90 protein-coding genes and 1 pseudogene (1 of these 91 cut by a window edge) are annotated in these 115343 nt (G+C 65.0%); 50 read left to right on the top strand and 41 right to left on the bottom strand.

Annotated features, from left to right (window positions below; genetic code table 11):
* A protein-coding gene (locus tag ACEN9F_RS13115; protein WP_413420458.1) for a LysR family transcriptional regulator crosses the window boundary here: on the bottom strand, positions 1 to 309 show its beginning. It extends 609 nt beyond the left edge of the window; only the first 309 of its 918 coding nucleotides appear in the window; it begins with the start codon at positions 307 to 309; the stop codon falls past the left edge of the window.
* Positions 290 to 1051 (bottom strand): glutamine amidotransferase, encoded by a 762-nt coding sequence (locus ACEN9F_RS13110; RefSeq protein ID WP_413420457.1) that lies wholly within the window; start codon positions 1049 to 1051, stop codon positions 290 to 292. Before ACEN9F_RS13110 ends, ACEN9F_RS13115 begins: the two co-directional genes overlap by 20 nt.
* Positions 1052 to 1255: 204 nt before the next feature.
* Between ACEN9F_RS13110 and ACEN9F_RS13105 the strand changes: the two are divergent.
* Positions 1256 to 1678: pseudogene (locus tag ACEN9F_RS13105) on the top strand (TOBE domain-containing protein); the annotation flags it as partial.
* An 86-nt stretch (positions 1679 to 1764) separates the two neighbouring features.
* On the opposite strand, the gene ACEN9F_RS13100 reads toward ACEN9F_RS13105, so the two are convergent.
* Positions 1765 to 3048: a DUF2325 domain-containing protein gene (locus ACEN9F_RS13100; RefSeq protein WP_413420456.1), complete on the bottom strand. Its 1284-nt coding sequence runs from the start codon at positions 3046 to 3048 to the stop codon at positions 1765 to 1767.
* A 119-nt stretch (positions 3049 to 3167) separates the two neighbouring features.
* Between ACEN9F_RS13100 and ACEN9F_RS13095 the strand changes: the two genes are divergently transcribed.
* Genes ACEN9F_RS13095 through ACEN9F_RS13085 form a run of 3 tightly spaced genes read left to right on the top strand, consistent with a single transcriptional unit; the run spans position 3168 to position 4868 of the window.
* Positions 3168 to 3698 carry a molybdopterin-dependent oxidoreductase gene (locus ACEN9F_RS13095; RefSeq protein ID WP_413420455.1) on the top strand — a complete coding sequence of 177 codons (531 nt, stop codon included), beginning with the start codon at positions 3168 to 3170 and terminating at the stop codon, positions 3696 to 3698.
* 7 nt (positions 3699 to 3705) lie between these two features.
* On the top strand, positions 3706 to 4479 hold the full coding sequence (locus tag ACEN9F_RS13090; RefSeq protein WP_413420454.1) for a glutamine amidotransferase: 774 nt from the start codon (positions 3706 to 3708) through the stop codon (positions 4477 to 4479).
* A 44-nt stretch (positions 4480 to 4523) separates the two neighbouring features.
* Positions 4524 to 4868 (top strand): winged helix-turn-helix domain-containing protein, encoded by a 345-nt coding sequence (locus tag ACEN9F_RS13085; protein ID WP_413420453.1) that lies wholly within the window; start codon positions 4524 to 4526, stop codon positions 4866 to 4868.
* Here the strand turns inward: ACEN9F_RS13085 and ACEN9F_RS13080 are convergent, their stop codons facing one another.
* Complete coding sequence (locus ACEN9F_RS13080) at positions 4869 to 5747, bottom strand: alpha/beta fold hydrolase (protein WP_413420452.1); 879 nt, start codon at positions 5745 to 5747, stop codon at positions 4869 to 4871.
* A 129-nt stretch (positions 5748 to 5876) separates the two neighbouring features.
* On the opposite strand from ACEN9F_RS13080, the gene ACEN9F_RS13075 reads away from it, so the two are divergent.
* Complete coding sequence (locus ACEN9F_RS13075) at positions 5877 to 6458, top strand: CGNR zinc finger domain-containing protein (protein ID WP_413420451.1); 582 nt, start codon at positions 5877 to 5879, stop codon at positions 6456 to 6458.
* 138 nt (positions 6459 to 6596) lie between these two features.
* Positions 6597 to 7286, top strand: coding sequence for a hypothetical protein (locus ACEN9F_RS13070; RefSeq protein ID WP_413420450.1), 690 nt, complete (start codon positions 6597 to 6599; stop codon positions 7284 to 7286).
* Between the two features lie 3 nt (positions 7287 to 7289).
* On the opposite strand, the gene ACEN9F_RS13065 is transcribed toward ACEN9F_RS13070, so the two are convergent.
* The 3 genes from ACEN9F_RS13065 to ACEN9F_RS13055 form a co-directional block, all read right to left on the bottom strand.
* Positions 7290 to 8060 carry a substrate-binding periplasmic protein gene (locus ACEN9F_RS13065; protein ID WP_413420449.1) on the bottom strand — a complete coding sequence of 257 codons (771 nt, stop codon included), beginning with the start codon at positions 8058 to 8060 and terminating at the stop codon, positions 7290 to 7292.
* A 20-nt stretch (positions 8061 to 8080) separates the two neighbouring features.
* Positions 8081 to 8266, bottom strand: coding sequence for a hypothetical protein (locus tag ACEN9F_RS13060; protein ID WP_413420448.1), 186 nt, complete (start codon positions 8264 to 8266; stop codon positions 8081 to 8083).
* A gap of 108 nt (positions 8267 to 8374) precedes the next feature.
* Positions 8375 to 8785: a response regulator gene (locus ACEN9F_RS13055; protein ID WP_413420447.1), complete on the bottom strand. Its 411-nt coding sequence runs from the start codon at positions 8783 to 8785 to the stop codon at positions 8375 to 8377.
* Between ACEN9F_RS13055 and ACEN9F_RS13050 the strand changes: the two genes are divergently transcribed.
* From ACEN9F_RS13050 to ACEN9F_RS13005, 10 genes are all read left to right on the top strand, one after another.
* Positions 8700 to 8903 (top strand): hypothetical protein, encoded by a 204-nt coding sequence (locus ACEN9F_RS13050; RefSeq protein ID WP_413420446.1) that lies wholly within the window; start codon positions 8700 to 8702, stop codon positions 8901 to 8903. The two genes, ACEN9F_RS13055 and ACEN9F_RS13050, sit on opposite strands and share 86 nt — an antisense overlap.
* A 74-nt stretch (positions 8904 to 8977) precedes the next feature.
* On the top strand, positions 8978 to 9481 hold the full coding sequence (gene msrA / locus ACEN9F_RS13045) for a peptide-methionine (S)-S-oxide reductase MsrA (RefSeq protein ID WP_413420445.1): 504 nt from the start codon (positions 8978 to 8980) through the stop codon (positions 9479 to 9481).
* Positions 9482 to 9610: 129 nt separating this feature from the next.
* On the top strand, positions 9611 to 10009 hold the full coding sequence (locus ACEN9F_RS13040) for a DUF1842 domain-containing protein (RefSeq protein ID WP_413420444.1): 399 nt from the start codon (positions 9611 to 9613) through the stop codon (positions 10007 to 10009).
* 309 nt (positions 10010 to 10318) lie between these two features.
* Positions 10319 to 11998 carry a glycosyl hydrolase family 18 protein gene (locus tag ACEN9F_RS13035; RefSeq protein WP_413420443.1) on the top strand — a complete coding sequence of 560 codons (1680 nt, stop codon included), beginning with the start codon at positions 10319 to 10321 and terminating at the stop codon, positions 11996 to 11998.
* Between the two features lie 4 nt (positions 11999 to 12002).
* Positions 12003 to 13019: a cupin-like domain-containing protein gene (locus ACEN9F_RS13030; protein ID WP_413420442.1), complete on the top strand. Its 1017-nt coding sequence runs from the start codon at positions 12003 to 12005 to the stop codon at positions 13017 to 13019.
* A gap of 32 nt (positions 13020 to 13051) precedes the next feature.
* Positions 13052 to 15442 carry a chitinase C-terminal domain-containing protein gene (locus tag ACEN9F_RS13025; protein ID WP_413420441.1) on the top strand — a complete coding sequence of 797 codons (2391 nt, stop codon included), beginning with the start codon at positions 13052 to 13054 and terminating at the stop codon, positions 15440 to 15442.
* Between the two features lie 11 nt (positions 15443 to 15453).
* Entirely contained in the window at positions 15454 to 16872 is a 1419-nt protein-coding gene (locus ACEN9F_RS13020; protein WP_413420440.1) for a glycoside hydrolase family 19 protein, read from the top strand.
* A gap of 48 nt (positions 16873 to 16920) precedes the next feature.
* Entirely contained in the window at positions 16921 to 17658 is a 738-nt protein-coding gene (locus tag ACEN9F_RS13015) for a YoaK family protein (protein ID WP_413420439.1), read from the top strand.
* A gap of 18 nt (positions 17659 to 17676) precedes the next feature.
* A complete protein-coding gene (locus ACEN9F_RS13010; protein ID WP_413420438.1) occupies positions 17677 to 18075 on the top strand; it encodes a GFA family protein in 399 nt (132 codons plus the stop codon).
* A 3-nt stretch (positions 18076 to 18078) separates the two neighbouring features.
* Positions 18079 to 18564, top strand: coding sequence for an arsinothricin resistance N-acetyltransferase ArsN1 family B (locus ACEN9F_RS13005; protein ID WP_413420437.1), 486 nt, complete (start codon positions 18079 to 18081; stop codon positions 18562 to 18564).
* On the opposite strand, the gene ACEN9F_RS13000 is transcribed toward ACEN9F_RS13005, so the two are convergent.
* A complete protein-coding gene (locus tag ACEN9F_RS13000) occupies positions 18561 to 21659 on the bottom strand; it encodes a two-component regulator propeller domain-containing protein (RefSeq protein WP_413420436.1) in 3099 nt (1032 codons plus the stop codon). The two genes, ACEN9F_RS13005 and ACEN9F_RS13000, sit on opposite strands and share 4 nt — an antisense overlap.
* 119 nt (positions 21660 to 21778) lie before the next feature.
* On the opposite strand from ACEN9F_RS13000, the gene ACEN9F_RS12995 reads away from it, so the two are divergent.
* The 4 genes from ACEN9F_RS12995 to ACEN9F_RS12980 all read left to right on the top strand — a co-directional run bounded on the left by ACEN9F_RS12995 (position 21779) and on the right by ACEN9F_RS12980 (position 29440).
* On the top strand, positions 21779 to 25558 hold the full coding sequence (locus ACEN9F_RS12995) for a response regulator (protein ID WP_413420435.1): 3780 nt from the start codon (positions 21779 to 21781) through the stop codon (positions 25556 to 25558).
* On the top strand, positions 25555 to 26664 hold the full coding sequence (locus ACEN9F_RS12990) for a two-component system response regulator (protein WP_413420434.1): 1110 nt from the start codon (positions 25555 to 25557) through the stop codon (positions 26662 to 26664). The genes ACEN9F_RS12995 and ACEN9F_RS12990 overlap by 4 nt, the downstream gene beginning before the upstream one ends.
* Before the next feature lie 79 nt (positions 26665 to 26743).
* Positions 26744 to 28975: an ATP-binding protein gene (locus tag ACEN9F_RS12985; RefSeq protein ID WP_413420433.1), complete on the top strand. Its 2232-nt coding sequence runs from the start codon at positions 26744 to 26746 to the stop codon at positions 28973 to 28975.
* A gap of 9 nt (positions 28976 to 28984) precedes the next feature.
* Entirely contained in the window at positions 28985 to 29440 is a 456-nt protein-coding gene (locus tag ACEN9F_RS12980; protein WP_413420432.1) for a response regulator, read from the top strand.
* Here the strand turns inward: ACEN9F_RS12980 and ACEN9F_RS12975 are convergent.
* Complete coding sequence (locus ACEN9F_RS12975; protein WP_413420431.1) at positions 29427 to 31046, bottom strand: response regulator; 1620 nt, start codon at positions 31044 to 31046, stop codon at positions 29427 to 29429. The genes ACEN9F_RS12980 and ACEN9F_RS12975 overlap by 14 nt on opposite strands.
* A 141-nt stretch (positions 31047 to 31187) precedes the next feature.
* Here ACEN9F_RS12975 and ACEN9F_RS12970 point away from each other — a divergent pair, with 141 nt between their 5' ends.
* Positions 31188 to 31754 carry a biliverdin-producing heme oxygenase gene (locus ACEN9F_RS12970; RefSeq protein ID WP_413420430.1) on the top strand — a complete coding sequence of 189 codons (567 nt, stop codon included), beginning with the start codon at positions 31188 to 31190 and terminating at the stop codon, positions 31752 to 31754.
* Here ACEN9F_RS12970 and ACEN9F_RS12965 read toward each other — a convergent pair.
* The 3 genes from ACEN9F_RS12965 to ACEN9F_RS12955 form a co-directional block, all read right to left on the bottom strand.
* A complete protein-coding gene (locus ACEN9F_RS12965; protein WP_413420429.1) occupies positions 31717 to 32838 on the bottom strand; it encodes a branched-chain amino acid ABC transporter substrate-binding protein in 1122 nt (373 codons plus the stop codon). The two genes, ACEN9F_RS12970 and ACEN9F_RS12965, sit on opposite strands and share 38 nt — an antisense overlap.
* 72 nt (positions 32839 to 32910) lie before the next feature.
* Positions 32911 to 33744: a substrate-binding periplasmic protein gene (locus ACEN9F_RS12960; RefSeq protein WP_413420428.1), complete on the bottom strand. Its 834-nt coding sequence runs from the start codon at positions 33742 to 33744 to the stop codon at positions 32911 to 32913.
* 60 nt (positions 33745 to 33804) lie between these two features.
* Positions 33805 to 35640, bottom strand: a complete 1836-nt coding sequence (locus tag ACEN9F_RS12955) for a hypothetical protein (protein ID WP_413420427.1) — start codon at positions 35638 to 35640, stop codon at positions 33805 to 33807.
* A 169-nt stretch (positions 35641 to 35809) separates the two neighbouring features.
* On the opposite strand from ACEN9F_RS12955, the gene ACEN9F_RS12950 reads away from it, so the two are divergent.
* The 4 genes from ACEN9F_RS12950 (at position 35810) to ACEN9F_RS12935 (ending at position 40506) form a co-directional block, all read left to right on the top strand.
* Positions 35810 to 36163 carry a hypothetical protein gene (locus tag ACEN9F_RS12950; protein WP_413420426.1) on the top strand — a complete coding sequence of 118 codons (354 nt, stop codon included), beginning with the start codon at positions 35810 to 35812 and terminating at the stop codon, positions 36161 to 36163.
* 115 nt (positions 36164 to 36278) lie between these two features.
* Complete coding sequence (locus tag ACEN9F_RS12945; RefSeq protein WP_413420425.1) at positions 36279 to 37901, top strand: MFS transporter; 1623 nt, start codon at positions 36279 to 36281, stop codon at positions 37899 to 37901.
* 5 nt (positions 37902 to 37906) lie between these two features.
* Entirely contained in the window at positions 37907 to 39127 is a 1221-nt protein-coding gene (locus ACEN9F_RS12940; RefSeq protein WP_413420424.1) for an HlyD family secretion protein, read from the top strand.
* Entirely contained in the window at positions 39124 to 40506 is a 1383-nt protein-coding gene (locus ACEN9F_RS12935; protein WP_413420423.1) for an efflux transporter outer membrane subunit, read from the top strand. Before ACEN9F_RS12940 ends, ACEN9F_RS12935 begins: the two co-directional genes overlap by 4 nt.
* 45 nt (positions 40507 to 40551) lie before the next feature.
* Here the strand turns inward: ACEN9F_RS12935 and ACEN9F_RS12930 are convergent, their stop codons facing one another.
* The 9 genes from ACEN9F_RS12930 to ACEN9F_RS12890 all read right to left on the bottom strand — a co-directional run bounded on the left by ACEN9F_RS12930 (position 40552) and on the right by ACEN9F_RS12890 (position 51743).
* Positions 40552 to 41010: an AraC family transcriptional regulator gene (locus tag ACEN9F_RS12930; RefSeq protein ID WP_413420422.1), complete on the bottom strand. Its 459-nt coding sequence runs from the start codon at positions 41008 to 41010 to the stop codon at positions 40552 to 40554.
* Positions 41011 to 41024: 14 nt separating this feature from the next.
* The gene (locus ACEN9F_RS12925; protein ID WP_413420421.1) at positions 41025 to 44156 is read right to left on the bottom strand and encodes an efflux RND transporter permease subunit; all 3132 of its coding nucleotides are present in this window, start codon (positions 44154 to 44156) and stop codon (positions 41025 to 41027) included.
* Between the two features lie 9 nt (positions 44157 to 44165).
* Positions 44166 to 45344: an efflux RND transporter periplasmic adaptor subunit gene (locus ACEN9F_RS12920; protein ID WP_413420420.1), complete on the bottom strand. Its 1179-nt coding sequence runs from the start codon at positions 45342 to 45344 to the stop codon at positions 44166 to 44168.
* A gap of 12 nt (positions 45345 to 45356) precedes the next feature.
* Positions 45357 to 46784 (bottom strand): efflux transporter outer membrane subunit, encoded by a 1428-nt coding sequence (locus ACEN9F_RS12915; RefSeq protein WP_413420419.1) that lies wholly within the window; start codon positions 46782 to 46784, stop codon positions 45357 to 45359.
* Positions 46781 to 47479 (bottom strand): CerR family C-terminal domain-containing protein, encoded by a 699-nt coding sequence (locus ACEN9F_RS12910; protein WP_413420418.1) that lies wholly within the window; start codon positions 47477 to 47479, stop codon positions 46781 to 46783. Before ACEN9F_RS12910 ends, ACEN9F_RS12915 begins: the two co-directional genes overlap by 4 nt.
* A 127-nt stretch (positions 47480 to 47606) precedes the next feature.
* On the bottom strand, positions 47607 to 48797 hold the full coding sequence (locus ACEN9F_RS12905) for a diguanylate cyclase (protein ID WP_413420417.1): 1191 nt from the start codon (positions 48795 to 48797) through the stop codon (positions 47607 to 47609).
* A 317-nt stretch (positions 48798 to 49114) separates the two neighbouring features.
* On the bottom strand, positions 49115 to 50467 hold the full coding sequence (locus ACEN9F_RS12900) for a hybrid sensor histidine kinase/response regulator (protein ID WP_413420416.1): 1353 nt from the start codon (positions 50465 to 50467) through the stop codon (positions 49115 to 49117).
* Positions 50468 to 50524: 57 nt separating this feature from the next.
* Positions 50525 to 51271 (bottom strand): 2OG-Fe dioxygenase family protein, encoded by a 747-nt coding sequence (locus ACEN9F_RS12895; protein ID WP_413420415.1) that lies wholly within the window; start codon positions 51269 to 51271, stop codon positions 50525 to 50527.
* Positions 51272 to 51275: 4 nt separating this feature from the next.
* The gene (locus ACEN9F_RS12890; protein WP_413420414.1) at positions 51276 to 51743 is read right to left on the bottom strand and encodes a MarR family winged helix-turn-helix transcriptional regulator; all 468 of its coding nucleotides are present in this window, start codon (positions 51741 to 51743) and stop codon (positions 51276 to 51278) included.
* Between the two features lie 116 nt (positions 51744 to 51859).
* Between ACEN9F_RS12890 and ACEN9F_RS12885 the strand changes: the two genes are divergently transcribed.
* Both ACEN9F_RS12885 and ACEN9F_RS12880 read left to right on the top strand, forming a co-directional pair.
* Entirely contained in the window at positions 51860 to 52945 is a 1086-nt protein-coding gene (locus ACEN9F_RS12885) for an HD domain-containing phosphohydrolase (RefSeq protein ID WP_413420413.1), read from the top strand.
* Position 52946: 1 nt separating this feature from the next.
* Positions 52947 to 54872, top strand: a complete 1926-nt coding sequence (locus tag ACEN9F_RS12880; protein WP_413420412.1) for a CHASE domain-containing protein — start codon at positions 52947 to 52949, stop codon at positions 54870 to 54872.
* Here the strand turns inward: ACEN9F_RS12880 and ACEN9F_RS12875 are convergent.
* Positions 54857 to 55678 (bottom strand): sugar phosphate isomerase/epimerase family protein, encoded by an 822-nt coding sequence (locus tag ACEN9F_RS12875; RefSeq protein ID WP_413420411.1) that lies wholly within the window; start codon positions 55676 to 55678, stop codon positions 54857 to 54859. The genes ACEN9F_RS12880 and ACEN9F_RS12875 overlap by 16 nt on opposite strands.
* Entirely contained in the window at positions 55678 to 56517 is an 840-nt protein-coding gene (locus ACEN9F_RS12870; RefSeq protein ID WP_413420410.1) for a phytanoyl-CoA dioxygenase family protein, read from the bottom strand. The genes ACEN9F_RS12875 and ACEN9F_RS12870 overlap by 1 nt, the downstream gene beginning before the upstream one ends.
* Before the next feature lie 109 nt (positions 56518 to 56626).
* Between ACEN9F_RS12870 and ACEN9F_RS12865 the strand changes: the two genes are divergently transcribed.
* Positions 56627 to 57559: a LysR substrate-binding domain-containing protein gene (locus ACEN9F_RS12865; protein WP_413420409.1), complete on the top strand. Its 933-nt coding sequence runs from the start codon at positions 56627 to 56629 to the stop codon at positions 57557 to 57559.
* Here the strand turns inward: ACEN9F_RS12865 and ACEN9F_RS12860 are convergent.
* Complete coding sequence (locus ACEN9F_RS12860; protein WP_413420408.1) at positions 57556 to 58614, bottom strand: hypothetical protein; 1059 nt, start codon at positions 58612 to 58614, stop codon at positions 57556 to 57558. The two genes, ACEN9F_RS12865 and ACEN9F_RS12860, sit on opposite strands and share 4 nt — an antisense overlap.
* Positions 58615 to 58766: 152 nt before the next feature.
* On the opposite strand from ACEN9F_RS12860, the gene ACEN9F_RS12855 reads away from it, so the two are divergent.
* From ACEN9F_RS12855 to ACEN9F_RS12845, 3 genes are all read left to right on the top strand, one after another.
* A complete protein-coding gene (locus tag ACEN9F_RS12855; protein ID WP_413420407.1) occupies positions 58767 to 59213 on the top strand; it encodes a hypothetical protein in 447 nt (148 codons plus the stop codon).
* A gap of 40 nt (positions 59214 to 59253) precedes the next feature.
* On the top strand, positions 59254 to 59721 hold the full coding sequence (locus tag ACEN9F_RS12850; RefSeq protein ID WP_413420406.1) for a cache domain-containing protein: 468 nt from the start codon (positions 59254 to 59256) through the stop codon (positions 59719 to 59721).
* Between the two features lie 68 nt (positions 59722 to 59789).
* A complete protein-coding gene (locus ACEN9F_RS12845; RefSeq protein WP_413420405.1) occupies positions 59790 to 60131 on the top strand; it encodes an apolipophorin in 342 nt (113 codons plus the stop codon).
* A 12-nt stretch (positions 60132 to 60143) separates the two neighbouring features.
* Here ACEN9F_RS12845 and ACEN9F_RS12840 read toward each other — a convergent pair whose 3' ends face one another.
* The 4 genes from ACEN9F_RS12840 to ACEN9F_RS12825 all read right to left on the bottom strand — a co-directional run bounded on the left by ACEN9F_RS12840 (position 60144) and on the right by ACEN9F_RS12825 (position 66803).
* Entirely contained in the window at positions 60144 to 62030 is a 1887-nt protein-coding gene (locus ACEN9F_RS12840; RefSeq protein ID WP_413427050.1) for a diguanylate cyclase, read from the bottom strand.
* A gap of 381 nt (positions 62031 to 62411) precedes the next feature.
* Positions 62412 to 64202: an ABC transporter ATP-binding protein gene (locus ACEN9F_RS12835; RefSeq protein ID WP_413420404.1), complete on the bottom strand. Its 1791-nt coding sequence runs from the start codon at positions 64200 to 64202 to the stop codon at positions 62412 to 62414.
* Positions 64192 to 65946: an ABC transporter ATP-binding protein gene (locus ACEN9F_RS12830; RefSeq protein ID WP_413420403.1), complete on the bottom strand. Its 1755-nt coding sequence runs from the start codon at positions 65944 to 65946 to the stop codon at positions 64192 to 64194. The genes ACEN9F_RS12835 and ACEN9F_RS12830 overlap by 11 nt, the downstream gene beginning before the upstream one ends.
* A 116-nt stretch (positions 65947 to 66062) precedes the next feature.
* The gene (locus tag ACEN9F_RS12825; protein WP_413420402.1) at positions 66063 to 66803 is read right to left on the bottom strand and encodes a phasin family protein; all 741 of its coding nucleotides are present in this window, start codon (positions 66801 to 66803) and stop codon (positions 66063 to 66065) included.
* 254 nt (positions 66804 to 67057) lie between these two features.
* Between ACEN9F_RS12825 and ACEN9F_RS12820 the strand changes: the two genes are divergently transcribed.
* The 5 genes from ACEN9F_RS12820 (at position 67058) to ACEN9F_RS12800 (ending at position 72779) form a co-directional block, all read left to right on the top strand.
* Positions 67058 to 68332 carry an amidohydrolase family protein gene (locus tag ACEN9F_RS12820; RefSeq protein ID WP_413420401.1) on the top strand — a complete coding sequence of 425 codons (1275 nt, stop codon included), beginning with the start codon at positions 67058 to 67060 and terminating at the stop codon, positions 68330 to 68332.
* Positions 68333 to 68401: 69 nt separating this feature from the next.
* On the top strand, positions 68402 to 68923 hold the full coding sequence (locus ACEN9F_RS12815; RefSeq protein WP_413420400.1) for an N-acetyltransferase family protein: 522 nt from the start codon (positions 68402 to 68404) through the stop codon (positions 68921 to 68923).
* Positions 68920 to 69444 carry a GNAT family N-acetyltransferase gene (locus ACEN9F_RS12810; RefSeq protein ID WP_413420399.1) on the top strand — a complete coding sequence of 175 codons (525 nt, stop codon included), beginning with the start codon at positions 68920 to 68922 and terminating at the stop codon, positions 69442 to 69444. The genes ACEN9F_RS12815 and ACEN9F_RS12810 overlap by 4 nt, the downstream gene beginning before the upstream one ends.
* A 90-nt stretch (positions 69445 to 69534) precedes the next feature.
* A complete protein-coding gene (locus ACEN9F_RS12805; RefSeq protein WP_413420398.1) occupies positions 69535 to 71163 on the top strand; it encodes a methyl-accepting chemotaxis protein in 1629 nt (542 codons plus the stop codon).
* 122 nt (positions 71164 to 71285) lie between these two features.
* Positions 71286 to 72779, top strand: a complete 1494-nt coding sequence (locus tag ACEN9F_RS12800; protein WP_413420397.1) for a putative bifunctional diguanylate cyclase/phosphodiesterase — start codon at positions 71286 to 71288, stop codon at positions 72777 to 72779.
* Here ACEN9F_RS12800 and ACEN9F_RS12795 read toward each other — a convergent pair.
* The gene (locus ACEN9F_RS12795) at positions 72769 to 75990 is read right to left on the bottom strand and encodes an alpha/beta hydrolase-fold protein (protein ID WP_413420396.1); all 3222 of its coding nucleotides are present in this window, start codon (positions 75988 to 75990) and stop codon (positions 72769 to 72771) included. The two genes, ACEN9F_RS12800 and ACEN9F_RS12795, sit on opposite strands and share 11 nt — an antisense overlap.
* A complete protein-coding gene (locus ACEN9F_RS12790) occupies positions 75987 to 77852 on the bottom strand; it encodes a glycoside hydrolase family 13 protein (RefSeq protein ID WP_413420395.1) in 1866 nt (621 codons plus the stop codon). The genes ACEN9F_RS12795 and ACEN9F_RS12790 overlap by 4 nt, the downstream gene beginning before the upstream one ends.
* Positions 77853 to 78458: 606 nt before the next feature.
* On the opposite strand from ACEN9F_RS12790, the gene ACEN9F_RS12785 reads away from it, so the two are divergent.
* Positions 78459 to 81146 (top strand): TonB-dependent receptor, encoded by a 2688-nt coding sequence (locus ACEN9F_RS12785; protein ID WP_413420394.1) that lies wholly within the window; start codon positions 78459 to 78461, stop codon positions 81144 to 81146.
* Between the two features lie 49 nt (positions 81147 to 81195).
* Here ACEN9F_RS12785 and ACEN9F_RS12780 read toward each other — a convergent pair whose 3' ends face one another.
* Entirely contained in the window at positions 81196 to 81846 is a 651-nt protein-coding gene (locus ACEN9F_RS12780) for a glutathione S-transferase family protein (protein WP_413420393.1), read from the bottom strand.
* Between the two features lie 147 nt (positions 81847 to 81993).
* Between ACEN9F_RS12780 and ACEN9F_RS12775 the strand changes: the two genes are divergently transcribed.
* Positions 81994 to 82569, top strand: a complete 576-nt coding sequence (locus ACEN9F_RS12775; RefSeq protein ID WP_413420392.1) for a TetR/AcrR family transcriptional regulator — start codon at positions 81994 to 81996, stop codon at positions 82567 to 82569.
* A gap of 3 nt (positions 82570 to 82572) precedes the next feature.
* Here ACEN9F_RS12775 and ACEN9F_RS12770 read toward each other — a convergent pair whose 3' ends face one another.
* Complete coding sequence (locus ACEN9F_RS12770) at positions 82573 to 84408, bottom strand: M2 family metallopeptidase (protein ID WP_413420391.1); 1836 nt, start codon at positions 84406 to 84408, stop codon at positions 82573 to 82575.
* Between the two features lie 62 nt (positions 84409 to 84470).
* Positions 84471 to 86921, bottom strand: a complete 2451-nt coding sequence (locus ACEN9F_RS12765) for a TIM-barrel domain-containing protein (RefSeq protein WP_413420390.1) — start codon at positions 86919 to 86921, stop codon at positions 84471 to 84473.
* Positions 86922 to 87096: 175 nt separating this feature from the next.
* On the opposite strand from ACEN9F_RS12765, the gene ACEN9F_RS12760 reads away from it, so the two are divergent.
* The 3 genes from ACEN9F_RS12760 (at position 87097) to ACEN9F_RS12750 (ending at position 91873) form a co-directional block, all read left to right on the top strand.
* Complete coding sequence (locus ACEN9F_RS12760) at positions 87097 to 88425, top strand: MFS transporter (RefSeq protein ID WP_413420389.1); 1329 nt, start codon at positions 87097 to 87099, stop codon at positions 88423 to 88425.
* A gap of 100 nt (positions 88426 to 88525) precedes the next feature.
* Positions 88526 to 90157 (top strand): alpha-D-glucose phosphate-specific phosphoglucomutase, encoded by a 1632-nt coding sequence (locus tag ACEN9F_RS12755; protein WP_413420388.1) that lies wholly within the window; start codon positions 88526 to 88528, stop codon positions 90155 to 90157.
* Between the two features lie 21 nt (positions 90158 to 90178).
* Positions 90179 to 91873, top strand: coding sequence for an alpha-amylase family glycosyl hydrolase (locus tag ACEN9F_RS12750; protein WP_413420387.1), 1695 nt, complete (start codon positions 90179 to 90181; stop codon positions 91871 to 91873).
* On the opposite strand, the gene ACEN9F_RS12745 is transcribed toward ACEN9F_RS12750, so the two are convergent.
* Both ACEN9F_RS12745 and ACEN9F_RS12740 read right to left on the bottom strand, forming a co-directional pair.
* Positions 91827 to 92438: an NF038129 family PEP-CTERM protein gene (locus tag ACEN9F_RS12745; protein ID WP_413420386.1), complete on the bottom strand. Its 612-nt coding sequence runs from the start codon at positions 92436 to 92438 to the stop codon at positions 91827 to 91829. The two genes, ACEN9F_RS12750 and ACEN9F_RS12745, sit on opposite strands and share 47 nt — an antisense overlap.
* Before the next feature lie 11 nt (positions 92439 to 92449).
* Positions 92450 to 94090 carry a right-handed parallel beta-helix repeat-containing protein gene (locus ACEN9F_RS12740; protein ID WP_413420385.1) on the bottom strand — a complete coding sequence of 547 codons (1641 nt, stop codon included), beginning with the start codon at positions 94088 to 94090 and terminating at the stop codon, positions 92450 to 92452.
* Positions 94091 to 94262: 172 nt separating this feature from the next.
* Between ACEN9F_RS12740 and ACEN9F_RS12735 the strand changes: the two genes are divergently transcribed.
* Positions 94263 to 97217, top strand: coding sequence for a glycoside hydrolase family 2 protein (locus ACEN9F_RS12735; protein ID WP_413420384.1), 2955 nt, complete (start codon positions 94263 to 94265; stop codon positions 97215 to 97217).
* Between the two features lies 1 nt (position 97218).
* Here the strand turns inward: ACEN9F_RS12735 and ACEN9F_RS12730 are convergent, their stop codons facing one another.
* From ACEN9F_RS12730 to ACEN9F_RS12710, 5 genes are all read right to left on the bottom strand, one after another.
* Positions 97219 to 99519 carry a GH92 family glycosyl hydrolase gene (locus ACEN9F_RS12730; RefSeq protein ID WP_413420383.1) on the bottom strand — a complete coding sequence of 767 codons (2301 nt, stop codon included), beginning with the start codon at positions 99517 to 99519 and terminating at the stop codon, positions 97219 to 97221.
* Entirely contained in the window at positions 99516 to 100256 is a 741-nt protein-coding gene (locus tag ACEN9F_RS12725; RefSeq protein WP_413420382.1) for a hypothetical protein, read from the bottom strand. Before ACEN9F_RS12725 ends, ACEN9F_RS12730 begins: the two co-directional genes overlap by 4 nt.
* Before the next feature lie 70 nt (positions 100257 to 100326).
* Positions 100327 to 100674 carry a PKD domain-containing protein gene (locus ACEN9F_RS12720; RefSeq protein ID WP_413420381.1) on the bottom strand — a complete coding sequence of 116 codons (348 nt, stop codon included), beginning with the start codon at positions 100672 to 100674 and terminating at the stop codon, positions 100327 to 100329.
* Between the two features lie 40 nt (positions 100675 to 100714).
* A complete protein-coding gene (locus tag ACEN9F_RS12715; RefSeq protein WP_413420380.1) occupies positions 100715 to 103489 on the bottom strand; it encodes an alpha-1,6-glucosidase domain-containing protein in 2775 nt (924 codons plus the stop codon).
* 110 nt (positions 103490 to 103599) lie between these two features.
* Entirely contained in the window at positions 103600 to 105189 is a 1590-nt protein-coding gene (locus ACEN9F_RS12710; RefSeq protein WP_413420379.1) for an oligopeptide:H+ symporter, read from the bottom strand.
* 219 nt (positions 105190 to 105408) lie between these two features.
* Here ACEN9F_RS12710 and ACEN9F_RS12705 point away from each other — a divergent pair, with 219 nt between their 5' ends.
* The 4 genes from ACEN9F_RS12705 to ACEN9F_RS12690 all read left to right on the top strand — a co-directional run bounded on the left by ACEN9F_RS12705 (position 105409) and on the right by ACEN9F_RS12690 (position 111009).
* Positions 105409 to 107046, top strand: coding sequence for an alpha-glucosidase (locus tag ACEN9F_RS12705; protein WP_413420378.1), 1638 nt, complete (start codon positions 105409 to 105411; stop codon positions 107044 to 107046).
* Between the two features lie 99 nt (positions 107047 to 107145).
* Positions 107146 to 109017: a glucokinase gene (locus ACEN9F_RS12700; RefSeq protein ID WP_413420377.1), complete on the top strand. Its 1872-nt coding sequence runs from the start codon at positions 107146 to 107148 to the stop codon at positions 109015 to 109017.
* A gap of 200 nt (positions 109018 to 109217) precedes the next feature.
* Complete coding sequence (locus tag ACEN9F_RS12695) at positions 109218 to 109760, top strand: PadR family transcriptional regulator (protein WP_413420376.1); 543 nt, start codon at positions 109218 to 109220, stop codon at positions 109758 to 109760.
* A gap of 1 nt (position 109761) precedes the next feature.
* Positions 109762 to 111009, top strand: a complete 1248-nt coding sequence (locus ACEN9F_RS12690; protein ID WP_413420375.1) for an MFS transporter — start codon at positions 109762 to 109764, stop codon at positions 111007 to 111009.
* On the opposite strand, the gene ACEN9F_RS12685 is transcribed toward ACEN9F_RS12690, so the two are convergent.
* Complete coding sequence (locus tag ACEN9F_RS12685; RefSeq protein WP_413420374.1) at positions 111006 to 111581, bottom strand: hypothetical protein; 576 nt, start codon at positions 111579 to 111581, stop codon at positions 111006 to 111008. The genes ACEN9F_RS12690 and ACEN9F_RS12685 overlap by 4 nt on opposite strands.
* A 173-nt stretch (positions 111582 to 111754) precedes the next feature.
* Between ACEN9F_RS12685 and ACEN9F_RS12680 the strand changes: the two genes are divergently transcribed.
* The 4 genes from ACEN9F_RS12680 to ACEN9F_RS12665 all read left to right on the top strand — a co-directional run bounded on the left by ACEN9F_RS12680 (position 111755) and on the right by ACEN9F_RS12665 (position 115292).
* On the top strand, positions 111755 to 112648 hold the full coding sequence (locus ACEN9F_RS12680) for a 2-dehydro-3-deoxygalactonokinase (protein ID WP_413420373.1): 894 nt from the start codon (positions 111755 to 111757) through the stop codon (positions 112646 to 112648).
* Between the two features lie 2 nt (positions 112649 to 112650).
* Entirely contained in the window at positions 112651 to 113271 is a 621-nt protein-coding gene (locus tag ACEN9F_RS12675) for a 2-dehydro-3-deoxy-6-phosphogalactonate aldolase (protein ID WP_413420372.1), read from the top strand.
* A gap of 31 nt (positions 113272 to 113302) precedes the next feature.
* On the top strand, positions 113303 to 114187 hold the full coding sequence (locus ACEN9F_RS12670; protein WP_413420371.1) for an SMP-30/gluconolactonase/LRE family protein: 885 nt from the start codon (positions 113303 to 113305) through the stop codon (positions 114185 to 114187).
* A 124-nt stretch (positions 114188 to 114311) separates the two neighbouring features.
* The gene (locus tag ACEN9F_RS12665; RefSeq protein WP_413420370.1) at positions 114312 to 115292 is read left to right on the top strand and encodes an arabinogalactan endo-beta-1,4-galactanase; all 981 of its coding nucleotides are present in this window, start codon (positions 114312 to 114314) and stop codon (positions 115290 to 115292) included.
* Positions 115293 to 115343: the final 51 nt, after the last annotated feature.

Raw genomic sequence — 115343 nt, 5'->3', positions numbered from 1 at the left:
CGGCATGGCGGTCGGAATGGCGCCGATGCGCAGCGTGCCGGATAAGGTCCGGTTGGCGTCGACCGCTTCCTGCCGCATCGCCTCGTAGCTGGACAGCATGTGCTGGGCCCAGCCGATGACGCGCCGGCCTTCCTCTGTCAGCCCTTCGTAGTTGCGGCCGCGCCGCACCAGCTTGAGGTCCAGTTCCTGTTCCAGCTTGGCGATCGCGCTCGACAGCGCCGGCTGGGACACGTGGCAGGCCTCGGCCGCGCGGGAGAAGTGCCCCAGCTCGGCCAGCGTAACCAGATACTCAAGCTGTCGTATGAACATGGACGTTCCGTGGAAGCAGGGTGGTGACCGGGATGCGCGCCACGCTGGTCAGCCATGTGCGCAGCATGGCCATCGCGGCGCGCTGTGCCTGTTCGCCGTAGCGGTCGGTATCTACGCGCAGGCGCTCCAGGCTGACGCCGGGCGCATTGGCAATTTCAAGGCTGCGGCTGATCAGCCATTGTTCCAGTTTGCGCGCATCGAATTCGAGGTGGAATTGCAGCGCCAGGCAACGCTCGCCCCATGCGAAAGCCTGGTTTTGATATTCGTCGCTCGCGGCCAGGTGGCGCGCGCCGGACGGCAAGTCGAATGTGTCGCCATGCCAGTGCAAGACCGGCGTTGCGCTGCGGATGAATTTATCCACCGCCGGCACGGCGCCGCCATGCGCTCCCGTGACGAGCGGCGCCCAGCCGATCTCCTTGACCGCGCCGGGATATACCCTGGCGTGCAAGGCGGCCGCCATCAACTGCGCACCCAGGCAGATGCCCAGCGTCGGCAAGTCTTCCAGAAGGCGGGCGCGCAGCCAGGCAATTTCCTCCGTCAGGAACGGGTACTTCGCCTGGTCGTACACCGAAATCGGTCCGCCCAAGATGATGACCAGGTCGATGTCGAGCGGTGAGAAGTTAAGAAAGGAATCGACGCCGACTTCGAAATAGCGAACGGTGAAATGGGCACGCTCCAGTATCGGTTGTAGTTGGCCAAGATTTTCATAAGCCAGGTGGCGCAATACAAGGGCTCGTTTCATAGGGGTCGAATTTTGAAAATAGTAAAAAAGCGCCGGGTCGCTCGGGGGCGCTCGAAGTCGCTATATATTACCGTATACAGCGTAGCACCATAAAATAGAGAACTTGTCTTGTCATCGAATCAATCTGGCCCTAACATGGCGAGGTGCGTCGGCATCGCCAGCCGCACATTCCATCAACAACCCCTCGGAGGGAAAACCATGTTCACCAGCGCGCGCAATCAGCTCAGCGGAAAAGTCACCGCCATTCAACGCGGTGCAGTCAATGACGAAGTCGAAATCAGTTTGCCGGACGGCCAGAAGGTAGTCGCTGTCCTGACCCACAGCAGCACCGAATCGCTGGGCCTGAAGCCCGGCACGGAAGCTTTTGCCTTGATCAAGGCATCCTGGATCATCTTGTTGACCAATACCGCCGGCATCCGCCTGTCCGCGCGCAATCAGCTGTCCGGCACGGTCGAGGAAGTGACCTTGGGTGCCGTCAACGCTGAAGTCACGCTGAAGCTGGCCAGCGGCGACATCATCGCCGCCATCGTTACCAACGAAAGTGTAAGGAACCTGGGCCTGGCGCCAGGCGTGGCCGCCAGCGCCGCATTCAAGGCCTCCAGCGTCATCGTTGGCGTGAAAGCGTAATTCAATACGGCCCCCGCCTCATGGTGGGGGCAACGAAACGATGGGCGTGTCCGAGCGCGCCCATCGTTATATAAGAAACTACATAACTAGCCGGCCGGAGCCGCCATCCGATGCATCAGCTCGACAAAGCCGGCGATGCTGGAGTTGCGCGCGGGATGACAGGGAATGCCGTTGCGCTCGGCGAGCTGCCGCGTGACATGCATGGCGTTGTGGCTGATGCAGTCAACCGGGAACACCACGAGCTGCGCGCGCGGCAGCAGGGATGCGAGCATGCCTTTGCGGTCTTCTATCCCGCCATCGTGCACCAGCAGTTCGCCGCCGGCGGCCGCGACCAGTTTGGCGAGGACCAGCGTCGTTTGCGGGCGTCCGCCGACATACAGCACGCATTGGCCGTGCAGATGCGGCAGCGCCGTCGTCTCGGTTCCGTGCTCAAGCATTTGCGCCAGCGCCTGTTCCAGCGCGTGCACTTCGGCACGGGCAAGCTCCGCCTCGGTCTTCATCTGATCTGCTTCACGGGCCAGCGATTCGGCGGTCTTGTCGCGGGCGAGCAATAGGGTTTCAGTCTCCGCCTGGCGGATGATTTGCAGCGACAGTTGTTCTTCCCTGGTCGCCAATGCGGCGCGCAGTTGCGCCAGTTCGTCCGCTGCGGACGACGACGCCAACCCCGCATGCCGCTCGCGCAGTGCGGCCAGTTCGATGGCCTGCCGCTCCGCCAGTTCCAGCGCGTGGTGGTGCTGCGCCGCCAGTTCCTGCTGGCGTCCCTGCTGTTGGGCGTTCTGTTCCCTGAGGCGGGCGTTTTCTTCTTCCAGCGCCGTCAGGCGGCGCAAATCGGCGCGGTTCGATGCGCCCACCAGATGCGACAACATATGCACATCGCCGAAAGCCTGCCTGCGCAACTCGAAGCTGCACAGCGGATGCGTCATCAGCGCCCAGTAGGCGCCGGGGACATCGCCGTGGGCCAGGGCTTCGCTCCACATCGCGGCAAGCGCCGTCTCGTCGTCCGCCGCCTTGAAGCGCTTGAGGGCGAGCGCATGCCGCGTGTCCAATGCTTTATTGAGTTCCTTGGCCGCAGCCTCGCCCAGCGTCGACAGCTCGACCGCCGTGTGATGGATTTCCAGGTCGCTGGCGGTCTTGCGGTCCAGGGCCGGCGCGTAGCGCGGTACGAGCTTGCGCAGCTCGCCCGTCGTCATGCAGGTGCCGATGATCGAGCAGTGGATATTGTTGTCCAACTCCGAGAGCCTGGTACGCCTCAGTACCGGGGCGGCTGGCGCCTTGAGCGCATCGTCAGGCGCGCAGCAGCCATCCGGATGTGCGTTCAGCATCCGGGTGACGAAGGCCGGCGGAGCGGTGTTGGTGGATAAATAGGGCATCGGTTGGACCTTGGAACTCGCTATGTATAGCAAAATATAGCGCATTGCACAGCTTGACGCCATAAGCGTCGTATAATTTCCTATATAACGCTTTTTCATCTTTCACTACGGAATCAGCCATGACGTGTTTCTTGCAGCGCCTTGTATTCGCCGCCGTGCTGGGTTTTGGCACGACGGTTCAAGCCCACGACCTGCCGCCGCCGGCCACGCCGGCCGCCCGTGTCGCCGTCAGCGGCGCCGTGCAGCAAGCGCTGTCGCTGAGCGTCGACGACTTGCGCCAGTTCCCGCAGGACCAGATCGTCGAATTGCTGCTTCCGGCCAGGGACGCCACGTCCCAGCCCAGTGTGCTGAAGGGCGTCCGGCTGCGGGCGTTGCTGGAGCGCGCCAAGGTGGTGGCGGCCGATCACAACACCGTGAAGAAGCTGGCCATCATTGCCGCCGCCACGGACGGCTACAAGGTGGTCTTTTCCTGGAGCGAGCTGTTTAACGCCGAGTTGGGTAACTCCGTGCTGGTGGTCTTTGAACGGGATGGCCAGCCGCTGGCGGTCGCCGAAGGCCCGCTGGCGCTGATCTCCGGCAAAGACATTCGCACCGGACCGCGCCACGTCAAGTGGCTGCAGTCCGTCGAAGTGCGCCAGATCGTCGACTAGGATGGCTATGAAGACTGCGCTCGTACTGCGGCATCTGGCATTTGAGGATTTGGGGCGCCTGCAGCCGGCGCTGGAACAGGCGGGCTACGCGATCCGCTATATCGAGGCGGGCGTCGATGCGCTGTCCGCCCATCCGCCGCTGGAGCCGGACCTGGTCGTCATCCTGGGCGGGCCGATATCGGTGTACGACATCGAGGATTATCCCTGGCTCGCGGCCGAGATCAACTGGGTGCGCGCGCGGCTGCTCGAAGACCGGCCGACGCTGGGCATCTGCCTCGGCGCGCAGTTGATGGCGGCGGCGCTCAATGCGAAAGTCTATCCCGGCAGGGCCAAGGAGATCGGCTGGAGCAGGCTGTCGCGCGGCAGGGAAGGGGATGATGTCGCCGGCTGGGATCAATACCTGGACAGCGCAGGCGCGGTGCTGCATTGGCACGGCGATACCTACGAGCTGCCTTCCGGCGCGCGCCATCTCGCATTCAGCGCGCTGTACGAGAACCAGGCCTTCGCGTGGGGTGCCCATTGTTTGGGCCTGCAGTTCCATCCCGAATTCGACGCATCGAGGCTGGAGCAGTGGCTGATCGGCCATTGCATGGAAATCGCTGCCGCTCCGGGCGTGACGCTGGCCGCCTTGCGCGCCGACACCGCGCAACATGCGGAGCAAGCCGGGGCAGCGGCCGAGCGGTTCTTCGAGAGCTGGATCGGCAGCCTCTCCAGGTGCCGCTGCAAAAAATCGGCGCCGCGACCTGAGAACGAGGCGCACCGCTGCATGCGCAATTTTTAAGGCATACTGGCGGATTCATTTCGTCATCTACGCCGCCTGATCGCATGGACCTGAAACTCAATCTCAAACTCCGCCTGCTCCATGAAGACGAAGTCGCCATGGGCCCTGGCAAGGCCGACTTGCTGGAAGCGATCGCGCAGGAAGGCTCCATCAGCGGTGCGGCGCGCAGCATGAATATGTCGTACCGGCGCGCCTGGCTGCTGGTCGATGTGATGAACCGCTGCTTCAGCGAGCCGCTGGTCCACAGCGCCGCCGGCGGTTCACATGGCGGCGGCGCGCAACTGACCGAGACCGGTATCGCCGTGCTGAAGCAGTTTCGCAAAATGGAAGCCGCCGCCAGCAAGGCGGCTAAGGCGCACCTGGCCGCGATGGCCAAACTCCTGAATTAATCAAATCGCCTTTGCCAGGAGCTTGTGCATCTCTTGCGCAATCTCGTCCACATGCGTTTCAAGCGCGAAGTGGCCGGTGTCCAGCAGCTTGACGACGGCGTTCGGATTGTCGCGCAGGTAGGCTTCGGCGCCTGGCGGGATGAAGAACGGGTCATGCTTGCCCCAGATGGCCAGCGTCGGTACCTGCGTATCGCGGAAGAACTTCTGGAACACAGGGTACAGCTCCAGGTTCGATGCGTAATCCAGGAACAGGTCCAGCTGGATGTCCTGGTTGCCCGGCCGTGCCAGCAGCGCTGCGTCGAGTTGATAGGACTCCGGCGCCACGCTGTCGGGATTGGCCACGCCGTGCACGTACTGCCATTTGGTCGCGTCCAGGCTGAGGAAGCCGCGCATCACTTCGCGATTCTCGGCGCTTGGGTCGGCCCAGTATTTCTTGATCGGTGTCCATGCGTCGCCCAGACCTTCCAGGTAGGCGTTGCCGTTTTGCGAGATCAGCGCGGTCACGCGCTCGGGATGCGCGGCGGCCAGGCGGAAGCCGGTCGGTGCGCCGTAGTCGAACACGTATAACGCGTACTTGCTCAAGCCGATGGCCTGGACGAAGGCTTCCATCGTCGCGGCCAGGTTGTCGAAGGTGTAGACGTAGTTGCGCTCGGCCGGCACGGTGGTGAAGCCGAAGCCCGGCAGGTCCGGCGCGATGACGCGGTATTTGGTCGCCAGCAGCGGAATCAGGTCGCGGTACATATGGGACGACGATGGGAAGCCGTGCAGCAGCAGGACGACCGGCGCGTCCTGCGGACCGGCTTCGCGATAGAAGACATTGACGCCGTCGGCTTCGACATTGTGGAACGAGGCGCGGGTGATGTTGGCTGGATGGGACATGAAAATTCTCCTTGGGTTATTGAAACCGTTAAAAATGTGTTTGAGTGGTTACATCATTGTCCTGTCGGTGTAACTTGTCAAGTGATTTTTTAAGGGTTACAATGAATCCTGACTTGGGAGAGATATGCTATGAGCACAACGAGTTACCGTCCGGTGCCGGAATTCTTCGGCGACCATCGTGCACTGGACTTGATGAATACCGTCATGCTGGTCAATGGCGAGGCGACCGATACCTGGCGGGAGGATGCCGATGTGCTGCATTGGCTGACGCATGCGGGCCTGGCGCCGGCTGGCCGCAAGGGCGCCGCGCCTGCGGGATTGCTGGAGGCCGGACGCGCCTTGCGTGACGTGACGCGCAAGCTGGTGCTCGACCGCAAGGCGGGCAAGCGCCTGGATCTGAAGCCACTGAACGCGGCCTTGGCGCAGGGACAGCGGCACCTGGAACTGGTGGTGGATGGGGAGGGACTGGCTGTGGCGGAACACTACGCGACCGACACGCCGCAGCGGCTGCTGGCGCCGCTGGCCGAAGCGGTGGCTGACCTGTTGGCGACCGCCGATTTCAACCTGGTGCGCAAGTGCGAGGATAGCGATTGCCTGCTATGGTTCCTCGACCGCACCAAATCCCATCGCCGGCGCTGGTGCAGCATGGCGCTGTGCGGCAACCGCAACAAGGTGACTTCCTTCCGCCAGCGTCAGCAGAACCTGGCTTAGCGTGGTTTGCCAGATGTCGGAGAAAGATGTCGGAGAAATCAGGCTTGACGTTGGCCTAGGCCTGATTTGAGACGTGCGCGCCGTGTTCAGGATGCAATGTATATTCGAGATAAATTTGATAACATTGGAGTCCACAGCATGAAACGACACGCCGCAGTTGCCACACTGATCCTGACCACGATGTTGGCCGCTTGCCAGAAGCGCGAGCCGGCCGAGGCGGCGCCGGCCGCCGCCGCGCCCGCAGCCGCAACGGCGCCTGCCGCTGCGCCCGCACCGTCAGGCCCGCCGGCCGAGCAGACGCCGGAGCAGCAGGAGATGGCGAAGAAGCAGGCCCTGCTCGCCTACGGCGTGATGGAAGACAAATACATCAACGACCCGCGCGGGCAATGGGCGTCGGAAGCCAAGGCCAGTTCGGTGTTCGGCGACGAAGGCGGTAAGACGCCGTCCAAATCCAACCTGGCCCAGAACGCCGCCGGCGCCGCCGACGGCGAGACCTGGACCAACAATAATATCGAGAAGGGTTTCGACTGGCTGGAGCTCGGCTACATCACGCCGGTCAACGCCACCGAAGTGCGCGTGGTCGTGCCGCGCGGCCAAGGGATGGAGGCGATCAATAAAGTGGAGGTGCAGGATACGGACGGAAAATGGATCACCGTGTGGGAAGGCCTGCATAGCGAGAAGCGCGACGAACGCGGCAACCGCACCTGGTTCATCCGCACTTTCGACAAGACCGCCTACAAAGTCAAAGGCGTGAAGATCACCTACGCCAACAATCTGCACCATGACTACAAGGTGGTCGATGCGGTGCAGCTGATCGGCGACAAGTAAGCACTACGGCGCCTGCACCAGGTGCTTCCTGGCCAGCCGGCCGAGTTCCCCGTGCGCGACCATCTCGGTGAACAGCTGGTTGTAGCGCTGCCGCACCTGCTGATACGCGCCTTGCTTCGGGAAGGCGATATAGCCGTCCTGCACCGATAGCACCGGCCCCAGTTCGCTGACCAGGGGAATGAGATTGAGCTGCGACAGGACCGGATGCAGGTTGCGCTCGTTTGCCGCCAGCAGCTTGACGCGGCCATGCACCAGCATCTGCACGCCGTTCTCCAGCTTCGGCACTTCGCTGATCTGCAGATCGGGCCGCGCCTGGTCGAACGCATCGCCATAGTGCCAGCCGCGCATCGCGGCGATGGGCACGCCTTTCAGCGCCTGGTAGTCGCCGGCCCACGGCGTCGTGCCGCCGGCGCGGCCGAAGAACATCATGCGGTCGCGGTAGAACGGATGATCGAGGAAGGCGAAACGCGCTTCGCGCTCCGGCGATTTATAGGGGCCGACCAGAATGTCGGCCTGCCCCTGCGCGACCATGGCCTGGGCGCGCGGCCACGGATACATCTGGAACCGCACCGTGTCGCCGGCGCGGGCCGCGAGCGCGCGCACGATATCGACGCCGAGCCCGGTCCATTCGCCGTTGGGCGCCTGTTCGAATACCCTGCTGAATTGTGCGCCGACGGCCAGCCGCTCGACCGCGCCGGCGCCGGGCAGCGCGCCGGTAAAGACCAGCAGGGCGGTGAAAAAGCGGACGGTGACGGCGCGGGCGGCGAAGGGCATGGCGCGTCGGGCCGGATGGCTCAGCGCAGGTCCGCCGCGCGGCGCTTGTCCGGTTCGTTGAGCACGCGGACGATGACCGGCAAGGGGACGCCGGCGTCCTCCATGAAGAGGGCCGCGGCTTCGCGGCCGTCGGTCTGCTGCATGGCGATGCCGGCGTTGACGGCGATGGCTTTGGTGCGGTCTGGGCGGGAACGTCGTTCGATCATGTTGGAGCCTCCTGTCACGGGACATTATCACAAAAGAATTTGCCATGTGCCCGGTTTTCAGTTTCCGTTGGTCAATCCCAACGGCCGGCCTGCTCCATTGCAGCGGATCTAAGCCGATTGAGGCTGGAGCGCGGCGCGCGCCGCCATGCCTTTGCCGATCGCCCGCAGGATGTGGTCGAGGCTGGCCGGCTTGATGATGTGCTCGTCAAAGCCGGTATCGCGCACCCGCTGGCGGGTGACGCTGTCGCCCCAGGCGGTGAAGGCGATCAGGGTGACATGGTCGAAATCCGGCAGCGCCCGCAAGGCGCCGGCGACCACATAGCCATCCATGCCGGGCATGCCGAGGTCGAGCAGGATCACGTCCGGCGCGAAGGTCCTGGCGGTTTCCAGCCCGGTGCGGCCGGCATAGGCCACGGCGGTTTGATAGCCGTACATGCCGAGCAGCTCAGCCGTGATGTCGGCCGCTTCATTATTGTCGTCGACGATGAGTATACGTTTGGGGAAATTGGTCTGGTCCATGATAGTGAACGAAAAAGTGAGCGTTCGGCTGGGTCCAGGCCGGGGAATGGTGGGCGCGGCGTTTGGCGGCGCGCAAGGCGTAGCGTTGTTTTGCTTTCCTGACGTAAATTATAGTTGAATTTCAGCCGCTCGCTTGAAGAAAAGCGGGGGCGTCTCCAAATTGGGTACTTATACAGAAGAGGAAACCACAATATGACCACATCGACTGAAAAGGCCATCCTGGCCGGCGGCTGTTTCTGGGGCGTGCAGGACCTGGTGCGCAAGTATCCGGGCGTGCTGAAGACGCGAGTTGGTTACAGCGGCGGCGACGTGGCCAACGCCACTTATCGTAACCACGGCACCCATGCGGAGGCGATTGAAATCATTTTCGATCCGGCGGTGATCAGCTACCGCAAGATCCTGGAGTTCTTCTTCCAGATCCATGATCCGAGCACGCTCGACCGCCAGGGCAACGATCTCGGCAGCAGCTATCGCTCGGCGATTTTTTATACCAGCGAGCAACAGAAGGCGACGGCCGAAGACACCATCGCCGACGTCGACGCCTCCGGCATCTGGCCCGGCAAGGTGGTGACCGAGGTGGCGCCCGCCGGTCCGTTCTGGGAGGCGGAACCGGAACACCAGGACTATCTGGAACGGATTCCGAACGGCTACACCTGCCATTTCATCCGTCCGGATTGGCAACTGCCGAAGCGCTGAGCGTGGTTTTTCGTGTGAGATAAAATCTTTCATAAACAACTACTTAGGAATCGGAAGGTATTCGGAAGGCGGATTTCTGGCACGGCCCTTAAAGTTCAAGCATGTTTTATTTTTACTTTAGGAAATGCCATGAGCCAGTTATTTGCCGCCGTTTATGAAATCAACAGTGCCGTCGCCGGCCGTCCTACGTTGCGCCTGAACCTGGTCATCAACGGGGACAGCGACGGCGTCGTCGGTACTGCCGTGCTGGAAACCTATGCTGGCGATATCAGCGAAATCTCCGTGCGCGGCCACTGCATGGAGATCGAAGGCGAGCGTCCGCTGAAGGCGATCGTGCTGGCCGGTACGCCTTCGGTATTCGCGTCGCTGAACGAGGATCCGAGTGCTTTCCAATTGTTGATGGTGCTGCCTTCCGCGTGGAAGGATGGCCAGGTTTGCTACAAGATGAGCTTTGGCAAACTGCATCCGCGCACCATTGAAATCCGCGACGGCATCGCCCGCGCCGTGCTGCCGGAAGCCATTTACTGACGGTTACAGCGCGACCGCTGTACTACCACTTTCTTCCCCTTGAAAATTGGTACTCACTATTCAAACAGAATGTGCTCTTTTGAACATTCTGTTTGAATAGTCAATCTTTGCCGCGCGCAACTCTCTGTGGTGGTTGGTGGGTGCTCACATTCCATTGACCAATTCATATCGAATCTTTCTGCAATAACTCTTCCTTGGTTGAAACTGGTATTGGATCTGGCGTAATTAATAAAACCACTTGACTACCACTTGCTTCGGTTCCATGCTGAAAAAATAATAAGAAGCATAGATCACCCACCCAAAGGAGAGATGATGGAACGTGCAGTCAAGGGGAATGCGGCCGTACTCGGCCTGATCGCCGGCATGTTGGCGGCTTGCGGCGGAGGCAGCAGTGACAGCCCCGCTTCCGATTCACAGATGAAGTTGCTGGGGGCGGTGCAGCTTGGCGCCGCCGCCAGCTGTCCGGCATGGTCGTCCAGCGCGATCTACACGGTCGGCATGTGCGTGACCTACAACGGGGCCACTTACCAGGCCAAGTGGTGGACGCAGAATAACGTGCCGGGCACCGAGGAATGGGGGCCATGGGCGCTGCAGACTACCACGCCGACGCCGACGCCGACGCCGACCCCGACGCCTACGCCGACGCCGACGCCGACGCCGACGCCTACTCCGACGCCGACACCTACGCCAGTGGGCGGCCGCGAAATCGGTTCCTACTTCGCGCAGTGGGGCGTGTATGGCCGCAACTACGAAGTGGCCGACATCCACACCACCAAGACCCCGGTCAACGGCGTACAGACCAGCATCGCCGACCAGCTGACCTTCATCAACTACGCCTTCGGCAACACCTACGCGAAAAACGGCGGCTACGAATGCGACATGCAGACTCGCGCCGAAGTCGGCAACGAGAGTCCGACTTCTCCGGCTGCAGGCACCGGCGGCGATGCCTACGCGGACTATCAGCGCTCGCCGGGACGCACCGTCAACGGCCAGGCCGTCGCCTGGGACGCACCGTTGAGCGGCAATTTCCTGCAACTGAAGCTGCTGAAATCCGCACACCCCAACCTGAAGGTCTTCATTTCGCTGGGTGGCTGGAGCTGGTCGAAGAACTTCTCGGCCGCCGCCAAGACGGACGCGCTGCGCAAGCAGCTGGCCAAATCCTGCGTCAAGCTGTTTATCGCCGGCGACCTGCCGGTACAGGATGGACGCGGCGGCACGGGCTCCGGTAAGGGCGTCTTCGACGGTATCGACATCGACTGGGAATACCCGGGCGGCGGCGGGCAGCCGTACAACACGTTCGACGCGGTCAACGACAAGCACAACTTCACGCTGCTGATGCAGGAGTTCCGCGCGCAGTTGGATGCGCAGGGCGTCATCGACGGCAAGCGCTATCTGCTGACGGCGGCCGTTGGCGCGGGCGGCGAGAAGATCGCGCAGACCGAACCAGGCCAGTATGGGCAGTATATGGACTGGATCAACCTGATGACCTACGACTTCCACGGCGGCTGGGAGAGCACCACCAACTTCCACGCACCGCTGTACCACGATCCGGCCGATCCATCGACCGGCAACCTGGCCAAGTACAACAGCCATGACGCCATCACGGCGCTGGTGGCCGCTGGCATGCCGCGCAATAAGATCCTGCTCGGCGTGCCGTTCTACGGGCGAGGATGGAAGGGCGTGACCGCTGGGCCTAACGCCAACGGCCTGTATCAAAGCGCGACCGGCGCGGCGGCGGGCACCTACGAGGGCGGCATCGACGACTACAAGGTGCTGGTCAATAAGTCTGGAACTCGCTGGTACCATCCCGTTACTAAACAGCTGTTCCTGTACACTGGAACAGGAGAATGGTGGAGCTACGACGACCCGACCGTGATCGCGACCAAGATGCAGTATGTGCGCGACCAGAGTCTGCGCGGCGCCTTCTCGTGGGAACTCGATGGCGACGCCAACGGGGCTTTGACGACGGAAGTGTGGAAAGGACGATAAAACGATGAACCGCCATGACGCTGTGCCTGCAGTAGACATCAACGATTCATGGCGGGGCTGGATCGCCGAGAACCTCATTCTCGGCGGTCATCCTGAAACACTGGTCGGCATCATGATCGAAGCCGGCATCGTCGAGCAGTCGGCGCGGGCAGAAGTCGACTCCGCGCTGCGCAGCCCGTACCTGCGGGGCGTATCGCGGCTGCACAACCGGCTGGCCAAGCGGGATTGGGTGCTCGGCATCCAGTCCCGCCTGAACCGGCTGGTTCCCAACGAAGTTCCGCGTCGGGCGCGCCTGTCCGACGCGGTCTTCCTGGAGGAGCACTACAGCCGCAACCTGCCGGTCATCATCACCGGCATGCTGGACGATTGCGCCGCGCGCGACAAGTGGACTTTCGATTACCTGATCGAGCAGCTGGGCGACAAGGAAGTCGAAGTACAGTTCGGCCGCAATGCCGATCCCGATTACGAGATGAACAGCCAGACGCTCAAGCGCCGCATGCCTTTCGGCGAGTATGTGGCGCTGGTGCGCGATAGCGGCAGCACCAACGATTTCTACATGACCGCCAATAACGACGGCCACAATCGCCAGGCGCTGCAGGACTTGATGCAAGACCTGCCGCCGCTGACCGAGTACCTGCAGGAGGGCAGCAGCGGATTTTTCTGGTTTGGTCCGGCCGGCACGCTCACGCCGTTCCATCACGACCTGACCAACAACTTCATGATTCAGATAGCAGGGCGCAAGCGGGTGCGGTTGATCGCCCCGTGCGACACGCCCAAGGTGTACAACCAGCGTCACTGCTTTACGCCGGTCGATGGACGCGACGTCGATCTGCAGCGCTTTCCGATGATGGCCGACGTGCCGGTGATCGACTGCGTGCTGGAACCAGGCGAGATCCTGTTCCTGCCAGTGGGCTGGTGGCATTTCGTCGAGGCGCTGGATGTGACCATCACAGTATCGACGACCCACTTCCGGTGGGATAACGACTTCTATACCCATTACCCGAGAAATCAAGACTTCTAATTACGGGAGACAAAATGCGACAAAATATTTTGATGCTGACTTTAGTCGGCAGTACTCTGGCCGCCTGTGGTGGCGGTAGCGACCAGCAAAACAGCACTGCGGGCACCAAATTGCTGGGTGGTGTAAGCATGGGCGCGGCCGCCGTGGCAGCCGATTGCCCGGCGTGGTCGTCCAGCGCGGTTTACACCGTCGGCATGTGCGTGACCTACAACGGCGCCACTTACCAGGCCAAGTGGTGGACGCAGAATAACGTGCCGGGCACCGAGGAGTGGGGCCCATGGGCGCTGCAGACCACGACGCCTACCCCAACACCGACGCCTACCCCAACACCGACGCCTACCCCGACTCCAACGCCAACGCCAACGCCGACGCCGACGCCGACGCCGACGCCGACGCCGACGCCGACGCCGACGCCGACGCCCACACCGACTCCAACGCCAACTCCGACGCCGGTCGCATGCCGTCCCGACGGCTTGACCACGCCGGTGCCGAACGTGAACTACTGCGGCGTCTACGACGCCAACGGCCGCGAGAAACTGGCCAATGGCCTGAACCGCCGCATCGTCGGCTACTTCACCAGCTGGCGCACCGGCGCGAACAACACGCCGTCCTACCTGGTCAACAACATCCCGTGGGATAAAGTCACCCACATCAACTACGCCTTCGCTGCAGTGGACGGCAACGCCAGAGTCCAATTGGGCAGCGGCGCCAATAACCCGGACACGGGCCTGACCTGGCCCAACATCCCGGCCGCCGCGATGGATCCGGCCTTGCCGTACAAGGGCCACTTCAATCTGCTATCGCAATACAAGAAGCGTTATCCGGGCGTGAAGATCATGCTGTCGGTGGGCGGCTGGGCGGGCAGCGGCGGCTTCTATGGCGCCACCACCAATGCCGATGGCTCGCTCAACAGCGCCGGCATCAACACGCTGGCCGACTCGATGGTCGCCGTGCTCCGTCAATACACCTTCTTCGACGGTATCGACATCGACTACGAGCACCCGACCACCAACGACGCAGCCGGCAACCCGCTCGACTTCCCCGTCTCCAAGCCTCGCCTGGCGGGTTTGATGAAGGGCTACAACGCGCTGCTGAAAACCGTTCGTCAGAAACTGGACACGGCCGCTGTCGCCGACAACAAGTACTACATGCTGACCATCGCCGGTTCCGCGTCGGCGTGGATACTGCGCGGCGAGGAAAATCTCTCCGGCCTGCAGTACCTCGACTACGCCAGCCTGATGTCCTATGACCTGCACGGCGGCTGGAACCAGTATGTCGGCCCCAACGCCGCGCTGTTCGATGACGGCAACGACGCCGAACTCAAAGCCGGCAACGCCTACCAGTACGGCGGCATCGGCTACCTCAACGTCGACTGGGCGTATCGCTACTATCGCGGCGCGCTGCAGGCGGGGCGCATCAACATCGGCGTGCCGTACTACACGCGCGGCTGGAAGGATGTCACCGGCGGCACCAACGGCCTGTGGGGCACTTCGCCGACCGTCAGCAGCACCGTCACCTGCGCCGGCGTACCGACCTGCGGCACGGGCGCGGTCGGCATCGACAACGTCTGGCACGATCTCGACACCAACGGCCAGCCGGTCCCCGGTGGCGGCAATCCGCTGTGGCACGCGCTCAACCTGCAGGGCGGCATCGTCCCTGACTACCTGGATGCCTACGGCATCACCGAGAAGACCATCACCGGCACCTACGCCGCCAACTACAGCGCGACGATGGCCGCGCCATGGCTGTGGAACGCCACGCGCAAGGTCTTCCTCTCCACCGAGACGGTGCAGTCGATGGCGGCCAAGACCCAGTACGTGATCGACAACGCCATCGGCGGCATCATGATCTGGGAACTGGCCGGCGACTACGCCTGGGATGCCGGCAAGAACGGCGGCAAGGGCGAGTACTTCATGGGCTACACGCTGACCACCAACATCTACAACGCCTTCAAGACCGCCAGTCCGTATGGCGCGACGCGGGCGGAGTCGGTGATCCCGGCCAGCAGCGCCAAGGTCGGCATCTCGCTCGGCGGCTGGAAGCTCGGCGACAGCAACTACCCGATCAATCCGGTCATGACGGTGACGAACAACACCACCGTCACCATTCCGGGCGGCTCGGTGGTGGAGTTCGACTATCCCGTCTCGGCGCCGGCCAACATGAGCGACCAGTCGGGCTACGGCCTGACGGTGACCAAGGCCGGCTATGCGGGACCGAACAACATCGGCGGTTTCAAGGCCAACTTCAACCATGCCAAGTTCACGATACCGTCATGGCAGTCGCTGGCGCCGGGGGCATCGGTGTCGCTGACCTTGAACTACACGCTGCCGATCACCGGACCGTCCGCCTACGTGATCACCGTGAACGGCGTGCGCTATGCGCTCAGCGATGAGTATCCCGGCCTGCCGGTCGTGCTGAAATAAGGAGGGGCGAGATGAAGATCCAAACTATCTTCGCCTCGCTGGCCGCCGCGCTGCTTGCCGCCTGTGGCGGTGGCAGCGACAGCGGGCAGGCACAGAGCGCGGCGCCACGCCTGCTGTCCGGCGGCGTCGCGGTAGCGGCGGCATCCTGCCCGGCATGGAGCGGCACCGCCGTCTATACCGCAGGGGCATGTGCGATCTACCAGGGCAAGCAATACGAAGCCAAGTGGTGGGTGCAGGGCACCGCACCCAACGCCGCCGATACCTGGGGGCCGTGGAAGTACATCGCCGACGCCGCCGATCCGCCGACCGATCCCGGCACCACGCCGCAGCCGGGCGGCGTGCCGACCAGGGCCCAAGCCGAGGCGAGGGAAGCGGAGCTGACCAACAACGACTTCTTCCGCAAGGTGAAGGCATCGGTGCGCACGCTGGGCAATGCGGCGGTGGACGCGGTCGCTCCCGGCGTGGCGGCCAATCCGGCCAACGTCAAGCGGGTGGAGCGGCTGCTGTCGTCGGCCAAGTGGGACTACTACTTCGGCGTCCGCGAGGCCAGCTACACCTATGGACGATTCCTGCAGGCGGTGGCCAAGTTCCCGGCCCTGTGCGGCGATTACACCGACGGCCGCGACGCCGACGCCATCTGCCGCCACTCGCTGGCGACGATGTTCGCGCACTTCGCGCAGGAGACGGGCGATCACAACGCCAGCCTCCCGCTGCCTCAATGGCGGCAAGGCCTGAAGTATCTGCGCGAGATGGGCTGCGATGAAACCGGAACCAACTGCGGCTACAACGCCGAATGCGCGGACCCGGTCTTCAACACCGTCTGGACCTGCGGGAAAAACGCCGACGCCAGCTACAAGAAGTACTTCGGACGCGGCGCCAAGCAGCTTTCGTACAACTATAACTACGGGCCGTTCTCGCAGGTGATGTATAACGGCGACCAGTCGGTGCTGCTGAAGAATCCGGACCTGGTGGCGTCGACCTGGCTGAACCTGGCCTCGGCGACCTTCTTCTTCGTCTATCCGCAACCGCCCAAGCCGTCGATGCTGCATGTGCTGGACGGGACGTGGGTGCCGAATGCGGCGGATCAGGCGGCGGGCGCGGGCAACAACTTCGCCACCACCATCATGATCATCAACGCCGAATGCGGCACCGGCACGGAAAAGCCGGCGGCGCAGAACCGCATCGACTACTACCGGCAGTTCGCGGCGGACCTGGGCTGGAACGTGGGCAGCGAGCAGCTGTCCTGTGCCACCATGCAGCGCTTCAACGCCTCCAGTTCGGCGGCCTACAATATCTACTGGGAGAAGAACTGGAACAGCGGCGGCGAGTACCAGTGCCAGCTGGTGAGTTACCAGACGCCGTACAGCGCCATCATCGCCGGTAACTACGCCAAATGCGTGGAGAAAAACTGGAACGTGACGCTCAACTGAAAGGATGGCTTACAATCGACTGGCCGACAGTGACGAAGGAGGCCAGTTATGCCTATGCACTACCTGCGGGCCCTCACCAGCCCGCATCGCACCGACATCAGCAACCGCCGCCTTGGCCGTTCGCTGGCCTTTGTGGCCGGCGCGGTCAACGCCGGCGGCTTTTTCGCGGTCGGACAATACACTTCCCATATGTCGGGCATCGTCTCGGCGCTGGCCGACAACGCGGCATTGGGCGACATCGGATTGATACTGGCCGGACTGGCGTCGCTGGCGGCGTTCTTCCTTGGCGCGGCGACATCGGCGGTCCTGATCAACTGGGGCCGGCGGCGCGGCGCCCATAGCCGCTATGCGCTGCCGCTGATACTGGAGGCGACGCTGCTGCTGGCTTTCGGCCTGACGGGGGCGCGGCTGGCGGCCCAAGGCCATATCGAGGCCACGGTGGCGCTGCTGTGCTTTGTCATGGGGCTGCAGAACGCCATCGTCACCAAGGTCTCGCGGGCGGAAATCCGCACCACCCACGTCACCGGCCTGGTGACCGATATCGGCATCGAACTGGGCAAGCTGTTTTACTGGAACGGCGGCGCGCCTACCGCCGACAAGGTGATCGCCGACCGCGGCCGGTTGCGGCTGCTCAGCTCCCTGCTGGCGATGTTCCTGGCCGGCGGCCTGGCCGGCGCGTTCGGCTTCAAATACCTCGGCTTCATCGCTACCGTGCCGCTGGCGGTGCTGCTGCTGTCGATGGCGGTGGTCCCCCTCATCGACGACTGGCGCGCGGCGCCGCTTTAAGTCATCTATACTATGAAGATGAAAACTTACCAAGGGAGCTGCCATTGCGCGGCCGTGCGTTTCGAAGTCGACCTCGACCTGAGCCTCGGCTCGTTGCGCTGCAACTGCTCGTTCTGCCTGAAGATACGCTGCTGGGCCGCGATGGCCAAGCCGGAGGCGTTTCGCCTGCTGGCCGGCGCCGACGACCTGAACGAATACCAGTTCGGCGCCAGGAACGAGCGCCATTACTTTTGCAAGCATTGCGGCGTGCGCCCTTACGGCATCGGCAACTCGCCGCGCCACGGCGTCTTCTACGGCGTGAACGTGGCGAGCCTGGACGGCGTCGGCGATGCGGAACTGGCCAACACGCCGATCACCTATGTCGATGGCCGCGACGACAACTGGATCGCGCCACCCGCTGAAACCCGCTATCTTTGAACCATGATCAGACCAGCTACCCCGGACGATGCGGCAGCCATCGTCGCCATCTACAATCACTACATCGCCACCACCACGATCAGCTTCGAGGAACACGCCGTCGCGCCGGAGGAGATGGCGCAACGCATCCGCGACGTCACCGCGCACCTGCCATGGCTGGCATATGAGGATGAAGGCCGGGTGACCGGCTATGCCTACGCGACCAAGTGGCGTGCGCGCAGCGCCTATCGCTTCTCCGCCGAGACCAGCGTGTATGTGGAATCCGGCCAGGGCGGCAAAGGCATCGGCAAGGCGTTGTACACGGCGCTGCTGGAAGAGCTGCGCCGGCGCGAGATCCACATGGCCATCGGCGGCATCGCCCAGCCCAACCCCGCCAGCGTGGCGCTGCACGAAAGCCTGGGCTTTGAAAAGGTCGCGCACTTCAAGCAGGTGGGCCGCAAGTTCGACCGCTGGGTCGACGTCGGCTACTGGGAACTGCAGCTGGGCTAGATCGTCTCCGCCTGGACTTCCCCGGCGGCCAGCGTGCTGCGCCTGCCGCCGGCGGCGCGCGATTGATACAGCGCCTGGTCGGCGGCCAGCACCAGGTCTTCGGCGTTGCCGTCCGGGTCGGCGGGCAGCGCCGCCACGCCGATGCTGATGCTCAGGCCACTGCCCGATTTCGCATTGCTCAACCCCAGCGCCTTGACGGCGGCCTCCATGCGGTGCGCCATCAGCAGCGCCTCGCCGCCGCTGGTGCCGGGCGCGAGGAAGGCGAACTGGCTGGCGCCGTAGCGCGCCACCAGGTCGCCGGCGCGCTGCACGCTGCCGCTCAGCGCCTGTGCCGCGCGCCGCAGCGCGTCGTCCGCCCCCTGCTGGCCGCCATGCTCGATGAAGGCGCTGAAGTGATCCAGCTCCACCAGGCCGACGGCGATCATCTTGTCTTCGCGGGCCGCGCGCCGCCATTCGCGCGCCAGCTGGTCGTCGAAGCAGCGGCGGTTGGCGATGCCGGTCAGCGTATCGGTGGCCGACAGGTTGGCCAGCTTGTGCTGCGCCGCCTTGAGCGCATCGGTGCGTTCGGCCAGCAGCGCTTCGAGCTGCTGCGCGCGCCGCGCCAGGCGCCGTACGCCCCAGCGGTACAACAGGACCACCAGCAACATCACCAGCACCACCACCGCCGTGCGCGCCCACCAGGTTTGCCAGGCCGGCGGCGTGATGGTGATCGGCAGGACGATTTCGTCGCGGCTGGCCACGCCCTTGTTGTTGGTGCCCTGCAGATGGAAGCGGTACTTGCCGGGCGCCAGATTGGTGTAGGTGGCGACGGGATGGCCGGCGTCGGCCTGCACCGGCACGGTGTCGAAGCCTTCCAGCCAGTAGGTATAGGCGTTGCGGCGCGGCTCGGCGTAGTGCAGGGCGGCGAATTCGATCGAGATGGTGTTGGCGATCCACGGCAGGGTCAGGGAGCGCGGCTGCGTCAGCGTCCCTTCCAGCACCACGTCCTGCGGCGGATTCTTGCCGCCGAGGGAGCGGTTCAATACGCGGATGTCGGTGACCGCCAGCTGCGGCGGGCGCGAGGCGCTGCTGTGGATGGCGGGATTGACCTCGGTGACGCCGCTGCTGCTGCCGAAGTACAGCAGGCCGTTGGCGCTGTTGGCGGCCGAGTCCATGTAGAAGCCTTCGGTCAGGCCGTCTTCCACCGAGTACTCGGTGACGGTGTTGGAGACCGGGTCGATCTTGCTCATGCCGGCCGCCGTGGTGACCCAGATCATGCCGTTCCTGTCCGAGCGTATCGCCTCGATCAGGCGCGTACCCAGGTCGCTTTTTTCCCCGATGCGCTTGATGTTGAAGCTGCCGTCCTTGAGCTGCGTGATGTGGTTCAGGCCCTTGGAGGTACCGACCCACAGGCTGCCGTCGGCATCCTGGTGCAGGCTGCTGACACGGTCACTGCTCAGGCTCGCGGCGTTTTTCGGATCGAGGCGGAAGTGGCGGAACTTGCCGCTGGCCGGGTCGCGCATATCGAGCCCGCCGCCGCGATAGAACTCGCCGCTCCATACGCGGCCTGCGCCGTCCTCCAGCACCGTGGTGGCGCCGTTGATGCTGCGGCTGTCCGGGTCCTTGGGATCGTGCGCATGGCTTTCCACCGCGCCGCTGGCGGGATCGTAGCGCAGCAGCGCGGTGCCGGTGGCCAGCCACAGCACGCCGCCGCGACCCGGCGCGATGGCGTTGATGAAGTCCGTGGTCTTGCTGCCGAAGTGGATCACCTTGAACGGACCGCCCGGCTTGTCCAGCCGGTTCAGGCCTTCGGAGGTGCCCACCCACAGCGTGCCTTCCGGCGCCTGGTACATGCTGTAGATGACGTTGGAGCTGAGCGCGCCGGGCTGCTTGTTGTTGGCCTTGTAGCTGCGCACCATCTCGCGTTTGGCCGGGTCGAACAGCGCCAGGCCGTCGTCCAGCGCGAGCCAGATCTGGTTGTTGGCGGCCGCGCCCACGCTGCGCACGAAATTGCTGGACTTGACGAAATCGGGATCGATGTCGCGCGGGACGAAGCGCTCGAAGCCGTGGTTGCCCAGGTTGGCGCGGCTGACGCCGTCCGTCAGCGAGCCGACCCACATGGTGCCGCTGCGGTCGCGCATGGTGGTGTTGATGGCGTCGCTGTTGAGGCTATGCGCATCCTCGGCTCGGTGGCGGTAGATCTGGAACTGGCGCTGTTCGCGGTCCCAGCGCAGCAGGCCGCTGGTGCGGGTGCTGATCCACATGTCGCCGGCGCGGTCCTCGTCGATGTCGGTGACGCGCTTGGCCAGCACCGGCAAGGCTTGCCGCGATTCCCACGGCTGGCCGGACTTCCACGTCACCAGGCCGTCGGCCGATCCTATCCACAGCGTGGCGGCGCTGTCGAAATACAGCGCGCGCACGTCGTTGGCCTTGGGATTGGGCTGGGCCGCGTCGTCGACGCGGAAGTGCTGGAAGCCGCTGGCGCCGGGCGCCAGGTAGTCGATGCCGCCGGGCCAGGTGGCGGCCCACACGCCGCCCTTGTTGTCGACGGCGACGGCGTTGATGTCGTTGTAGGTCAGGCTGTCCGGTTTTGCGTCGTCGTGCACGTAGCTGACGAAGGTGCCCTTGCGCGGATCGAAGTGATGCAGGCCGCCCCAGGTACCGACCCACATGCCGCCGCGGTAGTCGGAGACGATGCGGCGCACGATGCGGGCATTGGCCGGAACGTCGACCGGCGCGTAGCGCACGAAGGCGTTGGCGGCCGCATCGAAGCGCGCCAGGCCCTCGTCGGTGCCGACCCACAGCCTGCCGGCTTCGTCCTCGTACAGCGAGGTGACGCGGCCGCCCGGCAGGCTACGCGGGTCGGACGGGTCGTTCATGTAGCGCACCTGCTTGTGGCCGTCGTGGCGGAACAAGCCGCCCTCGATGGTGCCGATCCAGACGAAGCCCTGCTTGTCCTGCAGGATGGAGAGGATGGCGCGGCTGTCCGCGCCCAGCGACTCGACGGCGGTGAAGGCCAGCGGGCGCGGCGCCGCCAGCAGCGGGGCCGCATGGCCGCATGCCAGCGCGGCGCAGAGCAGCAGGCGGAGGACGGGGCGGAAGGGCGTGCGCGGCATCGTGGCGTCTCGGGGATTGGTCTCCTGAAGTAAAACACAGAAACGCCCGGCGGGGAAGCGCTGGCCTGGAACTTTTCCGTTATAATTAATTGACAAATCTTCATGCTTCCCAGGGCGCCATGAACGGACACACCGACGGATCGACCATGCAGCCGGCGCCGCGCCAGCGCCGCCTGTTCAGCAAGCAGAATCTGCGCTGGGCCACGCTGGCGCTGGTGGTCGCCGTGGCTGCGGTGCTGATCCAGCGCCAGGTAGTGTTCCAGCAGCACGCCCGCGACCTGAAAGCCACCGCCGACGACATCACCCGCCAGATCCAGATCGACAGCACCGACGGCCGCGTGATGGGCGGCGCCATCCTCATGGGATTGGTGGAGGACAGCGTCAAGCTGCTGCTGGCCGGCGAGCTGGAACCCGATGCCTATCGGCTGCATGTGGACTTCGCCGCCGTGCTGGATCAATACGTCGCCGACACGGTGTTCGTGCTGGCCGGCGACGGCACCACCGTGGCTTACCTGAACAAGGAGGGCAAGGCCATCGGCGTCGGCCGCAACCTGCGCTATCGTCCTTACAGCCGGCGTGCGCTGGCCGGGCAGGCCAATGTGTACCCGGCGATCGGCAGCAATTCGCACGAACGCGGCCTGTATTTCGCGGCGCCTATCTACAGCGGCAACTCGCGCGATACGCCGATCGCCGGCGTCTACACGATCAAGATGCCGGCGGCGGAAATCGACCGCATCCTCGCGCGCACCAAGGACCCCGTGCTGCTGCTGTCGCCGGACGGCGTGGTGTTCGCCACCAACCGCAACGAGTGGCTGTTCACCATGGCCGGACAACTGACGCCTGTGCGCCGCGCGCAGTTGGAGAAGGACAAGCAGTTCGGCGAGCTGTTCGAGGGCCAGGGGCCGCTGGCGCTGCCGTTCGAACTTGGAGACGGCAAGCACACCAGCATCAAGGGCCGCACCTATGCGCTGGAGACCACCGACCTGACCTGGCCGGACGACGGCGGCCAGTGGCGCGTGGTGGTCATGCAGGACAAGAACGAGTGGCTCTCATTGTGGCATCAGCTGGTGCTGGCGGCGGCCTGCATGTTCGCCGTGTGGCTGCTGGCGATGGTGGTGACGGGGCGCACGCGCGCCGCCGAGAGCACGCGCCGGCTGCGCTTCGAGAACGAGCGCCGCATGCGCGAGATCACCAACAACCTGCCGGTGGCGGTGTACCAGTTCCAGATGGATGCGACGGGACAGCCGCGCTTCCGTTTCATGAGTCCCGCGATTACCGCGATCACCGGCCTGCAGGCCAGCGATGTGCTGGACGACGGCGCCATGCTGTTCGCCCTGCTCGATCCGGACGGCCGCGCGGGACTGCTGGCGCAGATCGCCGACAGCGCGCGCCAGCATTGGTCGATCCACCAGCGCGTGGAGTTCGGCGCGCAGGGCCTGACGGCGTCGCGCTGGGTCGACATCCATTGCACCTGCGTGCACCAGCATGCGGACGAGGAGGTCTGGAACGGCTACCTGGCCGATGTCACGGCCGAGCATACGGCGGCGCAGGCGCTGAACGCGGCCAAGCAGACGGCGGAGGAGGCGACGCGCAGCAAGTCGCTGTTCCTGGCGAATATGAGCCATGAGATCCGCACGCCGATGAACGCCATCATCGGCATGAGCCACCTGGCGCTGAAGACCGGCCTGACGCCGCGCCAGCACGACTACGTGCAGAAGATACAGCGTGCCGGCCAGCACCTGCTGGGCATCATCAACGACATCCTGGACTTCTCCAAGATCGAGGCCGACAAGCTGCAGGTCGAGAACCAGCCGTTCGAACTCGATCAGCTGCTGGAGAACCTGGCCACGCTGATCGGCGACAAGGTCGGCGCCAAGGGGCTGGAGCTGGTGTTCGACGTGGCGCCGGACGTGCCAACCTCGCTGGTGGGTGATTCGCTGCGGCTGGGCCAGATCCTGATCAACTACGCCAACAACGCCGTCAAGTTCACCGAGCACGGCGAGGTGGCGGTGACGGTGCGCGTGCAGAGCGCCGATGCGCAGCGCGTGCTGCTGCACTTCGCGGTGCGCGATACCGGCATCGGGCTGACGGAAGAGCAGATGCGCCAGTTGTTCCAGAGCTTCCAGCAGGCGGACGCCTCGACCACGCGCAAGTACGGCGGCACGGGACTGGGGCTGGCGATTTCCAAGAAACTGGCGCAGCTGATGGGCGGCGAGGTCGGCGTGGAAAGCGTGGTGGGCAAGGGCTCGACCTTCTGGTTCACCGCGCACCTGGACGTCGGCCAGGGCGAGCGGCACGCGCTGCTGCCGTCGCCCGATCTGCGCGGCCGCCGCCTGCTGGTGGTGGATGACAACGACAGCTCGCGCATGGTGATCGCGGAGCTGCTGCGCAGCATGCGCTTCGACGTGAGCACGGCGTCTTCCGGCGCCGAGGCGATCGCGCTGGTGAGCGACGCGGCCGCGGTCGGCGCGCCGGTGGAGGCGGTGCTGCTGGACTGGCAGATGCCGGGCATGAGCGGTATCGATGCGGCGGCCGGCATCCGCGCGCTGGCGCTGGATCCGGCGCCGCGCCTGATGATGGTGACCGCCTACGGCCGCGAGGAAGTGGCGCAGCAGGCGCGCAACGCGGGCATCGACGACCTGCTGATCAAGCCCGTCAACGCCTCGGTGCTGCTGAATACCCTGATACGTTTGCTGGGCGGCGTGGTCGATGACGGCATGCCCCCGCGCGCGGCGGCGGTCAGCACGCTGGATGCGCTGGCGACGATACACGGCGCGCGCGTGCTGCTGGCCGAGGACAATGAGCTGAACCAGCAGGTGGCGGCCGAGCTGCTGGCCGATGCCGGCATGGTGGTGGACATCGCCGGCAACGGCGTGGAGGCGGTGGCGATGGCGCAGCGCGCGCCGTACGACATCGTGCTGATGGATATGCAGATGCCGGAGATGGACGGCGTGGAAGCGACCCGCGCCCTGCGCGCGATAGCGTCGCTGGACGCGCTGCCGGTGGTGGCGATGACCGCCAACGCCATGCAGGCCGACCGCGACCTGTGCACGCAGGCCGGCATGGTGGACTTCGTCACCAAGCCGATCGAGCCGGATGACCTGTGGCGCGCGCTGCTGCGCTGGATACCCGCGCGCCACGCGGCGTTGCAGGAAAGCGCCACGGCGGCCGGGGCGGGCATCGCCGCCGATGGCTCGGATGGCGCGAGGGGCGGCGCCGCGGGCGTGGGCCGCCCGGGCGCGGCCGCCGCAACCGATGCGGACGTCGACGGCTTCCCGCAAGCGATTCCCGGACTGGACATGGTGGCCGGCCTGCGCCGCGTGCTGGGCAAGCAGCCGCGGTACCTGGCGATGCTGCGCGGCTTCGTCGCCAACCAGTCCAACGCCGTGCAGCAGATCGCCGCGCTGATCGCCGCCGGCGACCGTGCCGGCGCCGAACGAGGAGCGCACACGCTCAAGGGCCTGTCCGGCAACATCGGCGCCAACGCCTTGCAATTCCTGGCCGGCGAAGTGGAGCATGCCTTGACGCCCGCCGTGGTCGGCGACACCGGCCCGGTCGCGCTGTCGGCCAGGCTCGCGCCGCAACTGGCGCAGCTGGAGGCCGCGCTGGCGACGCAAGTGGCGGCGATCACCGCCCACCTGCCGGCGGAAGCGGCGCTGGCCGTGGTGGAAGTCGATCCCGAGCAGCGCGACGCCGTGGTGCGCGAACTGGCCGCCCTGCTGGCCGACGACGACGCCAGCGCCGAACGCGTCCTGATAGAACATGGCGCGCTGCTCTCGGCAGCGTTCCCGCAACACTACCGCAAGCTGGAGCAGGCCGTCGGCGACTTCGACATGGAACGGGCGCTCGCCATCCTCCACAGCGCGACCGATATCCTATCCAACGAGACCGCACAATGAACGAAGCGCTACGCAAACCTGTGATCCTGGTGGTCGACGACACACCGGAAAACCTGCACCTGATGAACGACCTGCTGTCGGAGGACTACACGGTCAAGGTAGCGCCCAGCGGCGCCCGCGCGCTGAAGATCGCCCACGGCGAACGCGCGCCGGACCTGATCCTGCTGGACGTGATGATGCCGGAAATGGATGGCTACGAAGTATGCCGCCTGCTGAAGGCCGATCCCACCACCGTCGATATTCCGGTGATCTTCCTGACCGCGAAAACGGAAGTGGAGGATGAGCAGCACGGTTTCGACCTCGGCGCGGTGGACTACATCACCAAGCCTATCAGCCCGCCCATCGTGCTGGCGCGCGTGCACACGCATCTGACGCTGAAGGCGTCGGCCGACTTCCTGCGCGATAAGAACGCCTTCCTGGAGCAGGAGATCGACCGCCGCACCGACGAGGTGCGCGCGCTGCAGGACGTCACCATCCTGACCATGGCTTCGCTGGCGGAGACGCGCGACAACGACACCGGCAACCACATCCTGCGCACGCAGTACTACGTCAAGGTGCTGGCCGAGCATCTGAAGGATCATCCGCGCTTCGCCGCGACGATGACGCCGCGCTACATCGAACTGCTGTTCAAGTCCGCGCCGCTGCACGACATCGGCAAGGTCGGCATCCCGGACCGCATCCTGCTCAAGCCGGGCAAGCTGGATCCAGACGAGTTCGAGATCATGAAGACCCATACCACGCTGGGCCGCGACGCCATCGTCCAGGCCGAGCAGCGGCTGGGCGTGAGCGTGCCGTTCCTGGAGACGGCCAAGGAGATCAGTTATTCGCACCAGGAGAAATGGGACGGCAGCGGCTATCCCGAGGGCTTGAGCGGCGAGGCGATTCCGCTGTCGGCGCGCCTGATGGCGGTGGCCGACGTCTATGATGCGCTGATCTGCCGCCGCGTCTACAAGGCGGCCAAGACCCACGAGCAGGCGGTGGCCATCATGGCCGAGGGCTGCGGCAGCCACTTCGACCCCGACGTCTACGACGCCTTCATGCAGCTGCAGCCGGAGTTCCGGGCCATCGCCGCCCGCTATGTGGACAAGGATGAAGACCCGCATTGATTTGTGCGTCATGAAATCCGCCCAATTGGTAGCATAGGGTTTTCCCAACCCGGGTGTGATAGACGCGCCCCTGCCAACCATGCCACAGGCCAGCATAGCCGAAGAAATAGCGACCTGCGACAGCGAGCCGATACGCACGCCCGGCAGCATCCAGCCGCACGGCTTCCTGCTCGCGCTTGATCCGCAAATGGACGTGGTGCAGGTCAGCGACAATCTGGCGCAGTTCACCGGTGTTTCGCCGGAGCAGTCGCTCGGCCGCCCGCTGGCCGACATCATCGGCGACCGCGCGGCCGCCGCGCTGGCGGCTGGACTGCGCGGCGGCCAGTTGCGCGAGCGTCCGGCCTATATCGCCACCGTCCACCTGGAAGGCGCATCCTTCGACGTACTGGCCCATGCCTACGACGCCCTGTTGATGCTGGAGTTCGAGCCGGTGCGCGGCGGTCAGGCGGCCGACGTGCAGCAGCTCTATCCGCTGGTCGGCGATTTCCTCAACAAGATCAGCGAAGCCGATTCCATCGTCGAGCTGAGCCAGCTGGCCGCCGACGAGATCCGCGCGCTGACCGGCTTTGGCCGGGTGCTGGTCTACAGCTTCGACGAGGAGGGCCACGGCAGCGTGCTGGCCGAATGCCTGGCCGATGGCTACGACAGCTATCTCGGACAGCGCTTCCCGGCCAGCGACATTCCGCGCCAGGCGCGCGAGCTGTATGTGCTGAACCGCATCCGCCTGATCCAGGACGCCAACTACACGCCGGCGCGGCTGGTGCCGCCCGAGAACCCGCTCAGCGGCAAGGCCAACGACTTGTCGTTCGCGGCGCTGCGCAGCGTCTCGCCGGTGCACCTGCAATACATGCGCAACATGGGCACGATGGCCTCGATGTCGGTGTCGCTGATCGTCAAGGGCAAGCTGTGGGGACTGATCTCCTGCCATGACGCCGAACCGCGCCTGGTCGGCTTCCACCAGCGCACCGTGTGCGAGCAGCTGGGCCAGATCCTGGCGCTGCACATCAAGAGCCGCACCGACGCCGACGAGCTGCAGTTCCGGCTCGAAGTGAGGAGGGTGATGGTCGGCCTGCTGGGCGGGTTGACGCAGGGCGCGGACTTCATCGAGAACCTGCGCAGCGTGCTGCCCGAGCTGCTGCGCTTTGCGCGCGCCGGCGGCGTCGCCATCGTGGTGGACGATCGCCTGACCACTTTCGGCTACACGCCCGACGAGGAACAGGTCCGCGCGCTGGTGGACTGGCTGAGCGCCAACGTCCGCGACGATCTGTTCCATAGTGCCTGCCTGAGCGAGCGCTATGCGCCGGCCGAAGCGTTTACCGCCTGCGCCAGCGGCCTGCTGGCGATGCCGATCTCGCGCATCCACCAGCACTACCTGCTGTGGTTCCGCCCCGAGCACGTGTACACCATCGACTGGGCCGGACGCCCGGATGGCAAGCGGCAATCTCCCGCGGCGCAACTGAGCCCGCGCACCAGCTTCCATATCTGGCGCGAGACCATCCACGGCGCCAGCGCGCCGTGGCATGAGGGCGAGCTGGAACTGGCGCTGGAGTTCCGCACCGCGCTGCTGGGCATCGCGCTGGAGCGCGCCGAGCAGATGGCCGACCTGGCCGAGGAGCTGGGCCGTGCCAACAAGGAGCTGGAGGCGTTTTCGTATTCGGTGTCGCACGACCTGCGCGCGCCGCTGCGCCACATCGTCGGCTTTTCCGACCTGCTGATGGAAGTCGCCGGCAGCGACAACCCGGAACGGCGCCAGCGCTTCCTGGCCAACATCAAGGACTCGGCGCGGCTGGCCGGAAAACTGGTGGACGACCTGTTGAGTTTTTCGCAGATGGGACGGGCGGCGCTGCGGCCTATCCGCATCCGCATGGACGACCTGGTGCGCGGCTGCATCGACAAGCTGGGGCCGGACCTGGCCGCGCGCCGCATCGACTGGCGCGTGGAGCCGCTGCCGCAGGTGACCGCCGATCCAGCCTTCCTGCAACTGGCGCTGTACAACCTGCTGTCGAACGCGGCCAAGTTCACCGCGCAGAGCGAGCCGGCGGTGATCCGCGTCAGCAGCGAGCGGCTGGACGGCGAGACCGTGTTCCACATCGCCGACAACGGCGTCGGCTTCAACATGGAGTATGCGCACAAGCTGTTCGGCGTATTCCAGCGCCTGCACCGGATGGAGGATTTCCAGGGCACCGGCATCGGCCTGGCCAATGTGCGCCGCATCGTCGAGCGCCATGGCGGCCGAGTGTGGGCCGATTCCACGCTGGGCGAGGGCGCGACCTTCTCGTTTTCCATCCCCGATCCAACCGATACCGCTTAAGGCACGACCATGTTAAAGCCCATCCTGCTGGTGGAAGACAATCCCAACGATCTGGAGCTGACGCTGATCGCGCTGGAACGCAGCCAGCTGGCCAACGAGGTGGTGGTCGTGCGCGACGGCGCCGACGCGCTGGACTACCTGCACGCGCGCGGCCCATACGCCAGCCGCGAGCAGGGCAATCCGGCCGTGGTGCTGCTGGACCTGAAGCTGCCCAAGGTGGACGGCATGGAGGTGCTGGCCGAGATCCGCGGCAATCCCGCGCTGAAGAGCATTCCGGTGGTGATGCTGACCTCTTCGAAGGAAGAGCAGGACCTGATACGCAGCTATGAACTGGGCGTCAACGCCTATGTGGTCAAGCCGGTCGATTTCACGGAGTTCGTGCGGGCCATCGCCGACCTGGGGATCTTCTGGGCGGTGCTCAACGAGCCGCCGCCGGGATCGCAGCGCTACATCAAGCCACGCTAGCGGCGCTGCCTTGGCGCAGCAGGTGACGGATGTGCGCGCACAGGACCTCCGGGGTATAGGGTTTCTGCAGCAGGTGCACGCCCAGCGGCAGCTTGCCGTCGTGCGACAGCACGCCCTCCGCGTAGCCGGAGGTGAACAGGATCTTCGCGTTCGGCTGTTTGCGGCGTACCAGCTCGCTCAATTCCAGGCTGCTGACGCGGCCCGGCATGATGACGTCGGTGAACAGCAGGTCGATCTCGACGCCGCCCTCGATCAGATGCGTGGCGTGTTCCGCATTGGCGCTGCAGAGCACTTGGTAGCCCAGCGCCGACAGCAGGTCGACGGTCGCGGTGCGCACCGCTTCCTCGTCTTCCACCACCAGGATGGTTTCCACGCCGCCGGTCAGGGCCGGCGTCGGCGTCGGCGCTTCCGCCGCTGCCGGCGCCTGGCTGCGGCGCAGGTAGATCTGCACGCAGGTGCCTTCGCCCACCTTGCTCTTCAGCGCGATCTCGCCGCCGGACTGCTTGACGAAGCCGTAGGCCATGCTCAGTCCCAGCCCCGTGCCCTGGCCGGTCGGCTTGGTGGTGAAGAAGGGTTCGAAGGCGCGCAGCATCACGTCCTCCGGCATACCGGCGCCGGTGTCGGCGATTTCGATCAGCACATAGTCACAGGTGCCGTCGCCGATGTGACCCAGCTGCGGCGAGCCGGCCACCAGGTTGCGGGCGCGGATGGTCAGCGTGCCGTCGCCGTTCATGGCATCGCGGGCGTTGATGGCCAGGTTGAGAATGACGTTGTTCAGGCCACTGGTGTCGACATCGGTGTTCCACAGCTGCGGCGCGATATCGGTTTCCACACTGGCGCGCGGGCCGAGCACACGGCGCAGCATGTCGTCCATGTCGGCCAGCACCGGCGTCAGGTTGACCACCGCGCTTTGCAGCGGCTGGCGGCGCGCGAACGCCAGCAGGTGCGCCGCCAGCCGCGCGCCGCGCTCGACGCCGTTGAGCGCGTTCTCGATGCGCGCCTTGCCTTGCGCGTTGACGTCGCCCACCAGTTGCAGCAGGTGCAGGTTGCCGCTGATGATCTGCAGCACGTTGTTGAAGTCATGCGCGACGCCGCCGGTCAGCTGGCCGATCGCTTCCATCTTCTGGGCCTGGTGCAGGGCCGCCTGGCTGACGCGCAGTTCCTCCTCGCGCGCGCGCAGTTCGCGGAAGGCGGCGTCGCGCTGCTGCAGCGTCAGGTAGGCCGCACTGTGATAACGGATCCGCGCTTCCAGCTCGCGCGCTTCGGGCCACTTGACCAGGTAGTCGTTGGCCCCCAGGCCGAAGGCCTGCGCCTTGATGTCGGCGTCGTCTTCGGACGACAGCAGGACGATGGGCACGTGCTCGGTATGCGGATCCGCGCGCAGCATGCGGATCACGTCGAAGCCGTCGGCGCCGGGCATGCGCAGGTCGACCAGCACCACGGTGGCATCGCTCTCCTGGCACAGAGCCACGGCCTGTTCCGCGCGGCTGTCATAGCGCAGCCGGATGCCGGGCTGGCGCGTCATGTGATAGCCGATCAGGTCTTCGGCCATCGCTTCATCGTCGATCAGCAGGACGGAACACTTTTGTGATTGGGTTTCGTTCATAGGCTCTCGGTAGCTATAGTCGATAAAATTCTAACCGAGCGAGTTTGATGTGGAGCGCACGGATGCCTGCCGTGCGCGCGCTAGCGCACGTATGTGTAAAATCGGCATACATACTTGAATCTGGGAACCGTTTTGGATGTATTGACGGCATTGAGGCAGGCCACCGCGCGACAGCATGCCGAATTGGACACGCGCACGCCGCTAGCGGCAGCGGCGCCGGACCTGCGCGCCTATCACGATCATCTGCGCCTGCTGGAGGCGTGGCTGGCGCCGGTACAGCGCTGGCTTGACGGCCACGGCCCGCAGTCCGAACCGGCGCGGCGCGATTATCTCAGCCTGCTGCGCGCCGACCTGGCGCATCCGGCGCTGGCCGGCATGCCGGCGCCCGCGCAGGCGGCCGATACCGATTGGCCCGGTCAGGCCAGCGAGGCTTACCGCTGGGGCGTGTCGTATGTGATCGAGGGATCGCAGCTGGGGGGCGCGGTGCTGTACAAGCGCCTGGCGGAGCGGCTGGCGCCGCATCCGCTGGACTATCTGCGCGGCGAGGGTTCTCCCGGTCCGCGCTGGCAGCAGTTCATCGCCGCCTTGCGCGGCGCCGTGACCACGGCGCCGCAGATCGAGGACGCTTGCCGGGGCGCCCGGCAAGCCTTCGACAGTCTTATTTCGCTACTTAATAGCTGGTCAGCGGAACCGGCTGGCCGGCCTTGAAGGTGAAGATGGTCACCGGCGATTGCTTCATGTCGCCGCGCGCGTCGAACGCGTAGGTGCCCGCCACGCCCTGGTAGGAACCGGCGCCGATGACCGCTTGCACCTTCTGCGCATCGATCGAATTCGCCTTCTGCATCGCCTGCGCGTACAGCATGGTGGCATCGTAGTAAGCGGCCGCGTAGACGTCCGGCTCCTGCTTGTAGCGCGCCTTGAACTTGGCCTTGAAGGCCGGGCCGCTGGAGGCTTTCTCCAGGATGCCGCCGCCCTGCGAGCAGAGGACGTTGTCGCCCACGGCGTCGCCGCCCAGCTTGCCCATTTCAGCGGTGCAGATGGTGTCGCCGCCCAGCAGCTTGGCGGTGATGCCCAGCTGCTTCATCTGGCGCACCATCGGCGCCGCCTGCGGCGCATAGCCGCCGAAGAAGATCGCTTCGACCTTCTTGGTTTTCAGCTTGGTCAGGATGGAGGTGAAGTCGAACGCCTTGTCGTTGGTGAACTCGTGGCCGGCCACGGTCATGCCGGCGGCCTTGGCCTGCTTCTTGAATTCTTCCGCCACGCCCTGGCCGAAGGCCGTGCGGTCGTCGATCACGGCGACGTTTTTCAGCTTCAGCTCGTGGGCCGCGTACAGCGCCATCTTGGAGCCCAGCTGGGAGTCGCTGGCGTTGACGCGGAACAGGCCCTTGTAGCCCTGCTGCGTGATCTTCGGATTGGTGGCGACGGTGGCCACCAGCGCGCCGGCGTCGTTGTAGGCGCGCGAGGCGGGAATCGCCACGCCCGAGTTGTACGGGCCGACCACGTATTTGACGCCGGCATCGACCAGCTTCTGGGCGGCGGCGACGCCGGCCTTCGGATCGCCCTGGTCGTCCTCGGACAGCAGTTCGAATTTCAGCTTCTTGCCGGCCACGGTGATCGGCTTGGCGTTGAGCTCCTCCACCGCCAGGCGGGCGCCGTTTTCGTTGTCCTTGCCGGAAAACGCCTGGGCGCCGGACAGCGGGCCGCTATGGCCGATTTTGACGACGGTGTCCTGCGCGTGGGCGCCGGCGGCGGCCAGCAGCGCCAGGGCGGCGGCGGTATGCTTCAATTTCATGCGGTCTCCTGATAGGGATGGTTGCTGTGATTACGATGCGGATGCCGTGATTATCGCCAAAAACGCAAAATATTATCGTGCGACTTGGCCCTCCAAACGGGCGCCGTTCAGAATTAAATTCGGTGGCCGCTGCTGGATGCGGGCCAGCGCGGCGTTGATGCGGTCGATGATGCCGTCGTCCCTGCCACGGGCGATGGCGAAAAACTGGTGGGTGTCGTTGGCCACCGGCTTGGGCAGCACGCTGTAGCCGGCGTTGGCGGCGGCGCCGATGGCGCGCAGGCGCGGCGCCATGAAGGCGGCGATTTCAGCCTCCACGTCCTTGGCGCTCTGGGTGCTGGGCTGGAACAGCAGGATGGCGTCGACCCGCTTGAGCATCAGGCGGGTGAGTCGGGTGCCGCGCGAGGAGATGTCGTCTTCGGTGCGAAACAGCTTGCCGCGCGCGTTGTCGAATTCCTCGCCGTAGCTGTAGCCGCGCACGATGCCCAGCGTCTTGCCGCGCAGGTCTTCCAGCGTATTGAAGTCGAAGGTGGCGTCGCTGCGGGTCACCAGCCATAGGGTGCGGTGGGAGGCCGCCTCGGAATAGCGCAGCGCGCGCAGGCGGTCGGCGGTTTTCGGCAGGCCGTAAATCAAGCCGCCGCCCTCCAGTGCATAGCGCTCGGCGCGCGCCCAGGGATACATGCGCAGCTCGAACGCCACGCCCAGCTCGCGCTCCAGCGCATCGAACAGTTTGCGCTTGGCGCCGGTGACGGGACGGGGCTTGCCTTGCTCGTCGAGCGTGTCGCCGACCAGCAGCGGTATTGTCTGTGGCCCGGCAGCCGCATGCGGCGCCGACGCGCCGCATAGCACCAGCGCGAGCAGGATGCCCGGCATAGTCCATCGTGGCAGCAGCGGCTTGAATGTGAACATGGTCCCGATTATTGCAGAAATCCAGAACCATGTTGACAAAAACCGAACTGGTTGTTGTCTTTACGGACCGTTGCCGATGCCACGGGCACGGGCCGCCGCGCCGACCGCGGCTACCCTGGGGATGCCGCCGGCCGCCGTCTGGGCGGCGCGGGCGTTGGCGCCCAGGATGGCCGGATCGTTAATGTTGTAGGCGGCGATGGCGGCGGCCAGTGCCGGGTTGGCGCGCAACGGATCGGTCGGTGCCCGCGCGGCCGCCTGGGCGGCGGCGGCTTGCGCAGCAGCGGTCTGCTCGGCGGCGTTCTGCGTGGCGGTATTCTGGGCGGCGGAGGCCTGGGCGGTGGCACTCTGCGCCGCCGCATTTTGAGCGGCGGCGGCCTGCTGGGCTGCCGCAGCCTGCTGGGCGGCGTTGGCCGCTGCTATCGCCTGTTGCGCCGCATTCGCGGCGGCGGCGTTGGCGGCGGCCAGGTTGTTGGCGGTAGCCTGCGCGGCGCTGGCCTGTTGCGCGACGACGGCGGCTGCGGCGTTGGCCGCCTCCGGCGTGGCGGCGCTGGCCTGCGCGGCGCGCGCCTGCGCCAGCGCCGCGTTGGCGGCGGCGTTTTGCGCGGCCAGTGCGTCGGCCGCGCTCTGGGCCGCTTGCGCTTGCGCCGATGCGGCGGCGGCGGCGGCACTGGCGGCGGTCACGCTGGCCGCGACGCTTTGCGCCTGGTTGGCGTTGGACTGGTTGGCCGCTGCGGTGGCGGCGGCGTTCTGCGCGACTGCGGCCTGCGACGCCGCTTGCGTGCTGGCCGCCGTCGCCGCGCCCAAGCCGGATGCCGATTCCTGCCGCGCCGCCTGTGCCGCCGCCGTGGCGCGCGCGGCGTCGGCGGTCGATTGCGCGGCGCCGGCGTTCTGGGCCTCGTCCGTCGCCTGCGTCTCGCCGCCGGCCTGCGCGGCCTGTTGCGCCTGCGCCGTCGGCGTGGCCTGGGTTGCCTGTGCCGATGGCGTATTCGCCGCATTGCCGGCCTGCGCCGCCTCGGCATTCCGCGCGGCGATGACGTCGGCGGTGGAGGCCTGCAGCGGATTGACGATAGGCGAGGGCGTCGAAGGGCTCTGCGTGCCGGCCGGCTGTTCCAGCGCCGCGCGCTGCTGCGCCAGCCGGTCGGCGCCGGTGGCCGGCAGCGGCAGCTGGGCCAGCGTCTCGATCTCCGCGCGCGCCAGGTCCAGCCGGGCGTTGGCGGCGAGATCGGCCGGCGTCAACGCGAATTGCTGCGCACTGCCGAGCGCAGGCAGGTTGGCGCTGCCGGCGGCGCTGAGCTGCTCGGCAAACCGCGTCGCCAGTGTGCTGAAGGTGTCGAGCGTGTTTTGCAGCGTCGACGTGGTGCCCTGGTCATCGGTGTTGAAGGCGGCCCGCAGCACCTCGTTGTCCAGCGACAGCCCGCCGGTCGCATCGGACAGCAGCGGCGGCTGCAAGGTCAGGCCGATCCGCGCAAGATTCTGCTGCGGGGTGGTGGCGTTGTCGGTGGCGGTCTGTTGCGTCAGGCTTTGCACCAGGTTGTTGAGCAGCGTCGTGTTTTGCTGTTGAGCCTGGTTGAAATCCACGCCGGGCAGCAGGTTGAACGCGTTCACCACATTTTGCGTGGCTTCATTCAAGGTGGCCGCGCGGTCGGCGGTCTCCTGTGGATTGGCGCCGTTGGCTATAGCGGTTTGCAACTGTGTCAGTTGCTGCTGCGACTGGGACACTGTCAGCAGGAAACTCGCCACGGGGGACAAGTCTATCGTCACGGAGGCGGGCGCCGGGGCGTCGAGGGCGGAGCCCACGGCAGTCACGGTCGCGCTGTCGACCGGCGCGGTTTCGCTGGTGGGCGTAACGACAGGAAACTGCGGCGCCGACAGCGCGGTCGATGAAATGGGAAACATGCCGCTCTCCAGAAACTGTATTGTAACGAGCACAGCATCCTCCTGTACGCCGCTCCCGTCCGTGTGCCAGTTCACATAGCGGCGCTTTGTTAGTTTCCGCACGGTCAGGTACGGCTGATGGGCCTATCGTCGTGCTGGCAGTTCTTACCAACACACGAGAGGAACCATCATGGAAAACAGCATCGACAGCAAACTCAACACTACCCGCGACGGCGTCACCCAGATCGGCAAGGACCTGCGCGCCGACGCGCACGCGGCGATCGACAAGGTCGCCGACAAGGTGCCGCCGGCCGCCGACCGCCTGGCCGCCAGCGCCCACACCGGCGTCGACAAGGTCGCCGACACCGTGGAAACCACGTCCGACCGCCTGGTCGCGCGCGGCAAGCAAGTGGCGCAAAGCTATAACAAGCTGGCCGAATCGGGCCGCAGCCATGTGCGCGCCAGTCCCGCCATCTCGGTGCTGATCGCCGCCGCCGCAGGCTACGGCATCTCCAAGCTGCTGAGCGCGCGCAGCGGCAAGTAACAACCATCCCGGGGCGCGGCGCCGCCCCCCTCCTTAGGCCAGTCCTTAAAGTATTTAACTCTGCCGTGCGGAGTGGTATGCTCGCTATACCATTGTTTTACAGGACAGGCTGAAGATGGACGTGTACGCCCCCCAGGTTTGGCTGCCGCATGAACGCCCCACCTTGCCGGGCTCCCCGTCCACGCCGCTGCACACGGCCGAGCGCCGCATCGCCTACCTGGTGGTCGGCTTCATCGTCGCCATCACCGGCGGCCTGGGTAACGCGCTGGTGTCGGTCAACCTGCCGTATCTGCAAGGCTCGCTCGGCGTGTACTCGGCCGAGATCCAATGGCTGCCGGCCGCCTATGTGATGGCCAACGTCTCCATGAATCTGCTGCTGGTCAAGTTCCGCCAGCAGTACGGTTTGCGGCTGTTCACGGAACTCTTCCTGGTACTGTATGCGGTGGCCACCGTGGCCCACTTGTTCGTGCACGGCCTGGCCTCGGCCATCGCGGTGCGCGCGGCGCACGGCATGAGCGGCGCGGCGCTGACCACGCTCGGCTTGTACTACACGCTGCAGGCGTTTCCGGCGCAGCACCGGCTCAAGGCGGTGGTGTTCGGCATCGGCTTCTCGCAGCTGGCGGTGCCGATGGCGCGGCTGTTCTCGTCCGAGCTGATGGAGTTCGGCGAATGGCGCGGCCTGTACTTCTTCGAGCTGGGGCTGGCGCTGGTGTCGCTGGCCTGCGTGCTGTTCCTCAAGCTGCCGCCGGGCGACCGCGTCAAGGCTTTCGAGAAAATGGACTTCCTGACGTTCGCGCTGTTCGCGCCGGGCGTGGCGCTGCTGTCGGCGGTGCTGGCGCTGGGCCGCACCGTGTGGTGGCTGGAGTCGCGCTGGCTGGGCTACAGCCTGGCCGGCGCCATCGTGCTGATCGCCGGCGCGCTGCTGATCGAGCATAACCGCGCGCGGCCGCTGCTCAACACGCGCTGGCTCACCAACGCCAACATCGCGCGGCTGGCCATGTCGGTGCTGCTGATCCGCGTGGTGCAGTCGGAGGCCAGCGGCACGGTGGGCTTCCTGCAGGCGCTGGGCCTGCAGAACGACCAGATGATGATCTTGTGGTGGGTCGTGATGCTGGGCGCCATCGCCGGCATGACGGTCAGCGCGCTGACGATCACGCCGGCGCGGATTCCGGCGCAGCTGATGTTCTCGCTGGCGGTGATGGCGATCGGCGCCTACATGGATTCGGATGCGACCAATCTGACGCGGCCATCGGACCTTTACCTGAGCCAGTTCCTACTGGGCTTCGGCGGCGCCTTCTTCATCGGGCCGACCTTTGTCTCGGGCTTCGGCGCGGTGATCGCGGCGCCGAACAACCTGGTCAGCTTCTCGGTCATGTTCAGCATCACGCAGACGCTGGGGAGCCTGATCGGCACGGCGCTGGTGGGCACCTTCCAGGTGGTGCGCGAGAAGTACCATTCGAGCATCCTGGTCGATAACCTGAGCGCGCTGTATCCGCAGGTGGCGGCGCGCATCCAGTCGGGCGGCCTGGGCAACCTGGGGGCGGTCGCCACGCGCGAGGCCAACATCCTCGCCTACAACGATGTGTTCCTGATGATCACCCTGGTGGCCTTGCTGACGCTGGCGTGGATGCTGGCGCGCTACCTGTGGGATTTGTGTGTTGTCTGCCAGCCCAAGCCCGCGCACAATGCGCAGACCGGCATGGCCAATGTCTCCCTCAATAACTCCGGATCGCGCTGAACCACATGGATAACAATACCCCAGACGATAAGACTTCTTCCGACAACCGCGTGGCCGCAGTCGCCGCTGCCGCCGCAGCAGCAGCCGTGGCGGCAGCGGCGCCGACCGCGCCGGCGCCGGACCGGCGGGGGCAGGTCATGTCGGCGATCGCGTTTTCGGCGGTGGCCTTGATAGGCGTGCTGATCGTGCTGTATGCGTGGCGGCTGCCGCCGTTCAGCAGCGCCATCGTCTCGACCGAGAACGCGCTGGTGCGCGGACAGGTGACCTTGATCGGCACGCAGCTGCCAGGCTATGTGGTCGACGTCAAGGTGCAGGATTTCCAGCTGGTGAAGCAGGGCGACTTGCTGGCGCTGATCGACGACCGCATCTACCAGCAGCGCTACGAGCAGGCGCAGGCGCAACTGGCGGCGCAGCAGGCGGCGCTGGAGAACTGGGCGCAGGCGCGCCGCACGGCGGAAGCGGGCGTGCTGCTGAACCAGGCCGCGCTGGCCAACGCCGAGGCGCAGGCCGCCAAGGCGCTGGCGGATCTGAGCCGCGTCAATTCGCTGGCGGCGGACGGTTCGCTGTCCTTGCGCGAGCAGGATTCGTCGAAGGCCGCCAAGGCGCAGACGGCGGCGGCGGTGTCGCAGGCGCGCGCCAGCCTGGATATCGCGAAACAGCAGGTGCAGACGGTGACGGTCAACAAGCTGTCGCTGGAGGCGGCGGTGGCGAATGCGGCGGCGGCGTTGAAGGCGGCCAAGGTGGATCTGGACAACACGCGCATCACCGCGCCGGAAGACGGGCAGCTGGGGCAGGTCACGGTGCGCAAGGGCGCCTACGTGAACACCGGCGCGCAGTTGATGGGATTGGTGCCGCGCCAGCTGTGGGTGATCGCCAACCTGAAAGAGACCCAGATGAACAATGTGCAGGTGGGGCAGAGCGCCACCTTCAAGGTCGATGCGCTGGACGGCGCGACGCTGACCGGGCAGGTGGAGCGGATTTCGCCGGCCACCGGTTCGGAATTCAGTGTGCTGCCGGCCGACAATGCGACCGGCAACTACGTCAAGATCGCGCAGCGCATCCCGGTGCGGATACGGATCGATCAGGGCCAGGCCAAGGCGCGGCGGCTGGCGCCGGGGATGTCGGTGATCGTCAGCATCGATACTTCGGCGGTGTTGAATGACGCGGACAGCGCGCCGGCGACGGCGGTTGCTCCTGCGGCCAAGCCGGCGGGAGCCAAGCCATGACATGCCGGGCCGTGTTGACGCGCCTGGCCGCGGCGCTGGCGCTGGCCGGCTGCGCCGCGACGGTGCCGCCGCCGCCCGCATCGACCTTGCAGACGCCGGCGGCATGGCGCACCACCGCCGGCCCGGCGCAGGGGGGCGCCGTCGAGCAGCAATGGTGGCAAGCCTTCGGCGATCCTGCGCTGACGGCGCTGGTGGGCAAGGCGCTGGAGCACAACGGCGACCTGCGCATCGCCCGCGCGCGCGTGGCGCAGTACCGCGCGCTGGTCGGCGTGACGGCGGCGGCGCAGAAGCCGAACGTGTTTGTCGACAGCGCGCCGACGCGCACGCGCCAGCTGGCATACAACGGCGTGCCGTATGTGACCAATGTCTACCAGGCCGAATTCCAGGCCAGCTACGAGGTCGATGTGTGGGGCCGGCTGGCGGCGTTGACCGATGCGGCCACGGCGACCTATCAGGCGGAGCAGGCCAATGCCGATGCGGCGGCGCTGTCGATCGCGGCGACCGTCGCATCGGGGTACCTGAATCTGCGCGGGCTGGATGCGCAACTGGCGCTGACCGAGGCCACGCTCAAGCTGCGCCAGGAATCGCAGGATCTGGCGAAGAAGCAGTTCGACGTCGGCTACAGCTCGCGGCTGGAGTGGCTGCAGGCGCAGGCGGAATACCAGACCACGGCGGAACAGGTGCCGCAGCTGAAGCGCTCGATCTTCGAGCAGGAGAACGCGCTATCGATACTCACCGGCGGCAATCCCGGCCCGATCGCGCGCGGCGCGGAACTGGCGCACCTGGATCCGCCTGCGGTGCCGGAAGGCCTGCCCTCCGAACTGCTGCGGCGCCGGCCGGACATCGCGCGCGCGGAATACAATCTGGTCGCGGTCAACGCCAACTTGCGGGCCACGCGCGACCAACTGCTGCCATCGTTCAAGCTGACGGCGGTGGGCGGCGTGCAGAATCTGAAGTGGCATGATTTCCTGAACGCGCCGACGGCGCTATGGCGGTTGACGGGCGCGGTGACGGCCCCGGTGTTTGAAGGCGACCGGGTGCAATACCAGACCGACAGCGTCGCCGCGCAGCGCGACCAGCTGATCTTCGCTTACGAAAACGCGGTACGCGCAGCCTTCGCCGAGACCGACAACAGCCTCGGAGCGATATCGCGGTTGAGAGAGCAGGCGGTACAGAACGACGCGCGCCGCGCCACGGCGGCAGAAACGCTGCGCATCGCGCACAACCGTTATCGCAACGGCTACGCCTCCTACCTGGAAGAGCTGGACGCCCAGCGCACGCTGTACAACGCGGACGTCGGACGCCTGCAATTGAAGACGCGCATCCTGGTCGCGTCGGTGGACCTCTACCGCGCCATGGGCGGCGGCTGGACCCCTTGAAATGTCAGAAAAGGTGGTGTCAGTGCCGACATTCGGACACCGGGGTTATTTGACGGGGATGCAGAGCTCGGCTTTGAAGATGCCGGTGGCCGGGTCCATTTCGTAGTCGGCCGGGTAGCGTTCGAAGCAGAGCGCCGGGCGGAAGATGCCGGCGGCCTGGATCTGGGCGAAGAATTCGCCCCACGCCGCCGGGATCTGGTCGCCCCGGCCTTCGAAGCCGGCCACCGCGTAGCGGCCCGCGGCGATCGTCGCTTCCTTGGCCGGCGCGGCGATCGGATAGTCGGCCGAGACTTCGACGCAGGCGTCGTAGCGGCATTCATTGGCCGGCGTGGTGCCCGGGTCGTCCTGCGCCACGCCATAGGTCACTTTGCCCACCAGGTTCCTGGACTTCTGCCACGGCGTGAACACTTCCTTCCAGAAATCGCCCACGGCCTGGCCGAACGGGCCCTTGTAGCGCAGGTACGCCACGCGCACCGCCGGTAAATCCTTTACTTCGTATTCCATGTCGGTCTCCTTGATTAATGGCCGCCCGCGATCTTGCGCAGCACCGGCGCCGGTTCCTCGGCCGCCGGCTCCGGCTGGCGACGCAGCTTGCGCAGCAGGCGCGCCGGCAGATGCTCCAGGTCGTCGATCAGGGTGAACACGGCCGGGATCACCAGCAGGCTCAGCAAGGTCGACGTGATCAGCCCGCCGATCACCGTGATCGCCATCGGTGCGCGGAAGCTCGGGTCCGCGCCCCAGCCCAATGCCAGCGGCATCATGCCGGCGCCCATCGCGATCGTGGTCATCAGGATCGGACGGCTGCGCTTGTGGCAGGCGTCGACCAGCGCCTCGAATCGGCCCATGCCTTCCTGACGCGCCAGAATAGCATAATCAACCAATAAGATTGAGTTTTTCGTAACGATCCCCATCAGCATGATCAGGCCGATCATCGACGGCATCGACAGCGCCTGGCCGGTGACCAGCAGCGCGACAAACGCGCCGCCCATCGACAGCGGCAGCGCCGCCAGGATCGTCACCGGCTGCATGAAGTCCTTGAACAGCAGCACCAGCACGCAGTAGATGCACAACACGCCGATCAGCATGGCGATGCCGAAGCTGGCGAACAGCGCGGCCATCTCCTGGGTGTCGCCCAGTTCCGCGATCTTGACCGACGGCGGCAGGTTCTTCAGCGACGGCAGCGCGCGCGCTTCCTGGTTGACTTCACCCAGCGCGCGCTTGCCCAGCTCCACTTCCAGCGTGACGTTGCGGCTGCGGTTGAGGCGATTGATCTGCGCCGGGCCGCTCTCCATCGTGATGGTGGCGACGGTGGCCAGCAGTACCGGGCCGTTCTTGCCCGGCACCGTCAGGCGGCCGATGGCGTCGAGGTCGGCGCGCACGGCGTCCGGCAGCTTGACGCGGATCGGCACCTGGCGTTCCGGCAGGTTCATCTTGGTCAGGTCGGTGTCGTAGTCGCCGGCGGTGGCGACGCGCACGGTCTGGCCGATGGCCGAGGCGGTCACGCCCAGGTCGGCCGCCTTGGCGAAGTCCGGCGTGACGATGATCTCGGGACGCACCAGCGAGGCGCTGGAGCGCACGTTGCCGACGCCCTTGAGCGTGCGCATTTCGCGCTCGACCTTTTGCGCGGTTTCCTTCAGCGCGACCGGGTCCTCGCTGCGCAGCACCAGCTGCATCTTGACGCCGTTGTCGGCCGGGCCGACCTTGAAGCGGGCGCCGGGAATGGCGTCCAGCTTGTGGCGGATGTCGGCTTCGATGTCGGCCATCGATTCCTTGCGGTGGGTGCGGTGTGCGGTGGTCAGCGTCAGCACGGCGCTGCGCGCTTCGGCCGCCGCGCCGGGCGCGAAGGCGTCGCCGCTGGAGCCGCCGCCGATGGAGCTGAAGATGGCCTTGACGCCCTTGACTTCCATCGCGGCCTGGCGCGCGCGCTCGGCGACGACGGCGGTTTCGGCCAGCGTGGAGCCGGGCGGCAGTTCCAGGTTGATCTGGGTTTGCGCGCGGTCGGCGGCCGGCACGAAGCCGGTCGGCAGCAGGCCCACCAGCATGATCGAGCAGACGAAGAACACGCCGGCGGCGGTCGCCGTGATCCAGCGGTTCTTCAGGCACCAGCGCATCATGGTGAGGTAGCGCGTCATGATCCAGCCGTCTTTTTCCTCCTTGTGCACGGCCGGTTTGAGGATGTAGGCGGCCATCATCGGCGTCAGCAGGCGGGCGACGACCAGCGACGCCAGCACGGCGATCACGGCGGTCCAGCCGAACTGCTTGAAGAACAGGCCGGGCACGCCGCCCATGAAGGCGGTCGGCAGGAACACGGCGACCAGCGCGAAGGTGGTGGCGATCACCGCCATGCCGATTTCGTCGGCCGCTTCCATCGCCGCTTCCATCGGGCTCTTGCCCATGCGCAGATGGCGTTCGATGTTTTCGATTTCAACGATGGCGTCGTCGACCAGTACGCCGACCACCAGGGCCAGCGACAGCAGCGTGACGGTGTTGAGCGTGTAGCCGAAGAAGTACAGGCCGAGGAAGGCCGGCATCACCGACAGCGGCAGCGCGGCGGCGGCGACCAGCGTGGCGCGCCAGTCGCGCAGGAACCACCAGACCACCAGCACGGCCAGGATCGCGCCCTCGTACAGCAGCTCCATCGAGCCGTCGAAGTTTTCCTCGACCGGGAAGGCGTTGTCGATGACCTGGGCCAGCACGACTTTCGGATTGTTGTGCTGCAGTTCTTCGATGGCGGCGCGCGCACCCTTGGCGACGGCCACTTCGCTGGCGCCCTTGGTGCGGAAGATTTCAAAGCCGATCACCGGTTTGCCGTCCTGCAGCGCGATGGCGCGCGGTTCGGAGACGGTGTCGGTGATGGTGGCCACCTGGTCGAGGCGCACGCGGCGGCCGTCGGTCAGCGGCAGGTCGATGGCGGCCAGTTCGGCGGCCGTGTGCACGGTGGCGATGGTGCGTACCGATTGCTCGGCGCCGCTGACGTCGCCGCGTCCGCCCGGTGCTTCCTTCTGCACCAGGCGCAGCTGGCGCGAGACGTCCAGCGCCGACACGCGCAGCGCGGCCATGCGGTTCTCATCCAGCTCGACGCGGATCTCGCGATACACGCCGCCGACGCGCTTGACCGCGCCGACGCCGGGCACCGCCAGCAAACGCTTGGCGACGGTGTTGTCGACGAACCAGCTCAGTTCCTGGTTGTCCAGCTTCTCGCCGGTGGTCGGCGCGGCGGCCGCGGTGAAGGTCAGGATCACGCGGCCGGCGGTGGAGGCCTTGGTCACGGTCGGGTCGCGCAGCTCGGCCGGCAGGTCGGCCTTGACGCGGGCCACGGCGTCGCGCACGTCGTTCACCGCGTCGGAGATGTTCTTCTCCAGGATGAATTCGACGGTGGTGGTCGAGACGCCATCGAGCACGGTGGTGTAGATGTTCTTCACGCCCTGCAGCGTGGCGACCGAGTCTTCCAGCTTGCGCGAGACTTCCGTCTCCAGCTGCGCCGGCGCGCTGCCGTCCAGCGTGGCGGTGATGGTGACGATGGGCAGTTCGATGTCCGGGAAGTCCTGCACCGGATTGGCCTTGTAGGCCATGAAGCCGGCCAGCGTCAGCAGGGCGAACAGCATGATCGCCGGGATCGGGTTCTTGATCGATAGGGAGGAGAAATTCATGGCGCTTCCTTACTTGGCGCGCGCCGGTGCCGCAGCTGCGGCGACCTTGGCGGGCGCGGTCTCGTCGACCTTGTGTACCAGGTCGCCGTCGTTGAGGAAGCCGGCCCCGCGCACCACCACCTGGGTGTCGGCGGTCAGCCCGCCCAGCACTTCGATGCGGTCGCCCAGGCGGCGGCCCGGCGTGACCTTGATCTGGCTGACATGCTTGTCGGCGTTGAGGCGGAACACGAAGCTGAAGCCGTCGCGCACGACGATCGATTGCTGCGGCACGGTCATCGCCTGCGAGGCGCCCAGCTCGAACTGGCCGCTGGCGAACATGCCGGCCTTGAACGGCGCGTCCTTGCTGATGTTGGCCGGCAGGTCGACATAGACCAGCGCCGAGCGGGTCTGCAGGTCGACGGTCGGCGCGATCATGCGCACCTTGCCGGTCAACTCGCTGCCGTTGGCGGCCTTGACGACGGCGCTGGTGCCCGGCTTCAGGTTGTGCAGGTCTTGCGCGACGACTTCGGCGCGCCATTCCAGGCGGCCCTGGCGGATCATGCGGAACAGTTCCGTGCCCGGCGCGGAGACCGCGCCGACGGTGGCGTTGTTGGTCCTGGCCGAGATGATGCCGCTGTCCGGCGCCACGACCCTGGTGTATTTCAGGCGCAGCTGCTGGGTGGCCAGCGCCGCCTTGGCCGAGGCGATGCGGGCGTTGGCGGTTTGCTCGGCGGTGTTGTACTGGCTGATCTGCTGCGCGCTCAGGGCGCCGGAGTTTTGCAGCGTGCGGGCGCGCGCCGCGTTGGCGGCGGCATCGGCGGCGTTGGCTTCGGCTTCGTGCACGGCGGCTTGCGCCTGCGCCAGGTCGGCGTTGACGGTATCGGCCGAGAACACGGCCAGCACGTCGCCGGCCTTGACCACGTCGCCGACGTTGACGCGCACTTCGGTCAGGCGCAGGCCGTTCGATTCGCTGCTGACGCTGGCTTCCTGCCAGGCGGCGACGTTGCCGTTGGCGGCCAGCTTGATCGGCAGGCTGGCGGCCACCGGCCTGGTGGTGGTGATGGTCAGCGCGGCTTTGGGGGCTTCGGCTTTCTTCTCGTCGGCCGCCTGCGTGGCGGGCGAGTACACGGCCATGCCGATGCCGCCGATGACGAATGCGGCCAGCAGGGCAAAGGCGACGGGCTTCAGATTGGTTTTCAGTTTGTTCATGGCGGTTTCTTCTTAGTTGGCGCTTGCGACTGCTGGCGCATTGTCGTTGGATGCGGTCGGCGCGGTCCAGCCGCCGCCGGCGGCGCGGTACAGCGCTACCCACGCGGCGCTGCGTTCGCGCTGCAGGTTGATGACGGTTTGCTCGGCGGCCAGGCGGGTGCGGCGCGCGTCCTCCAGCTCGAACAGGCTGGCCAGGCCGTTCTTGTAGCGGTCGTCCACCGCCGTGAAGTTGGCGCGGTAGCCTTCCAGCGCGGTCTGCGCGTCGCCCGCGCGTTCGGCGGTGCTGTCCAGGTTGACCAGCGCCTGTTCGACTTCGCTGACGGCCTGGCGCACCGTGGAGCGGTAGCTGGAGACGGCCAGGTCGTAGCGCGCGCTGGCCGCGTCGACGTTGGCGCGGCGCCTGCCGGCGTCGAAGATCGGCAGCGATACCGAGACCGGGCCGATGGTCCAGGTGTCGGTCTTGGTGTTGTCGCCGCCGGTGCGGAAGTTGGCCACGCCGACGGAGCCCGACAGGGACAGGCGCGGATAGCGCTGCGCCTGGGCGTTGCCGACATCGAAGCTGGCCGCCGTCACTTCGCGCTCGGCGGTGAAGACGTCCGGGCGCTGGCTCAAGGTGCGCGCCGGCAGTTCCGGGATCGCCATCGCCGGCGCCACCGCGGCGGCGGCGCTGGATGCGGCCAGCTTGCCGCGCAGCTCGGGTTCCGGGATCGCCGTCAGCGCGACCAGCGCCTTGACATCGACGTCGCAGGCCGCGCGCTGCTGGATATAGCGGCTGTTGCCGTCGGCCGCGCTGGCGCGCGCCAGCGACAGGCTGGCCGGCGACTGGAAGCCGGCCTTGGCGCTCAGCTCCGTCAGGCGCGTGGTGTCGGCGCGCGAGGCGGCATCCTGTTTGGCCACGGCCAGCAACTGCTCGCAGGCGCGCAGGCCGTAGTACTGGTTGGCCACTTCGGCGGCGACCGAGACGCGGGCGTCATGCCAGCCGGCGTGGGCGCTGTCGAGGCGCGCCTGGGCCGCGTCGCGCGCCGCGCGGTTGGCGCCGAACAGGTCGATCTCCCACGACGCGTTGAGCGCGGCCTGCGAGGTGGTCCCCATCGGCAGCGCCGATTGCTGGTTGGAGCGGTTGACGCTGGCCGCCGCGTCGAGCGTCGGCGCCAGCGCGGCGCCCGCTGCCACGCGCTCGGCGCGCGACTGCGCGATGCGCGAGCCGGCCGAGGCCACCGTCGGGCTGACCGCCTGCGCCGACTCGATCAGCTGCACCAGCAGCGCGTCCGCCTGGTGCTGCCACCAGCTGGCCAGGTCGGCCTGGCTGCCGTTGTGCGGCAGCGGCGCCTGCCACTGCTGCGGCGCTTGCGCCGCCACGTGCTGCGCAGGCATCTGCGTGGCGCACGCGCTCAGTGCCGCGGCGACGGCCAGTGCCGCCGCGCGTAATAGGATCTTCATGCTTTCCCCTGTTGAAGTTTGATTTTTTCCGCATTGACCAGTGCTTCGGCAAAGACCACCAGGTATTCGCCCCATTGCGCGATGGCCGCCGGAGAGGCCAGCATGTGCGGGGTGATCTGGTTGACGATGTCGCGCCCGATCAGGATCTGTATGCCCATGCCGACGATCGCGTAGGCTAGACGATGGATGTCGTCATTGGGTTTTTTCAGGCCCAGGTGACGGCACAACACGCCCGCCAGCGCCTGGTGCTCCGGCTTGATGTTGTTCTCGATCTCCTGTTGCCACAGGCCGGTCGGTTCCAGCATCTCGCGGTAGAACAGCTTGACCAGCACTTCCGCATCCTCGCCCGCCAGCAGCGGCGCGATCATCTGGCCGTAGTAGCCCTGCAGCGATTCGCGCAGCGTGAAATGCGGCTGGGCGAACTTGGCGATGCTCTCCTCGGGCGGCAGGCAGATCGACGCGAAGCAGGCCTGGTACAGGCCGGCCTTGTCGCCGAAGTAGTAGCTGATCGCCGCGACGTTGGCGTTGGCGGCCTGGGCGATCTCGCGCGTGGAGGTCTTGGAAAAGCCTTGTTCGCCGAACAGGCGCTTGGCCGCGTCGAGCAGGCGGATGCGCGATTGTTCGCCGTCCGAGCGTGGCTTGCGGGCGTCGTCGGCGGGCTGGCTGATGTCGGTGGAAGTGTGTTTAGCGTTCATGGGCGGCATTACATCACATAATTTAAACAATTGATATAACTAAATCGATCGTTTAATTTATTCCTGAAAGGTCGTGCCTACAGGTAGACGTATGCCGTGCGCGGATATTGCAAGGTTGGGAAAATATTCAGGCGAGGCGGGCGGGGGCTTCCGGCAACAGGTCTTCGCCATGGACGCTCAGGCGGTTGCGGCCGTGGCGCTTGGCGTGGTACAGCGCCTGGTCGGCGCGGCGCAGCGCGTCGTCCCAGTGCAGGTCGCCGGCCTCGCAGGCGGCGATGCCGACGCTGACCGTCAGGGTGATGCGGTGGCCGTCGATCAGCAGCGGCGCATGTTCGATCAGCTCGCGCAGCCGTTCGCCGATCCGGCGCGCGTTGACGCGGTCACCGCCGGCGATCAGCGCGGCGAATTCCTCGCCGCCGATGCGGAACATCGCGTCGTAGCCGCGCAGGGCCGGCGCCGACACGGTGGTGATGTGGCGCAGCGCGGCGTCGCCGATGGCGTGGCCGTGCTGGTCGTTGATGGACTTGAAGTGGTCGATGTCGAAGGTCAGGATGTGCAGCGCGGCGCCGCTGCGGCGATGGCGCTGGAACTCGCGCTCGGCCACGTCCAGCAGGGCGCGCCGGTTCAGCCATCCGGTCAGGCTGTCGGTCAGCGAGGCGCTGCGCAGCGCCAGTTCCTGCTGGCGGATCACGATCAGCGCGCAGCTCATGGTGGCCAGCGTCAGGAAGGTCAGCACCGCCAGCGAGCCGGCGGTTTGCGGGATCTGGCTGCCGAGCAGGGTCAGCGGCGTCGTCTGGCCCACGGCCAGGAACAGCGCGCGCAGCGACAGCTGCAGCATGAAGGCGCCCTCGATCAGCATCAGCGGCAGGTAGGAAGAGCGGGTCTCGGGGCCGGCCCGGCGCGCCAGCAGCCAGACCACGCTGCCGTTGATGGCGGCGACGATGGGTGTGAGCATGATCAGGCGATGGGGGACGGCGCTCTGCGCGTAGGGCAGGGCGTGCATCGCCAGCACCGCCAGTAGCAGCGCCAGCAGCCAGTCCAGGCGCGGCCGCAAGCCGAGATGGCGGCGCACCCCGGCCAGCAGCATGAAATGACCGGCGACATAGAACGTATTGGCCAGCGCCGGCGCCAGCGCATACGGCAGGCTGCCGGCCATGGCCAGCAGCGCCAGCGCGCTCGAAGCGAGGAAGAACAGGCCGGCGGCCGACCAGTCCAGCAGGCAGGTGGCGCGCGGACTGGCCCGGTACAGCAGGAACATCGCAGCCGCCAGGATGGTGCTTGCCAGCGCGGTCACGATAACCAGGGTGAAGGAATCCATCGCCGCAGTATAAATGTTTGCGATCTGGAAAATATCACACATTGTCACTCCGGGGTCAGGTCCAAAACCTGGACACGAACTCTGCCGTAGCGATCGCTACGGCAGAGTTCGTGTCCAGGTTTTGGACCTGACCCCGGAGTTGGGGCAAAAAAAAGCCCGCTACCTATGGGTGCGGGCTGAATTCCAATGTTCAGCGAACGGTTGGAGGAGACAGTTCCTAATATATCCTCATTTATGTTGCGCTGCAATACCGTAGAACTACGGTGTTGTTCCTTCTATAGTGGTAAAAAGTTAAACTGTTTGTGCTGCGCCGCACATCAGGTGCGGCGCGATAGCGCCAGCGTGAACGTGCTGCCGTGGCCGAAGTCGCTCTTGAAGAACAGCGAGCCGCCGATCAGGTTGGCCAAGTTCTGGCACAGGTACAGCCCCAGCCCGGCCCCTTCGGCGTGCCGGGTCGAGGTCGAGTCGAGCTGCGAGAAGGCCTGGAACAGCTTGGCCTGGTCTTCTTCGCGGATGCCGGCGCCGCTGTCGGCTACCGAGAATTCGATGATGTTCTGGCCCTCGCCGGGACGCTGCGCCAGCGTCACCCGCACCGTGCCCGTTTCCGTGAACTTGATGGCGTTGTTGGCCAGGTTGAGCAGGATCTGCGTCAGCGCGCGGCGGTCGGTCTCCAGCACGATGGCCGTTTCGGCCAGGTCCATTTCCAGCGCCAGTCCCTTTTGCAGCGCCAGCGGCCGCAGCGTGTCGACCACGTCCTTGACCACTTCCTGGCATTGCACGGTTTCCAGCTCCAGCGTGACCTTGCCCGCTTCGATCTTGGCGACGTCGAGGATGTCGTTGATCAGCGAGAGCAGGTGGCGCGCGCTGGTGCGGATGGTGTTGAGCTGCTTGTCCTGTTCCGTCGTCAGCGGGCCGGGGAGCTTCATCAGCAGCGCGCCGGTGAAGCCGATGATGGCGTTGAGCGGCGTGCGCAGTTCGTGCGACATGTTGGCGATGAAGGCAGACTTCATGCGGCTGGCCTCGGCCAGCTCCAGGTTCTTCAGCGCGATTTCGCGGTTGATGGTTTCCAGCTCGCCGGCGTGGTGCGCCAGGCGCATGTTCAGTTCGATCACCTGCCGCTCGCGCGCCTGCAGCTCGCTGTTGACCTGCACCGCCTGTTCGTAGGTGGAGATCAACAGGTCCAGTATCTGCTGGCGCTCGGCGTTGATGAAGTGCTTCTGCTCGCCCAGGTAGAGCGCGATGCCGATCTCCATGTTCTGGCTCTTGCGCAGCTTCTGGTTCATCAGCATGTGGCCGATGCGGTTGAGCAGGTAGTCTTCCGCGTACGGCTTGCGGATGAAGTTGTCGGCGCCGCATTCGATGCCGCGGATGATGTCCTTCGGATCCATCAGCGAGGTCACCAGGATCACCGGGATGTCGCGCAGCGCCGGATCGGACTTGATCGCGCGGCACAGCGTGTAGCCGTCCATTTCCGGCATGACGATATCGGACAGCACCAGGTGCGGCTTGCGCTCCTGGATCGCTTCCAGCGCCACGCGGCCGTTGGCCGCCACGCGCGCGCCATAGCGCATCGACTGGATCAGGCGGCGCAGGCGCTCGGCCTGGGTAGGACTGTCTTCGACGATCAGAATTTCAATTTCGTCGGGCTGGATTTCGTAGCTGGTGTCCACTGGCCACCCTCCTGATGCGTAGTATTTAGCTGTATAGACTATATCGGATTTAACCCCTCAAAGGGAATTTTCCTGTCCCTGGAAACTGCCGGCTCGCCATGTCAGCACCAGCGTGTCGCGGTGGCCGTGCTTGCCTACCGGCTGGACCGGCGTGGATTCATGGATGACAGTCGCGTCGTCGAGCAGCAGCATGGTCCACGGCTCGGTCATCGTGAAGCGCTTGCCGTTCGGGCCGTCCGCTTCGAAGATGCGCGTCTCGCCGCCCTTGATCTGCGCGCGCGCGATCAGGATCACGGCGACGAAATCGACGCCGTCGCGGTGCGCGCCTTCCGGCGTCGGCCGGCCGATGCCGTCGGTGGTGTCGATGCGGAACTGGTGCGCTTCGACATACCACGGCGCCTGGCTGCCGCGCGCCGCGCTGCACAGCTGGCCGACCGAGCGCACCAGCGCGTGCCAGGCCGGCTGGGCGACGGTGGCCGCCAGCATCGGTTCGAACAGGCGGTGCATGCCGCCGTGCAGCGCGTTGTATTCCAGCGGCTGCCAGTGGGCGCGGTGCGCGGTCTGCGTCAGCTGCGCGCCATCCTGGACGAAGCACGAGTGGCGCCGGCGCCGGTAGCGGCCGCCGTCCTTGAGGTAGTTGTCCAGTTCCAGCGCGTCCCAGCTGGGGACCAGCGCGTTCAGCGCATCGAGCGATACGCCGGCCAGCGCGGCCACGTCCTGCGGGCGCAGCAACGCATAGCCCTGGCTGCGCAGCGCGGCGGTGGTGTCGGCGGACGGGGTGAAGATCGGGGCGGAGGTCGTCATCGCGTCAGCCGGCCGACGCCATCAGGCTGGAACGCAGCGTATCGAGCTGCTGCTTCATGCCGACCACTTCGTCCAGCGTGCACTTGGTCGCCTGCAGGATGGACGGCGGCAGCTTGGCCGCTTCGTGGCGCAGCGCGTCGCCGTGCGGCGTCAGCGTGATGATGACCTGGCGCTCGTCGCTGGCGGCGCGGGTGCGGGTCAGCAGGTCGGCCGCCTCCATGCGCTTGAGCAGCGGCGTCAGCGTGGCCGAGTCGAGGAACAGGCGTTCGCCCACTTCCGAGACGGTCAGCTGGTTTTTTTCCCACAGCACCATCATGACGAGGTACTGGGAATAGGTCAGGCCGAGGCCGCGCAACAGCTTGCGGTACAGCTTGCTCATCGCCAGCGAGGTCGAATACAGCGCGAAGCATAGCTGGCCGTCCAGCTGCGGCACGCCGGCGGCGGGAATGGTGGGGGTAGTTTTGGTATCCATGTCCACAGTATAGGTAGTGCACTATATAATTGCAAGCGAGGACCAGAAAAAATATTTGGCGAGCAAATCCGCTCGGTTATGATGATGGTAAGAACGAATCCTGGGAGCAGCGGCAGATGAATGTCAAAAAGGCCATCGTGCTCATAGTCGATGAGGCTGCGGACAACCTGATCTTGATGAACGGGATGCTGCAGGACCAATACGAGGTCAAGCTGGCCAATACCGGCCGCGCGGCGCTGGACGTCATGCAGCAGGTGCCGCGCCCGCACCTGGTGGTGCTGGACGACGCGCTGCCCGATATCGACGGCTACAGCGTGTGCCAGCAGCTCAAGTCCAGTCCCGATACGGCGGACATCCCGGTGATCTTCGTGCAGGCGGGGCGCGACGAAGCGCGCGCCATGCTGGAGGGCGGCGCCGACGCCGTCGCCAAGCCGGTCGAGGCCGAGGTGCTGCGCGCGCGCGTCGATACCCACCTGCAGCTGCGCCATTCGCGCGAGCTGCTCAAGCAGCAGCGCAACCTGCTCGAGCACGTGGTCGAAGAGGTCACGCTGGAACTGAGCCAGATGCTGGACGCGATGATCTGGGCCATGGCCTCGCTGGCCGAGACGCGCGAATACGAAACCGCCAACCACCTGCGCCGCGTGCAGCACTACATCGCCGCCCTGGCGCGCCAGCTGCGGACGCACAAGCGCTTCGAGGAGGAGCTGAGCGAGGCCAATATCAAGGCGCTGTACAAGGCGGCGCCGCTGCACGATATCGGCAAGGTGTCGATCCCGGACGCCATCCTGCTCAAGCCGGACCGCCTTACCGACGAGGAGTTCGCGGTGATGAAGCTGCACACGGTGCACGGGCGCGACGCCATCGTCAACGTCGAGAACCACCTGGGTTACACCAACACCTTCCTGCGCTATGCGCGCGAGATCGCTTACTCGCACCAGGAGAAGTACGACGGCTCCGGCTATCCGCAAGGCCTGGCCGGCGAGGCGATCCCGATGTCGGCGCGCCTGATGGCGGTGGCCGACGTCTATGACGCGCTGATTTCCAAGCGCGTCTACAAGCCGGCCTTTACGCATGAAACGGCGATGGAGATGATACGGCAGGGCAGCGGCGAGCATTTCGATCCCGACGTGGTCGATGCGATGCTGACGGTGGAAGAGGAGTTCATGTCCATCGCCGAACGCTTCAGCGATCCCGCCGGCTGACATGGGCAGGCGCGGCTACCTGGCCTTCCTGGTCGGCGTTTGCCTGACTGCCTGGACCTGCTATTTTGTGATGGAGGCGCAGCAGAAGCTGCAGGTGCAGGCCGGCTTCCAGCACGATACCGAGAAGGTGGCGCGCGACACCCAGGTGCGGCTGCATATCTATTTCGATATGCTGCTCGCCATGAAGGGCCTGTACGCGGTCAACGACCGTATCGACCGCCTGCATTTCAACCGCTTCGTCACGGAGCTCAAGGTGGACCGGCGCTATCCCGGCTTCCAGGCCTTGCAGTTCGTGCGCATGGTGCCGGAGGCGAAGCTGCCGGCGTTCACCGAGGCGGTCAAGGGCGACACCAGCGTCGATCCGCAGGGCTATCCGAATTTCCACATCCATCCGGCCAGCCGCCGCCCGCTGCATTACATCATTGAATACACCGAACCGCTGAAGGGCAACGAGAACGCCTTCGGCCTGGACCTGGCCGCGCTGCCGCCGCACTTGAAGGCGCTGGAGCTGGGGCGCGACAGCGGCGAGATCATCGCCACCGAGCGCATCACGCTGGTGCAGGACGCCAGCGGCGAACCGGGCTTCGTGGCGCGCGCGCCGGTGTACCGCAACGGCATGCCGCTGTCGACGTCGGCCGAGCGGCGCGAGGCGCTGGTGGGCTTTGTCGCCATCGTCTTCCGCGTCAACACGCTGATGCGCGAGGTGATCGACGCGCCGCTGCTGGAGCATCTGCACGTGCGCATCGAGGATGGCGGCTTCCAGGGCGGCACGCCGCCGCCGGCGGGCGCCGACACGCTGCTGTACGACAGCGACGGCAAGGTGGAAACGCACCAGCGGCGCGGCGCGCTGGTACCGGGACTGGCGTCGCAGTCGGTGCTGCCGGTCGGCCAGCGCAACTGGATCGTGAAATTCGAGGGCAGGTCCGGTGCGCGCTACGGGCGCTCGCAGTTGCCGGTGCTGGTGGTGGGCACGGCCGGCGTGATCATCAGCGCCCTGATCGCGCTGCTGCTGGTGGCCAACCGGCGCGAGTCGCTCGCCCGCAGCGGACTGGAATTGAGCCTGGCGGAGCTGGAGCAGCAGAAGAGCAATGTGGAGCAGGCCCGCAACGATATGTCCAAGGTGGTGGCGACGCTGAAGCAGGCGCAGACCAATCTGCAGACGTCGGAGAAAATGGCGTCGTTGGGCGCGCTGGTGGCGGGCGTGGCGCACGAGTTGAATACGCCGATCGGCAACAGCCTGCTGACGGCCAGCGCGCTGAGCGACATGGTGCGCGATTTCGAACGCCGCCTGGCCAGCGAGGGCGGCCTGAAACGCTCGGTGCTGGAGGCGCACCTGGTGGATGCCCGCAAGGCCTGCGACATCATGGGTACTTCGCTGACGCGGGCGGCCGACCTGATTACCTCGTTCAAGCAGGTGGCGGTGGACCAGGCCAGCGGCCAGCGCCGCCGCTTCCGCCTGGACGAGGTGCTGAACGATACGCTGGCGACCTATACGGCGCAGCTGCGGCGCGCCGCCTGCGAGGTGTCGGTGGACGTGCCGGCCAATCTGCTGTTCGACTCCTATCCGGGCAGCTTGAGCCAGGTGCTGAGCAACTTGATCGGCAACGCGCTGCTGCACGGCTTCGATGGCCGCGACAGCGGCGCGCTCGCCATCAGCGCCCGGCGCGAGGGGACGGACGTGGTGGTGCTGCAGTTTAAGGACAACGGCATCGGCATGAACGAGGTCGTGCTGCGCAAGATATTCGACCCCTTCTTCACCACCAAGATGGGGCAGGGCGGTTCGGGCCTGGGGATGAATATCGTTTATAACATTGTGACCGGCGTGCTGAAAGGGACGATCCGCGTGGAGTCGGTACCGGCCGGCGGCACCAGCATATTGCTGGTGTTGCCGATGCGGCCGGCGGACGACGATCAGCCGGCGGCGTAGCGCTGGCGCAGCAGGGCCAGCATGGCGACGTTCAGCTCCCAGGCGTTCGACACTTCCTTCTGCGTGTAGGGCAGCGTTTGCGTGTACGGCACCGGGCCGAATTCCGGCGTCAGCGTCATGCGTCCGGCGCCGGCGGCGCGGCGCAGGCGTATCACCTCATCCCACCACGACAGGTGCGCTTCCAGCGCGGCCTGCGCTTCCGGCGCGCGGAAGTCGGCCACTTGCGGGCCTTGCGCGTGACCGACGCGGGCGTGGATGTGGCGCACATGCGGCAGGGTTTTCGCCAGCGTTTGCGGCTGGTCTTCCAGCAGCGATTCGCAGGCGCAGCACCAGTGCGACAGGTCGGCGGTCAGCTGCAGTTCCGGCATCTGTTCGAGATACGGCAGCAGCAGCATCGGGTGGCCGCTGAAGCGGCTGCGATGGATCTCATGCACGATCGGCACGCCGTGCCGGCGCGAGATGTCGGCCGCCAGTTCCAGCAGTTCGCGGTTTTGCGCCGGCGTGAAGTAATCCTTGCCGGTGTGCGAGTTGACGTGCAGCGGACCGGCGGCGCAGGCGTTGTTCAGCAGTTCGGCCAGCGCCGCCTTGTGCGGTTCAAAGGTGGGGTGGAACACGGTCTCCCACTGCGCGGCGATCAGGCCCAGGCCGGCGGCGGCGATGCGGCCGGTCCAGTCCTCGCGAGCGGCGGCGTCCAGCGGCAGCGACATCTCGATACCGTCGAAACCGGCGGCCTTGACGCGGTCGATGAAGACTTGCGGCGCCAGTTCGTTGTTGCCCCAGTGGGCGGCGAAAATCTCGATCCGCATTACAGGAAGCCCCGCACCGGCAGCTTGTCGTCGCGCTGTATCCAGTTGTGCGGAGAGTAGGCGGTGGCGCCGTCGGTGGCGTGCAGCGTGTAGGCGTGGCGCGAGACCGGCGAGCGGTTCGGCGCGCTGTAGTGCGGCAGCAGGCCGTGGAAGCAGACCAGCGTGCCGGCCTTGCATTCGAGCGGCACGGCCACGCTGTCGTCCGGCCATGGCATGTCGCTCAGTTTTTCCATGCGCACGTCGTCGCCGCTGCGCAGGAAGCGCTCGCGCATCGGGCCGCGATGGCCGCCCGGTTCGGCCCACATGCAGCCGTTTTCCAGCGTGGCGTCTTCCAGCGCGAACCAGAAGGTGGTGACGCTGACCGGATCGCTGTCGAAATAGGTGGCGTCCTGGTGCCAGCGGATCTCGCCGCCGATGCCGGGCTGCTTGAAGATGTACATCGATTGCCAGACTTTCGGGTCGCTCAGGCCCAGGTCGCGGGCGACGGCGTCCAGGCGGGCGTCGGCCGTGAAAGCGCGGAACACCGGGTCGAGGTCGTGCATGGCGTGGCCGATCTTGTTGATCGACAGCGACTTGTCCTGTTTCAGCTGGCCGTCCGGGCCGAAGGCTTCTTCCTCGAAGAAGCAGCGCACCGTGTTGTCGGAGCCGAGGAAATAGTCGTCGGTGGTCTTTTCCTGCTCGATGGTGCTGAAGATGCCGGTTTTGGCGTTCGGGTCGAAATCGTTGACAATCTGGGCGGCGCGGGCGCGCAGTGCAGCGATCTCTTCGGCGCTCTTGAAGCCGGGCAGCACGATGTAGCCGTCGCGTTGATATTGTTGTTTTTGTGCTTCTGTCAGCATGTTCGGCTCCAACCTGAAATAATCGATGCAGCCATTGTACGGGGCCGCCCCGAGCCCCACAATCCGCAAAAGGTTGACACATTGTCGCCAAAGTGGAGACAATCAGGGCATGGACCAGTTACGGGCAATGGAGATATTCGTCGAGGTGGCAAGGCTGCGCAGCTTTAGCGAGGCCGGTCGCCGCCTGGGGCTGACGCGGGCGATGGTCAGCAAGCATATCCTGCAACTGGAGGATAAATTGCAGGCGCGCCTGCTGCACCGCTCGACGCGCGAAGTCAGCCTGACCGACGTGGGGCAAGCCTATCTGGCGCCGTGCATGGCGACGGTGGCGCAGGCGCAGGAAGCGGCGCGGGTGGTGGCGCAGACCGGCGCCGATTTGGCGGGGCCGTTGCGGATACAGGCGCCGTCCAGCTTCGGCAGCGAGTGGCTGGCGGGCGCGGTGGCGCGTTTCAATTTGCTGCATCCGCTGTTGGAACCGATGCTGTACGTGGACGACGCGCTGCTCGATCCGATCGAACACGGTTTCGATTTGACGGTGCGGGTGGGCGGCATACCGGACGTGCATGCGCTGGCCATGCGTCCGCTGGCGCCGTGTCGCGGCGTGCTGTGCGCGTCACCGGTATACCTGGCGCGGCATGGCGTGCCGCGGACGCCGCAGGATTTGCAGGATCACCGCTGCCTGCACTTCAGTCATCTGACGGATGGCACGCAATGGCACTTCACGCGCGGCGCCGAACAGCAATCGGTGCGCGTGCCGGCCGCCTTCACGGCCAACAACGGCCTGGTACTGCAGCAGGCCGCGCTGAGCGGCCTGGGCATCGTCTACAACACGACGTTCCTGGCCTGGCGCAGTTTGATGGAAGGCTCGCTGGTGCCGGTGCTGAGCGACTGGGAACTGCCGCTGAACCACCTCAGCGCGCTGTATCCCGCCAGCCGCCAGCCGTCGCCCAAGGTACGTGCGCTGATCGATTTCCTGGTGGCCGAATACCAGCCCGAGCCGCCCTGGGACCTCGAGTTGCGCGCAGCCGGCCTGCTCGCTTAGGGGCGCCAGGCGCCGTCGCTGTAGACCTGCTGGTCGTCGAGGTAGACCGCTTCGGTGACGGCGAAGACGTCGACGTGGTAGCGGGCGTCCTTGCGCTTGAATTGCGGCTTGGCGTAGACGCCGTGCTTGGCGCCGAGCGACAGGTGTATGCCGCACATGCGCTCGAAGGTGCCGATGTCGTTGACCATGCAGTGGCGCGAGAACGCGCGGTTCATGCCGAAGCCCAGCTCGCGTAACCACACTTCGCCTTCATGTGCGCGGATGATGGCCAGCATGTTGTCGAATTCCGGCGTGGCGTTCTCGGCGCCGACCACGCGGCCCTTTTCGACGATCAGCGTGACCGGCGTTTCCGGCTTGTTGACCATGAACGCGGTGTCGCCAAATACAAAAATCCGCACCCGCCCGTTGACCGCTTCCAGGTCGCGCGCCTCGGTGAACACTTCGCCCAGCGGGAACTGGCCGCCGATGTTGTTCATGCCGCTGTAGTCGCCGATATTCAGCTTGGCCGATTCGAACGGCGAGCCGAATACCAGCCGCTCGCCGTCGCCGCTGTCGACCACGCCGTGCCGGGCGCCGTCGATGCGGGCCTTGAGCGCGTGGCCGACGCCGCGGTAGTAGGCCGGGTCGTAGGCCAGCGAGGCGATGTAGTGCAATCCCTGCTCGCCCGGCATGCGCGACAGGTGCACGTGCTCGATCACTTTCAGGCCGCGCTTGAACAATTCGATGCGGATGCGGAAGGCCTCCAGGCGGAAGCTGGTCGACTGGATCAGCACCACCAGGTCGCCGGCGTTCATGCGCGCGAAGGCGGCCAGCACGTCGTCCGGCGTGACGGCGTCGAAGTCGACGAACCGCGCGTCCGGCACGACGCGGCGATAGGCTTCGGTCAGCGCGCGGTTGAGATCAGTGCGGGTGTCGTAGACGATCAGCGCGGCGTGCGGCGCCTTGTGCTCGATGGCGATGGACAGCGTGTCGCGCACATTGCGCTCGGCGGTGTCGACGGCGGATTCGGGAAGGTCGCCGAAGCGGGAGGCGGAGGAAAAGGCGGAAGACGTCATCGGTGGTGCGGTATGGGAGGAACAGCCCGCATTATACGGCCCATTACCGCCACAGCCACGGCGGCGCGCATTCTCCTTGTATTGGGAGGGGGAGAGATATAGAATCCTAAATATAGCCTAGCAGCAACTCCGGCAAAACAACAGGAAGCGTGATGAGCGTAATAATGGGACAGGATTTGCCGCTGGAGCGACCGGATTCCACCGGCCGCGCAGCGTTGTTTGTGCCGACGTCTGCCATCAAGGAGGACGTGCTGGAGACGGTGCGCAAGGGCGCGGCGATTGTCGGTTTCGGCAATCATGACCGAACCTTAACCATCTACTACGAGAGCAACCGCTTCAACGAGCCTAATCTGGTCAAGTGGGAGCAAAAGGCGCGCAAGGCGTTCGAGCGTCTGGCGGAGAATCTGCCGACAGTCTCCAAGATGGTCAGCAAGCCGGAAAACTTCGAGCAGGTCGGCTACATCAGCAGCAAGGGCATCTTAATCCGCCGCATGGAAAAGCTGATGCACTGGCTGGAGACGTCCGATGCGATGAGCACCGCGCCGGAATCGGAATCCATCGTCTTCACCCCGCCGCCGCCGCCCAAGAAGATCGCCTGATTTGGCGCCGCCCGGCGCCTGTTACGAGGGAGACTTTGCCATGAAAAATCTGTTCCAGTTCTTGCTGGCCGCAGCACTCACGCTCACCCTGACCGGCGCCGCCACGGCGCAAGACGCGCAAAAACGCGGCACCGCCGACGAGGCGGTGGCGATGGTCAAGAAGGCCGGCGAGTACCTGCAAAAGAACGGCAAGGACAAGGCGATCGCCGCCTTCAACGACCAGAAAGGCGAGTTTGTGCAGGGCGACCTGTATGTCTTCATGTTCGACCAGAAGGGCGTGGCGCTGGCGCACGGCAACAATGCCAAGATGATCAACAAGGAACTGATGGAGCTGAACGCCGGCGGCGTGTTCCCGGTGAAGGAATTCCTCAAGATCGGCAACAGCCCGGCCGGCAAGGGCTGGGTCAAGTATATGTGGCCCAACGCCGTCACCAAAAAGCTCGAAGAGAAAAACACCTACGTCGAGAAGGCCGGCGAGTACGTCATCGGCGTCGGCATCTACAAGTGAGGCGTGCGCTGCGCCGGCGCGGCTCGTTGTATGCTGTCGGAAATGTTTCATTCCTTGAGGAGACGACGATGACCGCATATACGACGACCCGCGTGGCCGCTGCGCTGATGATGCTGGCGCTGCTGGGCGGCTGCCAGAAGAAGGACGATCCGAGCGCGGCCGGCCCCGCCGAGCGCGCCGGACGCAAGCTGGACCAGGTCACCGACAAGGCCGGCCGCCAGCTGACGGAGGCGGCGCAGCAGGCCAACCAGCAAATCACCGACGCCGCCAAGGAAACCAGCCAGCAGATCGACAAGGCCACCGACGCGGCCAGCGAAAAGCTGAACAAGGCGACCGAGGAAACCGGCAAGAAGCTGGAAGAGGCGGGCGAGAAGATGCAGGCCAAGGCCAAGGAGCGCGAGGGCAAGTAAGTCCCCGTTGGTTTAGTGGCCGGTTTTTTGCGCCGCGTGCTTGATCGGCACGACGTTGCTGTGCTCCGTCGGCGATGGCGGCAGCGTTTCCGGCGAACCGCCCAACACCACGCTCAGATCCACATAACCGGCGCGCCAGGCGCGTTCCAGGTCCTGCTCGATCGCTTCCATCGAGGTTAGATGGAAGTTCTCGAAGCCGCGCACGCCGTAGGCGCGGTTGCGGCCGTGTGCCTTGGCCAGGTAGAGCGCCATGTCGACCAGGTTGACGGCGCGTTCCCACGGCAGCGGCACGTCGGCCGGCACCAGCGGGAACGGCGAGAAGCCGACCGAGACATTCACCGAAATTTCGTGCTCCTGGTAGCGGATGGCCTGCGACGAAATGCCGTTGAGGATGCGGCGCGCGATTTCATCGACGCCGTGGCGCGGTATGGCCGGCAGGAAGGCCAGGAATTCCTCGCCGCCCCAACGCACGATCATGTCGGTCTCGCGCAGCGCGATGCGCAGGTTCTCGGCGATCATCTTCAGCACCGCGTCGCCGGCCGCGTGGCCGTAGGTGTCGTTGATGTTCTTGAAGTGGTCGACGTCGAGCAGGAACAGCGCGCCGACGATGTCGTCGCCATGCAGCGTGCGTTTTTCCTCGCCCGGCTTGTACGCCGTGTTCATGGTGCGCATGAAGTCCTGGAAGTGGCGGCGGTTGTATAGCGAGGTCAACGGATCGAGCGTGGACTGCGCTTTCAGCTCCATGTTCTTCACTTCCAGCTGGGCGTTGGCGTGCCGCACCTTGCGGTACAGCAGGCCGACCACCATCGACGCCAGCGCGAACACCAGGGCCAGCAGCCACCACACGCGCTGCTGCAGGCGGCGGTTGTCGATCTCCGCGCCCTTGACCTGGTTCTCGCGGCTCAGTAGTTCGATCTGGCGCTGCTTCTTCTCGGTCTCGTATTTTTCCTGCAGTTCCAGCACCGCTTGCTGGCGCTGCTTTTCAAACAGCTCGTTCGACAGCGCGCGCTCGCGGTGGTAGGCCGACACCGAGCCGGCCAGGTCGCCGGCGCGCTCCAGCGCCTCGCCGTATTCGCGCAGGGCCGCCTGCAGGTCCGGCTTGTTGTTCTCCTGCTCGTAGCGCGCCAGGCCCGCTTCATACTGCTTCTTGCCCTCGGCCAGGCGGCCCATGCCCAGGTAGGCCTGTCCCAGGTTGACGCGGCCGGTCGCCTCGGTGGATTTGTCGTTGGTCAGCTGCGACGAGCGCAGCGACTCCAGCGCATACTGCGCCGCGCGCGGATAGTCGTGCTGTTTCAGGTAGCTGTCCGCCAGGTTGACCAGCGTGACGCCGACCATGCGTTCGGCGCCCATCTTGCGTTCCAGGTCCAGGCTTTGCAGCAGCGCGCGCAAGGCGCGCTTGGGCTGGCCGGAATCGATGGCCAGTCCGTACTCGGTATTCTTGGCCATCGACATGCGGCCGGGCGAGTTGAGTTTTTCGGTTTCGGCCAGCAGTTCGTCGAGCGCGTCGGAGGCCTTGTCGTATTCCCGCATCTGCGTATAGAGCTTGCTCAACGCATTGAGTGCGGCCACCAGGCTGACCGGATCCTCGGTCACCATGCGCGCCAGGTCGACCGCCTGCTGCAGCTTGACCAGCGCCGCCGGGAAGTTGGCCTGTTCGGCGTAGGTCTGGCCGGCCGTGATGGTGGCCTGCACGCGCAGCGGGCCGTCGCTGGTGGACATGGCCAGCTTCTCGGCGTCGAACGCTAGCTGGTGCGCGGCCTTGACGTCGGCCTGCGCGAACAGCACGTAGACCTTGGTCAGCATGCCCTTGGCGATGATGACGTTGTCGTGCAGGCTTTTGCCGTAGGCGATGACTTGTTCGGCCGCCTCCAGCGCGATGTCGTTCTGCCCCAGGCGCATGCGGGTGGCGCTGATCTGCGTCAGGAATTCGGCCTGGGTGTGGGGCGCGGCGTTGACCGTTTCCGGCTGCAGCTTTTGCAACTGGGCCAGCGCCTTGTCCGGCACGAAGCGGCTTTGTTCGCGGATATCGAGGATGCGGGCGTCGAGCGTGGACTGGGCCAGCACGAACGCCGGGGTCAAGGCCAGCGCAACGGCGGCCGTGATGGCGCGCCGTTTTGTTCGCAACAACCAGCTGTTTCTCGAAACTGCCAACGCGATGCCCCTCGAATGTGTCTAGACAATTATATTCTTGTTGCAGTCGAGAAAGCCCGTCAATGCGTGATTTTTTCTTCCAAAGCGCACAGAATTTGTGGTGGAAAAATCAATTTCGTTAGAATAGTTTCATGCCGCCAGCTGCTGCAGCAGGTAGAGGCGCTGGTACAAGCCGCCGTCTATCTGCATCAGCTGCTCGTGCGCGCCGGTTTCGGCGATGCGGCCGTGATTGAGCACGATGATGCGGTCGGCGTCGCGGATGGTCGAGAGCCGGTGCGCGATGGCGATCACGGTGACCTTGCCGCGCAATTCGTCGAGCGCTGTCTGCACGATCTGCTCGGTCTGCGAATCGATGTGCGAGGTCGCTTCGTCCAGCAGCAGGATGCGCGGCTGGCCGGCCAGCGCGCGGGCGATGGCGATCAGCTGCTTCTGGCCGACCGACAGGCGCGAGCCGCCTTCGCCCAGCGCGGTGTCGTAGCCCTGGTCCAGCGCCATGATGAAGTCGTGCGCGTGGGCGGCGCGGGCGGCGGTTTCGATCTGCGCCTGCGTCAGGCCGCGGCCCATGTCGATGTTCTCGCGGGCGGAGGCGGCCAGCAGGAAGGGATCCTGCGGCACCAGGCCGACTTCGGCGCGGAAGCGCTCGTTGTCGATGGCGTCCAGCGGCATGCCACGCACGGCGATGCTGCCGTGCCTGACCGGATAGAAGCGCAGCAGCAGCGACAGCAGCGTCGACTTGCCGCTGCCGGTGTGGCCGACGATGCCGAAGAAGGCGCCTTGCGGGATATCCAGCGACAGGTCGTGCAGCACCGGATGGCCTTCGTTGTAGGCGAAGCTGAGGTGGCGGATGGCGACCGCCGGCGCGCCGCCGTCGTTGGCGGCGGAGCGCGCGCCGGCCGCGCGGCCTTCGCTGTGTTCCTGCGCCGCGCCTTCGTCCAGCAGGGCGGAGACGCGCGCGGTGGCCACCACCGATTGCTGCAACTGGCTGAACTGCATGGTGATCTGGATCAGCGGCTCGATCACGCGCGCCAGGTAGCTGATGAAGGCGTACAGCACGCCGACTTCGGTGGCGGTCATTTCGCGCTGGCCGAACAGGAAGATCACGGCGGCCAGCAGGATGATGTTGAACATGTCCAGCGCGGGCCGCAGCAGCCAGGCGTTGGCGCGCAGCTCGGACAGGCGCGCCGTGTAGTGGTCCTGGTTGGTGGTGGCGAAGCGCGCGCCGAAGCGGGCCTCGGCGTTGTTCGCCTGCAGCACGCTCATGCCGCCGATGGATTCGGCCATCTGGCCGTTGATCTCGCTGCGCAGCGCGCGGGCGCGGGTCACGGCCGGCGCGCTCCAGCGCTGGTACAGCCAGACGATCAGCAGCACCGCCGGCAGCAGCGCCAGCACGATCAGCATCAAACGCCAGTCCAGCCAGGCCATCGCGCAGATGGTGCCGACCAGGACGATGGTCGAGTCGAGCATCACGAACAGCACCTGGATGTACAGCGTCTTCACCGCTTCGGTGTCGTTGGTCACGCGCGAGACCAGCTGGCCGGTGATGGCGCGGTCGAAGAAGGCCATCGGCAGCAGCAGCACGTGGCGGTAGACCATTTCGCGCAGCCGCATCACGGAGCGCATCGCCAGTCCGGACAGGCGCACCAGCTGCAGGTAGCGCAGGCCGCTGGCGATCCAGCCGGTCAGCACCACGCCGGCCAGCAGGCCGGCCATGCGCGGCCAGTCCAGGTGGTGCGGCAGCAGGTGTTCGTCGATCAGCGCCTTGCCCATGATGGGGCCCATCACTTCGAGCAGCGCGGCCAGGATCAGCCACATCACGGCCCAGCCGAGGTGGTGCTGGTCGGGCAGCGCGGCTCGCCGCAGCAGGGAGAACGCCTGCCAGGTCTGGCGGCGCGCGGAGGTTTCGTCTGGCTTAGAGAGCATCGAGGCTGGCTTCCAATTGTTGATAGCGCCACTGGCTGGCATACCAGCCGTCCTGCTCCAGCAGTTGTTCGTGGCTGCCGGTTTCGCTGATGCGGCCGTCGCGCAGCACGACGATCAGGTCGGCGCTGACGACGGAGCTGAGGCGGTGGCTGGCGATGACGGCGCTGCGGCCGGGGCGCGCCTGGCGCAGCTCTTCGAGGTGCTGCAGGATGCTGGTTTCGGTGCCGGTGTCGACCGCCGACAGCGCGTCGTCGAGCAGCAGCAGATCGTTGTCGGCCAGCAGCGCGCGGGCGATGGCGACGCGCTGGCGCTGGCCGCCGGACAGCGTGATGCCTTTTTCGCCGACCTGGGTTTCATACCCCTGCGGGAACTTGAGGATGTCGTCGTGGATCGCGGCCAGGTTGGCCGCGTGTTCGACCTGCGCGCGGGTGGCGCCGGGACGGGCCAGCGCGATGTTGTCGGCGATCGAGGCCGAGAACAGGAAGGACTCCTGCGGCACCCAGCTGATGGCGGCGCGCAGCGCGTGCAGCTTGTACTCGGCCAGCGCGTGGCCGCTCCATCGCACGCTGCCCGATTGCGGCGTCAATTGGCGCAGCAGCACGCGCAGCAGCGTCGACTTGCCGCAGCCGGTGGGGCCGACCAGGCCCAGGGTCTGGCCGGGCTGCAGATCCAGCGTGATGTCGCGCAGCGCGGGGAGGCTTTGCTCCGGATAGGCGTAGCCGACGCCGCGCAGCGACACCGCGCCCGGCGCCACCGTGGCCAGCGTGCCGTGGTCGTCGATGGCCAGCGGCGCGTCCAGCATCGGCTGCAGGCGCTGCCAGGCGGCGCGTCCGCGCTCGATCAGCGACAGCACCCAGCCGGCCGCGAACATCGGCCAGATCAACTGGCCCAGGTACATGGTGAAGGCGGTCAGCGCGCCGATGGTCAGCTGCTCGTGCCAGACCAGGTAGCCGCCCAGGCCCAGCGTCAGGCCGCCGGCGGCGGTCAGCGTCAGGCCGACCGCCGGTTCGTAGGCCGCTTCCCATACCTGCGCGCGCAGGCTGGCGTCCGAGGCCTTGCCGGCCAGTTCGGAAAACTGTTTGGCGCTGCGCTGTTCCAGGCCCAATGCGCGCAGGGTGCGCACGCCGGACAGGGTTTCCTGCACATGGTCGTTGAGGGCGCTGAAGCGCTTGAGCGAATCGGTGGAGGCGGTGTGGATATGGCCGGAGATGTACCAGAACGACCAGCCCATCAACGGGAAGGGCAGCAGCGCGATGCAGGCCAGGCGCCAGTCGACGCCGAGCAGCATCACGCCCAGCACCATCACCAGCGTCAGTGCGCCGTCGAAGCCGGCCAGCATCGCTTCGCCGGCGGCCATCTCGATGGCGTCGATGTCGTTGGTGGCCAGCGCCATCAGGTCGCCCGTGCGCTGGCGCTGGTAGAAGCCGGGGCCTTGCAGCGTCAGGCGGGTATATAGGCGGGTGCGCAGCGAGACGCCGAGTTTATAGGCGGCGCCGTACAAAATCTGCCGCCAGGCGACGCGCAGGAAGTAGATGCCGGCGCCGATCAGCAGCAGCGCGCCGAGCTCCATCAGCAGCGCGTTGCCGGACAAGGTATGGGCGGCCAGGCCGTCGATCATGGCGCCGACCTTGCGCGGCACCCAGATGCTCAGCGTGGCCACGCCGGCCAGCATGGCGCCGGACACGATATAGGCGCGGCTGTGCTGGCGCACGAAGCCGCCGATCAGCCTTGATAGTGTAGACATGTTGACTCGGGAAGCGGTTAGCCCGCTAGGATACAACATGCACAAGAAAAACGGGCGGCCTCAAAAAGCGGGGGCAGTTCCGGCATCGCCTGACTGACCCCGCCTGAAGTTGCGAATTACTTCTTGCCCTTGCCGCTGCTCAGCATGTCGAGCTGCTTGCCCGGGGCCGGCTTGGCTTTGGGCGCCACGGCTTTCAACTTGGCGGGCTTGCTTTCCGGCGCCAGCGCGATCGGCTTCGGCGGCGGCGCCGGGAACGATGGCTTGACCGGGGCGACCTTGGCTTCCACCGGCTTGTCGTCTGCGGCCTCGGCGATCGGCGCGGCGGCCGGTTTCGGCTTGGCCGGCGCCTTGGCGGCCTTCGGCGGCGGTACGGCGACCGGCTCGTTGGCCGGCGGCGTCTCGGCCTTGGCGACCACGGCCGGGGCAGGCGGGGTGCTGATCGCGGTCACCGCCGCGCTCACGGCGGCGGCCAGCGCCGGCGGCGTCTTCGGCAACACGGTGGCCGGCGTGGCGGCCAGGTCGGTGACTTGCTTGAGGGTGCTCTGGGCGCTCTTGATCAGCTCGGCCTGCGCGGTGGAGGCGATGCCGTACAGCTCGCGGCCATAGGCCAGCAGCTTGTCGAAGCCGGCCGGCTCGGCGGCGCCGAGGCTGAAGAATTCTTGCGGGTCCTTGGCGGACAACAACTTCTTGGCGGCGGCCGAGGATTTCTCTACCGAGGCCTTGGTGGTGCTGATATTCAGCGCGATCACCTTTTCCGCGCTATCGACGGCGGTGTTGGCCAGCGTGCTGAAAATCTGAAACTGGGCTTCCAATTGCGATTTGGTGGCTGCGGAAAACTGTTCTGTGATCGAAGACATGGTTTCTCCTGAATATGATGCAACGCAATAAGTCCATTCTAGCGGCGATTATCCCGCTTGGAAAGTTATTTTTTCCACCATCTCATCCTTGGCGCAACAAGTAAAAATGCTGTTGGGACACTGTTTGCCGATTGTTTGATTTTGCGCAACACATGCCTCCAGGAAAGGTCAAATTTACTGCGATGCAACAATTGGTGTATTTTGATGAAAATGTCTACAATCGGACTTACTTCAAAACAACGCCGGGAGCCCCGATGGATGTCGTCATACGCAACGCCAACCTGGTCGATGGACAGCAGGGCGTCGATATCGCCATCGAGCACGGCCGCATCGCCGCCATCGGCCCGGCGCTGGCCGTCGCCGCCGCGCAGGAGATCGACGCCGGCGGCGATCTGGTCAGCGCGCCGTTCGTCGACGCCCATTTCCACATGGATGCCACGCTGAGCTACGGCTTGCCGCGCGTCAACGCCTCCGGCACGCTGCTCGAAGGCATCGCGCTGTGGGGCGAGCTGAAGCCCCACCTGACCCAGCAGGCGCTGATCGAGCGCGCCCTGCAGTATTGCGACTGGGCCGTGGCGCGCGGCTTGCTGGCGATACGCACCCATGTCGATGTCTGCGACGACCGCCTGTTGGCGGTGGAGGCGCTGCTGGAAGTCAAACGGCTGGTCGCGCCCTACCTGGATCTGCAACTGGTGGCGTTTCCGCAGGACGGCGTGCTGCGCAGCCCGACCGCGCTGGCCAACCTGAAGCGCGCCGTCGCCATGGGTGTCGATGTGGTGGGCGGCATTCCGCACTTCGAACGCACCATGGCCGACGGCGCGGAGTCGGTGCGCATCCTGTGCGAGTTCGCCGCCGACCAGGGGCTGATGGTGGATATGCATTGCGACGAGTCGGACGATCCGCTGTCGCGCCACATCGAGACGCTGGCCTATGAAAGCAACCGCCTCGGCCTGCACGGCCGCGTGGCCGGTTCGCACCTGACCTCGATGCATTCGATGGACAACTATTACGTCAGCAAGCTGCTGCCGCTGATACGCGAGGCGGGCGTGGCGGCGATCGCCAATCCGCTGATTAATATCACGCTGCAAGGCCGGCACGACAGCTATCCGAAGCGGCGCGGCATGACGCGCGTGCCGGAAATGCTGGCGGCCGGCATCCCCGTCGCCTTCGGCCACGATTGCGTGATGGACCCGTGGTACAGCCTGGGCTCGGGCGACATGCTGGAAGTGGCGCACATGGGCCTGCACGTGGCGCAGATGACGGGGCAGGATGCGATGCGCGCCTGTTTCAACGCGGTGACCAGCACGCCGGCCGCGATCCTCGGCTTGCGGGACTACGGCGTGGCGGTCGGCCGCCACGCCGACCTGGTGCTGCTGGACGCGGCCGATCCGGTCGAGGCGATCCGCCTGCGCGCGGCGCGGCGGCTGGTGATGCGGCGTGGGAAAGTGATCGCCGAGGCGCCGCGCGCGCATGCACGCCTGAGCCTGCCGGGGCGGCCGGACGGCGTCAACTTCAGGCTCAACCGCTAACGTACGCGGCTGGACTTGCCGCTGGAAATACATGACAATTGAACACTGTTAAATCCGCCTGGAGCTGACTTGAAAGAAATCGCTATCCGGCCCGCAACGGAAGCCGACTTCGCGGCGATGTGGGCCATATTTCAGGAACTGATCGCCAGCGGCGACACCTTTTACTTTGCCGCCGATACCAGCCGCGAGGATTGCCATGCGTACTGGTTCGGTCCCGATGTGCAGACCTTCGTGGCGATCCACAACCAGGACCGGCTGGTCGGCATGTACCGCTTGATCGCCAACCAGCGCGACCGTGGCGCCCACGTGGCCAACGCCTCCTTCATGGTCAGCCCGGCGGCGCAGGGCGTCGGCGTCGGCAAGCTGCTCGGCGCCGACTGCCTGGACCGCGCGCGCGCCCAGGGCTACCTGGCGATGCAGTTCAACTATGTGGTCAGCTCCAATATGCCGGCCGTGCTGCTGTGGAAAAAGCTGGGCTTTTCCATCGTCGGCACCTTGCCGCGCGCCTACCATCACCAATACCTCGGCTATGTGGACGTCTACGTGATGTACCAATTGCTGGAAGATCCCTCTCACTGGCCTGACGCATGAAAATACTGGAAACGGAACGCCTGAACCTGCGCACGATTAACCCTGACGACGCGGCTTTTTACTACGAATTGGTCAACGACCCGACCTGGCTGGAACATATCGGCGACAAAGGCATCCGCAGCGTCGAAGGGGCGCGCACCGCCATCCTCGAAGGGCCGTGCGTGATGCAGGAAAAGCTGGGTCATTCGCTGTACGTGATGGAGCGCAAGAGCGACGGCAGGCCGCTGGGCCTGTGCGGCTTGATCAAGCGCGACAGCCTGCCCGATGTGGATATCGGCTATGCGATCCGGCCCGCGTATTTCGGCCAGGGCTACACCTACGAGGCGGCCGCCGCCGTGGTGGCGTATGCGCGTGACCAGCTGCGCATGAAGCGCCTGATGGGGATTACTGCGCCGACCAACACCACTTCGATCAAGCTGTTGCAAAAGCTGGGCCTGGGCTTTGTCGAGTTCAAGCACCTGCCGCCCGATGGCCGTCCTAACAATATTTACTGCCTGGAGTTCGCGCCGCTGTTGCAGTAGTGAGAATTCGTGAGAATTTTCAGTTTCCGATATTGGCATTTGTGCGCCGCGAGCGCATGATGGACAAGAGCTCTTGCCAAGGAGGAAACGATGAAACTCGCCAATCTGAAGATAGGCGTGCGTTTGGGGTTGCTGGGGGCGTTCTTCTTTGTCGCGCTGGCGGTGGTCGCCACCGGCGGCTGGCGGGCGCTCGATAGCAGCAACCTCCGCAGCGCCGACGCCATGTCGCGCTCGGTGGCGCTGAGCCAGGCCATCGACACGGCGCGCAGCGCCCAGGTCGAATTCAAGATCCAGGTGCAGGAGTGGAAGAACATCCTGGTGCGCGGCAACGATCCGGCCCAGCTGGACAAGTACAGCAAGGCCTTCGTCAAGGGCGGCGAAAGCACCCGCGCCGAACTGCAAAAGCTCGACAAGCTGCTCGACTCGCTCAAGCTCGGTACGCCATTGGTCGACGACGCCATCAAGACCCAGGGCGAACTGGTGGCGCGCTACCTGGAGGCGCTGAAGAAATACGATTCCGCCAATCCCGAAAGCGCGCACATCGTCGATGCGCTGGTCAAGGGCATGGACCGCGAGCCGACCAAGAAAATCGACGACATCGTCGCCTTCATCGGCAAGGAGTCCGGCCGCCTGATGGTGGAGATGGAAGCGGCGAACCGGGCGGCGCATGCCCAGGCCATGCTGGTGATGGGGGTGACGCTGGTCGTCACGCTGGCGGTCGGCGTGGTCACCGTGGTGTGGCTGATCAAGAGCATCACCGTGCCGCTGCACGAGGCGGTGGGCGTGGCGCAGACGGTGGCCTCCGGCGACCTGCGCAGCGAGGTGCGGGTCAACAGCAAGGATGAAATCGGCGAACTGCTGGGCGCGCTCAAGCTGATGCAGAACAACCTGAGCAATATCGTCGGCAAGGTGCGCACCGGTACCGAGACCATCCACGGCGCCACGGTGGAAATCGCCGCCGGCAACCTGGACCTGTCCGGCCGCACCGAGGAGCAGGCCAGCTCGCTGGAAGAAACGGCGGCGGCGATGGTGCAGCTGACCACCACCGTGCAGCAGAACAATGCCAACGCCAGCGAGGCCTGCAAGCTGGCCGATACCGCCTCCAGCGTCGCGGCCAGGGGCGGCCAGGCGGTCGAGCAGATGGTGCTGACGATGGGCGAGATCAACGATAGCTCGCGCCGCATCGTCGACATCATCGGCGTGATCGACGGCATCGCCTTCCAGACCAATATCCTGGCGCTGAATGCGGCGGTCGAGGCGGCGCGCGCGGGCGAGCAGGGCCGGGGCTTTGCCGTGGTGGCGTCCGAGGTGCGCAACCTGGCGCAGCGCTCGGCGGCGGCGGCCAAGGAAATCAAGGAGCTGATCGGGGCGTCGGTCGGCCGCGTGGAGGCGGGCAGCCGGCTGGTCGGCCAGGCCGGCGAGACGATGGGCGAGGTGGTGGCCAGCGTGCAGCGGGTGACGGCCATCATCGGCGAGATCTCGGTGGCCAGCGCCGAGCAGCGCGACGGCATCGAGCAGATCAGCATCGCCATCAGCCAGATGGACAGCGTGACCCAGCAGAACGCCGCGCTGGTGGAGGAGGCGGCCGCCGCGGCCGATGCCTTGCAGCAGCAGGCGGCCAGCCTGGCGGATGCGGTCAGCGTGTTCAAGCTGCAGGACCAGCCGCGCGCGATGGTGGCATTGCCGCCGTCACGCAGCCGGGCGCTGCAGATCGCGTAATGGCCGGAACCACGCTACAGGCCGTTTGACGCGCCTCAACCGGGCGCGCGAACGGCCTTTTTCCCGCCGGCTTATCCACTATTATTCCCTCTTCCGCGGTGCACCGGACGAAGAGGGACAGCATGAACAGCTTATTGCCGGCGCTGGCCGGCATCGCGCCTTGCTTGCTGGCGCTGTGGTACGGCCAATGGCAGGCGCGCGCGCTGCGCAGGCGTTGCGCGCAGCTGGAGGGCACGCTGGAGGCGCAGCGCGATACGGAAGCGCGGCTGGAATTTATCGCCCATCACGACAACCTGACCGGCTTGCCCAACCGCCTGCAGTTCCAGCGGCAGCTGGAGCACGGCGTGGCCTACGCGCGCCGCCACGGCAGCCTGCTGGCGGTGCTGTTTGTCGATATCGACCACTTCAAAGCCATCAACGACAGCCTGGGCCACGACGCCGGCGACCAGGTGCTGGCGCAGTTCGCGCAGCGCCTGCGGCAGTGCGTGCGCGAGGTCGATACCGTGGCGCGCCAGGGCGGCGACGAGTTCATCGTGCTGCTGACGGAGCTGCGCAGCGGCCAGGACGCGCAGCAGGTGGCCGAGAAGATCATGGCGGCCATCGCCGCGCCGTTCCTCATCCGCGGCGAACCGCTGTCGGTGGCGGCCAGCATCGGCGTGGCCGTGTATCCGGACGACGACGAGGACATCGAGGCGCTGGTGGAGAAGGCCGACCTGGCGATGTACGCGGCCAAGCAGCGCGGCAAGGGCGCCAGCCTGCGCTTCCTGCCCAGCATGCAGGCCAAGGCGTATTCGCGGCTGATCCTGGAGACGGCGCTGAAGCACGCGCTGGAGCACAATGAATTCATCCTGACCTACCAGCCCAAGCTGAACCTGAACCAGCAGAAGATCACCGGCGTGAAGGCGCTGCTGCGCTGGAAGCACCCGGAGCTGGGACTGGTGATGCCGCTGGACTTCCTGCCGGTGCTGGAGCAGAGCGCGCTGATACTGCCGGTGGGGGCGTGGGTGATGGCGACGGCGGCGGCGCAGGCGCGGCGCTGGATCGAGCTGGGCCATCCGCTGACGGTGTCGGTGCACCTGTCGCCGCGCCAGTTCTATCAAAAGGACATCGCCGGGGTGTTTGCGGCGATCCTGGAGCAGGCCGGGGTGCCGGGCCGCTACGTCGAGCTGGAAATCACCGAGGGCATGCTGATCGATAAGAACCAGGATTGCGAGGCCATCCTGCGCCAGTTCAAGCAGCTGGGCATGCGGATTTCGATCAGCGATTTCGGCACCGGTTATGCGTCGCTGAACTACCTGCGGCGCTTCCCGGTCGATGTGGTGAAGATCGATAAATGCTTCGTCGACGACCTGCGGCGCGGCGGCCGGCAGAAGACGGGCAAGGACGGCAAGCCGGCGGACGAGGGAGCGATGGTGCGCGCCATCATCGCGATGGCGCACACGCTGGACATGCAGGTGATCGCCGGCGGCGTGGAGACCGGCGACCAGCTGACGCAACTGAAGGCGATGGGCTGCGACGAGGCGTTTGGTTTCTGCCTCAGCGCGGCCGTCTCGCCCGGCGAAGTGGAGGCGCTGCTGGCCAGCCGCTGGCGCCGGGTGGAGCTGCTTACTTCCTGAAGAACCACGTCAGCGGCAGGTGCACCCGCGCCGCCCACGATTTTTCGTTGTGGATGCCGCCTTCGGCCTCGTAGTAGTACAGGTCCTGGTTCAGGCGGTAGCCCTTGGCCAGCATGGCGTCGCGCATCCTCCGCGTGTCCTCCAGTCCGTCGCCGCCGGTGCCGGCGTCGATGTAGAACTTGACCGGCTGGCGCGCCGGCACGTTCTTGATAAAGCCGCCGTCGTTCCACCAGAAGGAACTCGATACGCCGCCGGCCCTGGAGAACACCTCCGGATGCCGCTGCGCGATGTAAACCGAGGCGATGCCGCCCAGCGAGGAACCCATGATGGCGGTGTGCTCGCGGTCCGCCAGCGTGGGCAGGTTGGCGTCGGCCCACGGCTTGACGGTATCGACGATGAAGGCCATGTAGGCATCGAGCTTGCCGCCGCCGTGCCTGGCGTCGCAGCAGGGCGTGTATTCCTCGACGCGATCCTTGGTGTTGTCGATGCCGACCACGATGGCCGGCGCGATGGCGCCGCTGGCGATCAGCTTGTCCATCGTCGTGCCGATGTCCCAGGCCACGCCGTAGCCGGCGGTGGTGGCGTCGAACAGGTTCTGGCCGTCGTGCATGTACAGCACGGGATAGCGCTGCCGCGGATGCGCGTCGTAGCCGGGCGGCAGATAGATGCGCAGATTGCGGCTGTTGCCCAGCTGCGGCGAGGCGAATCCTTCGATGATGCGGATCGTGCCGGCCGGCGCGGCCGCCACCACGGGCTGCAGGTCGAAGCGCGGGATCGGCATCACGCGCACGCCATGGATGTCGAAGCGGTTGGACGCGCCTTTGACGCCGCCCGCGTCGGCGTAGGTGGTGTTACTTTGCAGGTAGCTCATGTTGTAGAAGTCTTCCAGCGCCATGCGGTAGCTGCCCGGCTTGAGCGTCGCGCGCAGCGGCGTCGAATACGACGGGCCGGCATCGGCAGGGGAGTGCGGCAGCTGCACCACGCCGTCCGCCACGACCTTGCCGTCGGCGTCCTTGATGTTCATCCACTTCACGCCGCCGCTGATGCCCAGGTTGATCTGGTGCGCGGTGTTGCGGTACTTGATCTGCACCGCGTAGCTGCCTTCGCGGTCGACCTTGAAGTCCTGCGCGAAGGTGTCGGCGGGCGCTCCCCAGCCGGCTTTGGCGGCGGCGATTTCCACGCCGGTGTCCAGGCAGGCAGGCGCGCTGTGGTGGCTGCGGTTGCCGGAACGGGCGTACATCGCCTCCACCGAGTAGCACAGGTTGGCCTCGGGCCGGGAGCGGCGATCGGCCCACTGGCCGGCGCTGATGCGCTGCGCCGCCAGCTTGCCGTTGCGGTAGATGTTGTAGACCACGCCCTTGCCGCCGCCCTCGATCCGCAGCGTCGGGAAGCCGTAGGTGCCGCGTTCCAGCTTGGCGATGCGCGGCTCGGCGGGCGCGTACACGGCGGGATCTTCCACCAGCGGCCTGGCGCCGACGCTGCGCTTGGCCTGCTGGCCGGCGACCAGTTTGCCGAGGCGGATGTCGATGGTGTTGTCGTCGGCCAGCGTGTACCAGGGCAGCAATGCGCCGGCGCGCTTGCCGTTCACCGTGATCATGTCGACCTCGTAGTAGCCGTTGCCTTTGGCGGCGGCCGGCAGCAGCAGACGCACCTGCATGCGCTTGCCGCGCACGCTCAGGTTGTTCAAGGTGATGCTGTCGCTGCCCGCAAAGGTTTCGCGCCGCAGCTTGGCCGTGACGAAGGGACGCAGCACGATGCCGTCGTCCGAGGTCTGCACGCCGAACACATCGCCGACCACCATGCCGAGATAGGCGCCGACAGACCACAACTGGCGGCGCGAGTTGACCACCGGGCCACTGAGCTTGCCATCCTTGAGCATCGGCTGGCCGGACAGCCATTCCAGGTTCTCCATGTTGGACAGGTTGGTCGCGGCGCCGCGCATCAGCGTGTCGTAGGCCGCATCGGCCACCGCCGCGTTGCCTGTCATCGCCGCCGCCTTCAGGCCGTAGGCCGTCACGAACGGCCACATGGCGCGATTGTGATATACCGCCGTGTCGCTTTGCTGAGGATAGATCACCGGCGCGCCCAGCGGGCCGTGCGGATAGTGGGCGAGGATGCTCTGCGCCTGCTTCTCGTCGGCGATGCCGGTGACGATCGCCAGCGACTGGCCCAGCCAGTCGTACTTGTACATCGGTGCGCCGTCGAAGTGGCCGGCGGTCACGCTGCTGTACATGCCGCTGTCGGCCTGCCAGAAGCGCTGGTTGATGGCGCGCTTCAAGTCCGCCGCCCATGCCTCGTATTTCGCGGCCAGCGCGGTATTGCCCTGTTCGCGCGCCAGCTGCGAGGCCAGCGTCAGCGCCTTGTAGTGGCCGGCGTTGGTCGACAGCGCCTTGGAGGTGGCCATGCTGGCCAGGTCGCCGGCGATCCATGGCGCGTAGCTTTGCTCGCGCCAGTCGAGGAAGGATTCCTCGCCGTTGTACAAGCCGTCGACGCGGTCGTAGATGGCAAGACGGTCGTTTTCCAGCGTGTTGCTCAGCGCCTTCAGCGCGGTTGCCGCGAAGGTCTTGCGCTCTTCCGGCGCCAGCGCCTTCAAGGCTTCGTCCGCGCCGAAGGCCCAGCTGACGCGGTCCGTGCTGACCGGCCAGCTGCCTCCGCTGCCGGTGTCCTGGATGATCTGCAGGCCGTCGGCGCTGCCGGCAGCATGCGCGCCAGGCTTGACGCCGTCGCGGTAGCCGGACACCTTGAACAGCAGCGAGTTGCGCACGCGCTGCGGGTCCAGCATGCCGAGGCTGAGCGAGGCCGCATACGACAGGTCGCGCGTCCACACGTAGTGCCACAACTCGCCCGTCTCGAAGCACTCGCAGGGAATGGCGTTGCCGCCGTTGTAGCTGCCGTCGCGGATCTCGCTGACGGAATCCTGCTTCATCTCGGTGCCGGCCAGCGCGAACAGCGCGTCGAACGCCAGGTTGCCGCTGCGGACCGTCGGCAGCGCGGCCGATTCCCGGTAGCTGATTTCCTGCTTGCCGCCCTCGCGCACCTGCATGGTGGTCGATTGCGTGTAGCTGCGCAGCGGGGCGGCCGCATCGGGCGTGGCGTAGCGTACGGTTTCCTGCTTGCCGTCCCAGGTCGGGTAACTGGCGACGGCCGTTGCCGCCAGCGCCGGCAGCGCTACCGCCATTGCTGCGCAGAGCGCACTCAAACGAAGCATCATTGTTCAATCTCCAGTATCAGTGCCGAGCGGGCCGGCAGTTTCACTTCACCGTCGAGCGATACGCGCTGGCCGGTGATGACGTCCAGGCCGGCGCGTGCGCCGTTCAGCATCTCATCGAAGCGCGCGGTCTTCAGCACGATGTCGGTCTTGTTCTTGTTGAAGGCTACCATGACCTTTTTGCTGCCATCGTAGCGGAAGTAGACGTAGGTGTTTTGTTCCGGACCGAAGTGCATCAGCTTCCCGTGATGGATGACGGCCGCGCTCTTGCGCCAGTTGAACAGCTTCTTGACATAGGCCTGCGCCGCCGCCTGTTGCGGTTCCAGCCCCGCGCCGGTAAAGGCGTTGACGGCGTCGCCGCGCCAGCCGCCGGGGAAGTCGCGGCGGTAGGAGGCGTCGTCGCGCTCCTTGGTGGTGCTGGTCATCAGGATCTCGCTGCCGGTGTAGAACTGCGGGATGCGCGGCGCCGTCGCCACGAAGGCCATCGCCATGCGGAACAGGTCCGGGTCGGCATTGAGTTCGCTGTAGATGCGCGACAGGTCGTGATTGCCTTCGAACAGCACCAGGTTGCCGGGGTTCGGATACAGGTAATCCTGCGACAGCGTTTCGTACAGATTGGTCAGGCTATGCTCGGCGCCGTCCGGGGCGGCCAGCGCGCGGCGCATGGCGTCGGTCAGCGGGAAGTCCATCATGCTCGGCATGTGCGAGACGTAGCCGTCGGCATTGCGCTTGCCTTCCTGCCAGTGCGCCACCACCGGGATCAGCGGGCTCCATTCCTCGCCCACCAGGTTCAGCTTCGGATACTCGGCCATCACGCTGCCCGACCAGCGGCTCAGGAAGTCGGTGTTCGAGTAGCCGTAGGTGTCCACGCGCAGGCCGGCCAGGCCGGCGTATTCGATCCACCAGATGTTATTTTGGATCAGGTAGGTGGCGACGAAGGGATTGGCCTGGTTCAGGTCCGGCATGCCTTCGGAGAACCAGCCGGCGGTGAAGTTGCGCTTGTCCTGTTCCGACGCATACGGGTCCTGCACCGCCACGCGGTGGTGCTGGGTCGGCACGAACTTGCCCTGGTAGCTCAGCCAGTCCGGCATCGGCATGTCCTGCAGCCACCAGTGTCTGGCGCCGATATGGTTGAGCACCACGTCCTGGATCACGCCCACGCCTTTGCCGCGCGCCTGCGTGACGAAGTCGCGGTACTCCTCGTTGCTGCCGTAGCGCGGATCGATGCGGTACAGGTTGGTGGTGGCGTAGCCGTGGTAGGAGTAGGCCGGCATATTCGATTCCAGCAGCGGCGTCGGCCAGATCATCGTGAAGCCCATGCCGGCGACGTAGTCGAGGTGCTCGGCGATGCCCTTGATGTCGCCGCCGTGGCGGCCATAGCCTTCGGCGCGATTGAGCTTGTCGGTCATGCCGGCGACGCTGTCGTTGTCCGGGTTGCCGTTGGCGAAGCGGTCGGGCATGACCTGGTAGATGGCGTCGCTGCTGTTGAAGCCGATGCGTTGCGCGGAGCCCTTGGCGCGCGCCTGCAGCGGATAGCCGTAGCGCAGCGTCTGGCCGCCGCGCTTGAAGGCCAGGTCCAGCTTGCCGGGCGCGGCGTCGGGCGCGATCTCCAGGTCGATGAACAGGTAGTTCTTGCTGGCCACCCGCGACACCGAGACGATGCGCACGCCCGGATAGGTCAGCGACGGCTCCAGGTCGGCGATCTGCGGGCCGTGCACCATCAGCTGCAGTTTGCTGTTGTGCATGCCGGTCCACCACGACGGCGGGTCCATGTGATCGATGCGGTAGTCTTGCGCCGCGCCAAGGGCGAAGGCAGGGAGCAGGCCGAGGCCGGCCAGCACCAGCGCCAGGGTGGTTTTCTTCATGTGGTCTCCGTGTTGTGGATGGCAAGTAGTCGTACTACAGGCTCGTACTTTTCTTCTTTCAAGGGCTTGTGCCTTGATTTTGCAAGAGAATACTCCGAAAGAGCGGCCATATCAAACGCGGCTCGCAGCATGAAATTTAGTCGAAATACAGAAATCTGGGATTTTCATGAGCACAGTTGTGTTCGCCAGGAAAAATACCCGGAATTCGGCGATTTAAGGCCGCGCTCGTCTGACGTTTGTTTTCAAAAAGAAGCATTTTTGATGTTAAAACTGTAGTTCTACTACATATCGATGGTGTGGACGCTGTAGCCGAAATACAACGGGAAACCGCTTTCTACGGGGCGAGACGCATAGATAGTGGCTTGCAAGGCGTAGGCGAACGGAAGTTTGATTGACACCAAATCTAGTTTTAGTACAGAATTCGTCGTAGAACGTCTTTTAGAACGTTTACTTCCTTGGATCCCGTGTAGTTTGAGGCGCCCCGAATGCGGTGCTGCTGAAGTTGGCGGGAAATTACTGTCGTGTGTGAGGGGACATTGAATGACTATTTTCGCAACTAAGCGCAGCAATGCTGCATTTCCACTGAAACCGGTTGCCGCGGGCTGCATGTTGTTCGTTGCCGCTTTCGCCGCGCCGGCTTACGCCCAGACCAGCGCCGCCGCGCCGGCCGCCGACGCGCCAGCGCCTATCGCCTCGGTGGTGGTTTCCGGCATCCGCCGCGGTATCGAGGACGCGATCTCGGTCAAGAAGGATTCCAGCTCCATCGTTGAAGCGATTTCCGCCGAAGACATCGGCAAGCTGCCGGACGTGTCGATCGCCGAATCGATCTCGCGCCTGCCAGGCCTGGCCGCCCAGCGCGTTGCCGGCCGCGCGCAAGTGATCTCGGTACGCGGCCTGTCGCCAGACTTCTCGACCACCCTGCTGAACGGCCGCGAGCAAGTCTCGACCGGCGACAACCGCAGCGTGGAATTCGACCAGTACCCATCGGAACTGATGGCTGGCGTGACCGTCTACAAAACCCCGGACGCCGGCCTGGTAGGCCAGGGCCTGTCCGGCACCATCGACATGCAAACCGTGCGCCCGTTGAACTTCAGCGGCCGTACCGTGGCGCTGAACGCCCGTGGCGAGAAGAACTCGCTGGGCAAGATCGGCAACGCCAAGGACACCGGCAACCGCTTCAGCGTCAGCTACATCGACCAGTTCGCCAACCGCACCATCGGTATCGCGCTGGGCTACGCCCACCTGGAAACGCCGGTGCTGGACAACGAAACCGGCCTGTACGAGCCATGGAAGCGCGACGACCGCGCTGGCCTGCCTTCCGGCACCTTCGCCTCCGATGGTATCAAGGCTGTGGCCAAGAGCGGCCGCAACGAACGCGACGGCCTGATGGGTGTTCTGCAGTACCGTCCTAACAAACAATGGACCAGCATCGTCGACGTCTACGCTTCGCGCTTCAAGAACGAAGAGACCGCCAACCAGATCGAAATCAACCTGGGCGGCTGGAACGGCGGCTATGAGCCTGCGGTGAACTACAATCCTGCGGTCGTCAGCGGCGGCACCATCGCCGGCGGCACCATCAACAACGTGTACCCGCTGGTGCGCGGCATGTACAACAAGCGCAAGGATGACATCCGCGCCCTCGGCTGGAGCAATGATATCAAGCTGGACGGCTGGTCGCTGTTCGCCGACCTGAACTACTCGAAAGCCAAGCGCGACGAGCTGAGCCTGGAAAACAATCTTCAGCTGAGCAACGCTGCCGACGGTCCAGTCCTGGATTCGGTCAAGCTGCTCTACGGTAACGGCGGCTTCTCGCAGATGACCCCGGGCCGCGACTACAACAACGCCAACAGCCTGTACGTGCGTAACACCATCTACGGTTCCGGCTACGGCAAGACCCCAAGCGTGGAAGACGAACTGAAGGGCTTCAAGCTGGTCGCCAACATCCAATCGTCGGGCGCGCTGGAAAAAGCGTTCTCCAGTTTCGACATCGGCGCGAACTACACCGACCGCACCAAGAACAAGCATCAGCCTGAAGGCAACATCAACCTGAAGGGTGCGCCGACCACCATCTCGTCCGACCTGTTCTACCAGTCGGCCGACCTGGGCTTCGCCGGCGCCGGCTTCATTCCAACCTGGAACGTGCCAGCCGTAGTCGCCAAATACATGACCTTCGCGCCGACCGACACCCAGGGCTACCTGATCGCCAAGACCTGGGAAGTGAGCGAGAAAGTCACCACCGCTTTCGCCAAAGCGAACATCGAAGCGGAACTGGGCAGCGACGTCAGCCTGCGCGGCAACATCGGCGTGCAGGTGCAGCGCACCGACCAGTCGTCGGCTTCGCGTTGGTTCGACAACACCACCGGCGCGATCAAGCCTGTCAACGACGGCAAGACATACACCGACGTGCTGCCTAGCATGAACCTGGCCTTCGGCCTGGACAACCAGCAGACCGTGCGCCTGGCGCTGGCCAAGCAACTGGCGCGGCCGCGTGTCGACCAGCTGCGTTCGGCGTTGGACTTCGGCATCGACACCACCAAGCGTGAGCCGGGCGGCAGCGGCGGCAACGCCAAGCTGGACCCATGGCGCGCCAAGGCCTTCGACATCTCGTACGAGAAATACTTCGACAAGAAGGCTTACCTGGCCGCCGCGGCGTTCTTCAAGAAGCTGGACACCTACATCTTCACCCAGACCCGTTCGTACGACTTCTCGGCGTACATTCCAGCTGGTGCGGTTGGCAACGATCCTTCCTTCCCGCTGCACACCGCCATCGGTAACTACTCGGCTGCATACAACGGCAACGGCGGCAACCTGAAGGGTGTCGAACTGTCGGGCTCGATGCCGCTGAACATGCTGTCCAAGTCGCTCGATGGTTTTGGCGTGTCGGCCAGCACCACCTATACCGACAGCAAGATCACGATCGAAGATCCTAGCGGCAGCATCGGCCAGCATATCCCGCTGCCAGGCCTGTCCAAGCGCACGACCAACCTGACCGCCTACTACGAGAAGAACGGTTTCGAAACCCGCGTCTCGCAGCGCCGGCGTTCGGACTTCGTTGGCGAGATCGGCAACTTCTCCAACGACCGCGCACTGCGTTACGTGGTTGGCGAAAACGTGGTCGACTTCCAGGTTGGCTACACCTTCAACAGCGGTTCGATGAAGGGCCTGGGCCTGGTGCTGCAAGTGAACAACCTGCGCAACGCCGCCTACGAAACCTACAACGGCGACCGTTCGCAACAGCTGGAATACCAGAAGTACGGCCGCACCGTGCTGGCTGGCGTGAACTACAAGTTCTAAGCTGACTTAGTCGCAACGATAAACGGCGTCCTTCGGGGCGCCGTTTTTTTTATTGGCCGCTGCGGTTTTTTACGCTTGGGTGCTCGGCGATCCTGGCTTGCCATGCCGCCAGCGCAGGGCAGTCTTCCGGTACCGTGATGCCGGGGAAGGCCGCATGCAGCAGCGCGCAGTAGACGGTGATGTCTGCCACCGAGAACTTGTCGCCGGCCACGTAGGGTTGCCCGGCCAGCACGCCGTCGAAGTAGCGCATGGCGTCCTTGAATTTTGCCAGCTGGCGTTCGCCCCATTCCTTGCGATGCGCCCACTCCGGGCTCTTGTGCGCCAGCAGCGCTTCGCCCAGGCCCGGCGTGGCGTGGTGGAAGTAGACGCCGATGGTGTCGATCATCAGGTCGTCGGCGCGTTTTTGCATCATGTGGATGATGGCTTTTTCGCGCGGCGTCGTGCCTGTCAGCGTGGGCTTGCCGTCCAGGTTATCCAGGTATTCGGTGATTGCGATGCACTCCGAGATGTAGGTGCCGTCGTCGAGCTCCAGCACCGGCACCACGCCGGTCGGGTTCTTGGCCAGGAAGGCGGGCTGCTTGTGCTCGGCCGCGAACAGGTCGACCTTGATGAATTCAACTTGCGAATCCAGGCCTTTCTCAGCCAGGACGATGCGGATGCGGGCGGGGTTGGGGAAGCCAGGGATGTCATGGATTTTCATATTCAGCTTTCGATGGTCTACCTTTCGGTAGATAGATTAAAATAGCTCAATAGTCAGACGTTTCCGGATTTGTCTATCTACTGATAGGTAGATAATAAGCCCGTGCGTTTTGTCGCGTCAAGCGATTTTTTCGACCAAGGGATGGATATGGCAAGCGATAAGAAGCAGGAAGTGATGACCGCGGCGCGGCTGATGGTGCAGGCGCGCGGCTATAACGCGCTGAGTTTCCGCGACCTGGCGGAGGCGGTGGGGGTCAAGAGTTCCAGCATCCATTACTACTTCCCGACCAAGGGCGACCTGGGCGCGGCGCTGGCGCGGCAGTACACCGACGAATTCCTGACCTACCTGGATGGCTTGCTGGCCGACGGCGTCGATTGGAAGGCCTGTATCGCCAGATACGCGGACGTATTCCGCGATACGCTGCTGCGCGAGAACCGCATGTGCATGGCGGGGATACTGGCGGCCGAACGGCCGGACCTGGCGCCGGAGGTGAGGGCGGAGGTGGAGCGCTTCACGATGCTGATCGTGGACTGGCTGGCGCGCGTGCTGGCGGTCGGCAAGCCGAAGATGGATGCGGCGGCGGTGAAGGCGCAGGCGTTTGCCGTGTTCTCGGCGATCGAAGGCGCGCAGCTGGTGGCGCGGGGATGCGACGATGTGAAGGTGTTCGACAACACGCTGGCTGCGTACCGGGCGGCTGGTCTGCTGCCCGATACGCAGGGTTAGTACTTACTTCTTCTCAGCCGCCGAGAAGGCGGCGTTTTGCTGGTCCAGCCAGGTCTTCAGCGGAGCGAAGTAGTCGAGCAGCGCACCGCCGTCGATCTTGTCTTCGCCGGAGATGGCTTTCAGCGCTTCCGGCCACGGCTTGCTGGCGCCCAGTGCCAGCATCTGCTGCAGCTTGGCGCCGGCCTTGGCGTTGTCGTACACCGAGCAGCGGTTCAGCGGGCCGCTGTAGCCGGCCTCGCGGCACAGCGCGCGGTGGAACTGGAACTGCAGCATGTCGGCGAGGAAGTAGCGCGCATACGGCACGTCGGCCGCCACGTGGTACTTGGCGCCGGCGTCGAAGCCGGCGATGCCGTTGACGGCCGCTGGACGCTTCATGCCCATGTACTGCTCGCGCAGCTGCCACCAGCTCTTGTCGTAGTCGGCCGGCTTGGTCTTGCCCGAGTAGACGTCCCAGCGCCATTTGTCCACCGAGTAGGCGAACGGCAGGATCGCGACCTTGCTCAGCGCGCGTTCCAGCAACTGCGGGATGTCGGCGTTGACGTCCGGCTCCTGGTCCATCAGGCCGACCTTCTTCAGGTAGCCCGGCGTGATCGACAGCGCGACGGTGTCGCCGATGGCTTCGTGGAAGCCGTCGTTGGCGCCGTTGCGGAACAGGAAAGGCTGCTTGGTGTAGCCGAGGAAGTAGTAGACGTGTCCCAGCTCGTGGTGGATGACGGTGAAGTCTTCCGCCGTCGGCGTGATGCACATCTTGATGCGGACGTCGTCCTTTTCATTCAGCGGCCATGCGGAGGCGTGGCACACCACGTCGCGGTCGCGCGGCTTGGTCAGCAGCGAGCGTTCCCAGAACGACTCCGGCAGCTTCTGCATGCCCAGCGAGGTGTAGAAGCGCTCGGCGTACTGCGTCATCTGCCTGGCGTCGGTCTTGCGCTCTTCCAGCACCTTGGTCAGGTCATAGCTGTTGGCGCCGCCGGCCGGCTTGAGGATCGGGTACAGGTTGGTCCAGGTCTGGCTCCACATATTGCCGAACAGGTGGGATGGGATCGGGCCGGTCAGCGGCACCACGTCCGGGCCGTAGGTCTGGCGCAGCTTGTAGCGGGTGTAGGTGTGCAGCGCGTCGTACAGCGGCTTGACCTGTTGCCACAGGCGTTCCATCTCGGCGGAGAAGGCTTCCGGCGGCATGTCGTACTGCGAACGCCACATGGTGCCGGTATCGGCAAAGCCCATCTGCTTGGCGCCCTTGTTGGACAGCGCGACGTATTCGGTGTATTTCTGCTTGTAGGCCGGCGATTGCGCGTGCCAGCCGAGCCACATTTCCTTCAGCTTGGCTTCGTCGTGGCTGTTGGCCAGGACCTTTTCCATTTCGCCCAACGCCATGCAGGCGTCGGCGGGCGAGCCGTCGGCTTTCTTCGGGCAGTACTTGGCCTTGCCGTAGGCGCCGTTCATGGCGGCCTGCAGCTGGGCATACTGTTCGCGTTCCTTCGGATCGGCGAAGACCAGCGTCTGCTGCAGCAGCATCATCTTGCGCGCGGATTCAGGCGACAGCTTCAAGCCGTTGAAACGGCGCGCGCCGATCGCCGCTTCGCCCGACGCCGTCAGATAGCGTTCGGCGAAGTAGGAGGCGATGGCTTCCGTGTCGTCGGTGATGAAGTTGGAACCGACCCAGGCGCCGCGTGCCTGTTCGTTGTTCAGCTTATTGAGTTTTTCTTCGGTGTCGGCCAGGAAGCGCTCGGCTTCGGCGACGGTGGGCTTCTGTGCGGGGGCGGCCAGCACGGTAGTGCTGGCGGCTGTCATGGCGCTCGCCATCAACAGCGTGCTGATAATTTTTGATGTCACTTGCATCTCCCTTGGTGATCTTGTCGGCCATCGAACCGGTTGATTCGATGGCCGACAATGATACACGCTTACAGGGCGATGTCGACACTCCGGCCGGCCTGGTCGCTGGCCTGCATGTCGACGGTCAGCAGTTTTCTTTCCGCGTCCCAGGCGAACACCGCGACCTTGCCGTCGATACGCACCGCCGACGGCTTGGCCGTGACGTTATGCACCTGCAGCGCGATGCCGCGTTCCGGACGCTGGTACTGCTTGCCGGTCTCGGATTCGATACGCAGCGACAGCGTCTTGCCCTGCAGCTTGCTGGCGAAGTGCAGCAGCTCGTACTTGCCTTGTTCGTAGGCTTGCGCGGTCAGGCCGTCGTCGTCATACAGCTTGCCGGCGCCGGCCTTGACCGAAGCGTCGTGGTAGTAGTGCAGCTCGATGTTCTTGGTCGAATAGTCGCGCGTGGTCTGCACAGGTTTGACCATCGGGATGAAGGCGCCTGCGCGCACGTAGACCGGCACGTGATCGGCCGCCAGCTTCACCGTGCGGGTGGCGCCGCCGGCCTGCTTCTCGCCGCTATAGAAGTCGAACCATGCGCTGCGGACGGGGAAGTAGACCTCGGCCGTGGTGGCGCCTTGCTTGAGCACCGGCGTGACCAGGAAGTCCTTGCCCCACAAGTAGCTCGATGACATGGCGCGCACCCTGGCGTTGCGCGGCTCTTCGTAGAGCATGGGGCGCATCAGCGGCAGGCCTTTCTGGTTATTGTCGAAGCCCAGCGTGTAGTTGTATGGCAGCAGGCGATAGCGCAGGCGGACGGCGTCGCGCGCCAATGCCTTGGTGGCGTCTTCGCGGTAGACCGGCTCCGACGGCACTTCTTCCTGCGCATGCGGGCGGAATACCGGCTGGAACACGCCGTACTGCAGCCAGCGCGTGTACAGCTCATTGTCCAGCGTCGGGTTGGCGAAGCCGCCCAGGTCCGAGTGCATATAGCCGGCGCCCTGCATGCCCATCTGCAGCGCGATCTCCGGCTGCGATTGCAGGCCGCCCCAACCCCGGTCGACGTCGCCGGACCATGGGATGATGCCGTAGCGTTGCGTGCCCGAGTAACCGGCGCGCATCAGGATGAACGGACGCTCGGTCGGGAAGTCCTGCTTGTAGCCGTCGGCCACCAGGCCGGCCCATTGGTGGCCGTAGATGTTGTGCACCTCGTCGGCGCTGGCGCCGTTCGCATGGCGCATCGCGGTTGGATGTACTTCCGGTTCGCCCAGGTCGCCCCACACGCCGGTCACGCCTTGCTGGCGCAGGCCCTTGTAGATGCTCCAGAACCAGTCCTTGCCCGGCTTGCCGAAGATGTCGATCAAGCCGGTGTGGCCGAAGAAGAAATCGTAGGCCAGCGGCTTGCCGTCGGCATCGGTGCCGAGCACTTTCCTGTCGACCGCCTCCTGCCAGCGGCTGGACGTATCGACCACGAACGGCTCGGTGATCACCACCGTTTGCACGCCTTTTTTCTGGAAGTCGGCGATCATGCCTTCCGGGTTGGGGAAGCTGCCCTTGTCCCAGGCCAGGTTGCCCATCGTGCCCTTGACCTCCTTGCCGAACCAGTACAGGTCGAACACGATGGCGTCGAGCGGGATGCCGTCGGCGATGAACTTGTCCACGGTCTCGCGCGCGAACCGCTCGTCGCGGTAGCCGAAGCGCATGGCGAAGTTACCGAAGGCCCAGCGCGGCGGCAGCGGTTGCTTGCCGGTCAGGCTGGTGTAGTTGCCGACCACGTCTTCCCATGTGTCGCCGGCGATGACCTGGTAGGTCTTGCGGCCGCCGATGGTTTCGTAGGTCAGGCTGTTGTTCTTCTTGCTGTCGAAATCCAGGTAGCCGGTTTGCGCGTTGTCGAAATGGATGGCGTACATCTTCGACGACATCGCCAGCGGCATCGCGTAGCCCATCTGTTCCGACTTGTCGCCGTAGCCGTAGTGCGCCTTGTTATATAAGGTGAAGCGGTGGCCGCGGCGGTTCATGCCGACCGCGCGTTCGCCGGCGCCGTACAGGGCTTCGTCCTTGTCGAGCGCGAACTCGATGGCTTCCAGTTCGCGCGCTTCGCCTTTATTGATATCCTTGCTGCCGGTGGCGACGCTGTCCTTTACGCGCACATAGCCGTGCTTCTCGGCGACCAGCTGCTTGCCCTTGTAGGCGTAGGCGATCTTGAAAGGCGACTTGGTAATGGTGACGACGATGCCGGGTGTGGCATATTCGATGCTGGCGGCTTTTTGCGTCAGCGTGGTTTTGACCGCGGCCGGCGCCAGCACCACCGCGTGCGATGCCGGGTCGGCCTTTTCGCCCTTCGGCACAAACGTGGTCTCGACGATGGCGGCGGAGTAGGGCTTGATCAGGTAGCTGCCGTCGCTGGTGCGGACTTCCAGCTGATTGTCCGTGCGGGTGACGCCGTCGAACTTGCGGTCGGCGTTTTGTGCCTGTGCGGCGTGGCAGGCCAGCAGCGCCAAGGGCAGTGCGGCCAGTTTGGGGAAAGAAAGGGTTGTCATGTAGATAATCGGCTCTCTGGGTTGTCTTATATTTTGTTGTTTGGCTACATTTGACTACAAAATCCGGTCCTTGGGATGGCTTCAGCCCTTTATTTTACTGGGAAACTCTTTCAATTGACACATATGGGGTAGCGTGTTATTTTGCTACAAATTTCAAATATTCGGGACGCGCAGCATGCATTCTTCCAGCAGCAAGCCCATACTGTCGTTCTGGCAGTTGTGGAACATGAGTTTTGGCTTCTTCGGCATTCAATTCGGCTTCGCGCTGCAGAATGCCAACACCAGCCGCATTTTCTCCACCCTGGGCGCCAATCCCGACGACCTGTCGCTGTTCTGGCTTGCCGCGCCGGTCACCGGTTTGCTGGTGCAGCCCGTCATCGGCTACCTGAGCGACAACACCTGGCATCCGAAGTGGGGCCGCCGCCGTCCATTCTTCTTCATCGGCGCCTTGCTGGCGTCGATCGCGCTGTTCCTGATGCCGAATTCCTCCGCCTTGTGGATGGCCGTCGCCGTCCTGTGGCTGATGGACGGCGCCATCAACGTGTCGATGGAGCCGTTCCGCGCCTTCGTCGGCGACAAGCTCGGACCGTCGCAGCAGACCGCCGGCTTCGCGATGCAGACCTTCTTCATCGGCTGGGGCGCGGTGATCGCCTCGCTGCTGCCGACCATCTTCGCCGACCTGCTGGGCGTGAGCAATGTGCCGGTCAACGGCGGCATCCCGGACACCGTGCGCTACTCCTTCTACTGCGGCGGCGCGATCTACATGGCCGCCGTGATGTGGACCGTGCTGACCGCCAAGGAAGCGCCGCCCGACAACCTGGAAGCCTTCCGCGCGGAGCAGCTCCGGAGCAAGGGCCTGGGCCATGCGATCAAGGAGATCCTGGGCGGCTTCACCAAGATGCCGAAGACGATGGTGCAACTGGCCGGCGTGCAGTTCTTCACCTGGATCGCGCTGTTCGCGATGTGGATCTACACCACCAACGCCATCGGCGAGAACGTGTTCGGCACCACCGATGCGCAGTCGGCCGCCTTCCAGGAAGCGGGCAACCGCGTCGGCGTGATGTTCGCGGTGTACAGCGGCGTGTCGGCGCTGGCGGCCTTCATCCTGCCGGTGTTTGCGCGCCGCACCAGCCGCAAGCTCGTGCACATGACCTGCCTGCTGATCGGCGGCGTGAGCCTGATCAGCATCTACGCCATCCATGACCTGAACCTGCTGTTCGTGCCGATGATCGGCGTCGGCATCGCATGGGCCAGCATCCTGACCATGCCGTATGCGATCCTGGCCGGCGCGCTGCCCGCCAACCGCATGGGCTACTACATGGGCGTATTCAACTTCTTCATCGTGATTCCGCAAATCGTCAGCGGCCTGCTGCTGGGCTTCGCCACCAAGCATCTCTTCATGGGCCACAGCGTCAAGACGCTGATGCTGGGCGGCCTGTGCATGGTGATTGCCGGCGTGCTGACGCTGACTGTGCGCGATAACGCGGAGCCGGTTGGCAAATGAGCTAAGATTGTTCGCGAGACAAGTTATTTGTGCGACGCGATTTTGCCGGAACAGGTAAAACCGTTGCAGTGAATCTGTCACTTACCTACGCGGAGCGAACATGAGCATTCAGACGGTCAGCACCACTTCCTTCCCCGGCCAGCGGCCGGGGACTTCCGGCCTGCGGAAAAAAGTCACGGTCTTCCAGCAGCCGCACTATCTCGAAAATTTCGTGCAAAGCGTATTCGATACGCTGGGCGACTGCGCCGGCAAGACGCTGGTGCTGGGCGGCGACGGCCGTTTCCACAACCGCGACGCGGTGCAGACCATCCTGCGCATGGCGGCCGCGCATGGCTACGCCAAGGTGCTGGTGGGACAGGGCGGCATCCTGTCGACGCCCGCCGTCAGCTGCGTGATCCGCAAGCGCGGCGCGCTGGGCGGCATCGTGCTGTCGGCCAGCCATAACCCGGGCGGACCGGATGGCGACTTCGGCATCAAGTACAACATCGCCAACGGCGGCCCGGCGCCGGAGAGCGTGACCGAGGCGATCTACCAACACACCGAAACCATCAGGCAGTACCGCATCAGCGACGCCGCCGCGATCGACCTGAATCGCCTGGGGACTTCGCACATCGAGCAGACCGAGATCGAGGTGATCGATTCCGTCGCCGATTATGCGGAACTGATGGAGCGGCTGTTCGATTTCGACGCCATCCGCAAGCTGTTCGGCGGCGGCTTCCGCATGTGCTTCGACGGCATGCACGCGGTCTCCGGCCCGTACGCCAAGGCGATCCTCGAAGACCGCCTGGGCGCCCCGGCCGGCACCGTCATCAACGGCGTGCCGCTGGAGGATTTCGGCGGCCACCATCCTGACCCGAATCCCGTCAACGCCGCGCAGCTGATCGCGCTGATGGCCGCCGATGACGCGCCGGACTTCGGCGCCGCATCGGACGGTGACGGCGACCGCAACATGATCGTTGGCCGCAAGTTCGACGTCACGCCGTCCGACAGCCTGGCCGTGCTGGCCGCGAATGCGACCGTGGCGCCGGGCTACCGCGCCGGCCTGAAAGGCATCGCCCGTTCGATGCCGACCTCGCAGGCCTCGGACCGCGTGGCCGAGGCGCTGGGCATCCCGAGCTACGAAACACCGACCGGCTGGAAGTTCTTCGGCAACCTGCTGGACGCCGGCAAGGCGACGCTGTGCGGCGAGGAGAGCTACGGCACCGGCTCGGACCACATCCGCGAGAAGGATGGCCTGTGGGCAGTGCTGTTCTGGCTTAACCTGCTGGCCGTCAGCGGCAAGTCGGTCGAGCAGCTGGTGAGCGAGCATTGGGCGCGCTTCGGCCGCAACTACTATTCGCGCCACGACTACGAGGCGGTGGAGTCCAAGGCCGCCAATGAGCTGATCGTCTCCCTGCGCATCAAGCTGGCCACGCTGGCGGGGCGGGACCTGGGCCATTACGTGGTCGATTTCGCCGACGATTTCGAATACACCGATCCGGTCGACGGCTCGGTGTCGAAACAGCAGGGCATCCGCATCGTGATGACCAACGGCTCGCGCATCGTGTTCCGCCTGTCGGGCACCGGCACCGAGGGGGCGACGCTGCGCGTGTATTTGGAGCGCTACGAGGCCGATCCAACCTATCACCACCTGCCTACCCAGCAGGCCTTATCCGCATTGATCCTGATCGCAGAGCAGGTCGGCGGCATCACCGGATGGACAGGGCGCGCGCGCCCGACCGTCACTACATAAAACCACTATAAGGACGACAGCATGAAATTGACTCCCCTTGCAATGAATTCGGCACTGGCGCTCGCATTTGCGCTTACTTCCGTTGCGGTGAGCGCTCCGGCGCTGGCCGCACCGGCGGTTGAAAAGCCAGCCGCGCGCAAGCCGTTCCTGTGGGGGAACGCCACCGTCTATTTCCTGCTGACCGACCGTTTCAACAACGCCTTCACCGGCAACGACCTGGCCTATGACCGCCGCGCGGACGCGGCTCCGCTGCGCGGCTTCATGGGCGGCGACCTGGCCGGCATCACCAACAAGATCAATGAAGGCTATTTCGACAGCCTGGGCGTAAACGCGATCTGGCTGACGCCTCCGGTGGAGCAGATCCACGAAGGCACCAACGAAGGCACCGGCAAGTCCTACGGCTTCCACGGTTACTGGGCGTCGGACTTCACGGCGGTCGACGCCAACCTGGGCACCGAGAACGACTTCCGCAATTTCGTCGAAGCGGCCCACGCGCGCGGCATCCGCGTGCTGCTGGATGTGGTGATGAACCAGACCGGCCCGGTGACGCCTTACGACCGCGTATGGCCGTCGGACTGGGTGCGTACCGAGCCGCAGTGCACCTACAAGGATCCCAAGACCACCATCGAGTGCACGCTGGTGCAGAACCTGCCCGACTTCCGTACCGACAGCGATACGCCGGTCGAGTTGCCGGAACGCCTGATGGCGAAGTGGCAGCGCGAAGGACGCTTCGAGAGCGAGATCAAGGAGCTGAACGAGTTCTTCGCCCGCACCGGCTATCCGCGCGCGCCGCGCTACTACCTGATGAAGTGGCACTCGGACTGGGTGCGCAAGTACGGTGTGGACGGCTTCCGCGCCGACACCGTCAAGCACGTCGAGGCCAAGGTGTGGAAGGAATTGCAGACCGTGGCATCGGCCGCGTTCGAGGACTGGAAGCGCGCCAATCCGGACAAGAAGCTCAGCGACGACAAGTTCTACATGACGGCCGAGGTCTACAACTACAAGCTGCAGGACGGCCTGCAGTTCGATCTGGGCGGCGGACAGAAGGTCAACTACTACCAGAACGGCTTCGATAGCTTGATCAATTTCGGCTTGATCTACGATGCGACCAAGGATTACGAGACGCTGTTCAGCAGCTATTCGAACGCGTTGCACGGTGGGCCGCTGCAGGGTTATTCGGTGCTGAACTACCTGGACTCGCACGATTTCGACCAGCCGTTCGACGCCGCGCGCAAGAAGCCGTTTGAAAGCGCGAACAAGCTGTTGCTGACGCCCGGCGTGGCGCAGATCTACTACGGCGACGAGACCGCGCGCAAGCTGGACGTGGCCAATGCGGTCGGCGACGCCAAGCTGCGCTCCTTCATGAACTGGGATGAGCTGGAACAGAACACGCAGCGCGACGGCTACAAGATCGCCGACGTGCGCGCACACTGGGCCAAGCTTGGCCTGTTCCGCCAGGCCCACCTGGCGGTGGGCGCCGGCGTGCACCAGCAACTGGAAGCAAAGCCGTATGTCTTCAAGCGGACCTACGGCAGCGACAAGGTCGTCGTCGCGCTGGACCTTCCGACCGACAAGAGCACTACCATCAAGCTGCACGGCGTGTTCGCCAACGGCCAGAAGGTGAAGGACTACTACTCGGGCAAGACGGCGGTCGTCAAAGGCGGCAGTGTCAACTTCGGCACCCGGAACGCGGTGGTGCTGATCGGCCAGGACTGAGTCGTGCGACGATGAGCAGCAAACCCGCCGCGAACATCAGGAACGCGGCGGGTTCCGGTACCGCGGTGACGGATGCGTATGCGCCGTTGACACTCACTGCCGCGCCGCTGCCAGGCAGCAGCGCGAAGGTCGCCACATCTCCAGCCGTACCCAGGTAGTTCAGGCCCGCGTCCAGCAACGCGATCGATAGCGTGGTTCCCGCGCCTGTCGCCGCCGCATAGTCGAAGCGCACGTCAAACGACAACGCGCCGCCCAGGTGCGCCCATTGTCCGAACTCGTTCCATGTCGCGCCATTGCCGATCGATAGCAGCGTATCGACGGTGCCGCCGGCTTGTCCCAGCGCGAAGCTCTGCGCCGTGAAATCGCCGGAGAAATTGGACAAACGCGCCTGCACCGGCGCCGCGTTCCCCAGCCCGAGGAACAGGAAGTCGAGATAGCCGTCCTGTCCGGACAGGACGGTGGTGTCGATATCGACATGGTAAACCTGGGGCGCCGCCTGCGCCGTGCCGCAGGCCAGGACCAGCACGGCCATCAGGCGTGCCATCAGTGTATTCAGTCTGAACATGCAAGTCCTCCTTATGGGGTGCCGGCGATCAGCTTGGGCAGGTAGCCCACGCTTAGCCGGTTGGGATTGTTGAATACGGTGGTGACCGTCGCCGTCTGGCCCGGCGCCAGCGCGGACAGTGGCAGGGCCAGCGTCGGCGCACCGCCCTGGATGCCGCCCTGGTTATCCAGCGTCACGCCTTCGGTCAGGTAGTCGGCGCGGAACAGCAGGCTGCCGCTGATGCTCGTATTCGACATATTGGTGAACGAGACCGTGCCTTTCATTTTCTGCGTGGCGCGGTCCAGCGTCAGCCCGGATTGCACGATCTTGACGCTGGCGGTGACGTCGGCAAACAGCGGCGCCGGCGTACTGCCCTCAAACGCACCCAGGTCCGGCGCCGCGCCGCTGTATGGCAGGCCGAGGTTCACGCCCTTGTCGATCAAGTCGCTGCCGGCCACCAGCCGCATGGAAGGCAGCACCGGCAGGCTGCCGTCGGGCAGGCGCGGCGCATCCCAGCCGTCGGCCGACACGCCCTGGAAGTCCGCTGCCGTCACGCTGACCGGAAGGTTCCAGCTGTTGTTGGCGATATCCGCGCCGGCCGCGTTGGATACCGGCGTGCCGGTATACACCAGGTTGTTGCGCAGGATGCCGAGTGAGATGGCGGCGCCGCTGGTGTCGACGCTGAGCATATTGAAACCGGCGCCGTTGCCGAAGCTGGTGTTGTTGAAGTATTCGTTGGCGACCGGATGGTGGTTGGCATAGAAGCCGCTGGCCTTGTTCTTGAACGCTACCGAGAAGCGTATCGTATGCACCGGCGCGTTGGCCGCGTAGCCGCCGCCGAAACCTCCGAGCTTGAAGCCGTTGCCGTTCCCCGCCGGGATCGAGGTGGTGGTGCCAGGCAGGTAGCCGTGCAGCCACGCCCACGAGTTCTCGATCAGCACCGGCGAGCCGGCGTTGATCAGGTCATAGCCGTCGTCGGTATTGGCCCAGGCGCGGCAGCCGCGGAAGACATTGCCCGGCCGGTTGGCCTTGATGTGGGCACCGAAGCCGTCGGCATTCTGGCCCGCGCCGGTGCGGCTGTAGGGATCGTAGTTGTGATGCGAATCGACGTTCAGCACCAGGTTGTTGCTGCCGTCCGAGAGGAAGAATCCCGGTCCCATGTTGTGGTGCGTGTTCAGGAACTCGAAGATGTTGTTGCTGCCGTTGATCCAGATGCCCCAGGACTCGTTGTTCAACAGGTTGCCCGGCTGTTGCGGCGCGCCTTTCAACTCCAGCCCTTTTATGTGCAGGTAGCTGGCAGTGACGTTGAAGCCCTTCACGCGGCAGTTGTCCGTCATCTGCGAGAAGTCGAACAGCGGCGTCTCGCCGGGGTAGGCCCAGTAGCGTATCGGCTTGTCCTTGGTGCCGCTCTTGTTGAACGCGACCGCCGTGACGGTGTCCGTCATGCTGGCGCAGCTGTTGATGCCAGCCGTGTAGACGTAGGCGCCGCCACGGAAGTAGACCGTGTCGCCGGCCGCAGCCACGGCCTGCGCCTTGGCTGCGGTTTTCCAGGGTGCCGCGATGGTGCCCGCGCCATTGTCGTTGCCGCCCGGTGCGACGTAGTAGGTCGCTGCCTGCGCGCCGGACATCAGCGCGAGCGCCGACAGCGCGGCGCCTGAGTGCCACAAATTCATATATGCCTCCGTTGTTATTGTGCGGTGGATGTATCGTGGTGGTGCACAAACATATTAGCGGTGGCTTGCGGCCGGAACTGCTCGTGTTTGTGAGTGTTTGCATAACTATCATCCTTGCGTAGCACCGCCGCTTTAATATTGGACCTTTCTTCAGAAAAGCTCGGGAGGCCGGTTGTACTCACTACTCAAACATAGCGCGGTACTGGCGGCGGCGCTGCTGGCCATGCCGCTGGCGCAGGCGCGCGAGGTCTACAACTTCAATCCGGGCTGGCGCCTTGCGGTAGCGGACAATGCCGCCGCCGCGCAGGCCGTATTTGACGACAGCGGCTGGAAGCCGGTGACGCTGCCGCGCGCATGGAACGAGGACGACGCCTTCGGCAAGGACATTGTCGACCACTCGACGGGCGTGGCCTGGTATCGCAAGCACTTCGCGCTGCCGGAATCGGCGCGCGGGAAGAAGGTGTTCCTGGAGTTCGAGGGCGCGCGCCAGATGGCGGAGGTCTACGTCAACGGCAAGCGCCTGGGCATGCACGAAAACGGCGTCACCGCCTTCGGCTATGACATCAGCGATGTGCTGGTGGGCGGCGACAATGTGGTATCGGTGAAGACCGACAACCGTTGGGACTACCACGAGGCCGCGACCGGCCAGCGCTACCAGTGGTCGGACAAGAACTTCAACGCCAACTATGGCGGCCTGCCTAAGAACGTGCGCCTGCATGTGACGGACAAGCTGTATCAAACGCTGCCGCTGTATTCCTCGCTGGGCACCACTGGCGTGTATGTGTACGCCCGCGACTTCGACATCCCCGGCCGGCGCGCCAGCATCACCGCCGAATCGCAGGTGCGCAACGAGAACGCCGTCGCCAGCACCTTCAGCTACGAGGTGACGCTGCGCGATGCGGGCGGCAAGCAGGTGGCGCGTTTCGCTTCTCCCACGCAGACGGTCGCACCGGGCGCCACCGCCATGGTCAAGGCCAGCGCCATGGTCGGCGATCTGCGGTTCTGGAGTTGGGGCTACGGCTATCTGTACGACGTGGAGACCGCGCTCAAGGTCGACGGCCAGGTAGTGGACCGCGTGGTCACCCGGACCGGCTTCCGCAAGACGGACTTCGGCAACGGCATGGTCAGGATCAACGACCGCGTGCTGCAGATGAAGGGCTATGCCCAGCGCAGCTCCAACGAATGGCCCGCGCTGGGCGTGTCGGTGCCGGCCTGGCTGAGCGACTACTCGAACGGGCTGGCGCTGGCCAGCAACGCCAACCTGATACGCTGGATGCACATCACGCCGTGGAAGCAGGACGTGGAATCGCTGGACCGCCTCGGCCTGATGCAGGCGATGCCGGCCGGCGATTCGGAGGCCGATGTCACGGGCCGGCGCTGGGAGCAGCGCATCGACGTCATGCGCGACGCGATTCTCTACAACCGCAACAACCCCAGCATCGTGTTCTACGAGAGCGGCAACCGCGGCGTGAGCGAAGCGCATATGCTGGAGATGAAGGCGCTGCGCGACCAGTATGATCCGTACGGCGGCCGCGCTTCAGGCAGCCGCGAGATGCTGAGCGCCAGGCTGCAATCGGTGGCGGAGTACGGCGGCGAGATGTTATACATCAATAAGAGCGCGCGCATTCCGATGTGGGCGATGGAGTATTCGCGCGACGAGGGCGCCCGCAAGTTCTGGGACAACCTGACGCCGCCTTTCCACAAGGAGGGTGAGGGGCCGCTGCACAAGGGGCAGGACGCCAGCGTCTACAACCGCAACCAGGACAGCCATGCCATCGAGGATGTGCTGCGCTGGTATGACTATTGGCGCGAACGGCCCGGCACCGGGACGCGCGTGTCCAGCGGCGGCGTCAACATCGTCTTCTCGGACAGTAATACCCATCATCGCGGCGCGGAGAACTACCGACGCAGCGGCGAAGTGGACGCGATGCGCATTCCGAAGGACGGCTTTTACGCCCATCAGGTGATCTGGGACGGTTGGGTCGACATCGAGCGGCCGCGCGCGCACATCATCGGCCACTGGAATTATGCGGCGGGCACCGTCAAGCCGGTGACGGTGGTCTCCAGCGCCGACCGGGTCGACCTGTACCTGAACGGCAAGCTGCTGGGGCACGGACGCCAGAGCGCGCGTTTCCTGTTCACGTTCGACGATGTCGCATGGCAGGCGGGCCAACTGAAAGCGGTGGGCTACGACGCCAAGGGAAAACAGGTGTGCGAGACGGTGCTGGCCAGCGCCGGCGCGCCGGCCGCGCTGCGCCTGACCGCGACCACTGCACCCAAGGGCTTGCAGGCCGATGGCGCCGATGTGGCGCTGGTGCAGGTGGAGGTGGTGGATGCCCAGGGCCGCCGCAATCCGCTCGCGCTGGACATGGTGACGTTCGACGTGCAGGGACCGGCCGAATGGCGCGGCGGTATTGCACAGGGGCCGGACAACTATGTGCTGGCGCGCGCGCTGCCGGTCGAGGGCGGCGTCAATCGCGTGTTGGTGCGCAGTACCACGCAGGCAGGCAAGATCGTGGTGCGCGCCAGCGCAGCCGGCCTGGCGGCGGCCGAACTGACGCTGGATAGCAAGGCTGTGGCGGTGCGGGATGGCCTGGCGAAGCAGCTGCCATCCGATGGGCTGCCGCTGTACCTGGAGCGCGGGCCGACGCCGTCTACGCCATCGTTCAAGGTGTCGCGCGTGGCGGTCCCGGTGGTGTCGGCGGAAGCGGCCAGCAATGCCGGCGATGCGGCCAAGTCCTTCGACGATGACGAAACCACCCTGTGGGCCAGCAAGCCGGGGCAGGGAGCGCCGGCGATCACCTATCGGCTGGCCGAGCCGGCGACGCTGAACGAGATCGTGCTGAAGCTGTCCGGCTGGCGTGAACGCAGCTATCCGCTGCGCGTGACGGTGGACGGCGTGGAAGTCTATAACGGCATGACGCCCAAGAGCCTCGGCTATGTGACCTTGCCGCTGAAGCCGCGGCGCGGCAGCAGCGTCAAGGTGGAACTAAACGGCGTGGCCGAGGAAAACAATGTCATCAAGCTGACCGAAGTCGCGAATCAAGCCATCGTCGATACGGGCGCGAACCAGACGCCCAAGGGCGTGCTGTCCATCGTCGAAATCGAGTTCTATCGCGCCCCCTGAATTAATCGCCTGAAGTGGAGAGCGAGTAGGGCGCGTCGCTGGTGGTGGTGCCGCGCTCCTTGTTCGGCTGCGCGCTCATGTCGAAGTCCAGCACCGCGCCCTTCATCAGGCCTGGATGGCTCAGCCAGTTTCTTGAGTAGGCTTTGCCATCGACCTTCAGCGCGCGCACGTAGCGATTGCTGTCGCTGTTGGCGGGCGCGTTGATGACGATCTTCTTGCCGTTTTCCAGCGTCAGCGTGGCTTTCTTGAACAGCGGCGTGCCCACGACATATTGTGGAACCGCCGGGGTGACGGGATAGAAGCCCAGCGCGGAGAACACGTACCACGCCGAGGTCTGGCCGTTGTCCTCGTCGCCGCAGTAGCCGTCGGGCGTGGCCTTGTACAGGCGATTCATGGTCTCGCGCGCCCAGTATTGCGTCTTCCATGGCGCACCGGCATAGCCGTACAGGTAGATCATGTGCTGGATCGGCTGGTTGCCGTGTGCGTACTGGCCCATGTTCGCGATCTGCATTTCACGGATCTCGTGGATGACCTCTCCGTAGTAGCTCTCGTCAAACAGCGGCGGCAGTGTGAACACCTGATCCAGCTTGGCGACGAACTTCTCGCGCCCGCCCATCAGGTCCACCAGCCCGTTCACATCCTGGAACACCGACCAGGTGTAGTGCCAGCTGTTCCCCTCGGTGAAGGCGTCACCCCACTTGAAGGGATTGAATGGAGACTGGAAGGTGCCATCCTTGTTCTTGCCCCGCATGAGGCCTGTCTCCGGATCGAACAGCTTCTTGTAGTTCATCGCGCGCTGCTTGTAGATGCCGATTTCCGATTGCGGCTTGCCGAGCGTCTTGCCCAGCTGGTAGATCGCGAAATCGTCATACGCATATTCCAGCGTGCGCGCGGCGTTCTCGTTGATCTTGACGTCGTAGGGCACGTAACCCAGCTCGTTATAAAACTTGACGCCGGCGCGGCCGACCGCCTGCATCGGCCCTTCGTTGTCGGCGCCGTGCTTGAGCGCTTCCCACAGCGTGTCGATGTCGTAGCCGCGCAGGCCCTTGATGTAAGCCTCGGACACCACCGACGCCGAGTTATTCCCGATCATGACGTTGGCCAGGCCGGGACTGGACCATTCCGGCAGCCAGCCGCCTTCCTTGTAGTCGTTGGCCAGGCCCGCCTGCATCTCGCGGTTGATCGACGGGTACATCAGGTTCAGGAAAGGATACAGCGCGCGGAAGGTGTCCCAGAAGCCGGTGCCGGCGAACATATAGCCGGGCAGGATCTTGCCGTTATAGGGACTCCAGTGAACGATCTGGTTGTTGGCGTCGATCTCGTACAGCTTATTCGGGAAGAACAGCATGCGGTACAAGCTGGAATAGAAGGTGCGCGTCTGCTCGTCGCTGCCGCCTTCCACGCTGATGCGTCCCAGCGTCTTGTTCCAGATGTCCTTGCCCTTTTGTGCGGTGGCGTCGAAGCTGTCGGAGGCCAGCTCGCGCTTCAGGTTCAGCTCCGCCTGTTCCTCGCTGATGAAGGATGAGGCCACGCGCATGCCGACCTTTTCGCCTTTTTCCGTTTTGAAGCCGACCACCGCGCCGCTATGGTCGCTGGCCAGTTCCATGACGTCGCCCACCAGCTTGTCGCCGCTCCAGATATGGGTGGAAACGAAAGGCTTGTCGAAATGGATGACGAAGTAGTTCTTGAAGTTCTTCGGCAGCGGGCCGCGCGCGTAGCGGGTGCTGTAGCCGACGATCTTGCGCTCGGCCGGGATCACCTTGATGTAGGAGCCTTTGTCGTAGGCGTCCACCACGACATACGCCTCGTCGGTCTTGGGGAAGGTGAAGCGGAACTGTGCGGCGCGTTCGGTTGGCGTGATCTCGGTCGTCACATCGGAGTCGGCGAGATACACGCTGTAGTAGTAAGGCTTGGCCACTTCGGCCTTGTGCGAGAACCAGCTGGCGCGTTCGTCCTGATTGAAACGCAGCTTGCCGGTCACCGGCATGATGGCGAACTGGCCGTAGTCGTTCATCCATGGCGATGGCTGGTGCGTTTGCTTGAAGCCGCGGATCTTGTCGGCGTCGTAGGTGTAGGCCCAGCCGTTACCCATCTTGCCGGTCTGCGGCGTCCAGAAGTTCATCCCCCACGGCAGCGCGATGGTCGGGTAGGTGTTGCCGTTCGAGAGTTCCGGCTTGCTGGCGGTGCCCATCAGCGGATTGACCCATTCAACCGGATCGGCACTCGCAGATGTCGAGCAGGGCGCCAGTGCGGGCAGGAATGTAATGATTAGGCAAAAAATCTTCGTCAATGCAGTTTTCACTTAAGTTTCCCATCCTTGTGGTTCAACGAAGAGGTCGCGATTGAACGATAGCCTTCAAACATGGAGGACTTCGGGGCATTTTTGATCACAGCAAAAGGAACACCCTCATGTACCGCCGGAAGGATGTAGTGGGAGGGGAGCGGATTCTTGTCAACCTTAATCTGGGCGACAAACCTGCCCAAATAAAAGCGGAAATAGCGAATGCCACCCTCCATGTGTTGCTTGGCGTCGCTGATGATGTGAGGATCGCCATCCGTCGTTGCGACAATCACTCCGAAGTCATGGACGTCGCCAGGGGTCTTCGTTTTGATCATTTCTACGACTTGGTTTAGCTCATCCTTGTCTAGTTCTACTTCCCGAAATAATTCGTGCCTGGATACGGCGGCCCGCCATAGCAAGCATATGAAGAACAACTTAAGCATATCTGGCGACTCAATGTCGAGCAGATAGGCTGCTGTTGGCCGACCTTCTTTTTTAAATTGCCCAATAGGCGTCCGCAGAATTCCTATCGCGTAGTTATCCGGATGTTGGAAATGCGTTACCTCACAGTCCCGGCACCAAGCGTCAGTCTCGTAAATACCTACCGGGCGTCTTTTAGGAAAGCTATCCTGAGATCTCTGCTTGAGTACATTCCCAGGCTGGTCGACAATATCCCAAAAAAAACTCTCGGGTATTACGTGCCCCTTTACGCCTTCTTTTCCTTCCTCACCACAGAATTCACATTTAGCGCATATCATATTTTTCGATCAGTAAATGGCGGATCAGGACATTATGCACTGGCTATGTATCTGACTTGGGGTGCATGGATTATTGGGCGGTGATCGTGACGTTGGACGGCGCGCTATCGAGCTTGCCGTCGTTGACGATCAGCGTGGCGACGTAGGCGCCTGGCAGGTCGGCAAAGAAGGTGGGCGTAGCGACATGGTAGTTTAGCAGCGTTGCGCTGCTGCCCGCCGGTTTGGTCAAAGTCCAGGAATAGCTGACGATGTCCTGGTCTGGATCGGTGCCGCTGCCGGACAGCTTGATCGCGGTGCCTGCCGGGACGGTTTGCGCCGGCCCGGCCTCGGCCACCGGTGCGCGGTTGGCCTGCGCGGCATAGTCGCCGCCGCCGCAGGCGCTCAATGCAAACAGGATGGCTGCGAACGATTTCTTCATGATGTCTTTTTGGCCCGATGAACGAGCCAAAAAGATAACATCAATTTTCTACAAAAACGACAGCGCTACGTGGTGGAATGGCGAAGCTTCCGGTGGCTTTTTCATACTTGGCTTGCGAGGCAATGCGTTTGTCCGCTGCGGCCTTGCCGGTATGGACCGGGTGCAGCTGGTAAGCGCGGTTCTTTTCTTCCGCCACAGTGACGCGCTGCGCGACCTTGTCGACGTTGATCAGGTAGGTGATCGACTTGAAGTTGGCGCCCGCATAGCCCGTGCCGTCCAGGTGGGCGACGATCACGGTCGGCACCTGCGCCGCGCCGGTATTGTGGAAGCGCAGGCGCTGGCTGATGTCCTGCGCGGTGCGAAGGCGGAACAGCGTGCTGCTGGCGCGGATCGCCAGCAGGTCGCGGAAGGCGTCGCGCGCGTAGGCGATATCGGCCGGCGACGGTTTGATCGCGGCGGCGTTGCGCAGCAGTGGCTTGATGAGCGCATAGTCCTTGCCGTTGTCTTCCGCGCGCGGCACGCCGGTGCCGTAGTAGTTGTCCTGGTAGGTCCAGTCCAGGCGGTTGAACCAGTCGCCCGATTCGAAGCTGTTGCGGTCCAGCGATTTGGAACGCAGGATATCGAAGCCCGCGTGGTAGTAGGCCACGCCCTGGCTGAAGGCGTTGATGGCGGCGCCCAGCATCTGTACCTGCGCGCGTTCGGGCGGAGTGGTCGCTTGCGGCAGCTTGAAGACGTTGATGTCGAACAGCGTCTGGTTGTCGTGGTTCTCGACGTAGTTGACCGTTTCGCCCGGCTCGCTGGCGTAACCGGCCGGCTGGTTGCCGCCGTAGACCATGTCCTGCAGCGCGACGGTGCGGCCGTCGGCGGTGGTCAGCCGGTAGCTGCGGATCGAGCCGGCCAGGCCGACCTTGACCAGGTCCGAGGCGTGCAGCAGGTCGGCGGCGGGACGCCCACCCGCTTGCGCGTTGGCGTCGTACACCAGGCCGTTGATGTAGCCTTGCTGGGTGATCATCTGCGTGCCGCTGTCGCCGGCGCCGCCGCCACGCACGGCGTCGCGCGCGCGGTCGCTGAAGGTACCGATGCCGCTGCCGTTGAGCGACAGTTGCGACGCCTGCACGAAGCGCGCGCCGTCGGCCACTTCGCCGAAGTTCCAGCCTTCGCCGATCAGGTTGACGTGGCGGCCGGTGGCGCGGTCGGCGCGCGCCTGCAACTGCTCCATGACGGCGCGCGGCTGGTGGCCCATCAGGTCGAAGCGGAAGGAGTCGATCTTGTACTGCACCGCCCACAGCTCGACCGAGTCGGCCATCAGCTTGCCCATCATGAGGTTTTCGGTGGCGGTGTTGTCGCAGCAGGTGGAGCGTTCGATGCCACCCTTGGCGTTGAGGCGGTGGTAGTAGCCCGGCACCACGCGGTCCAGCACCGACTTCTCGTTCTGGCCGGCGATGTATGTGTGGTTGTAGACCACGTCCATGCCGACGCGCAGGCCGGTCTTGTGCAGCGCCTGCACCATCTGGCGGAATTCGACGATGCGTTTGGCGCCGTCGGCCGGATCGGTGGCGTAGCTGCCTTCGGGGGCGCTGTAGTGATACGGATCGTAGCCCCAGTTGTAGCAGTCCGTCATTTGCGCCTTGGTGACCAGTGCCTGCGCTTCCTCATTGTCGGGCACCAGGCCTTGCGGGATGTTCGGTACGACGCAGCCTTTTTCCGGCACGCTGCCGATGTCATAGACCGGCAGCAGGTGGATGTCGGTCATGCCGGCTTTGCTGAGCGCGGCCAGGTGTTTCATGCCGTTGGAGCGGGCTTCGGTGAAGGCGGTGTATTTGCCGCGGTTGGCGGCGCTGACGGTGCCATCGTTGATGGAAAAGTCGCGCACATGCAGTTCGTAGACCGACATGTCGGTTTGTGCGGCGACCTTTTTCGGCGCCGCGGCCTTGTCCCAACCGGCCGGCTTGAGACCGGCGGCGTCCAGGTTGGCAATGTAGCTGCGCTTGGAGTCGGTGGTCAGGCTGACCGAGTATGGATCGGTGACGAGGTTGCGTACCAGGCCCGCGCTTGGCGCGACAACGTCTACAAGGTATTGGTAGTAGTGGCCGGACAGCTTGCCATCGACCTTTGCGGACCAGATGCCGGTGGCGTCGTCGCGCTGCATGGCGGTGATGGCGGCTGCCTTGCCGGAACCGCCGGCGTAGGTGCACAGTGCCACGCGCTGCGCGGTCGGCGCCCACAGTTTGAAGGCTGCGCTGTTGGCGTTGACGGTGACACCGAGATCGGCGGCATGCGCGGCGCTGGCGTAGATATCGTCCAGCGCGCCGGCGACCTGCAGCGTGGTGGCGTCGCGCACGGTGCCGTCTTCGGCTTCGAGGACGATCATCACTTGCTGTTTCAGCAGCGCGGGCGATTGCGCGGCCGGCACGGTGAGCAGGGCGCCGTCGGCGACGAACTTGAAACGCTGGGCGACGTCGGCCGGTACACTGCCAGCGTCAAGACGCGCCAAAGCCAGCGCGCCGTCGGCGCCGGTCACGCGCGCGCCGGCGGCCGCTTGCAGCTGCGCGGTGGCGGAGTAATAGAGTTTGAAGACGCCGGCGCCGTCGGCGCCCGGCCATTTGATGATCTGGCGATTGAGCCAGTAGGCGCGGGCGTCGGCGGCGGGCGCCGCTTGCAGCACGGTGGCGAACGGGCCGTCGCAGGCGGCCAGCGTGGCGTCGGCGACGGCAGGCGAAGGCGCGGCCGCAGCGGTCAGGCAGGTCAGCGCGAGCGCGCCGCCAACAGAAACTTCAGCCGCGCGCTGCCACGCACCCTTGTGATTACCGCCCATATCGCTGTCTCCAAAACTATAGATTTAGGTAGTGCAGTTACAAAATCTGCAAAATACCCTTGAAATTGCCGGTTATGGTAATCCAAAATCTGTAGTTTTGATACGTTCTCTTACGATTCCTGTTTCTCGCCTGGCGGGTAGCACAAGCTGGCCTGGTCGTCGCGGCGGTAGTTGTCGACCATCTTGTAGCGCATTGCGTAGAGTGCGAAGATGGCGGCGATCAGCAGCGCGAAGGCGGCGAAGAAGAACATCTGGAACGCGATCGTGCCCATGCCGCTGGACGCGATCCACCCGCCGACCACGTCGTTCTTGACGCCCGAGTTGACGATCAACACCCACAGGTTGCCGACCGTGACCGCCAGGTACCAGAAGCTCAGGATGATGCCCTTCATCGGCGCCGGCGCCTGGCTGTAGGCGAATTCCAGTCCGGTTGCCGAGACCAGCACCTCGCCCAAGGTCAGCAGCGCGTACGGCAGCAGTTGCCACAGGATCGAGACCTTGTCGCCGCCATCCATCTGCAGCTGGATCAGGCCGATCACGATCCACGCGGAGGCCGACAGCGCGATGCCCATGCCCATGCGGCGCAGCGGCGTCGGCGTGATGCCGACCATGCGCATCAGCGGGAACAGCGCCAGGTTGTTGAACGGGATCAGCAGCATCACCAGGATCGGATTGACCGCCTGCATCTGCGCCGGCAGCAGCGTGAATTCCCAGCCGAAGATCGACAGCAGCGGGCTGTCCATCGAGTTGGCCTGGACGATCCAGGTCGAGGCCTTCTGGTCGAACAAGGACCAGAACGGCGTGATCATCGCGAACACGATCAGGATGCGCAGCACCGAACGCACGCCTTCCACCGCTTCATCGGTGTGCGGGCCGCGCGCGCGTTCCAGCTGCATCGAGACGCCGATGCCGCCGAACGCCAGCAGCAGCACCAGCGCCGTGCAGGCGGCGATGACGAAGCCCCATTGCGGCGTCATGGCCAGCGCCGCCAACGCGCCCAGCGCGCCGATGCCGGCGACGACCAGGCCCGGGCGCGATTGGCCGGGCGCGCGCGCCAGCAGCGCGGTGCGGGCGACGCTGCTGAAGGAATCCGGATTCGGCGCGGCCGGCGGCACGTGCACGTATTTGCGCTTGCCCAGCCAGAACACCAGCGTGGCGATCGCCATCAGGATGCCGGGAATGCCGAAGGCGATGGCCGGTCCGTAGTCGCGCAGGAACACCGGCATCAGCAGCGAGGCGAAGAAGGAGCCGAAATTGATGATCCAGTAGAAGGCGTCGAACACCACCTTGGCGCGGTTCTTGTTGGTCTGGTCGAACTGGTCGCCGACAAACGCCACCACCAGTGGCTTGATGCCGCCCGAGCCGAAGGCGATCAGCGCCAGGCCGAAGTAGAAGCCCTTGAGGTTGTCCTCGAAGATGGCAAGGCAGGCGTGGCCCGCCACATAGATCAGGCTGAACCAGAACACCGTCTTGTATTTGCCGAAGAAGCGGTCGGCCAGCCAGCCGCCCAGCAGCGGGAAGAAGTAGACGCCGATGACGAAGGTGTGGAACACGTGCTTGGCTTCGCTGGCGCGGTCGGCCAGCGGAACGAAGAGCAGCAGGGTGCTGATCAGGAAGGGCGTGAGGATGTTGCGCATGCCGTAAAAGCTGAAACGCTCGCAGCCTTCGTTGGCGATGATGTATGGAATTTGCCGGGGCATGGCCCCGTTGCCGTTACTGCTCACTGTGTCTTCTCCCTGTTGTTTGTGTAGTTTGACTACTATTTTTGTCTTCAGATTTCCTATAGAAAATCGTAAGACATTGATTTGTAATGATTATTTGTGGTAATCGCAAATCGGGCTATGGATTGAAAAATTCGATTTCGTAATGTATATTATCTACAAAACACCTACCTCGGCCAGCTAACCCCGGATTCTCTTATGACTAAGCAACTTACTCAAGTGTCGCCTCACTCCCCAGACTGGTATCGCGAAGCGATCATCTATCAGGTTTACCCGCGCAGTTTCATGGATACCAACGGCGACGGCATAGGTGATTTGCCCGGGATTACGGCAAAGCTGGACTATATCGCATCGCTGGGCGTGGACATCGTCTGGATTTCGCCTTATTTCAAATCGCCGATGAAAGACTTCGGCTACGACATCTCCGACTACTGCGACGTCGATCCGATGTTCGGCACGCTGGCCGACTTCGACGTGATGATCGCCAAGGCGCACAGCCTGGGCCTGAAGATCATGATCGACCAGGTGATGGCCCACACGGCGGAGGAGCACGCGTGGTTCAAGGAGAGCCGCTCCAGCCGCGACAATCCGAAGGCCGACTGGTATGTCTGGTCCGATCCTGCGCCGGACGGCAACCCGCCCAACAACTGGATGTCGGTGTTCGGCGGCTCGTCGTGGCAGTGGGACACCCGCCGCCGTCAATACTATCTGCACAATTTCCTGGTCAGCCAGCCGCAGGTCAATTTCCACAACCCGGAAGTGCAGCAGGCCCACCTGGACGCGCTGCGCTTCTGGCTGGAGCGCGGCGTCGACGGCATCCGCCTCGATGCCTCCAATTTCCACTTCCACGATCCTGAGCTGCGCAGCAATCCGCCGGCGCTGAACCGCGACACCGCCACCGTCTCGGACGTCAACCCGTACGGCATGCAGGCGCACATCTACGACAAGAGCCGTCCTGAGAACCTGCCGTTCCTGCAGAAACTGCGTTCGCTGCTGAATGAATACCAGGCGGTCTCGATCGGCGAGGTCGGCGCCGACGATTCGCTGGCCGTCATGGCCGAGTACACCGCCGACGGCGACAAGCTGCACATGGCCTACAGCTTCAACCTGCTGGTGCCGAACTGCTCGTCGCACTACATCCGCAAGCAGGTCGAGAATTTCGAAGCGCGCGTCAAGGGCGGCTGGGCCTCCTGGTCGGTCGGCAATCACGACGTGCAGCGCGTGGCCACCCGCTGGGGCGGGCCGGAGGCGCCGGCCGCTTTCGCCAAGCTGGCGCTGGCGATGCAGCTGTCGCTGAAAGGCACGCCTTGCCTGTACCAGGGCGATGAGCTGGCCTTCGCCGAAGCGGACGTACCGTTCGAGCTGCTGCAGGACCCATATGGCATCACCTTCTGGCCGGAATTCAAGGGCCGCGACGGCTGCCGCACGCCGATGGCGTGGACCGGCGGCGCCGAAGGCGGCTTCACCAGCGGCAAGCCGTGGCTGCCGGTATCGCCGGACCACCTGGCCAAGGCGGCCTCGGTGCAGGAAGGCGATGCCGAATCGTCGCTGGCATTCACCCGCAAGTTCATCGCCTGGCGCCGCAAGCTGCCGCAGCTGACGCGCGGCGACATCCAGTTCTTCGACGCGCCGGAACCGGTGCTGGCGCTGCGCCGCGATGCCGAGGGCGAGCGCGGCATCATCGCCGTGTTCAACCTGGGCGCCGAGCCGGTCAGCTTCGCGCTGCCGCAAGCGGCGGGCGCCGAGCAGATGGAAGGCTACGGCCTGCCGGGCACGGTGACCGACGGCCAGGTGCGGTTGCCGGCCTTCGGTGCGTGGTTCGGCTACGCCAGCTAAGGCTGGCAAGGGAAGGAAACGATACGTTTTCGCATCGTTTCCTTCTTACCATCACGTATTTCGGGTATGCTTCCGCCTACTGTTTTGACTGAACCGACGATGAAACAAGCTGAAGTGGATCAAAAACTGAATCGCACCGCCTTTGCCGACGGCCCGCGCCTGCTGGCCGACATCGGCGCTACCCACGCCCGCTTCGCATTGCAGACCGCCCCCGGCGAGTTCCGCGCGGTGCGCGTGCTCAAGTGCGACGACTTCCCCGATATCGTGGCGATGCTGCGCTCTTACCTGTCGGACCATGCCGACATCACGCTGAACCACGCCGCGCTGGCGGTGGCCAACCCGGTCAGCGGCGACCATGTGCGCATGACCAACCGCGACTGGGAATTCTCCACCGACGAGGTGCGTCGCGCCCTGGGCCTGCACACCTTGCTGGTGGTGAACGACTTTACCGCGCTGGCGATGTCCCTGCCGGGCCTGAAGCCGGCCGACCTGATGCAGGTGGGCGGCGGCAAGCCGGCCTCCAATTCCGTCATCGGCGTGCTGGGACCTGGTACGGGTCTCGGCGTGTCGGGCGTGATTCCGACCGTGGACGGCTTCGTCACGCTGGGTTCGGAGGGTGGCCACACCAACTTCGCGCCGGCCGACGAGCGCGAATACGCGATCCTGCAATACGCATGGCAGACCTGGTCGCACGTCTCGACCGAGCGCCTGATCTCCGGCCCCGGCATGGAAATCATCTACCGCGCCATCGCCAAGCGCAACGGCCGCCAGGTGCGCGACCTGACGTCGCAGGAAATCATGGCCGGCGCGCTGACCGACAAAGACCCGTTGTGTCTGGAAGTGCTGGAATGCTTCTGCGCCATGCTGGGGGGCGCCACCGCCAACCTGGCCGTGACGCTGGGCGCGTTCGGCGGCATGTTCATCGGCGGCGGCATCGTGCCGCGCATGGGCGAATGGTTCGCCTCGTCGCCGTTCCGCACGCGCTTTGAAGCCAAGGGGCGCTTCACCAGCTACCTGGCCGAGATCCCGACCTATGTCATCACCACGCCGAACCCGGCGTTCTACGGCGTGGCGACGATCCTGTCCGAGCACTTGCGCGGACGCAGCGGCGCCAACACCCTGATGGAACGCGTGCAGCATCTGCAGCACGAGCTGACGCCGGCCGAACAGCGCGTCGCGCAGCTGGTGCTGGAGCAGCCGCGCCTGGTACTGAACGAGCCGATCGCCGACATCGCGCGGCTGGCCGAAGTCAGCCAGCCGACGGTGATCCGCTTCTGCCGCTCGCTGGGCTTCCTCGGCCTGGCCGATTTCAAGCTGAAGTTCGCCAGCAGCCTGACCGGCGCGATTCCTGTGCGCCACAGCCAGGTGCGCGTCAGCGACAGCACGCACGACCTGAGCGCCAAGGTGATCGACAACACGGTTTCCGCGATTTTGAAATTCCGCGACCAGCTGGACGTGCGTTCGCTGGACAAGGCCATCGCGCTGGTGGCCAAGGCCAAGCGGGTCGAGTTCTACGCCATGGGCAACTCGCGGGTGGTGGCGCTGGACGGCCAGCACAAATTCTTCCGCTTCCGCATTCCAACCTCGGCCTATGGCGACTCGCACCTGCTGACCTTGGCGGCGGAGCTGCTCAATCCGGGCGACGTCGTGATCGCGATCTCCAACTCGGGCAAGCTGCCGGACCTGCTGGAAGCGGTCGACGCGGCGCGCGCGGCGGGGGCGGACGTCATCGCCATCACGTCGAGCAACTCGCCGCTGGCCAAGAAGGCCACGGTCTGCCTGGCGGTCGATCATACGGAAGACAGCACCAGCTTCCTGTCGATGATTTCGCGCATCCTGCAACTGTTGCTGATCGACATCCTGTCGGTCGGCATCTCGCTGGACAGCCAAAACTCGCGCCTGGTGGTCGAGCACAAAACCAAAGGCAGCGACGACAACCGCCGCCTGATGATCTCCCACCTCGACAGCTAAACCCGTCACCCTAAATCCGGGGTCAGGTCCAGAACGCGGACACGAACTCAACTATTCAATGGTTGAGTCTGTGTCCGCGTTCTGGACCTGACCCCGTTTTTTTGCCTGTTACAAATCGCTACTTGAACTCGCTCAGAAATAGTTTAAGATATATCTTAATAAGTTATATCTTAACTTGTTATATCTTGGGAGTTAAAGACATGTTTAAACATCATCATCACCACCATCATCATCACGGCCTGCACCCGCATGCCATGCACGGCCATCATGGCCACGGCGGCGGTCCCCGTGGCCGCGGTCCGAAAATGTTCGACGCCGGCGCCATGCGCTATGTCGTGCTGCAGCTGATCTCCGAGAAGCCGCGCCATGGCTACGAGCTGATCAAGGAGCTGGAGCAGCGCTCCGGCGGCGGTTATACGCCCAGCCCCGGCGCCATCTATCCGCTGCTGTCGATGCTGCTGGATATGGGCCACGTGTCGGCCACGCCGGACGGCAATAAGAAGCTGCATACGATTACCGCCGAAGGCGAGGCTTTCCTGGCCGAGAACCGCCAGTTCGTCGACGCCATACTGGCCCGCATGAGCGATCCGGACGAGTACCGCGACGACCTGCGCAGCATCATGCACGAGCTGAAACAGGCCGCCATCCTGCAGGCGCGCGGCACCAACCACAGCCCGGAACGGCTGGAGCAGGTCCGCGCCATCCTGCGCCAGGCCACCGCCGACATCAACGCGCTGGCATAAGATGACCAGCACACTTCCCTTGACCCCGGCGCGCGAGCGCATGGTGCTGTGGCTGCTGGCGCTGACCCAGTTCACCGTCATCATGGATTTCATGGTGATGATGCCGCTGGCGCCGCAGCTGATGCGCGCCTTCTCCATCGAACCGGCCGCCGTGTCGGGCGCGGTCTCGGCCTACGCCTGGTGCGCCGGCCTGTCCGGCCTGGCGGCGGCCATGTATATCGACCGCTTCGACCGCAAGAAACTGCTGCTGACCGTGTTCGCGCTGTTCACCTTGTCCAACCTGGCCTGCGCGGCGGCGCCGAATTTCCATGTGCTGGTGCTGTCGCGCGCGTTTGCCGGGCTGACCGGCGGCGTGCTGGGCGCCATCGTGATGGCCATCATCGGCGACCTGATCCCGGCCGACCGCCGCGGCGCCGCCACCGGCATCGTCATGACCTCGTTCAGCATGGCGTCCGTGCTGGGCGTGCCGGCCGGCGTGATGCTGGCCGCTCACCATGGCTGGGCCTCGCCGTTCTATATCCTGGTGCTGTGCTCGTTGCCCATCCTGCTGCTGGCCGCCCGCGTGCTGCCGGCGCTGGATGGCCACGTGGCGCAGCGCGCGCCGCTGTCGGCCGTGCTGCCCAACCTGATCGGCTTGTACCGCGTGCCGAATCACCTGAAGGCGTTCCTGTTGTCGGCAATCAACATGCTGACGGGGATGCTGATCATTCCGTTCATCTCGCCCGTGCTGGTCGGCAACGTCGGGCTGGAACCGGCGGAAATCACCTACGTCTACCTGGCCGGCGGCATCGCCACCTTCTTCACCGCGCGCATGGTCGGGAAATGGTCGGACCGCGCCGGCGCGCACAAGGTGTACCGCGTCGTGACGCTGCTGTTTATCCTGCCGGTGCTGTTCATCACGCACATGCCGGTGATGCCGCTGTTCGGCGTGATGCTGTTCTTCCCGTTCTTCATGGTGCTGGCGTCGGGGCGCAATATCCCGATGCAGGCCCTGATGACGACCGTGCCGGATCCTTCGCGGCGCGGCGCCTTCCTGAGCGCCAACGCGGCGATCCAGCAGGTGGGGACCGGCCTGGGCGCCCTGTTGGGCGGCCTCACGCTGACGACCAACGCCGCCGGGCATATCGCCGGCTACGGCCTGAACGGCTGGATCGCCTCCGGTCTGGCGCTATTGACGGTGTTGTGGGTGGGGCAGATACGCGGCGCCGCGCCAGCGGCGGCGCCGGTAGGGGATGCGAAGGCGGCTTAGCCGTCGATGCTGGTGCGCTTGGCCGGATGTTTCTCGCGGCGCCAGCGCGCCAGGCTGATGACTTCATCGGTGCTGGCGTCTTCCACCAGGATTTCATCGTCGCTGGACGACACCAGGAAGCTTTCCCAGCGCTGCGCCGCTTCGGCGCTGTTTTCCACATAGCTGAACTGCCAGTAGTTCTTGCCGTTCAGCTTGCGCGGGGTCGGATCGTATTCGATCAGGGCCCCGTGTACTTTTCCATTCGAGTTCTTTTCCAGCAGGGCCGACCAGGCTTGCAGCTCCGGCAGCGCCATCAGCGCGGCGGCGGCTTGCTCCTTGCTGCGGGTGGCCGCCGGTTCGGACGGCGGCGCCGGCTCCTTGTCGGCGACGGCGCGCGGCGCGGCGGCGGCCGGCGCTGCCTTCTTGGCCGAGGCCGAGCTGCTGGCGCTGGCCGGCGCGGCGACCGGCGCCGGCAAGGCGTGCGGCTCAGCCGGCGCCGAGTTGGCGAACCAGGCGCCCAAAGCCACCACCACCGCGCCTATTGCGGCGCTGGCGACGATCAGTTTGCGGGTGGACAGCTTGCTAAATTCCATGAGTGGTGCCTGAGGCTATTTTATTGTCGGCAATACTAAACCAAAGGCCTGCCAGGGGCAACTGCCTTCGCGGGAGGCTATATTATTTTGGTATTAGTCGCACGAGATAATTCATTGGCTGGCGGCAGGGCATTTCCGTACCATCATGGCACATAAGCAAAGGATTACGCATAGTGAACAAGAATATATTGGGGATAGATTGGGGCACCAGCAACCGGCGCGCCTATCTGATAGATCAATCCGGCGCCTGCCTGGCCGAGCATGAGGACAACCAGGGCATGCTGGCGGTCGGCGGCCGCGACAGGTTCGGCGCCTCGCTGGCCGGCCTGCTGGACGCCATGCAGCTGCCGGCCGATGTGCCGGTGATCATGTCCGGCATGGTCGGCAGCGCGTCGGGATGGCAGGAAGTCAACTACCTGGACGCCTCGGTGCCGCTGGCCAGCTTGCCCGGGCACCTGGCCGCCGTCACCGATCCGGCCTGGGCCGGGCGTTGCCATATCGTTCCCGGCTATTGCTACCGCAACGGCGCCGCCGTCGACGTCATGCGCGGCGAGGAAACCCAGTTGCTCGGCGCGGTCGCGCTGGGCCACCGCGATGGCTGGATCGTGCTGCCCGGCACCCATAGCAAGTGGGTGCTGCTGCGCGACGGCGTGATCCAGTCGCTGGCCACCTACATGACCGGCGAGCTGTTCGCCATGCTGTCGGCCGGCGGCACGCTGTCGGCCATGATGGGCGGCGACACCACCGACGCCGAGGGCTTCGCGGCCGGCCTCAATCAGGCCGCCCGCAACGAGCCGCTGTCGAACACGCTGTTCCGCGTGCGCGCCGGCGTGGTCTCCAAGGCCGCGCCGCCGCAACAGGCCGCCGCCGTGGTCAGCGGCTTGCTGATCGGCGCCGAGTTCGCCGCGGCGGCCGCGCAGGCCGGGCAGGGCATCACCGTCATCGGCTCGCCGGCGCTGGCCGCGCGCTATGCCGCCGCCGCCAACCATTTCGGCTTGCAGTGCCGGGTGCTGGATCCGCACCGGGTGTATTGCACCGCCATCTCTCAATTTATCAAGCAGGCTTGAATATGACTTTATCGCATCCAACCACGCCACTGGTCGCCATTCTGCGCGGCCTCCATCCCGCCGAGGCGGCCGACGTCGCCAAGGTGCTGCACGCGGCCGGCTTCCGCGCGCTGGAAGTGCCGCTCAACCGTCCGGGCGCGCTGGAGTGCATCGCCACCATGGTCAAGCTGGACTTGCCCGATACGCTGGTCGGCGGCGGCACCATGCTCAGCGTCGAGCACGTGGAAGCCGTGCATGCGGCGGGCGGCCGCCTGCTGGTGTCGCCGAACTGCGTGCCGGCGGTGATCCGCCGCGCCGCCGACCTGGGCATGTATTGCGCCCCAGGCGTGGCCACGCCGACCGAAGCGTTTGCCGCGCTGGACGCCGGCGCCCACGCGCTCAAACTGTTCCCGGCCGAGATGGTCGGCCACGGCGGCCTGAAGGCCCTCGGCAGCGTGATCCCGGCCGGCACGCCGATGTGGCCGGTCGGCGGCATCACGCCCGACACGATGGAAGGCTGGGTGCGCGCGGGCGCGTCCGGCTTCGGCATCGGCGGCGCGCTGTACACGCCGGGCGTGACGCTCGATGCGCTGGCCGAACGCGCGGCCGCCTTCGTGGCCAAATGGCGCGCCTTGGCCGTATGATGTCGGCTCTCTACATTACGGGATAAAACTGATGAGCAAGCATGACGTGCAATGCCTGTGGGACGCCAACGCGCAACTGGGCGAAGGCCCGCTGTGGGTGGCCGAGCAAAACCGCCTGTACTTTGTCGATCTGAAAAACCAGACCCTGCATTCGCTGGACACGGTCGGCGGCCAGCGCCGCAGCTGGGCCATGCCGGACTACATCTGCTGGCTGATCGCGCGCCGCGACGGCGACGGTTTCATGGCCGGCCTGCGCGACGGCATTGCCCGCGTCTGGCTGGAGCCGGAGCTGCGCATCGAATACCTGCATCGTCCGTTCCCGGCCGGTAGCGGCCTGCGCATGAACGACGCCAAGGTCGACGCGGCCGGCCGCATCTGGGCCGGCTCCATGCACAACACCGATTACGCGCAGGCGATCGGCACGCTGTTCCGCCTCGATGCCGACCTGTCGCTGCACGCGATCGAGGGCGGCTACCACATCTGCAACGGCCCGGCCTTCAGCAACGACGGCGCCACCATGTATCACACCGACAGCTATGAAGGCCGCACCTACGCCTATCCGCTGGCCGCCGACGGCACGCTGGGCGAGCCGCGCGTGTGGCGCCAGTTCGACGGCGACAGCGAAGGCTCGCCGGACGGCATGACGGTCGACAGCGAAGGCTGCGTCTGGATCGCGCAATGGGGCGGCGGCCGCGTATGCCGTTACTCGGCTGATGGCGCGCTGCTGGAAATGGTGCCCGTACCTGTGCGCAATCCGGCTTCGTGCACCTTCGGCGGCCCGGACCTGAAGACCCTGTTCATCACCACTGCGCGCGAGGACAACACGCCCGAGCAGTTGCAAGCATTCCCGCTGACCGGCGCCTTGTTCGCCGTGCAGGTCGACGTGGCTGGCGTTGCCGCCGCCCGTTTCGGCTAACAGACATCTCCGCCGCGCCGGCTGCCTGCCGGTGCGGATTTTTTCTCCCCACCAGCAAGAGGCTGCGCGACGCGGCGGGGATGTGTACGTCCTTTCAATTCTAACTATAAGCACTGGAGACTATATGAAACTAAGGAGTTTGCTGTTAGCCGCATGCGGATTGGCGCTCAGCCTGTCCGCCCGATCCGCCACGTTTGCCAACGGCGCCGATGTCAGCTGGGTCAGCCAGCAGGAATCGAGCGGCTACTCGTTCTACAACAGCAGCGGCGTCAAGACCGATCCGTTCGTGCTGCTGAAGAACCTGCAGGTCAACGCGATCCGGCTGCGCGTGTGGGTCAACCCGAGCGGCGGCTGGAACGACGGCGCCGACGTGCTGTACAAGGCCAAGCGCGCCGCCGCCCAAGGCCAGCGCATCCTGATCGACTTCCACTACAGCGATGGCTGGGCCGATCCGGGCCAGCAGACCAAGCCGGCGGCCTGGGCCGGCCATACGCTGGCGCAGCTGAACACGGACGTGTACAACCACACCTACGGCATCCTCAACTACCTCAAGACCAACGGCATCACGGTCGAGTGGGTGCAGGTCGGCAACGAGACCAACAGCGGCATGCTGTGGCCGGAAGGAAAGACCACCAGCTTCAGCAACCTGGCGGGCCTGATCAACAGCGGCTACAACGCCGCCAAGGCGGTCTACCCGAGCTCCAAGGTGATCCTGCACCTGGCCAATGGCTACGACAACGCGGTGTTCCGCTGGTTCTTCGACGGCGTGAAAAACGCCGGCGCCAAGTGGGACGTGATCGGCATGTCGCACTATCCGCCGGCGTCGGACTGGGCCAACTACAACAACAAGATCTCGACCAATATGTGGGACATGGTGTCGCGCTACGCCAAGCCGGTGATGGTGACCGAGGTGGGCATGGACTGGACGCAGGCGGCCACCTCCAAGTCCATGCTGGCCGATCTGCTGAGCAAGACCAAGGCGCTGGGCTCGAACGGCCTGGGCGTGTTCTACTGGGAGCCGCAGGCTTATCCGGGCTGGCAGGGTTATACGATGGGGGCGACGGACGCCAGCGGCAAGTTCACCATCGCGCTTGATCCGTTCTAAGTCGTGAGTGCGGGGAGGGGCCTGCTCCTCCCTGTTAAAATTCGGGACTCG

Source organism: Duganella sp. CT11-25, assembly GCF_047302815.1.
Taxonomy (GTDB): domain Bacteria; phylum Pseudomonadota; class Gammaproteobacteria; order Burkholderiales; family Burkholderiaceae_D; genus Rugamonas.
Note: the sequence above shows the minus strand (reverse complement) of the source record. Positions and strands in the feature narration are given on the sequence as shown.

Excerpts from the sequence above, each read along its gene's own strand:
- ACEN9F_RS12835 (WP_413420404.1), bottom strand. The coding sequence starts at position 64,202 with ATGCTCTCTAAGCCAGACGAAACCTCCGCGCGCCGCCAGACCTGGCAG.
- ACEN9F_RS12790 (WP_413420395.1), bottom strand. The coding sequence starts at position 77,852 with ATGAAGAAAACCACCCTGGCGCTGGTGCTGGCCGGCCTCGGCCTGCTC.
- ACEN9F_RS12895 (WP_413420415.1), bottom strand. The coding sequence starts at position 51,271 with ATGACGACCTCCGCCCCGATCTTCACCCCGTCCGCCGACACCACCGCC.
- ACEN9F_RS13090 (WP_413420454.1), top strand. The coding sequence starts at position 3,706 with ATGAAGACTGCGCTCGTACTGCGGCATCTGGCATTTGAGGATTTGGGG.
- ACEN9F_RS12975 (WP_413420431.1), bottom strand. The coding sequence starts at position 31,046 with ATGAACGAAACCCAATCACAAAAGTGTTCCGTCCTGCTGATCGACGAT.
- ACEN9F_RS13055 (WP_413420447.1), bottom strand. The coding sequence starts at position 8,785 with ATGGACCAGACCAATTTCCCCAAACGTATACTCATCGTCGACGACAAT.
- ACEN9F_RS12670 (WP_413420371.1), top strand. The coding sequence starts at position 113,303 with ATGAGCAAGCATGACGTGCAATGCCTGTGGGACGCCAACGCGCAACTG.
- ACEN9F_RS13060 (WP_413420448.1), bottom strand. The coding sequence starts at position 8,266 with ATGATCGAACGACGTTCCCGCCCAGACCGCACCAAAGCCATCGCCGTC.
- ACEN9F_RS13075 (WP_413420451.1), top strand. The coding sequence starts at position 5,877 with ATGAGCACAACGAGTTACCGTCCGGTGCCGGAATTCTTCGGCGACCAT.
- ACEN9F_RS13070 (WP_413420450.1), top strand. The coding sequence starts at position 6,597 with ATGAAACGACACGCCGCAGTTGCCACACTGATCCTGACCACGATGTTG.
- ACEN9F_RS12915 (WP_413420419.1), bottom strand. The coding sequence starts at position 46,784 with ATGAAGATCCTATTACGCGCGGCGGCACTGGCCGTCGCCGCGGCACTG.
- ACEN9F_RS12745 (WP_413420386.1), bottom strand. The coding sequence starts at position 92,438 with ATGTTCAGACTGAATACACTGATGGCACGCCTGATGGCCGTGCTGGTC.
- ACEN9F_RS13015 (WP_413420439.1), top strand. The coding sequence starts at position 16,921 with ATGCCTATGCACTACCTGCGGGCCCTCACCAGCCCGCATCGCACCGAC.
- ACEN9F_RS12785 (WP_413420394.1), top strand. The coding sequence starts at position 78,459 with ATGTTGTTCGTTGCCGCTTTCGCCGCGCCGGCTTACGCCCAGACCAGC.
- ACEN9F_RS12675 (WP_413420372.1), top strand. The coding sequence starts at position 112,651 with ATGACTTTATCGCATCCAACCACGCCACTGGTCGCCATTCTGCGCGGC.
- ACEN9F_RS12750 (WP_413420387.1), top strand. The coding sequence starts at position 90,179 with ATGAAATTGACTCCCCTTGCAATGAATTCGGCACTGGCGCTCGCATTT.
- ACEN9F_RS12870 (WP_413420410.1), bottom strand. The coding sequence starts at position 56,517 with ATGCTGACAGAAGCACAAAAACAACAATATCAACGCGACGGCTACATC.
- ACEN9F_RS13100 (WP_413420456.1), bottom strand. The coding sequence starts at position 3,048 with ATGCCCTATTTATCCACCAACACCGCTCCGCCGGCCTTCGTCACCCGG.
- ACEN9F_RS12995 (WP_413420435.1), top strand. The coding sequence starts at position 21,779 with ATGAACGGACACACCGACGGATCGACCATGCAGCCGGCGCCGCGCCAG.
- ACEN9F_RS13040 (WP_413420444.1), top strand. The coding sequence starts at position 9,611 with ATGAGCCAGTTATTTGCCGCCGTTTATGAAATCAACAGTGCCGTCGCC.
- ACEN9F_RS12920 (WP_413420420.1), bottom strand. The coding sequence starts at position 45,344 with ATGAACAAACTGAAAACCAATCTGAAGCCCGTCGCCTTTGCCCTGCTG.
- ACEN9F_RS13095 (WP_413420455.1), top strand. The coding sequence starts at position 3,168 with ATGACGTGTTTCTTGCAGCGCCTTGTATTCGCCGCCGTGCTGGGTTTT.
- ACEN9F_RS12910 (WP_413420418.1), bottom strand. The coding sequence starts at position 47,479 with ATGAACGCTAAACACACTTCCACCGACATCAGCCAGCCCGCCGACGAC.
- ACEN9F_RS12760 (WP_413420389.1), top strand. The coding sequence starts at position 87,097 with ATGCATTCTTCCAGCAGCAAGCCCATACTGTCGTTCTGGCAGTTGTGG.
- ACEN9F_RS12840 (WP_413427050.1), bottom strand. The coding sequence starts at position 62,030 with ATGCGCCTGGGGCAGAACGACATCGCGCTGGAGGCGGCCGAACAAGTC.
- ACEN9F_RS13005 (WP_413420437.1), top strand. The coding sequence starts at position 18,079 with ATGATCAGACCAGCTACCCCGGACGATGCGGCAGCCATCGTCGCCATC.
- ACEN9F_RS12905 (WP_413420417.1), bottom strand. The coding sequence starts at position 48,797 with ATGGATTCCTTCACCCTGGTTATCGTGACCGCGCTGGCAAGCACCATC.
- ACEN9F_RS12855 (WP_413420407.1), top strand. The coding sequence starts at position 58,767 with ATGAGCGTAATAATGGGACAGGATTTGCCGCTGGAGCGACCGGATTCC.
- ACEN9F_RS12945 (WP_413420425.1), top strand. The coding sequence starts at position 36,279 with ATGGACGTGTACGCCCCCCAGGTTTGGCTGCCGCATGAACGCCCCACC.
- ACEN9F_RS12690 (WP_413420375.1), top strand. The coding sequence starts at position 109,762 with ATGACCAGCACACTTCCCTTGACCCCGGCGCGCGAGCGCATGGTGCTG.
- ACEN9F_RS12695 (WP_413420376.1), top strand. The coding sequence starts at position 109,218 with ATGTTTAAACATCATCATCACCACCATCATCATCACGGCCTGCACCCG.
- ACEN9F_RS12955 (WP_413420427.1), bottom strand. The coding sequence starts at position 35,640 with ATGTTTCCCATTTCATCGACCGCGCTGTCGGCGCCGCAGTTTCCTGTC.
- ACEN9F_RS12885 (WP_413420413.1), top strand. The coding sequence starts at position 51,860 with ATGAATGTCAAAAAGGCCATCGTGCTCATAGTCGATGAGGCTGCGGAC.
- ACEN9F_RS12795 (WP_413420396.1), bottom strand. The coding sequence starts at position 75,990 with ATGATGCTTCGTTTGAGTGCGCTCTGCGCAGCAATGGCGGTAGCGCTG.
- ACEN9F_RS12925 (WP_413420421.1), bottom strand. The coding sequence starts at position 44,156 with ATGAATTTCTCCTCCCTATCGATCAAGAACCCGATCCCGGCGATCATG.
- ACEN9F_RS12865 (WP_413420409.1), top strand. The coding sequence starts at position 56,627 with ATGGACCAGTTACGGGCAATGGAGATATTCGTCGAGGTGGCAAGGCTG.
- ACEN9F_RS13035 (WP_413420443.1), top strand. The coding sequence starts at position 10,319 with ATGATGGAACGTGCAGTCAAGGGGAATGCGGCCGTACTCGGCCTGATC.
- ACEN9F_RS13010 (WP_413420438.1), top strand. The coding sequence starts at position 17,677 with ATGAAAACTTACCAAGGGAGCTGCCATTGCGCGGCCGTGCGTTTCGAA.
- ACEN9F_RS12710 (WP_413420379.1), bottom strand. The coding sequence starts at position 105,189 with ATGCCCCGGCAAATTCCATACATCATCGCCAACGAAGGCTGCGAGCGT.
- ACEN9F_RS13025 (WP_413420441.1), top strand. The coding sequence starts at position 13,052 with ATGCTGACTTTAGTCGGCAGTACTCTGGCCGCCTGTGGTGGCGGTAGC.
- ACEN9F_RS12940 (WP_413420424.1), top strand. The coding sequence starts at position 37,907 with ATGGATAACAATACCCCAGACGATAAGACTTCTTCCGACAACCGCGTG.
- ACEN9F_RS12985 (WP_413420433.1), top strand. The coding sequence starts at position 26,744 with ATGCCACAGGCCAGCATAGCCGAAGAAATAGCGACCTGCGACAGCGAG.
- ACEN9F_RS12755 (WP_413420388.1), top strand. The coding sequence starts at position 88,526 with ATGAGCATTCAGACGGTCAGCACCACTTCCTTCCCCGGCCAGCGGCCG.
- ACEN9F_RS13110 (WP_413420457.1), bottom strand. The coding sequence starts at position 1,051 with ATGAAACGAGCCCTTGTATTGCGCCACCTGGCTTATGAAAATCTTGGC.
- ACEN9F_RS13085 (WP_413420453.1), top strand. The coding sequence starts at position 4,524 with ATGGACCTGAAACTCAATCTCAAACTCCGCCTGCTCCATGAAGACGAA.
- ACEN9F_RS12720 (WP_413420381.1), bottom strand. The coding sequence starts at position 100,674 with ATGAAGAAATCGTTCGCAGCCATCCTGTTTGCATTGAGCGCCTGCGGC.
- ACEN9F_RS12725 (WP_413420382.1), bottom strand. The coding sequence starts at position 100,256 with ATGATATGCGCTAAATGTGAATTCTGTGGTGAGGAAGGAAAAGAAGGC.
- ACEN9F_RS12980 (WP_413420432.1), top strand. The coding sequence starts at position 28,985 with ATGTTAAAGCCCATCCTGCTGGTGGAAGACAATCCCAACGATCTGGAG.
- ACEN9F_RS12930 (WP_413420422.1), bottom strand. The coding sequence starts at position 41,010 with ATGGAATACGAAGTAAAGGATTTACCGGCGGTGCGCGTGGCGTACCTG.
- ACEN9F_RS12990 (WP_413420434.1), top strand. The coding sequence starts at position 25,555 with ATGAACGAAGCGCTACGCAAACCTGTGATCCTGGTGGTCGACGACACA.
- ACEN9F_RS12700 (WP_413420377.1), top strand. The coding sequence starts at position 107,146 with ATGAAACAAGCTGAAGTGGATCAAAAACTGAATCGCACCGCCTTTGCC.
- ACEN9F_RS12845 (WP_413420405.1), top strand. The coding sequence starts at position 59,790 with ATGACCGCATATACGACGACCCGCGTGGCCGCTGCGCTGATGATGCTG.
- msrA (WP_413420445.1), top strand. The coding sequence starts at position 8,978 with ATGACCACATCGACTGAAAAGGCCATCCTGGCCGGCGGCTGTTTCTGG.
- ACEN9F_RS12800 (WP_413420397.1), top strand. The coding sequence starts at position 71,286 with ATGAACAGCTTATTGCCGGCGCTGGCCGGCATCGCGCCTTGCTTGCTG.
- ACEN9F_RS12880 (WP_413420412.1), top strand. The coding sequence starts at position 52,947 with ATGGGCAGGCGCGGCTACCTGGCCTTCCTGGTCGGCGTTTGCCTGACT.
- ACEN9F_RS13000 (WP_413420436.1), bottom strand. The coding sequence starts at position 21,659 with ATGCCGCGCACGCCCTTCCGCCCCGTCCTCCGCCTGCTGCTCTGCGCC.
- ACEN9F_RS12965 (WP_413420429.1), bottom strand. The coding sequence starts at position 32,838 with ATGAAATTGAAGCATACCGCCGCCGCCCTGGCGCTGCTGGCCGCCGCC.
- ACEN9F_RS12875 (WP_413420411.1), bottom strand. The coding sequence starts at position 55,678 with ATGCGGATCGAGATTTTCGCCGCCCACTGGGGCAACAACGAACTGGCG.
- ACEN9F_RS12935 (WP_413420423.1), top strand. The coding sequence starts at position 39,124 with ATGACATGCCGGGCCGTGTTGACGCGCCTGGCCGCGGCGCTGGCGCTG.
- ACEN9F_RS13080 (WP_413420452.1), bottom strand. The coding sequence starts at position 5,747 with ATGTCCCATCCAGCCAACATCACCCGCGCCTCGTTCCACAATGTCGAA.
- ACEN9F_RS12810 (WP_413420399.1), top strand. The coding sequence starts at position 68,920 with ATGAAAATACTGGAAACGGAACGCCTGAACCTGCGCACGATTAACCCT.
- ACEN9F_RS12685 (WP_413420374.1), bottom strand. The coding sequence starts at position 111,581 with ATGGAATTTAGCAAGCTGTCCACCCGCAAACTGATCGTCGCCAGCGCC.
- ACEN9F_RS12780 (WP_413420393.1), bottom strand. The coding sequence starts at position 81,846 with ATGAAAATCCATGACATCCCTGGCTTCCCCAACCCCGCCCGCATCCGC.
- ACEN9F_RS12805 (WP_413420398.1), top strand. The coding sequence starts at position 69,535 with ATGAAACTCGCCAATCTGAAGATAGGCGTGCGTTTGGGGTTGCTGGGG.
- ACEN9F_RS12665 (WP_413420370.1), top strand. The coding sequence starts at position 114,312 with ATGAAACTAAGGAGTTTGCTGTTAGCCGCATGCGGATTGGCGCTCAGC.
- ACEN9F_RS12775 (WP_413420392.1), top strand. The coding sequence starts at position 81,994 with ATGGCAAGCGATAAGAAGCAGGAAGTGATGACCGCGGCGCGGCTGATG.
- ACEN9F_RS12765 (WP_413420390.1), bottom strand. The coding sequence starts at position 86,921 with ATGACAACCCTTTCTTTCCCCAAACTGGCCGCACTGCCCTTGGCGCTG.
- ACEN9F_RS12705 (WP_413420378.1), top strand. The coding sequence starts at position 105,409 with ATGACTAAGCAACTTACTCAAGTGTCGCCTCACTCCCCAGACTGGTAT.
- ACEN9F_RS12850 (WP_413420406.1), top strand. The coding sequence starts at position 59,254 with ATGAAAAATCTGTTCCAGTTCTTGCTGGCCGCAGCACTCACGCTCACC.
- ACEN9F_RS12960 (WP_413420428.1), bottom strand. The coding sequence starts at position 33,744 with ATGTTCACATTCAAGCCGCTGCTGCCACGATGGACTATGCCGGGCATC.
- ACEN9F_RS12890 (WP_413420414.1), bottom strand. The coding sequence starts at position 51,743 with ATGGATACCAAAACTACCCCCACCATTCCCGCCGCCGGCGTGCCGCAG.
- ACEN9F_RS13020 (WP_413420440.1), top strand. The coding sequence starts at position 15,454 with ATGAAGATCCAAACTATCTTCGCCTCGCTGGCCGCCGCGCTGCTTGCC.
- ACEN9F_RS12825 (WP_413420402.1), bottom strand. The coding sequence starts at position 66,803 with ATGTCTTCGATCACAGAACAGTTTTCCGCAGCCACCAAATCGCAATTG.
- ACEN9F_RS12740 (WP_413420385.1), bottom strand. The coding sequence starts at position 94,090 with ATGAATTTGTGGCACTCAGGCGCCGCGCTGTCGGCGCTCGCGCTGATG.
- ACEN9F_RS13050 (WP_413420446.1), top strand. The coding sequence starts at position 8,700 with ATGCCGAGCAGCTCAGCCGTGATGTCGGCCGCTTCATTATTGTCGTCG.
- ACEN9F_RS12860 (WP_413420408.1), bottom strand. The coding sequence starts at position 58,614 with ATGACGTCTTCCGCCTTTTCCTCCGCCTCCCGCTTCGGCGACCTTCCC.
- ACEN9F_RS12950 (WP_413420426.1), top strand. The coding sequence starts at position 35,810 with ATGGAAAACAGCATCGACAGCAAACTCAACACTACCCGCGACGGCGTC.
- ACEN9F_RS12830 (WP_413420403.1), bottom strand. The coding sequence starts at position 65,946 with ATGTCTACACTATCAAGGCTGATCGGCGGCTTCGTGCGCCAGCACAGC.
- ACEN9F_RS13065 (WP_413420449.1), bottom strand. The coding sequence starts at position 8,060 with ATGCCCTTCGCCGCCCGCGCCGTCACCGTCCGCTTTTTCACCGCCCTG.
- ACEN9F_RS13030 (WP_413420442.1), top strand. The coding sequence starts at position 12,003 with ATGAACCGCCATGACGCTGTGCCTGCAGTAGACATCAACGATTCATGG.
- ACEN9F_RS12820 (WP_413420401.1), top strand. The coding sequence starts at position 67,058 with ATGGATGTCGTCATACGCAACGCCAACCTGGTCGATGGACAGCAGGGC.
- ACEN9F_RS12770 (WP_413420391.1), bottom strand. The coding sequence starts at position 84,408 with ATGCAAGTGACATCAAAAATTATCAGCACGCTGTTGATGGCGAGCGCC.
- ACEN9F_RS12715 (WP_413420380.1), bottom strand. The coding sequence starts at position 103,489 with ATGGGCGGTAATCACAAGGGTGCGTGGCAGCGCGCGGCTGAAGTTTCT.